93 protein-coding genes, 2 tRNA genes and 1 riboswitch are annotated in these 112256 nt (G+C 72.2%); of the genes, 40 read left to right on the top strand and 55 right to left on the bottom strand.

Features of this window, described 5'->3' with window-relative positions; all coding sequences use genetic code 11:
• Positions 1-462 precede the first annotated feature (462 nt).
• On the top strand, positions 463-987 hold the full coding sequence (locus GGD88_RS10020) for a universal stress protein (RefSeq protein WP_184434980.1): 525 nt from the start codon (positions 463-465) through the stop codon (positions 985-987).
• A 989-nt stretch (positions 988-1976) separates the two neighbouring features.
• Here GGD88_RS10020 and GGD88_RS10015 read toward each other — a convergent pair.
• Together GGD88_RS10015 and GGD88_RS10010 are read right to left on the bottom strand one after the other, a co-directional pair.
• Positions 1977-4805, bottom strand: a complete 2829-nt coding sequence (locus GGD88_RS10015) for a hybrid sensor histidine kinase/response regulator (protein ID WP_184434977.1) — start codon at positions 4803-4805, stop codon at positions 1977-1979.
• 146 nt (positions 4806-4951) lie between these two features.
• Positions 4952-5596, bottom strand: coding sequence for a histidine phosphotransferase family protein (locus GGD88_RS10010; protein ID WP_184434974.1), 645 nt, complete (start codon positions 5594-5596; stop codon positions 4952-4954).
• A gap of 234 nt (positions 5597-5830) precedes the next feature.
• Between GGD88_RS10010 and GGD88_RS10005 the strand changes: the two genes are divergently transcribed.
• Positions 5831-6043, top strand: coding sequence for a DUF3553 domain-containing protein (locus GGD88_RS10005; protein WP_343056332.1), 213 nt, complete (start codon positions 5831-5833; stop codon positions 6041-6043).
• On the opposite strand, the gene GGD88_RS10000 is transcribed toward GGD88_RS10005, so the two are convergent.
• From GGD88_RS10000 to GGD88_RS09970, 7 genes are all read right to left on the bottom strand, one after another.
• Complete coding sequence (locus GGD88_RS10000; RefSeq protein WP_184434971.1) at positions 6040-7155, bottom strand: AbrB family transcriptional regulator; 1116 nt, start codon at positions 7153-7155, stop codon at positions 6040-6042. The genes GGD88_RS10005 and GGD88_RS10000 overlap by 4 nt on opposite strands.
• A complete protein-coding gene (locus GGD88_RS09995; protein ID WP_184434968.1) occupies positions 7152-8495 on the bottom strand; it encodes an MmgE/PrpD family protein in 1344 nt (447 codons plus the stop codon). The genes GGD88_RS10000 and GGD88_RS09995 overlap by 4 nt, the downstream gene beginning before the upstream one ends.
• A complete protein-coding gene (locus GGD88_RS09990; RefSeq protein ID WP_184434965.1) occupies positions 8492-9880 on the bottom strand; it encodes an FAD-dependent oxidoreductase in 1389 nt (462 codons plus the stop codon). Before GGD88_RS09990 ends, GGD88_RS09995 begins: the two co-directional genes overlap by 4 nt.
• Before the next feature lie 140 nt (positions 9881-10020).
• Positions 10021-11100, bottom strand: a complete 1080-nt coding sequence (locus GGD88_RS09985) for an ABC transporter substrate-binding protein (protein WP_184434962.1) — start codon at positions 11098-11100, stop codon at positions 10021-10023.
• 76 nt (positions 11101-11176) lie between these two features.
• The gene (locus tag GGD88_RS09980) at positions 11177-12085 is read right to left on the bottom strand and encodes an ABC transporter permease (protein ID WP_184434959.1); all 909 of its coding nucleotides are present in this window, start codon (positions 12083-12085) and stop codon (positions 11177-11179) included.
• Positions 12085-12927: an ABC transporter ATP-binding protein gene (locus GGD88_RS09975; protein ID WP_184434956.1), complete on the bottom strand. Its 843-nt coding sequence runs from the start codon at positions 12925-12927 to the stop codon at positions 12085-12087. The genes GGD88_RS09980 and GGD88_RS09975 overlap by 1 nt, the downstream gene beginning before the upstream one ends.
• 47 nt (positions 12928-12974) lie before the next feature.
• The gene (locus GGD88_RS09970) at positions 12975-13904 is read right to left on the bottom strand and encodes an isocitrate lyase/PEP mutase family protein (protein WP_221237093.1); all 930 of its coding nucleotides are present in this window, start codon (positions 13902-13904) and stop codon (positions 12975-12977) included.
• Between the two features lie 367 nt (positions 13905-14271).
• On the opposite strand from GGD88_RS09970, the gene GGD88_RS09965 reads away from it, so the two are divergent.
• The 3 genes from GGD88_RS09965 (at position 14272) to GGD88_RS09955 (ending at position 19846) form a co-directional block, all read left to right on the top strand.
• Positions 14272-15003, top strand: a complete 732-nt coding sequence (locus GGD88_RS09965; protein ID WP_184434953.1) for a hypothetical protein — start codon at positions 14272-14274, stop codon at positions 15001-15003.
• A 105-nt stretch (positions 15004-15108) separates the two neighbouring features.
• Entirely contained in the window at positions 15109-18867 is a 3759-nt protein-coding gene (locus GGD88_RS09960) for a serine/threonine-protein kinase (RefSeq protein ID WP_184434950.1), read from the top strand.
• A 100-nt stretch (positions 18868-18967) separates the two neighbouring features.
• Positions 18968-19846 (top strand): NmrA family NAD(P)-binding protein, encoded by an 879-nt coding sequence (locus tag GGD88_RS09955; RefSeq protein ID WP_184434947.1) that lies wholly within the window; start codon positions 18968-18970, stop codon positions 19844-19846.
• Between the two features lie 13 nt (positions 19847-19859).
• Here the strand turns inward: GGD88_RS09955 and GGD88_RS09950 are convergent, their stop codons facing one another.
• Genes GGD88_RS09950 through GGD88_RS09940 form a run of 3 tightly spaced genes read right to left on the bottom strand, consistent with a single transcriptional unit; the run spans position 19860 to position 22832 of the window.
• Positions 19860-21278 (bottom strand): TfuA-like protein, encoded by a 1419-nt coding sequence (locus GGD88_RS09950; protein WP_184434945.1) that lies wholly within the window; start codon positions 21276-21278, stop codon positions 19860-19862.
• Positions 21275-22603: a YcaO-like family protein gene (locus tag GGD88_RS09945; RefSeq protein ID WP_184434942.1), complete on the bottom strand. Its 1329-nt coding sequence runs from the start codon at positions 22601-22603 to the stop codon at positions 21275-21277. Before GGD88_RS09945 ends, GGD88_RS09950 begins: the two co-directional genes overlap by 4 nt.
• Positions 22604-22607: 4 nt before the next feature.
• Entirely contained in the window at positions 22608-22832 is a 225-nt protein-coding gene (locus tag GGD88_RS09940; protein WP_184434939.1) for a hypothetical protein, read from the bottom strand.
• A gap of 165 nt (positions 22833-22997) precedes the next feature.
• Between GGD88_RS09940 and GGD88_RS09935 the strand changes: the two genes are divergently transcribed.
• Together GGD88_RS09935 and meaB are read left to right on the top strand one after the other, a co-directional pair.
• Positions 22998-23954, top strand: coding sequence for a GGDEF domain-containing protein (locus GGD88_RS09935; protein WP_184434936.1), 957 nt, complete (start codon positions 22998-23000; stop codon positions 23952-23954).
• 193 nt (positions 23955-24147) lie between these two features.
• Complete coding sequence (gene meaB / locus GGD88_RS09930) at positions 24148-25143, top strand: methylmalonyl Co-A mutase-associated GTPase MeaB (protein WP_184434933.1); 996 nt, start codon at positions 24148-24150, stop codon at positions 25141-25143.
• Positions 25144-25192: 49 nt separating this feature from the next.
• Here the strand turns inward: meaB and GGD88_RS09925 are convergent, their stop codons facing one another.
• From GGD88_RS09925 to GGD88_RS09910, 4 genes are all read right to left on the bottom strand, one after another.
• Positions 25193-25759, bottom strand: coding sequence for a DUF3035 domain-containing protein (locus GGD88_RS09925; protein ID WP_184434930.1), 567 nt, complete (start codon positions 25757-25759; stop codon positions 25193-25195).
• 21 nt (positions 25760-25780) lie between these two features.
• Positions 25781-26314 carry a signal peptidase II gene (lspA, locus tag GGD88_RS09920; RefSeq protein WP_184434927.1) on the bottom strand — a complete coding sequence of 178 codons (534 nt, stop codon included), beginning with the start codon at positions 26312-26314 and terminating at the stop codon, positions 25781-25783.
• Positions 26315-26320: 6 nt separating this feature from the next.
• Entirely contained in the window at positions 26321-29146 is a 2826-nt protein-coding gene (ileS, locus tag GGD88_RS09915) for an isoleucine--tRNA ligase (protein WP_184434924.1), read from the bottom strand.
• A gap of 112 nt (positions 29147-29258) precedes the next feature.
• Positions 29259-30227: a bifunctional riboflavin kinase/FAD synthetase gene (locus GGD88_RS09910; protein ID WP_184434921.1), complete on the bottom strand. Its 969-nt coding sequence runs from the start codon at positions 30225-30227 to the stop codon at positions 29259-29261.
• Positions 30228-30621: 394 nt separating this feature from the next.
• Here GGD88_RS09910 and GGD88_RS09905 point away from each other — a divergent pair, with 394 nt between their 5' ends.
• Both GGD88_RS09905 and GGD88_RS09900 read left to right on the top strand, forming a co-directional pair.
• Positions 30622-31479: a DUF58 domain-containing protein gene (locus tag GGD88_RS09905; protein WP_343056331.1), complete on the top strand. Its 858-nt coding sequence runs from the start codon at positions 30622-30624 to the stop codon at positions 31477-31479.
• A 61-nt stretch (positions 31480-31540) separates the two neighbouring features.
• Positions 31541-34309: a DUF4159 domain-containing protein gene (locus tag GGD88_RS09900; protein WP_184434915.1), complete on the top strand. Its 2769-nt coding sequence runs from the start codon at positions 31541-31543 to the stop codon at positions 34307-34309.
• A gap of 71 nt (positions 34310-34380) precedes the next feature.
• Here the strand turns inward: GGD88_RS09900 and GGD88_RS09895 are convergent, their stop codons facing one another.
• The 5 genes from GGD88_RS09895 to GGD88_RS09875 form a co-directional block, all read right to left on the bottom strand.
• Entirely contained in the window at positions 34381-36828 is a 2448-nt protein-coding gene (locus GGD88_RS09895) for a GcvT family protein (protein ID WP_184434910.1), read from the bottom strand.
• Between the two features lie 147 nt (positions 36829-36975).
• Positions 36976-37671, bottom strand: coding sequence for a sarcosine oxidase subunit gamma (locus GGD88_RS09890; protein ID WP_184434907.1), 696 nt, complete (start codon positions 37669-37671; stop codon positions 36976-36978).
• Complete coding sequence (locus tag GGD88_RS09885) at positions 37637-40720, bottom strand: sarcosine oxidase subunit alpha family protein (protein ID WP_184434904.1); 3084 nt, start codon at positions 40718-40720, stop codon at positions 37637-37639. Before GGD88_RS09885 ends, GGD88_RS09890 begins: the two co-directional genes overlap by 35 nt.
• On the bottom strand, positions 40717-41019 hold the full coding sequence (locus GGD88_RS09880; RefSeq protein WP_184434901.1) for a sarcosine oxidase subunit delta: 303 nt from the start codon (positions 41017-41019) through the stop codon (positions 40717-40719). Before GGD88_RS09880 ends, GGD88_RS09885 begins: the two co-directional genes overlap by 4 nt.
• A gap of 43 nt (positions 41020-41062) precedes the next feature.
• The gene (locus tag GGD88_RS09875) at positions 41063-42316 is read right to left on the bottom strand and encodes a sarcosine oxidase subunit beta family protein (RefSeq protein WP_184434898.1); all 1254 of its coding nucleotides are present in this window, start codon (positions 42314-42316) and stop codon (positions 41063-41065) included.
• A 270-nt stretch (positions 42317-42586) separates the two neighbouring features.
• Between GGD88_RS09875 and GGD88_RS09870 the strand changes: the two genes are divergently transcribed.
• From GGD88_RS09870 to GGD88_RS09860, 3 genes are all read left to right on the top strand, one after another.
• Positions 42587-43609 carry a GlxA family transcriptional regulator gene (locus GGD88_RS09870; protein ID WP_184434896.1) on the top strand — a complete coding sequence of 341 codons (1023 nt, stop codon included), beginning with the start codon at positions 42587-42589 and terminating at the stop codon, positions 43607-43609.
• 127 nt (positions 43610-43736) lie between these two features.
• Entirely contained in the window at positions 43737-44915 is a 1179-nt protein-coding gene (locus tag GGD88_RS09865) for a GlxA family transcriptional regulator (protein ID WP_221237091.1), read from the top strand.
• Positions 44916-45008: 93 nt separating this feature from the next.
• Positions 45009-45287 (top strand): TMEM165/GDT1 family protein, encoded by a 279-nt coding sequence (locus GGD88_RS09860; protein ID WP_184434893.1) that lies wholly within the window; start codon positions 45009-45011, stop codon positions 45285-45287.
• Here GGD88_RS09860 and GGD88_RS19155 read toward each other — a convergent pair whose 3' ends face one another.
• The 15 genes from GGD88_RS19155 to GGD88_RS09785 all read right to left on the bottom strand — a co-directional run bounded on the left by GGD88_RS19155 (position 45288) and on the right by GGD88_RS09785 (position 66882).
• The gene (locus tag GGD88_RS19155; protein WP_184434890.1) at positions 45288-46850 is read right to left on the bottom strand and encodes a class I SAM-dependent methyltransferase; all 1563 of its coding nucleotides are present in this window, start codon (positions 46848-46850) and stop codon (positions 45288-45290) included.
• A gap of 72 nt (positions 46851-46922) precedes the next feature.
• On the bottom strand, positions 46923-47660 hold the full coding sequence (gene tagF / locus GGD88_RS09850; protein ID WP_184434887.1) for a type VI secretion system-associated protein TagF: 738 nt from the start codon (positions 47658-47660) through the stop codon (positions 46923-46925).
• An 8-nt stretch (positions 47661-47668) separates the two neighbouring features.
• Complete coding sequence (tssM, locus tag GGD88_RS09845; protein ID WP_184434884.1) at positions 47669-51382, bottom strand: type VI secretion system membrane subunit TssM; 3714 nt, start codon at positions 51380-51382, stop codon at positions 47669-47671.
• Between the two features lie 35 nt (positions 51383-51417).
• Positions 51418-52962, bottom strand: a complete 1545-nt coding sequence (gene icmH / locus GGD88_RS09840) for a type IVB secretion system protein IcmH/DotU (protein ID WP_184434881.1) — start codon at positions 52960-52962, stop codon at positions 51418-51420.
• Between the two features lie 59 nt (positions 52963-53021).
• On the bottom strand, positions 53022-54356 hold the full coding sequence (gene tssK / locus GGD88_RS09835; RefSeq protein ID WP_184434879.1) for a type VI secretion system baseplate subunit TssK: 1335 nt from the start codon (positions 54354-54356) through the stop codon (positions 53022-53024).
• A gap of 72 nt (positions 54357-54428) precedes the next feature.
• Positions 54429-54989, bottom strand: coding sequence for a type VI secretion system lipoprotein TssJ (gene tssJ, locus GGD88_RS09830; protein ID WP_184434875.1), 561 nt, complete (start codon positions 54987-54989; stop codon positions 54429-54431).
• Positions 54990-55252: 263 nt separating this feature from the next.
• Positions 55253-57025, bottom strand: a complete 1773-nt coding sequence (gene tagH / locus GGD88_RS09825) for a type VI secretion system-associated FHA domain protein TagH (RefSeq protein ID WP_184434872.1) — start codon at positions 57023-57025, stop codon at positions 55253-55255.
• A gap of 40 nt (positions 57026-57065) precedes the next feature.
• Positions 57066-57710 carry a DUF6931 family protein gene (locus tag GGD88_RS09820; protein ID WP_184434869.1) on the bottom strand — a complete coding sequence of 215 codons (645 nt, stop codon included), beginning with the start codon at positions 57708-57710 and terminating at the stop codon, positions 57066-57068.
• A 65-nt stretch (positions 57711-57775) separates the two neighbouring features.
• Positions 57776-59656 (bottom strand): type VI secretion system Vgr family protein, encoded by a 1881-nt coding sequence (locus tag GGD88_RS09815; RefSeq protein ID WP_184434866.1) that lies wholly within the window; start codon positions 59654-59656, stop codon positions 57776-57778.
• A 125-nt stretch (positions 59657-59781) separates the two neighbouring features.
• The gene (locus tag GGD88_RS09810) at positions 59782-60255 is read right to left on the bottom strand and encodes an Hcp family type VI secretion system effector (protein ID WP_184434863.1); all 474 of its coding nucleotides are present in this window, start codon (positions 60253-60255) and stop codon (positions 59782-59784) included.
• A gap of 179 nt (positions 60256-60434) precedes the next feature.
• The gene (tssH, locus tag GGD88_RS09805) at positions 60435-63197 is read right to left on the bottom strand and encodes a type VI secretion system ATPase TssH (protein WP_184434860.1); all 2763 of its coding nucleotides are present in this window, start codon (positions 63195-63197) and stop codon (positions 60435-60437) included.
• Between the two features lie 399 nt (positions 63198-63596).
• Complete coding sequence (locus tag GGD88_RS09800) at positions 63597-64025, bottom strand: hypothetical protein (protein ID WP_184434857.1); 429 nt, start codon at positions 64023-64025, stop codon at positions 63597-63599.
• Positions 64026-64150: 125 nt separating this feature from the next.
• Positions 64151-65416 carry an FAD-dependent oxidoreductase gene (locus tag GGD88_RS09795; RefSeq protein WP_221237090.1) on the bottom strand — a complete coding sequence of 422 codons (1266 nt, stop codon included), beginning with the start codon at positions 65414-65416 and terminating at the stop codon, positions 64151-64153.
• Between the two features lie 19 nt (positions 65417-65435).
• Positions 65436-65969, bottom strand: coding sequence for an invasion associated locus B family protein (locus GGD88_RS09790; protein ID WP_184434854.1), 534 nt, complete (start codon positions 65967-65969; stop codon positions 65436-65438).
• A gap of 301 nt (positions 65970-66270) precedes the next feature.
• On the bottom strand, positions 66271-66882 hold the full coding sequence (locus tag GGD88_RS09785) for an RNA methyltransferase (protein WP_184434851.1): 612 nt from the start codon (positions 66880-66882) through the stop codon (positions 66271-66273).
• Positions 66883-67037: 155 nt separating this feature from the next.
• Here GGD88_RS09785 and GGD88_RS09780 point away from each other — a divergent pair, with 155 nt between their 5' ends.
• Together GGD88_RS09780 and GGD88_RS09775 are read left to right on the top strand one after the other, a co-directional pair.
• Positions 67038-68021 (top strand): NADPH:quinone oxidoreductase family protein, encoded by a 984-nt coding sequence (locus GGD88_RS09780; protein WP_184434848.1) that lies wholly within the window; start codon positions 67038-67040, stop codon positions 68019-68021.
• Positions 68022-68176: 155 nt separating this feature from the next.
• Positions 68177-68392: a hypothetical protein gene (locus GGD88_RS09775; protein WP_184434845.1), complete on the top strand. Its 216-nt coding sequence runs from the start codon at positions 68177-68179 to the stop codon at positions 68390-68392.
• Between the two features lie 194 nt (positions 68393-68586).
• Here the strand turns inward: GGD88_RS09775 and GGD88_RS09770 are convergent.
• The 4 genes from GGD88_RS09770 to GGD88_RS09755 form a co-directional block, all read right to left on the bottom strand.
• A tRNA-Ile gene (locus GGD88_RS09770) sits at positions 68587-68663 on the bottom strand.
• Between the two features lie 204 nt (positions 68664-68867).
• Positions 68868-70934, bottom strand: coding sequence for an RNA polymerase sigma factor RpoD (rpoD, locus tag GGD88_RS09765; RefSeq protein WP_184434842.1), 2067 nt, complete (start codon positions 70932-70934; stop codon positions 68868-68870).
• Between the two features lie 233 nt (positions 70935-71167).
• Positions 71168-73075 carry a DNA primase gene (gene dnaG / locus GGD88_RS19150; RefSeq protein ID WP_184434839.1) on the bottom strand — a complete coding sequence of 636 codons (1908 nt, stop codon included), beginning with the start codon at positions 73073-73075 and terminating at the stop codon, positions 71168-71170.
• Between the two features lie 45 nt (positions 73076-73120).
• Positions 73121-73570: a GatB/YqeY domain-containing protein gene (locus GGD88_RS09755; RefSeq protein WP_184434836.1), complete on the bottom strand. Its 450-nt coding sequence runs from the start codon at positions 73568-73570 to the stop codon at positions 73121-73123.
• A 245-nt stretch (positions 73571-73815) separates the two neighbouring features.
• Here GGD88_RS09755 and carA point away from each other — a divergent pair, with 245 nt between their 5' ends.
• Genes carA through GGD88_RS09740 form a run of 3 tightly spaced genes read left to right on the top strand, consistent with a single transcriptional unit; the run spans position 73816 to position 76007 of the window.
• A complete protein-coding gene (carA, locus tag GGD88_RS09750) occupies positions 73816-75000 on the top strand; it encodes a glutamine-hydrolyzing carbamoyl-phosphate synthase small subunit (protein WP_184434833.1) in 1185 nt (394 codons plus the stop codon).
• Positions 75001-75016: 16 nt separating this feature from the next.
• A complete protein-coding gene (locus tag GGD88_RS09745; protein ID WP_184434830.1) occupies positions 75017-75484 on the top strand; it encodes a CreA family protein in 468 nt (155 codons plus the stop codon).
• Positions 75485-75491: 7 nt separating this feature from the next.
• A complete protein-coding gene (locus tag GGD88_RS09740; protein ID WP_343056330.1) occupies positions 75492-76007 on the top strand; it encodes a prolyl-tRNA synthetase associated domain-containing protein in 516 nt (171 codons plus the stop codon).
• Position 76008: 1 nt separating this feature from the next.
• Here GGD88_RS09740 and GGD88_RS09735 read toward each other — a convergent pair whose 3' ends face one another.
• On the bottom strand, positions 76009-76536 hold the full coding sequence (locus GGD88_RS09735) for a GNAT family N-acetyltransferase (protein WP_221237089.1): 528 nt from the start codon (positions 76534-76536) through the stop codon (positions 76009-76011).
• A gap of 152 nt (positions 76537-76688) precedes the next feature.
• Here GGD88_RS09735 and GGD88_RS09730 point away from each other — a divergent pair, with 152 nt between their 5' ends.
• From GGD88_RS09730 to GGD88_RS09710, 5 genes are all read left to right on the top strand, one after another.
• Positions 76689-77645, top strand: a complete 957-nt coding sequence (locus GGD88_RS09730; protein ID WP_184434827.1) for a hypothetical protein — start codon at positions 76689-76691, stop codon at positions 77643-77645.
• Between the two features lie 188 nt (positions 77646-77833).
• Positions 77834-78628, top strand: a complete 795-nt coding sequence (locus GGD88_RS09725) for a TerB family tellurite resistance protein (RefSeq protein ID WP_184434824.1) — start codon at positions 77834-77836, stop codon at positions 78626-78628.
• A gap of 188 nt (positions 78629-78816) precedes the next feature.
• A complete protein-coding gene (locus GGD88_RS09720) occupies positions 78817-79752 on the top strand; it encodes a DMT family transporter (protein WP_184434821.1) in 936 nt (311 codons plus the stop codon).
• 1 nt (position 79753) lies between these two features.
• A complete protein-coding gene (locus GGD88_RS09715) occupies positions 79754-80443 on the top strand; it encodes an N-acetylmuramoyl-L-alanine amidase (RefSeq protein WP_184434818.1) in 690 nt (229 codons plus the stop codon).
• A 92-nt stretch (positions 80444-80535) separates the two neighbouring features.
• Positions 80536-80901: a hypothetical protein gene (locus GGD88_RS09710; protein ID WP_184434815.1), complete on the top strand. Its 366-nt coding sequence runs from the start codon at positions 80536-80538 to the stop codon at positions 80899-80901.
• Between the two features lie 112 nt (positions 80902-81013).
• Here GGD88_RS09710 and serA read toward each other — a convergent pair whose 3' ends face one another.
• On the bottom strand, positions 81014-82594 hold the full coding sequence (serA, locus tag GGD88_RS09705; RefSeq protein ID WP_184434812.1) for a phosphoglycerate dehydrogenase: 1581 nt from the start codon (positions 82592-82594) through the stop codon (positions 81014-81016).
• A gap of 238 nt (positions 82595-82832) precedes the next feature.
• On the bottom strand, positions 82833-84005 hold the full coding sequence (locus tag GGD88_RS09700; protein WP_184434810.1) for a phosphoserine transaminase: 1173 nt from the start codon (positions 84003-84005) through the stop codon (positions 82833-82835).
• A 275-nt stretch (positions 84006-84280) separates the two neighbouring features.
• Here GGD88_RS09700 and nikR point away from each other — a divergent pair, with 275 nt between their 5' ends.
• Positions 84281-84778, top strand: a complete 498-nt coding sequence (gene nikR / locus GGD88_RS09695; protein ID WP_221237088.1) for a nickel-responsive transcriptional regulator NikR — start codon at positions 84281-84283, stop codon at positions 84776-84778.
• A 74-nt stretch (positions 84779-84852) separates the two neighbouring features.
• Here the strand turns inward: nikR and GGD88_RS09690 are convergent, their stop codons facing one another.
• The 5 genes from GGD88_RS09690 to GGD88_RS09670 form a co-directional block, all read right to left on the bottom strand.
• Positions 84853-85272, bottom strand: coding sequence for a CBS domain-containing protein (locus tag GGD88_RS09690; protein WP_184434806.1), 420 nt, complete (start codon positions 85270-85272; stop codon positions 84853-84855).
• Positions 85273-85343: 71 nt separating this feature from the next.
• Entirely contained in the window at positions 85344-85757 is a 414-nt protein-coding gene (locus GGD88_RS09685; RefSeq protein ID WP_184434804.1) for a universal stress protein, read from the bottom strand.
• Positions 85758-85942: 185 nt separating this feature from the next.
• Positions 85943-87184, bottom strand: coding sequence for an O-succinylhomoserine sulfhydrylase (gene metZ / locus GGD88_RS09680; protein ID WP_184434802.1), 1242 nt, complete (start codon positions 87182-87184; stop codon positions 85943-85945).
• 70 nt (positions 87185-87254) lie between these two features.
• A riboswitch (SAM riboswitch) is annotated at positions 87255-87331 on the bottom strand.
• A 55-nt stretch (positions 87332-87386) separates the two neighbouring features.
• Entirely contained in the window at positions 87387-88013 is a 627-nt protein-coding gene (locus GGD88_RS09675) for an ATP-binding cassette domain-containing protein (protein WP_184434800.1), read from the bottom strand.
• Positions 88010-89716: an ABC transporter permease gene (locus GGD88_RS09670; protein WP_184434798.1), complete on the bottom strand. Its 1707-nt coding sequence runs from the start codon at positions 89714-89716 to the stop codon at positions 88010-88012. Before GGD88_RS09670 ends, GGD88_RS09675 begins: the two co-directional genes overlap by 4 nt.
• Positions 89717-89872: 156 nt before the next feature.
• Here GGD88_RS09670 and GGD88_RS09665 point away from each other — a divergent pair, with 156 nt between their 5' ends.
• The 5 genes from GGD88_RS09665 (at position 89873) to GGD88_RS09645 (ending at position 94921) form a co-directional block, all read left to right on the top strand.
• Positions 89873-90451 carry a nitroreductase family protein gene (locus GGD88_RS09665; protein WP_221237087.1) on the top strand — a complete coding sequence of 193 codons (579 nt, stop codon included), beginning with the start codon at positions 89873-89875 and terminating at the stop codon, positions 90449-90451.
• Positions 90452-91242: 791 nt separating this feature from the next.
• Entirely contained in the window at positions 91243-92619 is a 1377-nt protein-coding gene (locus GGD88_RS09660) for a YcjX family protein (protein ID WP_184434795.1), read from the top strand.
• Positions 92616-93692, top strand: a complete 1077-nt coding sequence (locus tag GGD88_RS09655) for a TIGR01620 family protein (RefSeq protein ID WP_184434792.1) — start codon at positions 92616-92618, stop codon at positions 93690-93692. Before GGD88_RS09660 ends, GGD88_RS09655 begins: the two co-directional genes overlap by 4 nt.
• Before the next feature lie 162 nt (positions 93693-93854).
• Entirely contained in the window at positions 93855-94214 is a 360-nt protein-coding gene (locus tag GGD88_RS09650; RefSeq protein ID WP_184434790.1) for a CidA/LrgA family protein, read from the top strand.
• Positions 94215-94216: 2 nt separating this feature from the next.
• Positions 94217-94921 carry an LrgB family protein gene (locus GGD88_RS09645; RefSeq protein WP_184434787.1) on the top strand — a complete coding sequence of 235 codons (705 nt, stop codon included), beginning with the start codon at positions 94217-94219 and terminating at the stop codon, positions 94919-94921.
• A gap of 19 nt (positions 94922-94940) precedes the next feature.
• Here GGD88_RS09645 and elbB read toward each other — a convergent pair whose 3' ends face one another.
• Positions 94941-95627 (bottom strand): isoprenoid biosynthesis glyoxalase ElbB, encoded by a 687-nt coding sequence (gene elbB / locus GGD88_RS09640; RefSeq protein WP_184434784.1) that lies wholly within the window; start codon positions 95625-95627, stop codon positions 94941-94943.
• Between the two features lie 157 nt (positions 95628-95784).
• A complete protein-coding gene (locus GGD88_RS09635; RefSeq protein ID WP_184434781.1) occupies positions 95785-96804 on the bottom strand; it encodes an MraY family glycosyltransferase in 1020 nt (339 codons plus the stop codon).
• Positions 96805-96980: 176 nt separating this feature from the next.
• Between GGD88_RS09635 and GGD88_RS09630 the strand changes: the two genes are divergently transcribed.
• The 4 genes from GGD88_RS09630 (at position 96981) to irrA (ending at position 100534) form a co-directional block, all read left to right on the top strand.
• The gene (locus GGD88_RS09630; protein WP_246423684.1) at positions 96981-97574 is read left to right on the top strand and encodes a 2-hydroxychromene-2-carboxylate isomerase; all 594 of its coding nucleotides are present in this window, start codon (positions 96981-96983) and stop codon (positions 97572-97574) included.
• A gap of 48 nt (positions 97575-97622) precedes the next feature.
• Positions 97623-98387, top strand: coding sequence for a glycerophosphodiester phosphodiesterase (gene ugpQ / locus GGD88_RS09625; RefSeq protein ID WP_184434776.1), 765 nt, complete (start codon positions 97623-97625; stop codon positions 98385-98387).
• A gap of 268 nt (positions 98388-98655) precedes the next feature.
• A complete protein-coding gene (locus tag GGD88_RS09620) occupies positions 98656-100053 on the top strand; it encodes a nitronate monooxygenase (RefSeq protein WP_184434773.1) in 1398 nt (465 codons plus the stop codon).
• Between the two features lie 76 nt (positions 100054-100129).
• Positions 100130-100534 carry an iron response transcriptional regulator IrrA gene (gene irrA / locus GGD88_RS09615; RefSeq protein WP_184434770.1) on the top strand — a complete coding sequence of 135 codons (405 nt, stop codon included), beginning with the start codon at positions 100130-100132 and terminating at the stop codon, positions 100532-100534.
• Positions 100535-100878: 344 nt separating this feature from the next.
• Here the strand turns inward: irrA and rpoH are convergent, their stop codons facing one another.
• Positions 100879-101817, bottom strand: a complete 939-nt coding sequence (gene rpoH / locus GGD88_RS09610) for an RNA polymerase sigma factor RpoH (RefSeq protein ID WP_246423682.1) — start codon at positions 101815-101817, stop codon at positions 100879-100881.
• A gap of 691 nt (positions 101818-102508) precedes the next feature.
• Between rpoH and GGD88_RS09605 the strand changes: the two genes are divergently transcribed.
• The 4 genes from GGD88_RS09605 to GGD88_RS09590 all read left to right on the top strand — a co-directional run bounded on the left by GGD88_RS09605 (position 102509) and on the right by GGD88_RS09590 (position 105129).
• On the top strand, positions 102509-103408 hold the full coding sequence (locus GGD88_RS09605) for a DMT family transporter (protein ID WP_184434768.1): 900 nt from the start codon (positions 102509-102511) through the stop codon (positions 103406-103408).
• 171 nt (positions 103409-103579) lie between these two features.
• On the top strand, positions 103580-104158 hold the full coding sequence (locus tag GGD88_RS09600) for a YqaA family protein (protein ID WP_184434765.1): 579 nt from the start codon (positions 103580-103582) through the stop codon (positions 104156-104158).
• Positions 104159-104371: 213 nt separating this feature from the next.
• A complete protein-coding gene (locus tag GGD88_RS09595; protein WP_184434763.1) occupies positions 104372-104713 on the top strand; it encodes a hypothetical protein in 342 nt (113 codons plus the stop codon).
• 340 nt (positions 104714-105053) lie between these two features.
• Positions 105054-105129 (top strand) — tRNA-Phe (locus GGD88_RS09590).
• A gap of 39 nt (positions 105130-105168) precedes the next feature.
• Here the strand turns inward: GGD88_RS09590 and GGD88_RS09585 are convergent.
• Genes GGD88_RS09585 through GGD88_RS09570 form a run of 4 tightly spaced genes read right to left on the bottom strand, consistent with a single transcriptional unit; the run spans position 105169 to position 107924 of the window.
• Positions 105169-106131: a tyrosine-type recombinase/integrase gene (locus tag GGD88_RS09585; protein ID WP_184434759.1), complete on the bottom strand. Its 963-nt coding sequence runs from the start codon at positions 106129-106131 to the stop codon at positions 105169-105171.
• Positions 106132-106138: 7 nt separating this feature from the next.
• Positions 106139-106378 carry a hypothetical protein gene (locus GGD88_RS09580; RefSeq protein WP_184434757.1) on the bottom strand — a complete coding sequence of 80 codons (240 nt, stop codon included), beginning with the start codon at positions 106376-106378 and terminating at the stop codon, positions 106139-106141.
• Positions 106375-107412 carry a DNA cytosine methyltransferase gene (locus GGD88_RS09575; protein WP_184434754.1) on the bottom strand — a complete coding sequence of 346 codons (1038 nt, stop codon included), beginning with the start codon at positions 107410-107412 and terminating at the stop codon, positions 106375-106377. The genes GGD88_RS09580 and GGD88_RS09575 overlap by 4 nt, the downstream gene beginning before the upstream one ends.
• Positions 107409-107924, bottom strand: coding sequence for an ASCH domain-containing protein (locus tag GGD88_RS09570; protein ID WP_184434751.1), 516 nt, complete (start codon positions 107922-107924; stop codon positions 107409-107411). Before GGD88_RS09570 ends, GGD88_RS09575 begins: the two co-directional genes overlap by 4 nt.
• 78 nt (positions 107925-108002) lie before the next feature.
• Here GGD88_RS09570 and GGD88_RS09565 point away from each other — a divergent pair, with 78 nt between their 5' ends.
• The 4 genes from GGD88_RS09565 (at position 108003) to GGD88_RS09550 (ending at position 112209) form a co-directional block, all read left to right on the top strand.
• Complete coding sequence (locus tag GGD88_RS09565) at positions 108003-108518, top strand: hypothetical protein (RefSeq protein WP_184434748.1); 516 nt, start codon at positions 108003-108005, stop codon at positions 108516-108518.
• The gene (locus GGD88_RS09560) at positions 108518-109378 is read left to right on the top strand and encodes a hypothetical protein (RefSeq protein ID WP_184434745.1); all 861 of its coding nucleotides are present in this window, start codon (positions 108518-108520) and stop codon (positions 109376-109378) included. Before GGD88_RS09565 ends, GGD88_RS09560 begins: the two co-directional genes overlap by 1 nt.
• A 1-nt stretch (position 109379) precedes the next feature.
• Positions 109380-111767: a hypothetical protein gene (locus tag GGD88_RS09555; protein ID WP_184434742.1), complete on the top strand. Its 2388-nt coding sequence runs from the start codon at positions 109380-109382 to the stop codon at positions 111765-111767.
• Between the two features lie 121 nt (positions 111768-111888).
• On the top strand, positions 111889-112209 hold the full coding sequence (locus GGD88_RS09550) for a hypothetical protein (protein WP_184434739.1): 321 nt from the start codon (positions 111889-111891) through the stop codon (positions 112207-112209).
• Positions 112210-112256: the final 47 nt, after the last annotated feature.

The following is a 112256-nucleotide window of genomic DNA, read 5'->3' as shown; positions in this document are numbered from 1 at the left end:
TACCACCAGGAACAATACCTCAGGCAGTGGGTGGTCGACACGCCACGCCTCTCGATCATCTTCGATCTCGGAAAAATGCTTCAGGAGAACCGCAAACCGCGACTTACCCCCCAGAAACGCTTCAATTTCGTCCATGCGCCATCCTCCGCCGCCGCAATCGGATGGCACAGCGAATCATGAAAGCTCCGTGATGTGGACCACCTCACCATGAACTTTCTGTAATCCGAGTTCGGAGCCCTGGCCACGGTCCGGATCCGTTTGCCCCGGCCGGTCACAGGGGGGATGATCCCCGGTCGGCCGGTCGACGCGCTCAGCCCCCTCACCGACCCCGTCACGCCGTCGATGGCAGGAACGGGGCAAGAACGGGGGGCGGCGCTCCGCCCCGCATCCGACGGCCACCGCCGGGAGGTCCATGGCCCATCCCGGCGGATGTCGCGGGGCGGACGGGAGGGAGGACCATCCATGCTGTTCAGCAGCACCCTGCGGCGGACGGAGGAAACCCACGCCTCGTCCCGTGTCAGCCCCGATCACCGGACGTTCCTGGTGGTCGTTGACGACTCCAAGGAGTTGAAGGCCGCGTTACGGTACGCGTGCCGGCGCGCGGTCGCCACCGGTGGCCACGTGGCGTTGCTCCACGTCACCCATCCCGCGGAGTTCGAGCACTGGATGTTCGTCGGCAAGCGCATGCGCGACGAAGCCCGCGAGAGCGCCGAGGAGGTCTTGCAGCGCAAGGCCTCGCTGGTCGGCCGCCTGACCGGCCGCATGCCGGCCCTGTTCGTGCGCGAGGGCGATCCGACGGATGAACTGCTCGACCTGCTCGACGAGGAGCCGAACATTTCGGTCATCGTGCTGGCGACGGGCGCCGGGCCCGAGGGTCCGGGGCCGCTGGTGACGGCGCTGACGGGCAAGCACGCCCAGCGGCTGCGGGTCCCGCTCACGCTTGTGCCGGGTCACCTGTCCGACGCCGCCATCGACCTGCTGGCGTAGGGGGCACCTACGCCGGCGCGGGGGCGAAAGAGCCGTCTTGCCTTGTCGCCTCGGTCCCACGCTCCCGCGTGGGACCCATGGGCCGTCCGCGCCCACGCAGGAGCATGGGCGCGAGAGCTGAGCCGTCTTCCCCTGTCGTCTCGGTCCCACGCTCCCGCGTGGGACCCACGGGCCGTCCGCCGCGCCCACGCAGAAGCATGGGCGCGAGAGTTGAGCCGTCTTCCCTTGTCGTCTCGGTCCCACGCTCCCGCGTGGGACCCACGGGCCGTCCGCCGCGCCCACGCAGGAGCATGGGCGCAAGAGTTGAGCCGTCTTGCCTTGTCGTCTCGGTCCCACGCTCCCGCGTGGGACCCATGGGCCGTCCCGCCGCGCCCACGCAGGAGCATGGGCGCGAGAGTTGACCCGTCTTCCCTTGTCGTCTCGGTCCCACGCTCCCGCGCGGGACCCACGGGCCGTCCGCCGCGCCCACGCAGGAGCGTGGGCGCAAGAGCTGAGCCGTCTTGCCTTGTCGTCTCGGTCCCACGCTCCCGCGTGGGACCCACGGGCCGTCCGCCGCGCCCACGCAGGAGCATGGGCGCGAGAGCTGAGCCGTCTTCCCTTGCCGTCTCGGTCCCACGCTCCCGCGCGGGACCCATGGGCCGTCCGCCGCGCCCACGCAGGAGCATGGGCGCGAGAGCTGAGCCGTCTTGCCTTGTCGTCTCGGTCCCACGCCTCCGCGTGGGACCCACGGGCCGTCCGCCGCGCCCCCGCCGGCGCTTGGGCGCAAGAGCTGAGCCGTCTTGCCTTGTCGCCTCGGTCCCACGCTCCCGCGTGGGACCCATGAGCCGTCCCGCCGCGCCCACGCAGGAGCGTGGGCGCAAGAGCTGAGCCGTCTTCCCTTGTCGTCTCGGTCCCACGCTCCCGCGTGGGACCCACGGGCCGTCCGCGCCCAAGCAGGAGCGTGGGCGCAAGAGCTGAGCCGTGGGGACCGCGATCCCGGGCGCGCGGGGCTACACTCCCGCCGAGTCGTGGATCTGGGAGGTCTCGGTGATGAGTTGGCGCAGCGATACCAGCAGCGCGTCCCGATCGAACTTCGCCACATAGTCGTCGAACCCGGCCTCGCGGCCGCGCTCCACGTCACGCTCCGTCGCGTGCGACGACAGCGCGATCAGCGGCGTCTCGCCCCAGACGGCGGTCTCGCGCACCGCCTCGGCGAACTGGAAGCCATCCATCTCCGGCATCTCGATGTCGCTGATGATGGCGTCGTACCGCAGCCCCCGCTCGCGCATGTCGAGCGCATCGGGCGCGGAGGCCACCGCCGTGACACTGAACCCGGCCGCCGACAGCAGCGGTTGCAGCAGGTTCCGGAAGAACGGGCTGTCGTCGACCAGCAGCACGCGCTTGCCGCTGGCCCCGGTCTCGGTCCCGGCCTCGACATTGCCGAACCAGTCGCCGAACGCCTGGGTCAGGTAGTGGCCGGTATCGATGATGTCGGTGGCCTTGCCGTTCACGACCGCCGTACCGATCACGCCCATCTGTTCGGCCTTCAACTCGACTTTCAGGTTGTCCTCGACGATATCCACGATCTCGTCGACCATCAGGCCCATGGAGCGGTCGCGGTCGGAGAACACCAGCACCGGCTGGCGCCCCTCGGTGCGCATGCCGGTCATGCCGTCGACCCCGATCAATGGCATGAGCTGGCCACGGTACTGCACCACCGGCTGGCCGTAGCTGTGCTCGACCTTCTCCACCTCGATCTCTTCCAGGCGCGCCACCAGCGCCAGCGGCACCGCCTTGAGTTCCTTGGAGCCGGCGCGGAAGATGAGCAGCGACGTGGTGTCGTCGCGGCGCCCCTCGCGCGCGGCCATGGTCTCGGCCGCTCCGCCACTGCCCATGGCGGCCTCGCCGGTGGCGCCTGCGATGCCGTTCGGATCCAGGATCATGATGACGCTGCCGTCGCCCAGGATGGTATTGCCGGAGAACATGCTGATGTGACGCAGGATCGGCGCCACCGGCTTGACCACGATCTCCTCGGTGTCGAAGACGCGATCGACGATGATGCCGAAGCTGTAGGTCCCGACCTGGGTCACGACGATGAAGGTCTCTTCCTGGCCGCTCACCTCGTCCTCGATGTTGTCGCGGTCCTCGTCCAGGCGCAGCAGCACCGCCAGCGAGATCAGCGGCAGCAGGCGGTCGCGCAGGCGCAGCACCGGGGCGCGGTTGATGCGCTCGATGCGGGTGTCCGACTTGCCGGTCACCCGGACCAGCTCCAGGACCGAGATCTGCGGGATGGCGAACCGCTCACCGGCGCTCTCGACGATCAGCCCGGAGACGATCGCCAAGGTCAGGGGGATCTTGATGATGAAGGTGGAGCCCTTGCCGGGCCACGTCTTCAACTCGACCGTGCCGCCGATCTGCTCGATGTTGGTGCGCACCACGTCCATGCCGACGCCGCGGCCGGAGACGCTGGTCACCTTCTCGGCGGTGGACAGGCCGGCGCGGAAGATGAACTGCGCCACCTGTTGATCGGTCATACCCTCGATCTCGGCTTCGCTGGCCAGACCGTTGGCGATCGCCTTCTCCTTGATCCGCTTCAGGTTCAGGCCGCGGCCGTCATCCGAGATCTCGATGATGATGTGACCGCCCTCATGGTAGGCGTTCAGCTTGACGACGCCGACCTCGGGCTTGCCGGCCGCCAGGCGCTCCTCGGGGTACTCCAGGCCGTGATCGCCGGAGTTGCGCACCATGTGGGTCAGCGGGTCCTTGATGAGTTCGAGAACCTGACGGTCGAGTTCCGTATCGGCCCCGTACATCTGGAGGTCGATCTTCTTGCCCATTTCCGTGGCCAGGTCGCGCACGATGCGCGGCAGCTTGGCCCAGGCGTTGCCGATGGGCTGCATGCGGGTCTTCATCACCCCCTCCTGGAGGTCGGAGGTGATGTGGGACAGCCGCTGCAGGGGCGCGGCGAATTCCGAGTCGTCGCTGCCGCGCACCATCTGGAGCAACTGGTTGCGGGTCAGGACCAGTTCCGAGACCAGGGTCATCAGCTTCTCGAGCAGGTCGACGCTGACGCGGATGCTCTGGGCCGCGACCGAGTCCTTGCGCGCCCCGTCACCGGCACCGGCACCGGCGCCGGCGTCCGCGTTGCCGCTGCGGGCCGGCACGCCCGCCGCCGGCTTCGGCGGCTCGGTGCCCGCGCCGGGATGGTCGGCCGCCGGGCCGGGGGCCGCTGCGGCGGTCTCGGCGGCAGCGGCCGCCGCGGCCTTGCGCGCCGCCTCTGCGGCCGCCTCGGCCGCGATCTCCTCATCGGTGGCGGCGCGCTTGCCCTCACTGAGGGCCTCCTGGACCTCCGCCAGCAACTCGGCGGCCACGGGGAAGCCGCCATCGCCCACCATGGGCCGGCCCTCCGCGTCCGCCGCCGGCGCGGCGGCGGCCGGTGCCGGTGGCTCGACGGCCGGTGCCTCGCCGGACGCCAGGCTGGTCAACGCCGACTTCAGATCGGCGTCGTCCCCGGCCGGTTCGGCCTCTGTCTGCTCCAGGTGGGTCAGGATGTCCTTGATGCGGTCGATGGTGTGCAGGATGACCGTGACCGCCTGGGGGGTCACCTCCAGTTCGCCGTCGCGGAACTTCCCGAGCACGTTTTCGCCGGCGTGGGCCAGGCTTTCCAGGCGGGGCAGCCCGAGGAACCCGCAGGTCCCCTTGATCGTGTGCACGAGTCGGAAGATGTTCGAAAGGATGTCGCGATCGTTCGGATTCTGCTCCAGATGGACCAGCTCCACGTCCAGAGTCGCGAGGCTTTCGGATGTCTCGGTCAGGAACTCGCTGAGCAGGTCATCCATAACGGTTTCTCCTGGGTTTCCCGGTCGGGCGCCGATCCTCGGCGTCGGCCCCGCTCCGCATCCTACGGCTCGTTTCCTTCCTATTTCGTATACGGACAGGCGGTCCGTGACGGGTTCGCGGCCGCCACCACACGCGCGCGTCGCGCTCACGCCGCGGGCGCGACCCCCATACGCAGCTCCCCCTCCTCGGCCTCGATCGTGACGGTCAGGCCGGCGACACGCGCCAGCAGGCCCGCATACCCACCTTGCACGGCCCGCGGATCCAGCGGCGCGCCGTGCCCGGACAGCCCGGCCGTCAGCGCCGCCACCGGTTCGTCACGCGGCGTGCCGCGCCCGGACAGCACGACCGAGGCGCGACGGTCGGCGCTGGCGGTCACCGCGATGCGCTCGTGCCGCGGCAGCGCCTCCAGGCCCAGCAGGCACAGGTTCAGCAGAAGCTGGACCAGGGCCCGCGCCTGGCCCGGATCGGCCGGCGGCGTCACGTCCCAGGTCAGGGCCGGCACGGCCCGGGAACTGGAGGCCGCCAGATGGTCGGCCAGCATGGCGCGGGCCGCCTCCGCGTCGAGCCCGCGTCCACTCGGAACCCCCATCAGCGCGCGCAGGAAGCGCAGCCGCGACGCCGCCGACGCCGCGCTATCGGTCAGCAGCCCGATGATTTGTGGATCGGCCTCGGCACCTTCGTCCTGCAACAGCTCGGCCCCGGACCCGACGGCCCCCAGCGGTCCCGCCAGGTCGTGACACAGCCGGGTGCACAGGCTTTGCGCCAGGGTCAGGGCGTCGCGATCGGCCATATGGGCGTCCTCCTTCCGGCCCGCCGGCCCGGGCCGCCGGCGGCGGGACCCGACTGGTAAAGGCCTCCCGTCACCCCCATGTGACAAGCGGAAGACACGGGGACCCCGTGCGCCCTTATACCAGACTCCCCCGGTCCGACGCCAACGGCGCACCCCGCCGTGAGCGCCCCGGCCCGCGGAGGCGCGCCAGGGTCTCGGGAATCGCTCTACCGCCACGCCCATGGAGGCCGCGCCATGTCAGCAGGGTTGATGTTCACCGGGTCGGGATTCGTTGCGCCCGGGGCTTGGGTCCAGTTGCCGACACATCCCGAGTGGGGTCGCGGCCAGGTGCAGTCGGTGGTGGGCACGCGCGTCACCGTCAACTTCGAGAACCGGGGCAAGCAGGTCATCAACACCGGCGCGGTCAATCTCGACGTGCTGGAAGAGGCCCGCCCGCCGCGCGGTTAGGGCCGGTCATCGCGCCGGGGCCGGAGGCGGGCGAGCAGCGCGAACAGCGGCGCCGCCCCGGTCATCACCAACAGCAGGCGGAGCACGTGGTGGACGGTCACGAACGCCGTCTCTACCTGCAAGGCCAGCGCGATCAGGCCCATCTCGGCCACGCCACCGGGCGCATAGGCCAGCACGACCGGCGCCGGCCGCAGCGCCGTGACGGTGCTCAGCAGCACGCCGAAGGCCACCGTGAACACGGCGAAGATCGCCGTGGATCCGAGCGCATAGCCCAGGACCTGGAGGATGCGGCGGGCCGGCGTGCCGAGGAAGCGGCAGCCGATGGTGGTGCCCACCACCACCTGGGCCAGCGCCACCAGGACATCGGGCGGCACGAAGTCGGTCCAGCCGGCGGCATGCACGACCGCGCTCAGCAGCATCGGTCCCATCAGGTAGCGCGCCGGCAGCCGCAGGCGCCCGCCCAGCCACAGCCCGGCCCCGGCGCAGCCCACCAGCCACAGCACCGTGACCGCGTCAAAGGGCTGCGCGGCGGCGGGCGCGGGCGTCGGGGGCGCCAGCCCGCCCTCCAGCAGCCCGACCACGAACGGGATGGTGAACACCGTCAGGAAGATGCGCGCGGCATGGATCAGGGCGATGCTGCGGGTATCGCCGCCGCGCTCCTCCCCCGCCAGCGTCATCTCGACCAGCCCGCCCGGCATGCCCGCGAAATACGCCGTGACCCAGTCCATGCGGGCGACGACGCGGAAGTACACCGTCGCCGCCGCCCCCGCGGTCGCCACGAAGGCGACCAGACCGAGGATGGTCGGCCACCACTGCGGCATCTGCGCCACCAGGTCGGGGGTGAACGCGGCCCCCAGCAGCACGCCGAGGACGGCGCTCATCGGCGGCCGCACCAGGGCCGGCGAGCGGATCGGCGCCGCCAGCAGCGCCGCCAGGGTCGCCGCCGTCATGGATCCGAGCATCCACGGCAGCGGCGTCCCCAACCAGCGGAACAGCAGGCCACCCAGCGCGCCCAGCGCCAGCGCCAGCAGGCCCCGGCCCACCGCCGCGGTGCGGGTCCGCCGGCGCACCGCCCCGGCGTCGGCGGCGCCGCACCCCGGCCGCGCGGTCACGCGTCCCCGGCGACCGAATCCAGGACCGGCGGCACCCGGTCCAGCCGGTCGAGATCCTGAAGCGTGGCATGCAGACGCTCCGCCGCCGCAGCGCCCAGCACCGGCGCGACCAGACCGTTGAACTTCTCGGTCCGCTCGGCCGCGGTCAGGGGGTCGCCCGGGTCGCCGTGGCTGCCGATGCGGGTGATCCGGACCGCGACCCCGTCGTCCCGCTCCAGCACCACCGTGGCGCCGCGTTCCGGCAGCCGGGCGGTCAGGGCCTCGTCGGCCACCACCCGCACGCGCGCGGCCAGCGGCAGCCGCGCCAAGCGCTCCAGGTGCGGCGGCTCGAAGCTTTCACGCACCAAGCCCCCGTCTTCGGTCACCGCCGCCAGCATGAAGGGCAGCGAGAACTTGGCCTGCAACGGCGTCTCGGGGCGGACGATGCGCCCCACGGCGTCGGCCGCGCGCTGGTAGGTGTGCACCGTGACGGTCCGCAGCCGGTCGGCCGGCACCGCCGCCTCCGCCAGCGCGGCGCGATAGGCGTCGATGGCGACATGGGCATGGCGGCAGCAGGGATACTGCTTGAAATAGTTCTCCAGCAGGAACCAGCGCGTCCCCAGATCGGCGGTCGCACGGGCCGGATCGTAGGCCGTGCCCAGGCTGTCGCCCAGGGTCCCGGCCGGGCTGTCCAGGGCGCCGGTGAAGCCGGCCGCCGCCGCCTCCACCGCCAGCACGCCGGCCATGTTGCCCAGGCCGCTCCACAGGTTGCGGGCGGTCGCGCCGGCGTAGACGGTGCGGTAATGCGTGGCCATCGCCAGCGCCCCGGCGATCCCCAGCGCGTTGGCGAGGCGGTCCCCGCGCAGGCCGGACAGCAGCCCGACGGCGGCGGCCGCGCCGCACACCCCCCAGGTGCCATGCGGATGCACCAGCGGGCGGAAGGTGGTGGCATGGCCCAGCCGCGCCGCCACTTCGTAGCCAGCGATCACCGCGCGCAGCACGGCCTCGCCGGACGAGCCGCGCCGCGCCGCCGCACGCAGCGCGGCCGGCACCACATGCACGCCCGGGTGGCCCCGGCTGGGCGCGCAGCCCTCGTCCAGCTCCAGCGCGACACCCGCCGTGCCGTCGACCAGCACCGGTGCCAGCGCGCCATCCGCGCCCAGCCGGTCGCGCAGCGCCGCCACCTCCGGCAGGGTGCGCCCGGCCAGCACGGCCGCCACGGTGTCGGTGATGACCGCCCGGGCCTGGTCGCGCACCGCGTCCGGCACCGCCGTCTCGCCGTCGAACAACGCGCTGGCGAAGGCCGCCAGGGCCGTCAGGTCGGACCCCTCGGGCGGGGCCAGTCTCTCGGGATGGGTCATGACAGTCTCCGTGCGGCATCGCGTCCGGCCAGGCGCCCCAGGCCGAGCGCGGCCAGCAGGCCGTTGGCGGAGCAGTAGCCGGCCCCGCCGTGGGCGCCGGACACCCCCACGGCGACCCCACCGACGGCATACAGATTGGGGATCACGGCGCCGTTCGCGCATCGCACCCGGCCGGCGGCGTCGACGTCCACCCCACCCTGGGTGTGGAACAGGCCGGCCGTGACCCGCACCAGGCACAGCGGCGGCCGGAGCGGGGCCTGGCCGAACGCGCTGCGGCCGAACGGGTCCGGCCGGGCGCCGCTGGCGGCCTCGGCGTAGTCCGCCAGGGTCTCCTCCAGGGCCGCCGGATCGAGGCCGGCGCGCACCGCCAGGGTCGCGGCATCGTCGGCCCGCATCACCCCACCGAAGTGCATCAGATCGCGGTAGTCCTCGGCCTTCTCGGCCAGGTAGTCGTGGGTTTCGCCATCGTACACGACGAAGCCCTGTCCGCCGGGCTGGGCCAGCACCGCGCTGGCGCAACCGCTGTAGCCCAGGGTCTCGTCCACGAACCGGCGGCCCTCGCGGTTGACCAGCAGGCCGCCGCGCTCCACCGCCGCCCAGCTCAGCAGGGCGCCATGGGGCTGCGCGATCGAGGCGTGGCCCTGGTACGCACCCATGTTGACCAGATGCGCCCCCAGGTCCGCCGCCCAGCCGATGGCCTCGCCCGCGTTGCCAAGGTGCCCGAAGTACGGCGCCTCGGCGATTTCTGGGATATAGCGGCGCAGCAGGGCACGATTGGCGCCAAAGCCGTTGGCCGCCAGGATCACGCACCGGGCGCCCACGGTGTAGCCCTCGGCGTCGTCGCCGGCGCCTACGGACACGCCGACGACACGCGGTCCGTCGTCCCCCGGCACCGTGAGCAGCCCGCTGACGGGGTTGCCGGGCGAGATCAGCACGCCCGCGGCCTGCGCCGCGCGCTCCAGCCCGGTGACCAGGGTCTGGCCCTGGCGTCCCACGGGCGCATGCAGGCGCGGGACCGAATGCCCGACCTTCTTCAGGTCGGCCATCAGATCGAGCGGCAGCCCCACCGCGTCGACCAGCCATTCGACCAGCGGCGCGCTCTCGCGGGCCAGGACCTCGACCAGATCGCGGGGCGCGGTGCCGCGGGTGCGCCGGTGAATGTCCTCGGCCAGCCGCTCCCAGCCATCGGCGATCCCGGCCGCGACCTGGAACCGCGTGCCCGCCCCCGGGATCGACCCGGAAGACAGCGCGGTGTTGCCGCCGAGCCGCTCGGACTTCTCCAGAATCGCGACCTCGGCCCCGGCCTCGCGCGCGGTCAGGGCCGCCACCAGGCCGCCGCCACCACCCCCGACGACCACCACGTCGGTCTCAACATCGAATTGCACCGATCTTCTCCCTCCTGGGGCGCGTCCCCTGCGCGCACGCCGCACCGGCGCGACGGCCGGCGGCGACCGCACGGACGGAACCCGGGGACCCGAAAAAAGACCGGGGGCGGCCGCCGGGACCGCCCCCGGGACAGGGAGGACTATTTGGAGCGCGCCAGCGCCCGGATGGCCTCGGCATCGAAGGCGTTGCAGTCCTCGATGAAGGCGTTGGTGTAGTGCGTCTCCAGCGGCTCCGGGTCGGTGAGCCGCCCGTTGTCCTGATAGTACTGATAGGAGAAGGACCACTTCTCCGGATAGTTCCAGCCGACCGGCACGGAGTCATCGCTGCCGGTGGCATTGCGCAGGTAGGTGGTCATGATGTTGACGTCGGCCTGCACCGCCGCCTCCGTCATCGGGTCGGGCGCGGTCTCGGGCAGCAGCTCATAGAGCATGCGCACCGCGGCCTCCGGGTTCTCCCGGGTGAACACCAGGCCCTTGGCGACGGCGCGGCACATGCCGCGAACGGCGTCGGGGTTCTCGTCCATGAAGGCGTCGGAGGTGGCCAGGGAGAAGCCCGCCAGCTTGGGGATGATCGGGATCTCCATCGTGCGCAGCGGCACGCCGCGGTTCTCGATCGCGGCGTACATGATGTCCCACAGCGCCAGCACGTCCACCTGGTCGGCCGCCAGGGCGGAGGCCGCCTGGCCGCCGGTGCCGGTGGCCACGATGCTGTAATCGGTCTCCGCAAAGCCGAGATCGGCCATCATGCCCTTGACGATCGGCACCGCGCCCGACGCCAGGCTGGCGGCGCCGAAGGTCGCACCGCCCAGGTCCTCGATGCCGCCGATGTCGGACCCGTCCTTGACCGCGAGCTGATAGCCGCCCTGGCGGCGCACGGCCATGATGCCCGTGATCGAGCCCCCCTTCTCGCGCACCGACATGATGACCTCGGGCGCGGTGGTGGCGAACGCGGCGTCGCCGCTCTGGAGGATCTGCGCCGCCAGGGTGCTGCCGCGCACGCCCTCGATATTGACCTTGAGGCCCTCCTCCGCGAACCAGCCCATCACCTGGGGCACGACGTAGAGGAAGATGTCCTCGCCCACGCCGACCTTGGCGTGGCCCTGGACCAGGGTGACCTCGGTGGGCTCCTGGGCCAGCGCGGGGGGGACCGCGGCCAGGGACCCGATCGCCGCCAGACCGACCAGCGTGGCCCCGGCGACATGCCTGACTGTCTTGAACATTATGAGTCTCCCAGTGTCTCCCGTTTGTTATCGCCCCGGCGGCCCGTGCGGCCGCCGGGGATGTCCGCCGCCGGCCTCACACGGAGTCCAGGTCGGCCTTGCGCCCCCGGTGGGACCAGAAGCAGAAGTGCCGCTCCAGCGCCCGCATGGTCAGGTGCAGGCTCAGGCCCATCGCCGCGAGCACGACGAACAGGGCGTAGACCGAGGCGATGTCGAGCAGTTCGTTGCGTTGCAGAATGAGCATGCCGATCCCGGCCTGGGCGCCGACGAACTCGCCCACGATGGCGCCCAGGATCGACAGCACCGCCGCCATGTTCAGGCCCGCGAAAATGAACGGCAGGGCGCTGGGCAGGGTGATCTTGAAGAAGATCTGCATCGGCGTGGCGTTGCACGACCGCGCCAGGTCGATGCGCGCCGGATCGACAGAGTTGGCACCGGCGATCGAGTTCACCAGCAGCGGGAAGAAGGTGATGATGGTGGTGATGAGGATCTTGGGCTCGATCCCGAAGCCGAACCAGATCACGAACAGCGGCGCCACCGCGATCTTCGGCAGCGACTGAATGGCGATGATGTAGGGGTAGAGCACGCGCTCCACGAGGCGCGAATGCGCCACCGCCATCCCGATGGTGATGCCGGCCCCGGAGCCGATCAGGAACCCGGACAGCGCCTCGAAGGCGGTGACGCCGGCATGGTACCAGAAGCCGCTGGGGTCGAACGGCGATGCGCTCAGGCCCGAGACCAGCGCGGACCAGACCATGCCCGGCGGCGGCAGGATGAACTCCGGCGGCTCGAAGATGACGGCCGCGGCGTGCCAGATCGCGATCAGCACGACGAACAGCAGCGGCGAGAGCACGTACTCGGGCCGCTCCCGCAGGAGACCCAGCAGAGGAATTTCGAGGCGTCCGCCCTGCGGCCCGGCGGCCTTGCCCGGACGCCCGGGCGGCCTGGTCGCGGTGGCGGGGTGCGTGGTGGCCGTATCAACCATCAGGACAGGTCCTCCGAAGCGTTGAGGAGGCGGCGGATTTGCGAGGCGAAGGCCCCGAAGGCCTCGCTGTTGATCATCTCCAGCCGGCGCGGTCGCGGCAGGTCGATGTCCAGAACCCGGGCGATGGCACCAGGCCGCGCCGTCATCACCACGACCCGGTCGGCCAGGAACACGGCCTCGGAGATGGAGTGGGTGACGAAGATCACGGTCTTCCGGTTCTGCTGCCAGATGCGCAGCACCTCCAGGTTCATCTGCTCGCGCGTCATGGCGTCGAGGGCGCCGAAGGGCTCGTCCATCAACAGCAGGCGCGGGTCCTGGATCAGCGCCCGCACGATCGCGGCGCGCTGCTGCATGCCGCCCGACAGTTCCTCGGGATAGCGGGTCTCGAAGCCCTCCAGGCCCACCAGCTTGAGCAGGTCGTGGGCGCGGTCGGTGTAGTCCTTGCGCTTGCGGTTGCGGCCGAACTCGATCGGCAGCAGCACGTTGCTCAGGATGGTGCGCCAGGGCAGCAACACCGGCTGCTGGAACACCAGCCCGACCTCCTGGCTCGGCCCCTTCAACGGCGCACCGTTGATCGTCACCCGGCCGCTGGTGAAGGCGAGCAGGCCCGCCAGGATCTTCAGCAGGGTGGACTTGCCGCAGCCCGAGGGACCGACGATGGCGACGAACTCGCCGTCGCGGACATTCAGATTGATTTCATGCAGCGCATGCACGTCTCCGTGCCGGACCGTGCGGTAGACCTTATTGAGGGCGTCGATCTCGACGATCGGTTCGGCCTCGGCGGCCGCCTGATGCGGTCCGGTGGCCTCGACGGGCGCCAGCGGCTGTACGGCCTGACGCATACTCACCTCCCTGATGTCGTGGGCGCCACCGGCGGGCCCGGGACGCGTCACGCGGACGCCGCCGGCGCGCCGTACTTGGCGTCGTAGGAGTCGGTGGTGAGAAGCCGCCGCTCCAGCGCGCGGGCCTCCTGCAATCCCATCAACTCCCAGATGTCCTCGATCCCGACCAGCAGGTCGGTGCGATTCACCGTCTCGCCGCTGGCCACGACCTCCTGCATGACCGACAGGGCCTGCGACATGCCCTTGATCGCCGCCGCCGGCAACATGCGCGGCAGGCTGATGCGGCGCACGCCCAGCGCCCGCAGCCGTGGCAGCGGAATCAGGGGCGTCGTGGGCCGCTCGCGGATGCCGAAGCCCATGTTGATGCTGACCGGCACGCCGGCGGCGTCGACGATGCGGGCGATGTCGTCCTCGGTCCGCACCGCGTCGGGGAAGATCATGTCCGCCCCGGCGGCGGCGTAGGCGCGGACCCGCGCCAGCGCGGCCTCCAGCCCTTCGGTCGCCAGCGCGTCGGTGCGGGCCACGATGACGAAGGCATCGTCGCGCCGGGCCAGGCAGGCGGCCTCGATCTTTTTCGCCATCTCGGCCAGCGGGACCACTTCCTTGCCCGGCATGTGGCCGCAGCGCTTCGGCGACACCTGGTCCTCGATGTTCACCCCGGCGACGCCGGCTTCCTCGAACTGGCGCACGGTGTGGAAGACGTTGACCGGGTTGCCGTACCCGGTGTCGGCGTCACAGGTCAGCGGAATGTCGACAGATCGGGCCAAGTTGCGGCAATGGGTGACGTTCTCGCTCAACCCCATGACACCGATGTCCTCCAGGCCGAGCAGCGCGTTGGCGATCGCCGCCCCGCTGGTCGCGGCCGTCCTGAAGCCGGCCGCCGCCACCAGGCGGGCGCTGTAACCATCGTAAACACCAGGGGAAACGATGAACTCGCCGGAGTTCAGCAGCTCCCGATATCGTTGGGCTTTCGTCAAGACAGGGCCTCCCGGAAGAACGTCGCGCAGCAACCCGATACCGGAACAACACTCACCCGGCCCCACCAAACTGTCAACACTTTTTCTGACCGCCCCGGGCGGGATTGGGGCGCCCCATCGTCCCGCGCGGCCGGCCCCCAAGGTCCCGGGACCATCTCGGTCGGGCGCGTCGGACCCGTCGGCGCCCCGCGCCACACCCATGGCGCGATCGGGTTCCCGCATTGATTATGGTCCCGAAAGCGGCTACAACCGGATCGTGGGGCTCGGGGACCGGAGGCCGCCCAGGGCGGGTGCGGTCGCGCGGCCCGTCATCGCACACCGGGAAGGGACGCGCCGACGCTCTTCCCATCCGGGAGGCACCGCGACCATGACCCAGGCGCCCGTCCGCTATCTCCAGGTCACACTCGATCTGCCGAGCGGGGCACAGCTCAACCAGATGTTCGCGCAGTACATGCGCGAGCTGCTGCCGACCTTTCAGGAAACGCCGTGGCCGGGCTGGCGGCTGGTCCTGTCGGCAACCCGAAAGCCGGGCGAGGAGCCGTCGAGCGCAGGGACGACACCCGACGTGCAGCAGTACCTGCATGTGTGGCGGGTGCGGGACTACAATTCCCTACCCTACATCATGGAGTACTTCGACGACGACGAGGTGTACCGGCAGCTCGACGGGATGGTGTTGCGCGAAGTCCAGGATTTCTTCGGTGCGCTCCAGTACAATCCGCTGTCGACCGACCCTGGCTTTCAGTTCCCGTCCAACACCCGCTATTACCTGCATATCACCTTCGATGTCGTGGCCGATCCCGAGCCGCTCTCGCAGTTCGAGACCTTCATGATCGACACCATCGCCGACCCCCAAAGCCCCATGGTGCGCGACTACGGCTTCACGTTCGTGCTGGGAAGCTACGCCCAGACCGGCCGGCTGCGGCGGTACGTCCATGTGTGGGCGACGCCGGCCGGACTGCCGCCGGCCGAGGAGGCGGTGGCGTGGCTGGCGGGCCAGCCGGCGGTGAAAAAGGCCATGACGGCCGCCCCGGCAGGTGATAATCCGCAATGGGCGCTCTGGCAGCCGATCGACTACGAAGCCGGCGCCGACACGCCCTGACGCCCGGGCGCGACCGAGACGCGTCGGTCGCGACGGTGGGCGACGGTGGGCGACGGTGGGCGACGGTGGCGCCACAGCCGTGCGACAGCCTTGCGGTGGCAAGTCATGCAGCAGACGTCCAGGACCACGACCCACGCGCCGGAGACGATCGGCCCCTACCGGGTGGTCGGCGTGCTCGGCCAGGGTGCGATGGGGATCGTCTACGCCGGGATCGACGCCCGCACGGGTACCGCGGCGGCCATCAAGACCGTCAACCGCAAGGAGGTCTCGCGGCTGCGCCAGATTCGCCGCGAGATTCGGGCGCTGGCCCGCCTGCACCACCCCGGCGTGGTCCGCATCCTCGACCATGGCGTGGCCGACGGCCTGCCCTGGTACGCGATGGAGCACCTGGACGGCACCAGCCTCAAGGATCTGCTGCGCCGCCACTGGCGCGACCCCGCCGCGCCGCCGAGGCCGGCCCCGGTCGGCGACACCACCGAGGACCTGACCCAGGACGTCACCGACGCCGCAGGCGTGGCGACCGGGGCCACCCAGGTCACCGACGCCACCGACGCCGCAGACGCCACCCAGGGCGCCGACGCCACCCTGGTCGCCGACGCCACCGACGCCACCGACGCCACGCAGGTGATCTTCCCGGACGGCGGCCCCGCCAGCGATGACGGCGCCATCACGGTCCAGGACCCGGGCGCCCCGCCGCACGCGTTCGGAGGCGGAGACGCCGACGCGCCGGCCGCCGACACACCGGTCCGGCCCCGGACCCGCCGCGCCGGTGGCCCGGCCGCCGCCGGGCACCTGGGCGAGGGCCTCTCGCTGCTCCAGCGGGTGTGCGAGACCCTGGCGTTCCTGCACGGCGAGGGCATCGTGCACCGGGACCTGAAACCCGGGAACATCTTCATCCGCCACTCGGGGGAACCGATCCTGGCCGACTTCGGCCTGGCCGAGGAGGCCGGCGGGGCCACCGGGCGGGAACAGATCGGCGAGACGCATCAGATTAGCGGCTCGCCCGCCTACATGTCGCCGGAGCAGCTCCGCGGCGATGCGCTGGACGCCCGCAGCGATCTGTACGCCCTCGGCTGCATCCTCTACCAGGTCCTCACCGGCGAGGCGCCGTTCGTCGGCAGCCAGACCCAGATCCTCTCGGGGCACCTTGAGCGCCACGCCGGGCCGCCCTCGGCCCGGGTGACCGGCGTTCCGCCGACGCTCGACCGGCTCGTCGACGCGCTGCTGGCCAAGGACCGGGCCGACCGCCTGGGCTTCGCGGAAACCGTGGCCTGTGCGCTGGCCGATCTGGGGACGCATCCGCCCGTCTGGTCGGTACCCGCGCCCGCCGCCAAGCCGTATCTGTACCGGTCGTCCTTCGTCGGCCGCCAGGATGTGCTCGCGGCCCTGGACGAGCATCTCGCGCGGGCCCGCGCCGGAACGGGCGCCCTCGCCCTGGTGGCCGGGGAGAGCGGGGCCGGCAAGACCCGGCTCGCCCTGGAGACCGGTATCCTGGCGCGCCGGCGGAGCCTGGAGGTGATCACCGGGGACTGCCCGGCGGCGGGCGACGGCGACGGCGCGGCCCGCTACGGCCGCGGCGCGCCGTTGCAGCCGCTGCGCCCCTTCGTGGAGGCGCTGGCGGACCGGTGTATCGCCGGCGGGCCGGCCGAGCAGGCCCGTCTTCTGGGCGATCGCGCGGCCGTGCTGGCCCCCTACTTCCCGGTGCTGAAGACGGTGCCCGGCGTCGCCGCCCTGCCCGCCGCGCCCCCGCTGCCGAGCGCCGCCGCGCGCGACCGCCTGTTCCGCGCCCTGGCCGACAGCCTGGCGGCCTACCTGGTGGACCGCGCCCTGCTGCTGGTGCTGGATGATCTGCAATGGGCCGACGAACTGACCCTCGGGGTCCTGCGCCACCTGCTGGACGAGGTCCTGCCCGGCCTCCCGTTGCTGGTCGTGGGCGCGTTCCGGGCCGAAGAGCGCACCCCGGCCCTGGATGCCCTGGCCCGCGACCCCGCCGTCGACGCCCACACCCTGCACCGCCTGACGGCCGCGGACATCGGTGCCATGGCGGGCGGCATGCTGGCCATGCGCAGCCCGCCCGCCGGCTTCGTGCGCTTCCTGGCCGAGCGCAGCAACGGCAATCCGTTCTTCATCGCCGAGTACCTGCGCAGCGCGGTGTCCGAGCGGGTGTTGGCGCGCGACCGCAGCGGACGCTGGACACTCTCGGGACAGGACGTCGGGGGCGCCCCGGACTACGAGTCGCTGCCGCTGCCCGGGTCCCTGCGCCAGTTGATCGACCTGCGTCTCGGCAAGCTGACGGCGGCGGACCGGCGGGTGGTGGACCTCGCCGCGCTGATGGGCCGCCACCTCGACAGCACCGTGCTGGGCCGGGCCGCCGGACTGTCGGACGCCGCCATGACGGAGGTCGCGGACGAGCTGGTCTCGCGCCAGATCGTCGAGCCGGCGGAGGGCGAGGGCTACCGCTTCGTCCACGACAAGATCCGGGAGATCGCCGACGCCGGCATCCCGGCCGACACCCGCCGCGCCCTGCACCGGCAGTTGGCCCAGGCGATCGAGGCCGTCTACCCGGCGGGCGAGGCGCGCGACGACCACCGCGCCGACCTTGGACGTCACTGGGCGCTGGCCGGCGAGCCGGCCCTGGCGGTGCCGCACCTGCGCGCCGCCGCCGAGCGGGCCGAGCGGTTCCAGTCGGTGGCCGACGCCATCGGGCTGTACCAGGCGGCCCTTGACGCGGTGGCCGGGCTGCGGGCGCGCGGCGATGACGACGGCCGCTGGCGTCGCGAAGCCGTGACCCTGAACGAGCGGCTCGGCGATGCCCTGGCCCTCCAGAACCGCCATGCCGACGCCCGGGCGGCGTTCGCGCGCACCGCGACCGACGCCACCGATGACCGGGTGACCCTGGCGCGGCTGCACCGGAAGGCCGGCAAGACCTACGAGATCGAACACGACCACGACGCCGCCCTGCGCACCTACCGCGACGGCGAGATCGCGCTGGGTGACCAGGACGCGCTCGACGCCGCGGGGCGTCAGGAGTGGATCCAGATCGTCCTCAACCGTGTCTGGGTCTACTACTGGCTGGACCGCCCCGGGGACATCGACACCGCGCTGGAGTCCGTCCGGCCGTTCGTCGAAGGCGACCCCGTCCCGACCCAGCGCTATCACTACTTCATGGCGCTGGTGAACCGGAACCACCGCCGATACCGCTACCGCGTGCCCGGGGAGACGCTGGTCTTCGCCCGCCGCATGCTGGAGGCGGCGCAGGAGTCGGCGGGCGCGGCGGAGATCGCCTTCGCCCACTTCATCCTGGGCTTCGCCCTGTTGTTCGCGGGCGAGCTGGAGGAGGCCGAGGCGGTGCTGTTCGAGGCCGCCCAGGGCTGCCGCCGCATCGGCGACGCCGCCGGCGAGACCCGTGCCGTGGCCTATCTGGCGGTCCTGCACCGGCGCCGGGGCCGGGTGGAGCAGACCGCCGCGGTCGCCGAAACCCTGCTGGCGATCGCCAAGGCCCGACGCATGCGGGACTACCAGGGCGTTGCCCTGGCCGCGCTGGGCTGGGCGGCTTGGCGGCGCGGCGAGGCGGCGGCCGCCGACCGCCTGTGCGCATCGGCGCTGGAGACCTGGGCCGGCCTGTCGTTCGCTTATCCGTTCCAGTGGACCGCCGGCCTGGTGGCCCTGGCCCTGGCGCGCGACCGGGCCCCGGACGCGGAGATCCTGGCGCTGGCGCGCCGGCTGCACGAGCCGCCGCAATGCCACCTGCCCGACCCGATCCACGACGCGCTCGGCCGCGCCCTGGCGGCGGACGACGCGGCATCGGCGCGCGAGGCCCTGGCGGCGGCCGTGGACGCGGCGCGGGAGTTGGGGTTCCTGTGATCGGGCCGGGTGTGGGAGACTGGGGTCCGCGCGGCGCGCGTGCCGGAGGCGCCGACCCCTGACGCGGGTCGGGATGACACGAAACGGGGAGGCGTGATCCATGGATCTGGTCGTCGGAGCGACGGGCATTCTGGGACGGGACATCTGCCAGCGGCTGGCGGCGGCGGACCGGCCGGTGCGGGCGCTGGTGCGGGCCGGCAGCGCCCCGGACACGGTGGCCGCCCTGGGCGCCGCCGGCGTCCAGACGGTGGTCGGGGACATCAAGGATCCGGCCTCGCTGACGGCGGCCTGCGCCGGGGCCGACACCGTCATCTCCACCGCCTCCGCCACCCTGTCCCGGGCCGAGGGCGACACCATCGAGGCCGTAGACCACCAGGGACAGCTCGCGCTGGTGGCGGCGGCGCGGGCGGCGGGCGTGCGCCAGATCGTGTTCGTCTCGTTCCCGCCCGATCGGTCGTCGTTCCCGTTGCAGGACGCCAAGCGGGCCGTCGAGGCGGCGATCCGGGACAGCGGCGTGCCCTACACCATCCTGCAGCCCACGCACTTCCGCGAGGTGTGGCTGAGCCCGGCGCTGGGCCTGGACCCCGCCAACGCCAAGGCGCGGGTGTTTGGCGAGGGCGCCGGCCCGATCAGCTGGATCGCCATGGCCGACGTCGCCAAGGCGGCGGCCGCCGCCCTGGACACCCCGCAGGCGCTCAACCGCACCCTGCGGCTCGGTGGACCGGAGGCGCTGCCGCAGACCGAGGTCATCGCCCGCTTCGAGCGCGCCGCGGGACGGTCGTTCGAGCGCGAGGTGGTGCCGGAGGCGGACCTGGACGCGATGATGGCCGGCGACGACCCCCTGGCGCGGTCGTTCGGGGCGCTGATGATGATCTGTGCCCGCCATGGCTGCGCCATCGACAACACCGAGGCCCGGGAGGTGCTGGGCCACGACCCGAGCCCGCTCGACGCCTACATCGCCGCATGCCTGGCGGGCTGAGGCCGCGCGCGGATCACGCCGGCGCCGCCGGATCGTCCGCCGTGTCCGCCCCGTCCGGGGCGGCGGACGCGGGGGCCGGGTCGCCCTCGACATGGCGGACGTACAGGAACTCACGCACCAGCATTTGAAGGAGCGCGTGGCGATTGGCGAGGCCGAGGGCGCGGGCGTGCGCCTCCAGGTCGGCGGGCACCGGCTCGCCGCGCCGCTCCGTGAAGTGCCAGCGCAGCAGGCCGTCCGCGTCCTGGCCGCGGTCGGCCGCCCCGACGGCCTCCAGCCCGGCCTCGGCCAGCCAGCGCCGCTTGGCCTCGGCGCGCGTGGCCAGCGGCCCGTAGAGCCCGGCGCCGCGCAACGCATCGGGCACCTGGGCGCGGATGGCGTCGCGGGCCAGGGTCTCGACGCGGGCGATCCGGGCCTCGCGCGCGATGAAGGCGGTGAGGTCGTCGGCGTCCAGGCGCTGCACCGCCAGCCAGTCCGCGATCTCCGCCGGTGTGCGCAGACCGCGCTCCTGGAAGAAGCCGTGCAGCACCTCGCGGAACACGGCGCGGTCGAGCGGCGCCGGATGCCGCTCGGCCTCCTGCAGGGCCAGGGCGCGGGCGAAGCAGACCGACAGGGTACGGTGATAGTCGGTGCCGCGCAGGCGCAGCTCGTCCAGCAGCGCCTCCAGCGGCACGGCGTCCGGCACGGCGGCGGCGACCTGGTGGCCGTCCCGGCGGGCGACCTGCTCCCAGGCGTCGGTGCGCTCGAAATGGAAGGCGGGCGGCGGGGGCGGCGGCGCGGCCCCGTCCCTCAGGTCGGCCAGGGCGTCCAGCAGGGCGCGGGCGTCGGCGGCCTTGCGCTCGACCCGGCCGCCCGACAGCCACGCCGCCAGGGCGGCGGTCTCGTCGGCCGGCAGACCTGCGGCGGCGGCGTCCGCGAGCAGGGCCTCGTAGGATCGGTTGGGGTAGTAGGTCCGCTTGGCCAGGGCGATCAGGGCCTCATGGGTGGCGGGCGACACCACCCCGGCGGCCCGGGCCGCCTCCAGGGTGGCGCGCATATCCACCAGCGCCACGGAGGTCAGGGGATAGCCGATCTCGGCCGGCCCGTGCGCGACCGTCACCTCGTCGTCGTCCTCCAGCACCCCGTCCCGAAAGGCCGCGAACACCGCGCCAACCCCGACCATGCCGAAGGGATGCAGTTCTGCCGCCCTGAGCGCGCCCATGCTGGCGGCCCCGTACACCACCACGCCCCGGCTCAGCGCCCACAGGATCTCCTTGTGCCAGACCGCCGGCACGCGCTCGAAATAGCCGTCCACGATGCCGATGGCGCGCGCCCCCGCCTGCACGGCCCGCAGGACGTCGCCCTGCGACACCGGCGGGCGCAGGTCGGCCTCGGGCAGCCGGGCGGCGACCTCGCGCGCCGGCAGCGTGGGACCGAGAAAGACCACGAGGCTCATGCCGCCGGTGCTCCGCCGTCGGCCCGGTCCCGGGCGAGGGCCATCGCCCGCTCCCCGCGCACATACCCGGGCGCGTCGTGCAGGCCCTCCAGCCCCGGCACGATCACCCGCACCACCGCGATCCCGGGGATGCGGGCGGGGACCGTCACCACGGCCGCCTGGGTGATGCCGACCGCCGCCAGCCGCGCCAGGATCCAGGTCACATCGTCGTCGAAGCGGAGGGTCTCATGGCTGGGCACCGCCGCGAAGGCCCGCCCCGCCCCCTGCGGCGGCGTCTCCAGGCGCGCCCGCACCGCCGCCACCCGGTCGGGGTTGCGCGCGGTCTCGAACAGGGTGCGGTGGGCATCGTCGCGCGTGCCGGCAATGTAGGTCAGGCGGGTCTGGGCGGCCTCGGTCAGCGCCCGGCACAGCGCGATCGCGCGCGCCGGATGGCAGCCGGAGCCGTGGCTGGAATACACCTGCCCCAGGTGGTTGGTGGTGCGATCGGCCAGGGCACAGACGAACACCGGCACGCCGACGTCGGTGGTGATGTCCCAGACGCCGACCGCCAAGTCCGCCGCCGCCAGCCGCGCCAGAAGATCACGGGCCGTGGGGTCGTCGACGGTGTCCAGATCCAGCCGTCCGCGGTCGCTGTCGGTGCCGCCGCGCAGCGCCCACAGCGCCAGGGCGTCGCGCTCGATCACCTCGCACAGGCCGTGGCCGATCGCCTCCAGGGGATGGTTGCCGGAGGCGAGCCCGTTCGAACTCATCTGGAAATGCCCGCTCCCGGCCGGCAGCGGGCGGGTGTAGTTGGTATGCACCATCTCGAACGGCACCCACAGCGGCACCGCGGTGCGCCCGGGGGCCGCCATCAGATCCCGGGCCGCGCACCACAGGATCGGCGTGCGGGCGTCGAAGCGGCTCACCGACAGGCGCGGCAGCCGCTGCGTCGCCACGACGGCGTGGCCGGCGGCCCGCAGGTCGTGCTCCGACGTCAGCCGCAGCGCCAGATCCGGGTGTTCGGCATGGTGGCTCTCGATCGCCTCCATGACGCCGGACGCCTTGGCGGCCGCGAGGTCGATGCCCTTGCCCTGGGAGACCGCGACCGAGCGGGCATTGGGCCGATAGACCGCCACCACCGGCAGCCCGACCCGGTCCAGGCCGGTGATGGTGGCGATCCGGGTGATGCCCATCGCCGCCAGGTGGGGTGTCACGCAGGCCAGCGTCTCGGCCGGCGCCCGCAGGCGATGGGTGCCGGTGCGGTAGCCCTTGCCGGCATCCGCCGGAGTCGGGCCGGACGGCGCGCCTTCCGCACGGTCCGGCCCGTGGCGGGACGATCCGTCCACGCCCTTATTCGTCGGAGCGGATGGCACTCAGGTCGATCAGGTAGCAGGCCGACCCAATGCCTTCCCCGGTCTGGGAAATCGAGGCGAGAATCGCGCCGCGGTCGATCAACTGCGTGACTTCGGCGCGCAGGTCATCCGGAACCGTTTGTTTTTGCCACGTTTCCATGGGGACATAGTACAACTCCGCGCCCCATTTGATGGTGATCCCATGCTCGTACTTCTTACTCATGAATCAATCCCCGGTCCGCAGTAAATGGAGCCAACAGCTTATCAGACGCCCGACTGAACCGTGAAGAATTTTCCCTTAAAACCATGGGACGATTTTCTTCAAAATGCAGGCATGGCATGATAGCCTCGTTCGTTCGTCAGCCAGAGACGATTTCATGACCGTACAATGGGTTGGGCCTCTCGCGTGGTCTCCTCGGACGACGATACAACCAGCGACCTGACGGTTCACCTTGAATACGACAAGTCAGGTCCGGTCACCAAGGGCGGCGTGCTGCCGTCCCTCGTGGCGTTGACCGGGCACGATGCCGGGCGCATCTACGTGCTCGACAGCTACGAAACGCTGCTCGGGCGCGCTGATGAGTGCGATATCCAGGTCCTGGAGGCCACGGTCAGCCGCCGGCACGCGCGCCTCATCTCCACCGCGGACGGCGTCGAGGCCTTTGACCTGCGCTCCAGCAACGGCCTGACCGTCAACGGCGACCGTGTCGACCGGCGCGTCCTCCACGACCAGGACGTGATCGGCCTTGGCGGCAGCGTCTCGTTCAAGTTCGCCTACGTCACCGAATCGGAGCAGCACTACCAGAACCGCCTGTTCGACAACGCCGCACACGATCCGCTCACCCGCCTCTACAACAAAAGATACTTTCTTGGCGTACTGGAGCAACGCCTGGCCGCGGCCCGCAAGCGACTCGACCGTCTGGCGCTGCTGATGGTCGATCTCGATCACTTCAAGGTCATCAACGACACCCACGGCCACCCCTTCGGCGACGAGGCCCTGTGCCACGTCTCCACCCTGTTGCGCCACGAGATCCGGGACAAGGACATCGCCGGCCGCTATGGCGGCGAGGAGTTCGTCATGGTGGTGACCGACGTGGATGCGGAGGGCGCGGTGCGGATCGCGGAACGGGTACGACAGGCGATCGAGAGCAACCCGCTGACATCCAAGGGCGAGCCCGTGCCGCTGACGGTGTCGATCGGTCTGGCGCTGGCGTCCGAGGTGAACGGGGTGGCCGAACGTTTCATCGCCCTCGCCGACGAGCGTCTGTACACGGCCAAGAGGAACGGCCGCAACCAGGTCTGCTCCGGCGCCGACACCGATCCCCGCCTGACCATGCAGTCGTAGGGCGGCCCATCACCGGAACCGGACTCTGTGTGTGCGCGGGGACCCGGTTTCGGGCGCGACGCAGCCCCCGGTGTCTGCGCCCTGTGGGACTTGCACCCCGGCGGCGAAGTGTATTGAGTAGGGCGCTCCGCGTCGGCCCCGGCCCCGGCCGTTTCCCGACCGCCATCCTCCATTCCCGCAGGGTTCCCGCCTCATGCCCCGCTCCGACCTGACCGTCGAGGACTACGTCACCGGCGTGCGCTCCGGCGACCGCGCCGCCCTGGGCCGCGCCATCACGCTGGTGGAGAGTCGCAACCGCCGCCATCAGGACATGGCCCAGGCGATGCTGCTGGAGCTGATCCCGCACGCCGGCAAGGCGCACCGGGTCGGCATCACCGGCGTGCCCGGCGTCGGCAAGTCCACGTTCATCGAATCCCTGGGCCGCATGCTGACCGCCAAGGGCCACCGGGTGGCGGTGCTGGCGGTGGATCCGTCCTCGACCCGCTCCGGCGGCTCCATCCTGGGCGACAAGACCCGCATGGAGACGCTGGCGACCGATCCCAACGCCTTCATCCGGCCGTCACCCTCGGGCGGGCGGCTGGGCGGCGTCAACCGGGCCACGCGCGAGACCATGGTGGTGTGCGAGGCCGCCGGCTTCGACGTCATCCTGGTGGAAACCGTGGGCGCCGGCCAGAACGAGACCGTGGTCGCCGACATGGTGGACTTCTTCCTGGTGCTGATGCTGGCCGGCGCCGGCGACGAGTTGCAGGGCATCAAGAAGGGCGTGCTGGAACTGGCCGACCTCATCGCCGTCAACAAGGTGGACAACCTGGGCGTCCAGGCCGCCCACCAGGCCGTGCACCAGTACAAGAACGCGGTCCACATCCTCCAGCCGCCCAGCCCGCACTGGGCGGTGCCGGTCATCACCTGCTCGGGCCTGTCCGGCAAGGGGCTGGACACGCTGTGGGAGAAGGTGGAGGCGCACTGGGAAACCCTGTCCGCCCACGGCGAGATCGAGGAGAAGCGCCGCCGCCAGCGCGTGAACTGGATGTGGTCGATGGTCGAGGACCGGCTGCTGGACGCGGTGCGCGCCCATCCCGAGGTGCGCGAGCGGCTGCCCGACCTGCTCAAGGGCGTCGACGACGGTTCACTGACCGTCACCCTGGCGGCGACGGAGATCCTGGAGAGCTTCGGGGTGAAGGCGGAGTAGGGCCGACCGCGCAGCCGGACGGCGGGTGCACCGCCGTCCGTTGCGAGGCTCAGAAAAGCCCCTCCAGAATCCCGCGCTCGCGGCGCTCGATCGACGGCGAGGCGCCGGTGGTGGGCGGGCGGCCCAGCGCCCGGTTCTCGCGCAGGCGGCGGCTCTCGGCGGCGGCGTCGACCTCGGTGCCGAAGCTCTCCGGCTCGCGCCAGAACAGCAGAACGTCGGCGAAGCCCTCGCTCTCCGCCGCCAGCGCGCTGGTCTCCTCGTCCACCACCGTGCGGATATCCGGGATCGCCTCGTCGGTGCGCGCCTTCTCCAGCAGCGCACGCTCGCCCGCGCTCACCCCCTCGGGCAGCGGCCGGCGGCGCGCGGTGGACTCGGCCGGCGCGCCGGTGATGACCCGCCGGGCCTGGTCGCGCACCGTCCCCTCCTGCGGGCGCGGCGCGCCGGGGCGCGGCGGGCGCAGGTTGTATTCCGGGGGCAGGCTGAGGGGGGCGCGCGTCACCACCGCGAACTCGTCGGGGGGCTCCTTCTCCAGCCCCAGCGCGCGCTTCGGGTTCTCGCAGCCGGTCAAGCCGGCCAGCAGGCCCGCCGCAACCACACCGGCGATCCAGGCTCGCATGTCGGCGCTCCAGCGATTTCGTCAGCTCTTGAAAGTCTTAGGCGATTTCCGACCGCCGAACAAGGCGTCCCACACCAGCAACGCGGCGCCCACGGAGATGGCCGCGTCCGCGACGTTGAAGGCGGGCCAGTGGTAGCCGGCCCAGTGCACATCCAGGAAGTCCATCACCGCACCATACAGCGCGCGGTCGATGGCGTTGCCCAGCGCGCCGCCGATCACCAGCCCGAGGGCCACCACCAGGAGCCGGCTGTCGGCGCGGCGCAGCCACCAGGCCAGCAGCGCCGACACCGCCAGCGCAAGGCCGGTCAGCAGCACCGGCGTCCAGGGCGAGCCGGAGGCGAACAGGCCGAAGCTCACCCCCCGGTTCCACACCGTGACGATGTTGAAGAACCCCGTCACCGGCAGACCGCCGAACGGCGGTTGCAGCCCGACGAACACCGCGTACTTGGTGATCTGGTCGAGCACCAGCACCACCACGGCCAGCCCCAGCCCGTTGCGCAAGGGGTGTCGGGGCGCGCCGGTGTCGGTGTCGGTGTCGGTGTCGGATCGGGCCATCGCGGCTCAGTCCGCGGCCACGGGCAGCGCCGCCACCACGGCGTCGCAGCGGTCACACAGGCCGGGGTGAGCGTGGCTGCCCACGTCGGGCCGGACCTTCCAGCAGCGTTGGCACTTCTCGCCGTCGGCCCGATCGACCACCACCGCGACCTCCGCCTCGCCCTCCAGCCGGAAGGCGTCGGCCGGCGCCGGCTCGGTCGCGGTCAGCGTGATGTCCGAGGTGATGCACAAGGCGGCGAGGTCCAGCCCTTCGCACGCGGCCACCACGTCGGCCGGCGCATAGACCACCGGATGCGCCTGCAGGCTGGCGCCGATGCGCTTGGCGGCGCGGGCCTGCTCCAGCGCGCCGGTCACGGCCCGGCGCAGGCGCCGCACCTTGGCCCACTTCTCCGCCAGGACGTCGTCGCGCCAGGCGGCCGGGACGTCCGGGAACAGCCGGTCATGGACGGTCGCGTCGTCCCCGGGATGACGGGCCAGCCACGCCTCGTCGGCGGTGAAGCAGATGAACGGCGCCAGCCACCGCACCAGGTGATCGAACAGCAGGTCCAGCACGGTCCGCGCGGCGCGGCGGCGCGCATCGTCGGGGGCATCGCAGTACAGGCTGTCCTTGCGGATGTCGAAGTAGAAGGCCGACAGGTCGTTGGCGCAGAAGTGGTGCAGCTCCTGGAACAGGGTGTGGAAGTCGAAATCGTGGATACAGCGCCGCGCCAGCGCGTCCAGCTCGGTCAAGCGGTGCAGCACCCAGCGCTCCAGCTCCGGCATCTCCGCGACCGGCAGCCGCTCGGCCGCGTCGAACCCGTGCAGGTTGCCGAGCATGTAGCGCAGCGTGTTGCGCAGCCGGCGGTAGCTGTCGCCCACCTGCTTGAGGATCGAGCGGCCGAAGCGCAGGTCGTTGGAATAGTCGGCCGAAACCACCCACAGGCGCAGGATATCGGCACCCATGTCCTCCCAGACGTCCTTGGGCGAGATCACGTTGCCCTTGGACTTGGACATTTTGTCCTCGCCCTTCTCGTCCAGGATGAAGCCATGGGTCAACACGGCCTCGTACGGCGGGCGGCCGCGCGTGCCGCAGCTCACCAGCAGCGAGGAATGGAACCAGCCACGATGCTGGTCCGACCCTTCCAGGTACAGCGACGCCGGCCATTTGAGATCGTCGCGCTTTTCCAGCACGAAGGTATGGGTGGCGCCGCTGTCGAACCAGACTTCGACGATGTCGGTGATCTGGTCGTACTCCTCCGGATTGTGGTCGTTGCCCAGGAAGCGCGCCTTGGCGTCGTCGCGGAACCAGCAGTCGGAGCCCTCGACCTCGAAGGCGTCGGCGATCCGGTCCAGAACCGTCTGGTCGCGCAGCGGCTCGCCCGACTGCCTGTGCACGAAGATGGGCATCGGCACGCCCCACGCGCGCTGGCGCGAGACGCACCAGTCCGGCCGGCTCTCGATCATCGAGCGGATGCGGTTGCGGCCCGAGGCGGGCACCCAGCGGGTGGCGTCGATGCCCGCCAGCGCCTTCTTGCGCAGGTCGTTCGTCTCCATGGAGATGAACCACTGCGGCGTGTTGCGGAAGATCAGCGGCGCCTTGGAGCGCCAGGAGTGCGGATAGCTGTGCACCAGCGTGCCGTGGGCCAGCAGGGCGCCGACGTCCCTCATGGCGTCCAGTACCGCCGGGGCCACCTTGAACACGTGCTGCCCGGCGAACAGCGGCACGTGTTCGAAATAGGTGCCGTCGCCATCGACGGTGGCCGGCACCGCGATGCCGTGGGCCATGCCGAGCCAGTAATCGTCCTCGCCGTGACCCGGCGCGATATGGACGAAGCCGGTGCCCTGGTCGGTGGTGACGAAATCACCCGGCAGCAGCGGCACCGGGAAGTCGTAGCCGCGGTCATGCCAGGGGTGATGACACACCGTGCCGGCCAGATCGGCGCCCGAGACCGTGGCGGCGACCTCGTGCCCGGTGATGCCGGCGTCGGCGCACACCTGCTCCACCAGATCGCGCGCCACCGCGAACCGCTCGCCCGGCACCGCAAGGCTGCCCTCCGCGACCTCGGTCACCCGCACCACGGCATAGGTGACGTCGTCGCCATAGGCGATGGCGCGGTTGCCCGGCATGGTCCAGGGCGTGGTGGTCCAGATGACGACGGCGGCATTCTCCAGCGCCGGCACCGTCGTGCGGTGCACCGGAAAGCGCACCCAGATCGTGGTGGAGGTGTGGTCGGCGTATTCCACCTCGGCGTCGGCCAGCGCGGTTTTCTCCACCACCGACCACATCACCGGCTTGGCGCCGCGATACAGGCTGCCGTTCATCAGGAACGTGCCCAATTCGCGGGCGATCTGGGCCTCGGCGGCGAAGGCCATGGTGGTGTAGGGGTGGTCCCAGTCGCCGATGACGCCGAGACGCTTGAACTCCTCGCGCTGGACGTCGATCCACTTTTCCGCGAATTCACGACATTCCTTGCGGAACGCGATGGGATCGACGCTGTCCTTGTCCTGGCCGCGCTTGCGGTAGCCCTCCTCGATCTTCCATTCGATCGGCAGGCCGTGGCAGTCCCAGCCGGGCACGTAGTTGGCGTCCTTGCCCAGCATCTGGTGGGCGCGCACGATGACGTCCTTGAGGATCTTGTTGAGCGCGTGCCCCATGTGCAGGTGACCATTGGCATAGGGCGGACCGTCATGCAGCACGAACTTCTCGCGCCCCTTGGACTGCTCCCGCAGACGGCGGTACAGGTCCATGCGCTGCCAGCGCGCCAGAATCTCCGGCTCCTTCTTCGCCAGGCCGGCCTTCATCGGAAAGTCGGTGCGGGGCAGGAAGACGGTCGATTTGTAGTCCACGCTCATGGCTCAGGCCTTGGCTGCTTATGCACTGATCCAGACAAGAGATTCATTCGCTATTCTTTTGTCTGGATCGAAAGTGCACCAAAAACAATATTCTGTGCAGCGACGCTTACATTCAAGGGGGAGCCCCTTGAATGCGTCGCTGCACGAGCAGGCGGCGCGCCGCGTCGGCGTCGGCCGCGATCTGGGCCTTGAGGGCATCAAGGCCGTCGAATTTGCGTTCCGGTCGCAGGTGGGCGACCATGCGCACCCGCAGATGCTGGTGGTACAGGTCCCCGTCGAACTCGAACAGGTGAACCTCCAGCAGCGGCGCGCTGTTGTCGAAGGTGGGGCGGCGCCCGTAGTTCGCCACCCCGTCGTGCCACACGGTGTCGGGACCGCAGTCGACGCCGGCCTGCACGGCATAGACACCGACCGCCGGCGCGACGTAATCGTGCAGGCGCAGGTTCGCGGTCGGGAAGCCGATGGTGCGCCCGCGCGCGTCGCCGTGCTCCACCCGGCCTTCCACCTCCCACAGATGGCCGAGCACGGCCGCCGCCTCGTCCATGCGCCCGGCCCTGATGGCCTCGCGCGCCCGGGTGGAGGACAAGAGCCGGCCGTCACCGTCCAGCACCGGCGGCACCGTGGTCACCGCGAACCCCAGGTCGGCGGCCATGGCCCGCATCAGGGCGGCGTTGCCGCGCCGTTTGTGCCCGAAGGCGTAGTCCTCGCCGATCACCACGTGGCGCACGCCCAGGCCGGCGATCAGCACGGTCTCGACGAACCATTCCGGCGCATGCGACGAGAAATCCCGGTCGAAGTGCTGCACGTACAGGAAATCGGCCCCCAGGGCCTCGATTCGATGGGCCTTGGTGCGCAGACTGGACAGTGCGAACGGCGGCGCCTCGGCCTGGAACAGGCGGCGGGGGTGGGGATCGAAGGTCATCACGCCGAACGGGGCCTCCGGCCCCAGGGCCGTGGCGGCCCGGGCGGCGGTCTCGATCACCGCCTGATGGCCGCGGTGCACGCCGTCGAAGTTGCCCAGCGCCACCGCGCCGCCGCGACACGCGGGCGGAAGTTCCTCGTAGTGGCGCACGATGCGCATGATGCGTCGGGGCTCCCTCGGGGGCCGGCTGTGGGGGGCGGACGGAATGGAGCCCATGCGTAGGCGATCCCGCGCGGGCGCGCAAGGGCACAGTCGCGCCGGCACCGGGCCGCTCCCGGACCGGCGCGACGCCCGGGTGGGGCTCGTCACGGCCCCGGTACGGCCCTACATCGTCAAGAACAATGGGGCGTCGGCCATTCAGGGGCCTGGGCCAGCATGGACGCGCCGTCCGGACGGGAGGTCGCACGATGGGTCACACGATGGGTCTGACGATAGGTCACACGATAGGTCACACGATGGGTCAGGTGGCATGGGGCTGTTGAGGCGGGGCCGGTCGCGCCGGGCCGGACCCCCCGACGACGCCGCGGGGGTGTTGGCGCACCGGAGCGAACGCGTGGCCGGCGCGCTGCCGCCGCTGCTGGTGGAGGCCGAGCGGGTGGCGGCCACGGTGGCCCAGGGCCTGCACGGCCGCCGCCGCGCCGGCACCGGCGAGACCTTCTGGCAGTACCGCCGCTACGAACCCGGCGACCGGCCGCAGGCCATCGACTGGCGCCGCAGCGCCCGCGCCGATCCGGTGTTCGTGCGCGAACTGGAGTGGGAGGCGGCGCAGACGGTGTGGATCTGGTCGGATGCCTCCGGCTCCATGGACTACGCCAGCGACCGCGCCCTGCCCCGCAAGGCCGACCGCGCCGCCCTGCTGGCGATGGCGCTGGCGGTGATCCTGGACCGCGGCGGCGAACGCGTGGCCCTGCTGGACGCCGACCCGCACCGGGCGCAGCCGCCCGGCGGTGGCCGGCTGGCGCTGCGCCGGCTGGCCGACGCCTTGGAGCGCCCGCCGGCCGCCACCGGCTATCCGCCGGGTGCCTCGATGCCGCGCTATGGTCATGTGGTGCTGATCGGCGACTTCCTGGCGCCGCTCGACGAGACCGCGGCGGTGGTGCGCGGCCTGGTGGGACGGGCCGCGACGGGGGCCCTGGTGCAGGTCATGGATCCGGTCGAGGAGGCGTTCCCGTTCCAGGGCCGTGTCCGCTTCGAGGGCCTGGAGGCCGAGGGCACCCTGCTGCTCGACCGGGCCGAGGACCTGCGCGACGCCTACCGGCAGCGCCTGCACGATCACCGCGCCGGGCTGGAGGCCCTGGCCCGCTCCGCCGACTGGCGGCTGCTGACGCATCACACCGACCAGCCGCCGACCCCGACCCTGATGGCCCTCTATCAGGTGCTGTCGGGCGGGCGCGTGCCCCGGGCGTGGTAGGCGCCGTGGGGCCGTCGAGACCGAAGGACGCCGTGACGGGACCGAACGGGAGAGCCGCCGCATGCTGAGTCTGGGTCCGCTGGCGCTGACCGCGCCCTGGGTGCTGCTGGCCGCCGCCGCGCTGCCGGTGCTGTGGTGGCTGATGCGGGCGACGCCGCCGGCCCCGCGCCGGCTCGGCTTCCCCGCGATCCAGCTCCTGTTCGGGCTGCGTGCCGAACAGCACGCCTCGGTGCACACCCCCTGGTGGCTGATCCTGCTGCGGCTGGTGATCGCCGCGCTCGTGATCCTGGGGCTGGCCGGCCCGCTGCTCTACCCCGACGCCACCGGCCGGGGCGAGGGACCGCTGGTGCTGGTGGTGGACGACACCTGGGCGGCGGCGCCCACCTGGGACGATCGCCGCGCCGTCCTGCTCGACCTCGCCGACCGCCTGGAGCGCGAGGGTCGGCCGGTGCTGCTGCTGCCGACGGCGGCGCCGGCGCCCGATGCGGTCGCGCGCGCACCCGAGCCGATGGTGGCGACGGAGGCCGCCACCGCGTTGCGGGCGCTCGGGCCCAAGCCCTGGGGCAAGGACCTGACGGCCGCGCTGGCCCGCCTGGAGCCCGCGCTGCCGGAGCGCGGCGGCGCCCTGTGGATGCACGACGGCCTCGATGCCCCCGGCACCCGGGCGCTGACGGAGCGGTTGCAGGCCCTGGGCCGGCTGGAGGTGCGGCGCGCCGGGCCGGGCCGGAGCCCCCTGATCCTGCGCCCGCCCGCCCCCGGCGCGGCGACGCCAACGGTGACGGTGGAGCGGCCGGCCGGCGACCCGCTGCCCGAACGGGCACTGACCGTGCGGGCGCTGGACGCCGAGGGCCGCGTCGCCCTGGCGGTCGCCGCCGCGCTGCCGGCCGGCGCGGCCGCCACCGAGGTGCCCCTGGAGGTGCCGGCGGAACTGGCGGCCGACCTGCGCCGGCTCGATATCGCCGACCACGCCGGCGCGGGCGCGGTGGCCCTGCTGGGGGATGGCTGGCGCCGGCGCCCGGTCGGGCTGGTCAGCGAGGCGCCGGCCGGGCGCGCGCCGGTGCCGCTGCTCGATGAGGCCCACTACATCCGCCAGGCCCTGGCCCCGGTCGCGGACCTGCGCGAGGGCCCCCCGGGCGCCCTGCTGCAACGCGAGCTGTCGGTGCTGCTGATGACCGACGGCGCCCGCCCGGACGCCGACGCCGTGGCCGCGCTGGTGGACTGGGTGCGGCGCGGCGGCACCCTGGTGCGGTTCGCGGGACCGCGCCTGGAGCCGCTGGACCCCGCCCTTCTGCCGGTCCGCCTGCGCCCGGGCGAGCGCGCCATGGGCGGGGCGCTGTCCTGGACCGCCCCGGGGACCCTGGCGCCGTTCCCGGCCGACGGCCCGTTCGCCGGTCTCGCTCCGCCGGCCGACGTGGCGGTGGCGCGCCAGGTGCTCGCGGAACCGTCACCCGACCTGGCGGCGCGCACCTGGGCGCGGCTGGCGGACGGCACGCCGCTGGTGACGGGGGCGCCGCTGGAGCGCGGGCGGGTGGTGCTGGTCCATGTCACCGCCGACCCGCGCTGGTCGTCGCTGGCGATGTCGGGCCTGTTCGTCGACATGCTGCGGCGCCTGATCGAGACCAGCCGCGGCGTCGATGGCGCCGCAGCCGCGACCGCCGAGGGCGGCGCGCTGGCGCCCCACCGGGTGCTGGACGGTGTCGGGCGGCTCGCCGACCCGCCGCCGGGCACGCGCCCGCTGCCGGCGGCGCTGGTGGCGGACCCGCGCGTCGACCCGGCGCATCCCCCGGGCCTCTACGGACCGGCCGGGCAGCGCCACGCCCATAATCTCGGTGCCGCCCTGGAGACGCCGCGCCTGCTCGGCCGGCTGCCGTCGGGGGTGGTGGACGCCCGCCTGGACACCGCGGTGGCCGAACGCGACCTCAAGCCCGTGCTGCTGACGGCGGCACTGGTGCTGGCGCTGGTCGATCTGGTGGTGGCCCTGGTCCTGCGCGGCCTGCTGGGCCGGCCGCCGGGGACCGGCACGCCCCGGGCGGCGCGGACGGCGGCCGCGTCGGGGGCGGTGCTGCTCGCGCTGGCGCTGGCGGCCCCCATCCCGGGCCTGGCCCAGACCCAGACCGGAACGGGGACGGGCGCGGGCGGCGAGACGAGCATGGACCCGCTCGCCCTGGCCGGCGCGCTGGAGACCCGGCTGGCCTGGGTGGAGACCGGCAACGGCGAGACCGACCGCGTCTCCGCGGCCGGCCTGCGCACGCTGACCACGGTGCTGGCGCGGCGCACCTCCGCCGAACTGGCGGAGCCGGTCGCGGTGGACGTGGCGCGCGATCCGCTGGCGGTGTTCCCGCTGCTGTACTGGCCGGTCACCCCGGGTCAGGCGCCGGTGGACAGGCGCGCCCGGGGGCGGGTCAACGACTATCTGCGCACGGGCGGCATGATCCTGCTCGACGTGCACCCGGGCGGCGACCCGGCGACCACGCTGGCCGGGGTCGATATCCCGCCGCTGGCGGCGCTGCCCGAGGACCACGTTCTGACCCGCAGCTTCTACCTGCTGGACCGTTTCCCGGGCCGGACCGACGGCCAGACGGTGTGGGTGGAGGCCGACCCCAGCACCCACGACGGGGTGGCGTCGGTGATCGTCGGGGGCCACGACTGGGCCGGCGCCTGGGCCACCGACGCCACCGGGCAGGCGCTGTTCGCCACCGTGCCCGGGGGCAACCGCCAGCGCGAGATGGCCTATCGGTTCGGCATCAACGTGGTGCTGTACGCCCTGACCGGGAACTACAAGGGCGACCAGGTGCACCTGCCGGCCATCATGGAGCGGCTGACCAACTGATGAGCCGGCGCCACGCGGCGGCGCCCGGCCCTTGTCCTGACTGGTCAGGACAAGGGCCGGCCAAGACACGATCAGTTCGGCGCCACCCCGCGCAGGCGCAGGTTGCCCGGGTCGTACGGGCTCTCCGGGATCACGGTGACGCGGTGCCGGGTGCCGAGGATGTCCATGGACAGCTCGGTGCCCTCCGCCGCCAGATCCGGGTGGACCATGCCCAGGGCCAGCGACTGCTCGACGCGGAAGCCGTAGTTGCCGCCGGTGGCCCGCCCGACCAGCGCCGCGCCGTCGTAGATCGGGTTGTTGCCCAGCGCATCGGCGTCGGTGACGTCGTGCACGGCCAGGGTCACGAAGCGGTTCCGGAACCCGGCGTCGCGCCAGCGCAGCAGGCCGTCGCGGCCGATGAAGTCGCCCTTGTCCGGCCTCAGGAAGCGATCCAGCCCGGAATCGTAGGCGGCGTACTCGATCGACATTTCGGTGCCCACCATGCGGTAGGACTTCTCCAGCCGCAGCGTGTCCATGGCGCGGATGCCGAACGGCTTCAGGCCCAGGTCGGCGCCGGCCGCCATCAGGGTGTCGAAGATGTGGTTCTGATATTCGATGGGATGGTGCAACTCCCAGCCCAGCTCGCCGACGAAGTTGACGCGCAGGGCCTTCACCGGCGCCATGCCGAGGACGATCTCCTGGCCCGACAGCCACGGGAAGGCCGCATTGGAGAAGTCCGCGTCGCTGACCCGCTCCAGCACCGTGCGCGCCTTCGGCCCGGCCAGGACCAGCACGCCCATGGCCCCGGTCAGGTTCTGCATCTGCACCGAGCCGTCGTCCGGCATGTGCCGGCGCAGCCAGTCATGGTCGAGCCGCTGCCAGGCGCCGGCGGACACCAGATAGAACAGGTCCGGCCCCTCGCGCTGGATGGTGAACTCGGAATGCACACCCCCGCGCGGCGTCAGGGCATGGCACAGCCCGACCCGGCCGGTCTTCTGCGGCAGCCGGTTGGCCACCAGCCGGTCCAGGAACGCCTCCGCCCCTGGGCCCGAAATCCGCGCCTTGGCGAACGCCGTCATGTCCAGCAGGCCCGCATTCTCCGCGACGTTGCGGGCCTCGGCGCCGACGTGGTCGAACCAGCGCGAACGGCGGAACGACCAGTGGTCCTCGCGCGGCACGCCCTCGGGCGCGAACCAGTTCGGGCGCTCCCAGCCGAACTTCTGGCCGAACACCGCACCCAGGTCCCGCATGCGCTCGTAACACGGCGCGGTGCGCAGGGGCCGGCCGGCCGGGCGTTCCTCGTCCGGGAAGTGCACCGTGAAGACGTTGGCGTAGGCCTCCTCGTTCTTGCGCCGCAGGTATCCCTTGGTGGCGTAGTCGCCGAAGCGGCGCGGATCGACGCCCAGCATGTCGATGCTCGGTTCGCCCTCGACGATCCATTCCGCGATCTGCCAGCCCGCCCCACCGGCCGCGGTGATGCCGAAGCTGTGACCCTCGTTGAGCCAGAAGTTCCTGAGGCCCCAGGCCGGGCCGATGATCGGGCTGCCGTCCGGGGTGTAGGCGATGGCGCCGTTGTAGACCTGCTTGACGCCGACCTCGCCGAACGCCGGCACGCGGAAGATGGCGCCCTCGATATGCGGTTCCAGGCGCTCCAGGTCGCCCTGGAACAGCTCCCATTCGGTGTCGGGACGCGGGTCGTCGACATAGCAGCAGGGCGCGCCCGTCTCGTACGGCCCCAGCAGCAGGCCGCCGTTCTCCTCGCGCATGTACCAGGCGTTATCGGAATCGCGCAAAACGCCCATCTCAGGCAGGCCCTGGTTGCGTCGGGCGACGATCTCCGGGTGCGGCTCGGTGACGATGAACTGGTGTTCGACCGGGATCACCGGCACGTCCAGCCCCACCATGCGGCCGGTCTGGCGGGCGAAGTTGCCGGTGCAGGCGACCACGTGTTCGCAGGTGATGGTCCCCTTGTCGGTCTCCACCACCCATTCGCCGTTCGGCTTCTGGGACAGCCCGGTGACGGTCGTGTTGCGGTGGATGGTCGCCCCGCGGGCGCGCGCGCCCTTGGCCAGCGCCTGGGTCAGGTCGGCCGGCTGGATGTAGCCGTCGGCCGGGTGCTGGATGGCGCCGATGAGCCCCTCGATGGTGCACAGGGGCCAGATGTCCTGGACCTGCTCAGGGGTCAGGAACCTGACCTCGACGCCGATGGTCTCGGCCACGCCGGCGTACTGGCGGTACTCGTCCATGCGGTCGCGGGTCTGGGCCAGGCGGATGTTGGAGACGTTGCGGAAGCCGACGTCCTGCCCGGTCTCCGCCTCAAGCGCCTGATAGAACTTGACCGAGTACTTGTGGATCTGACCCACCGAATAGCTCATGTTGAACAGGGGTAGCAGCCCGGCGGCGTGCCAAGTGGAGCCCGATGTCAGCTCCCGGCGCTCCAGCAGCACGACGTCCGACCAGCCCTTGGCGGCCAGGTGATACAGCGTGGACACGCCGACGACGCCGCCGCCGATGACCACAACGCGCGCTTGATCCTTCATCCGACCCTCCCTGGTGCGGCGCCCCCTATCGGTGGCGTGTCGGTGTGTCGTCCGGTTCTGGTTTTTGGTCTTGGGTCATCATCGGGGGTGCGCGGTCCGGGATGCGGGGCGCGGGCCCGTCGCCGCGCGCGCCCGCAGGCTCCCGGCTCAGAAATCCCCCGGCTCGGCGGCGATGCCGGTCATGGCGTCGAGCAGCCACGCCACCGTGTAGCGAGCGAACGAGTTGCGCACCCAGACCTCGATGGCGTCGGCCCGGTCCGGTCCGTCGTCGGTGAAGCGCAACAGCACCCGGGTGCGCGCAAGCAGGGTCTGGACGCAGGCGCCGGCGCCGATCGCGCGCGGATGCAGGTCCAGCGTGCAGCCCTTGGACAGCACCAGCCGCGCCCGCGGCCCCGTCAGCACCAGCGTCGTGTAGGTGTGCGAGGTGTCGGTGACCCCGAGCCAGCCATCGTTGGCGCGGGTCTCGCGGATCGCCGCTTCGAGCGCCGGGGCGGTGCCGTCGGGGGCCACCAGCAGCCACTCGTCCGGCCCCAGCCACAGCGCCAGCCGGCGACCGTCGGCGCTGGCGGTCCAGGTGTTGGGCGTGGTCGGCGGGGTGACCCCGTACAGGCGCCCGATCTCCGGCAGCAGGCCCTCGGTCGCGCGCAGGGTCAGGGCCGTGCGCGGCAGCGTCGAGGACAGCGTGACCAAGGGGCCGCTGGCCGCCGCCATCGCCCGTTCCAACGGGTAGAGCGGGCTTTCCCAGCGCCCGCCCGGTCCACCGGGGGCGCCGAATCCGGCGGTCGGACCGGCCGCCGGATCCGACGGTTCAAGCAGCGCGGCGGGCAGCGTCGGGGTGTCCATCACGGCGCGCTCCTTCCTTGTCGTACATCACGGGATCGCAAATCACGGCCGGGCGCTCGCCGTCGGGCAGCGCCACCGACACGGTGTCGCCGATCCGCGCCCGCCCGCCGGCCACCAGCGCCAGCGCAAAGCCGCTGTCCAGCGCCGGACTCCAGTAGCTGGAGGTGATGAACCCCAGCATGGGGACCGGCGGCGGCCGCCGCGCCGCCCCCGGCTCCACGATCTGACTGCCCTCCGGGAACACCTGACGACTGTCCTTGGGGCGCCGGTCCTTGGGCCGCAGGCCGACCAATTGCCTGCGGTCGGGCCGCAGCATGTCCGGCCGGCTCAGCGAGCGTTTGCCGATGAAGTCCGGCTTGGTCTTCGAGACCAGCCAGTCCAGCCCCAGGTCGCCCGGGGTCTGGGTGCCGTCGGTCTCCTGGCCGACGATGATGAAGCCCTTCTCGGCGCGCAGCACGTGCATGGTCTCGGTGCCGTAGGGTGTGACCCCCAGGTCAACCCCGACCCGCAGGATGGCGTCCCACAACGCCCCGCCCTGGTGCCAGGGGACGTTGATCTCGTACTGCAACTCGCCGGTGAAGCTGATCCGGAAGACGCGGGCGTGCAGCCCCGCGACCACCGCCAGGCGCCAGCTCAGGAAGGGGAAGGCGGCCGGCGACAGGTCCTGACCCGACGCGAGGCGCGCCATCAGGACCCCCGCCCGCGGCCCGGCGAGGCCCACGGTGGCCCACTGCTCGGTGACCGAGGTCAGGCGCACCCGCAGGTCCGGCCATTCGGTCTGGAGATACGCCTCCAGGTGATCCATCACGGCCGCCGCGTTGCCGGTCGTGGTGGTCATCAGGTAGCGGTCCTGGTCGATCCGCGCGGTGGTGCCGTCGTCGAACACCATGCCGTCCTCGCGGCACATGACGCCGTAGCGCACCCGGCCGATCGCCAGCTTTTTCCAGGCGTTGGTGTAGACCCGGTTCAGGAATTCGGCGGCGTCCGGTCCCTGGATGTCGATCTTGCCCAGGGTGGACGCGTCCAGCACGCCGACCGCCTCGCGCACCGCCCGGCACTCGCGGGCCACGGCGGCGGCCATGTCCTCGCCGGCGTGGGGGTAGTACCACGGCCGCTTCCACTGGCCGACGTCCTCGAACTCCGCGCCCAGCGCCACGTGGCGGTCATGGATCGCGGTCAGCCGCGCCGGGTCCAGGTGGTCGCCGCGGTCGCGTCCGGCCATGGCGGCAAACGTCACCGGGGTGTAGGGCGGACGGAAGGTGGTGGTGCCGACCTGCGGGATCGGCCGGTTCAGGGTTTCCGACAGGATGCCCAAGGCATTGATGTTGGCGGTCTTGCCCTGGTCGGTGCCGAAGCCGGTCAGGGTGTAGCGCTTGACGTGCTCGACGCTCTCGAAGCCCTCGCGCGCGGCCTGGCGGATGTCGTGGGCGGTGGTGTCGGTCTGGAAGTCGACGAACGGCTTGCCCCAGGCGTGCTCCTGGCCCGCGGCCGGCCGTGCCCACCACAGCGGTGCGATGGTGCCGGGCTCGGGTGCCACCACCGCCGGCGCCGGCCGGGCCGGTCCGGGATCGAAGCCGGCCCGGCGGACGGCCTCGGCCCCGGCGGCCGCGCCCTCGGCCAGACACTCGGCGAGGGCGACGGTGCCGGCGCAGGCCCCCACGCACGCCTGATCCTGCACGGCCCGGTCGGGCACGAAGGCCACCCGGTCGTCGTCGTAGCGCAGCCGGCCGCCGGACTGACTGAACAGATGCACCACCGGCGACCACCCGCCGGAGACCAGCAGCAGGTCGCAGGCCACGGTGTCGAGGGCATGCGGCAGCGCACGGCCGGCGCCGTCCCGCTTGGTCACGCTCGCCCCGGTGACGCGCGCGGTACCGGTGGTGCCCCCGATGACGTAGCCGGTCATGATGCGCAGGCCCGCCGCCCGCGCCCGCGCCGGCAGCCCCGGCCCGGGCTCCAGTCGGGAATCCACGATCGCCCGCACCGAAGCCCCGGCGGCGTGCAGGTCCAGCGCCGCCTCGTAGGCGGCATCGTTGTTGGTGAACAGCACCACGTCGCGCCCCGGCAGCACCGCCCAGCGGTGCAGGTAGGCCTGCGCGGCGCCCGCCAGCATGATGCCGGGGCGGTCGTTGTCGCCGAACACCAGCGGCCGCTCGTGCGCGCCGGTCGCCAGCACCACCCGGGCGGCACGGATGTGCCACAGGCGCTGGCGCGGCCGCCCGGCCGGGGCCTGGTCCAGCGGCAGGTGATCGGTGACCCGCTCCAGCGCCACCAGGTAGTTGCGGTCGTAGTAGCCGGTCACGGTGGTGCGCGGCAGCAGGCGCACCGCCGGGCAGGCGCGCAGACGGGCCTCGACGGCGGCGACCCAGTCCGGGCCGGACCAGCCGTCGATGCGGCGGTCGCGGGCCAGCAGGCTGCCGCCCAGGCGCTCGTCCTGCTCGGCCAGGATGACGCGCGCGCCGGAGCATATCGCTGATTGGGCCGCCGCCAGCCCGGCCGGGCCGGCGCCGACGATCAGCACGTCGCAGTGCACATGGCGGTGGTCGTAGCGGTCCGGGTCCGGCTGCGTCGGCGCCTTGCCGAAGCCGGCGGCGCGGCGGATCAGCGGTTCGAAGCCGTGCTGCCACATCCATTGGGAGCCGTGCATCACCTTGTAGTAGAACCCGGCCCCCATGATGCGCTCGGCCGCCCCCAGGCCGGCGCCCAGGTCGCGCTCGACCGACGGCCAGACGTTGACGCTGTCCGCCTCCAGGCCGTCCACCAGCGGAACCTGGGTGGCCCGGCAGTTGGGGTCGGTGCGCGCCGGGTCCTGGCCGTGAAGCTGGACCAGGCCGCCCGGGTCCTCAGGCCCGGCGGCCAGGAGGCCACGCGGCCGGTGATACTTCATGGAGCGGCCCACCAGATGGACCCCGTTGGCGAGCAACGCGCTGGCCAGGGTGTCGCCCGGGTGGCCGTCCATCCAGTGGCCGTTGAAGCGGAAGCGCAGCCGCTTGCTGCGGTCGATCAGGCCGCCGTCGGGCCGGCGGCCGTCCTGGGTATGCTCGGTCATCGCGCGCCCTCCACCAGCGCCGGGTCGACCGCCGGAGCCGTCTCGCCCATGCGGTAGACCGCCAGCACCCGGTGGCTGACGGTATCGCGCAGCACGTTGAACCAACGCCGACAGCCGGCGGTGTGGCACCATCGTTCGGCGAACACTCCCTTGGGGTTATCGCGCAGGAATACGTAGGCGGCCCAGTCCGCATCCGACAGCGCCGCCGGATCGGCGGGCCGGACCACGTGGGCCTGGCCGCCGTAGTGGAACTCGGGTTCCTCGCGCGGCCCGCACCAGGGGCACTCGATCAGCAGCATGGATGGACCCTTTCGGTGGGCGGTCGACGGGTGGCGGTCCTGCCTAATGCGCCACGGCGGCGGCGCCGTGCTCGTCGATCAGCGCGCCGGTGGTGAACCGCTCCAGGGCGAACGGCGCCGCCACCGGATGGGGCTCGTCGCGGGCGATGGTGTGGGCGAACACGTAGCCGGAGCCCGGCGTTGCCTTGAACCCGCCGGTGCCCCAGCCGCCGTTGATGAACAGCCCCGGCACCGGCGTCTTGCCCAGGATCGGCGAGGCGTCGGGGCAGACGTCGACGATGCCGGCCCACGTGCGCATCATCCGCAGCCGCGCAAACACCGGGAACAGCTCGCACAAGGCCGCGGTCTGATGCTCCAGCACGTGGACACTGCCGCGCTGGGCGTAGGAGTTGTAGCCGTCGATGCCGGCGCCGATGACCAGTTCGCCCTTGTCGGACTGGCTGACGTAGACGTGGATCGCGCCCGACATGACGACGCAATCCAGCACCGGCTTGATCGGCTCCGAGACCAGCGCCTGCAACGGGTGCGACTGGATCGGCAGCCGGATGTCCGCCATCGCCGCCAGCACCGAGGTGTGCCCGGCGGCGACGATCCCCACCTTGCCGGCGCCGATGAAGCCCTGTGTGGTCTCCACGCCCGCGACACGGCCGTCGGGATCGCGGCGGATGCCGGTGACCTCGCAGGTCTGGATGATGTCGACCCCGCGCGCGTCGGCAGCGCGGGCATAGCCCCAGGCCACGGCGTCGTGCCGCGCGGTCCCGCCGCGCGGCTGCCAGGTCGAGCCCAGCACCGGGTAGCGCAGCGACGCCGACGTGTTGAGGGGTGGGCAGACCTTCTTGACCCCCTCCGGCTCCAGCCACACCGAGTCGATGCCGTTCAGACGGTTGGCCTCGGCGCGGCGGCGCCCGGCGCGCACGTCGCCCAGGCTGTGCGCCAGGTTCAGGACCCCGCGCTGGCTGAGCATGACGTTGTAGTTCAGGTCCTTGGACAGCCCTTCCCAGAGCTTCAACGACAGCTCGTAGAGCGCCGCACTCTCGTCCCACAAGTAGTTGGAGCGCACGATGGTGGTGTTGCGCCCGGTGTTGCCGCCGCCCAGCCACCCCTTCTCCAGCACCGCCACGTTGGCGATGCCGTGTTCCTTGGCGAGGTAGTAGGCGGTGGCGAGGCCATGGCCACCGCCGCCGACGATGACCACATCGTAGGCCGGACGCGGCGCCGGGCTGCGCCACTGGCGCGGCCAATCGGCGTGATGGGACAGCGCGTTGCGCGCCAGCGACCAGATCGAATACCGCGTCACGACGCCCTCCCCTCCGGTGGGTCGGCGGTCCGGCCCGAGGCCGCACATCCGAACGCCAGCAGAGCGTGAACCAACGCGACATGACTAGAACAGGTGGGACAGCCCTCTTGCATATTTGCGACATGGCGGACGGGGCCGTGTTGACTCCCGGCCCGCGCCCGGTGACCCTTTGAAATCACTTCATTGTGCCGCGGGCGTGCGGGCGCGGCCGGGGCACCGCTTGCCCCATCGCCATGACGCATGCGCACAAGCTGGGAGCCGTGTCGCCCCATGTCCCCACCGGCCGCGACCGAGGCCCGCCTCAAGGTGGGATTCCTGCTGCTGCGGGACTTCACCCTGCTGCCGTTCGCCGGGTTCGTCGACGTGCTGCGCCTGGCCGCGGACGAGGGCGACCGCAGCCGCCCGATCGCCGCGCGCTGGACCATCATGACCGCCGACGGCCGCCCGGTGCGCGCCAGTTGCGGCACCCGGGTGACGCCCGACGATGGCCTGCGTGCGCCGCGCGGCTTCGACTATATCGTGGTGGTCGGCGGCCTGATCCATCAGGGGCCGGTCCAGGCCCCGGGGGTGCTGAGCTATCTGCGCGAGGCCGCCGCCGCCGGGGTGCCCCTGGTGGGCCTGTGCACCGCCGTGTTCACCCTCATCGACGCCGGCCTGATGCGCGAGCGGCAGTGCTGCGTGTCCTGGTATCACTACTGGGATCTGGTCAAGGCGTTCCCCGAGGTCACCCCGGTGGCCGACCGCCTGTTCGTGGTCGACGGGCCGCGCATCACCTGCGCCGGCGGCACCGGGGCCGTCGACCTGGCGGCGTGGCTGGTGGACCGCCACCTCGGCACCGCCGCCGCGCGCAAGGCGCTGCACATCCTGGTCAGCGACGGGGCCCGGCCGCCGGACACCCCGCAGCCGATGGACATCGCCACCGGCGGGGTTCCGGTGCGCGACCCCCGCCTGCGCCGGGCGTTGCGCATTCTCGAACACACGCTGGCGACGCCACCGCGGGCCGGCGATCTGGCGCGGCGCATCGGGCTGTCGCGGCGCCAGCTCGAACGCCTGTTCCGCGACGAGTTGAACACCACGCCCTCGGCCTACGCGCGCGGGCTGCGGCTCCAGCACGGCCACTGGCTGGTCACCCGCTCGCAGCGCAGCTTCACCGAGATCGCCCAGGAGTGCGGGTTCGCCGACGCGTCCCACTTCTCGCGCCACCTCAAGGCCGCCTACGGCGCCACGCCGCAGGTGCTGCGCGCCGCCGCCCGGCGGGAGAGCCCCCTCGCCGTGCCACCCGCTGCCGATTGATACGCGGCCGAACACTTTCCGTGTTTACGCCCCCGCCCTTTTTGCGCTGTGATAGAGGAACTCCGCCCGGCGCCCGCGTTCGGGGCCGGTGCCGACAGGCGAAAGGATCGCGGCCTGAGAGGCGGACATGTTCAAGGCCAGACGGGACGGCGACGCCCGCCATTTCCAGTTCCTTCTGCTCCAGGGCTTTTCCATGCTGGCGTTCACGTCCAGCGTCGAGCCGCTGCGCACCGCCAACCGGCTGGCCGGCCGGACCCTGTACACCTGGGAGATGCTGACGGTCGACGGCGGCCCGGCGGTGGCCAGCACCGGCATCCACATCCTCCCCGACGGGCGCATGGGCGCCTCGCCGCACCAGCCGGACGCCATCGCCGTGTGCGCCGGCCTGGGCATGGAGGGCTTCCGCAACGGCGCCGTGACCGGATGGCTGCGCCAGGCGGCGCGCAAGGGGATCTCGCTCGGCGGGCTGTGCACCGGCGCGCTGGCGCTGGCGCGGGCCGGGTTGCTCGACGGCGTGCGCTGCACCATCCATTGGGAGAACATGGAGGGCTTCGCCGAGGAGTTTCCCCGCCTGGAGATCACCGCCACGCTGTTCGAGGTCGACGGCGAGCGCTTCACCTGCGCCGGCGGCGCGGCGGCGCTCGACATGATGATCGCGCTGATCCGGTCGGAGCACGGCGAGTCGCTGGGCATGAAGGTGGCCGAGGCGCTGATCCACACCGGGGTGCGCCGGCCCGACGATCCGCAACGCCTGGCCCTGCGCGAGCGCACCGGCATCAGCCACCCCAAGGTGCTGGCGGCCATCGCCCGCATGGAGGCGCACCTGGAGACGCCGATCCCGGTCGACGACCTGGCCCGGGACGTGGGGGTGTCGGAACGCCAGCTCGAACGGCTGTTCCAGAAGCATCTATCGGTGTCGCCGTCGCGCTACTACCTCAACCTTAGGCTGTGGCGGGCGCGCGCCTTGCTGGCCCAGACCTCGCTGACCGTCCTTCAGGTGGCGGTGGCGAGCGGATTCACGTCGGCCTCCCATTTCACCAAGTGCTATCGCGCCTTCTTCGGCCAGGCCCCGAAACGCTGGCGGCTCGCGCCCGATCTGGTCAGGCCGGCCCCCGGGGTCCCGCCACTCCCCACCGCCCCGGTGCCGGCGCCGGGCGTGATCGAGGAACCGCTGGCGGTCGAACTCGACGTGTTGCAGGAGACCGACCCGAGCGGCGAGGCAAGCGGGACGGCGAACCTTGCCGCCGACGCGCCGCTGTCGCGCGCCCCCACCGCGACCGAGGACCCCTCGGCCGCCGCCCCGTGAGCCGCGCCCGGGACGCCGCAAGCTCTCGTCTTTCCACGCCGCCGATGCTATGGACCGGGCATCCCGCCACCTTCACCAAGGGAGCCCGCCCCCGTGGTCCAGTCCCTGCTCGCCATCTTCGTGACCGTGTTCCTGGCCGAACTGGGCGACAAGACCCAGATTGCCACCCTGCTGTTCGCCACCGACGGCAAGCTCAACCCGCTGCTCGTGTTCCTGGCCGCCGCCGGCGCGCTGGTCGCCTCCACCGCGGCGGCGGTGGCGCTGGGCACGATGGCCGAACGCACGCTCACCATGGTGCCGCTCAAGCTGATCGCGGGGATCGGGTTCATCATCATCGGCACCCTGACCATCATCGCCCACTTCAGGGCCTGATCAGGCGCGCACGACCGTCTCCGGCAGCATGCCCAGGCCGCGCCAGATCGGCAGCCGGTCGGGCCGCATGCGGCCGACCATGTCGGCCAGCAGCGCCCGGCAGCGGGTGGGGTCGTCGATGCGCTCGCCCTTGTTCAACAGGGTCTCGCCGACGGCCTCGAACGGCCCCCAGACGTGCTCCACCAAGGCGTCGGTCTGATCCGGGACGCCCTGCCACAGGCCGTCCAGCACCAGGCACTCCAGCCCCGACAGCTCGAACGCGCTGCCGAGCCGCGGCGCCAGGGCGGTCACCCGGGTCCCCAGCCCGCCGGCCCGCACCGCCGCCGCCCCCCGCGCCAACGCCCGCCGGCTGGTGGCCACGGCCGACTCGGGCGGCGGCGCCAGGCACGGCCAGGCGAAGCCGGCGGACACCAGCAGCGCGGCCGACTCCAGGGTGGTGTCCGTGGCCCCGGCCAGCGGGCCGTCCACCAGGGCACCCAGCGTCTGCGGTCCGCCCTCCCACAGCGCCTCGGCGGCGGCGCGGAACTTCGGCGACAGCGTGATCTCCCCGGCCGGAACCGACAGGGTGTCCGCCGCCTCGGCCGGATTGACGGCCGCGCACATCAGGGTCTCGCGCAACCTGTGGTGCCGCTCCCCCTCCGTCATTCGACGCACGCCACGCATGAACAGGTCCTTGCGCAGGATCCGGCTGATGAAGAGGTCGCGCAGGGTCTCGCGCACGTGCGGCACCGACACCTCGCCCAGGGCCTCGGCCTGGGCCGGCGTCAGCATCAGTTCGGGGAAGTTCTCATAGGGGACGGCGCTACCGGCGTACTCCAGCCGGGCCTCCGCCATGTCGCGCGCCACGTCGCTGTGATACAGCGCCGACCAGGAGGCGTTCATGTACTCGTGCACCAGATAGGCCGGATCGGCCTGGTCCAGCTTCTCGAACAGCCCTTCCATCAGGCCGCCGCCGCTCAGGTGCAGGGCGCCGGCGGCCCGCAGCGCCTTGATGCGCTCGATCCCGTGGCGCAGGCGGTGGTCGCTGCGTCCGGTCACCAGCGACGCGGCCTCCCGCAATGCCCGCTGCACGATGCCCATGGCGGCCGAGCCGGGCATCGCGTTGTAGCTCAGGTAGACCAGCCCCCCGGCCCGCACGCCGTGGCGCAGCAGCGCCCGCACCGCCGCCCGCTCGGGCGCGCCGATCCAGCCGTAGACGCCGTGGATGACGGCCAGGTCGCAGCCCGGCAGGGCACCCGGTTCGCGCGCCAGGTCGACGAAGTCGGCGTCCAGCAGGGTGACGTTGGTCACCCCCAGGTCGGCGGCGCGCCGGCGCGCCCCGGCGATATGGGCCGGGTTGAAGTCGACGCCGAAGAAGTGGCAGGCGGGATGCGCCACGGCCGCCGCGATCAGACCACCCGCGTGACCGCAGCCCAGCTCCCAGACCACCGCGCCCGGCTCCAGCACCGGCGGGTGCACCCCGGCCAGGGTGGCGGCCATCAGCAGATTGACGGGGGCCAGCGCCGGATAGGCCTGCGACGTGTACGGAATATCGGTGACGTAGCCGTCCGTCTGGGTCTGCATGCCCTGTCCCTTCTTGGTCTTCTTGGCCTTCTTGGTCTTGTTGGTCTTGTTGGTCTTGGGCTGGCCCGGGTGCTATCCCCGGTCCGGGTCCGGCCCGAGCCAGCCGCGCGCCCCCCAGGCCCCATCGAACAGCGCCACCGCGGCGGTGGGGCGCGGCCAGCCGTGCACCCGCAGCACGCCGGGTTCGACCCGCTCCGAGCCGTCCGTCCACCACAGGCCGTCGGCCCCACCTGGGGACAGCCGCCCGGCCCCATCGAGCAGGTGGCACACCGCGCCGACCGCGTCGCCCGGCTGCGCGCCGCCGAGCGGCACCCACACCCCGGCGGCGTCGGCCCCCCGGCCCGACGTCGGCCAGTCCCACGCCAGATCGTCCAGTGCCGCCTGGAGCGCGTCGGCCTCCAACTCGTCGTCCTCGTCCAGCGCGCGCAGGGCCAGCGCCTCCAGGGCGTCGAGCAAGGCGGTGCCGTCGCGCGCCGCGGCGGCCAGGGATTCGCACCCCTCGGCGGCGGCGGCGATCACCAGCGGGAAGTAGCGCCCGACCCGGTCCACGCTCGGCACCAGCACGCCGGTGCGCGCCACCCCGTCGAGGCCCGCCAGCCCACCGCCGGTGGCGAAGCGCCACACCGGCCCGGTCAGGTAGGCGTCCAGCCAGTCGTCCTCGCCCAGGTCCTCGCGCAGGGCCATCATGAGCGCGCCCAGCCAGCCGTCCCACGCCGCCGCCACGGCGTGGTCGAGGCCACGGCGCACGAAGTCGCCATGCGCCGGCAGCTTGCCGAAGAAGCCAATCCCACCCCCCGTCTCGGCCATCATCGCCCCCCTCACAGCGACCCGGGGCAGCGGAACGCCTTCAGCGCCGGCAGGTTAAACGGGTTCATCACGCTGCCGGCCCGGATCTCGAACACCGCCGCATGACCGCCGGCGCTGAACTGGACCCGGAAGCGATCGCCGGTGCCGCCGCCCATGCGCCGGCCCTGGTCCAGCAGGCGGAAGAACGCCCATGGTCCCGCGAACGCCGCCATGGATGGCTGTCCCGTCGCCGCGCTTTGGAACGTCAGGCGGGTGCGTCCGCCCGATCCGGGCCAGCTCAGCCGCGCCGCCTGCACCGGCCCGTGGGCATAACGGACGGTCTGGCCGTCGATCTCCATCACCACGCTGTCGGCGCCGGCGTCGAGCGACACCGGCGTGACCTCGAACGGGACGCTGAGCTGGAGCCCGCCGGTGGGGAAGAAGGCGTCGCGGATGGCGGCGGCGCGTTCGAACTGGGCCAGGGTGGCGCGCGACAGGCCGATGTCGATGCCGTTGTGGCGCCGGCTGCGCCACGGCTTGCGGCCCATGTCGACGTAGCGCATCAGGTTCTGCCGGAAAAAGCCGTCGATCAGGCCGTTGGGCGCGAACAGCCGCTGGAAGTCGGCCAGGGCCACGTCGCTGCCGCTGCCGGACGCGAACGGATAGCGGTTGTGGAGGGCCTGACGGCACAGCGGCAGCACATCGGCGGTCCAGGCGTCGTTGAGGGTCTCCTGGGTGCTGCTGACCGCGACCGACTGACCGCCCGAGGCGATGTGCTCCAGCCAGCCGGCCAGCGGCGCCGGCACCTGCGCGGCCTCGTCTTCCAGGCGCCGGACGGCGTCCACGCCGCCACCGCCGCCACCGCCGCCGGCCACGCCGGTCATGGCGGCCAGGCTACCGCCACCGTCGGCGACCCGGCGCAGCTCGTTGTAGGCCTGCTCGAGCTGGCGGATGGTTCCGTCCAGAGGTGGCGCGCCGCCATCCATCGCCAGCACATACTCGTGCAGCGCACGGAAGCGGTCGTTGACGAACTGGCCCGGCAGCGCCCGTTCGCTGGCGGCGCCGGAGCCCAGGCCGCCGCCGATGCCGCCCCCGCCACCGGTGAAGCTGGTGTCGGAGAAGATGCCGGCCAACCGCTCGATGGTCGAGAGCGCCCCGGTGCCCAGGCCCAGGGTCTGGGTCACCTGGCGGGCCTCGCTGGCGGCCTGTTCCACCGTCTCGGCCTGTTGGGTGGCGCTGCCGCCGGCGGTCAGGCCGGCAATGGCGCCGCTGATGCCGCCGTCCGCCTCCGGCCGGGCGAGCCGGGTCTGCTGCGCCGCCTCATACAGGACGTTGCGCAGGGGCGAGTTGGCGCCCGACAGGATCGCCAGCACCTCGGTGGCCTCGTTCGCGGTCTCGAACGGCTTGATAGCGATGTCGCCCAGCAGGCCGTCCCACTCGGCCACGTAGTCGTCCATATACAGCGCGGCGAGGTCGCGCTCCAGCAGGCGGATCTGGGCGTCGTCCAGGGTGGCGGCCGCGCCCAGAACCCAGCTCTCGGACGCCACCTCGCGCGCCACGTCGACCAGGGACGGCAGGAAGACCGTGTGGAAGCCGTCGTAGGTGTAGAAGCCGTCGATGCCCTCGTCGAGGCCGGCCCCGGAGCGGCGCACGAACACGCGCCGGCCCGCCGGACCGGCGGCGTCGATCACCCGCCACTCGGGCAGCGCCTTGGCGGCGCGGCTGTTGCGGATCAGGGCATAGGCCCGTTCGGCCAGCGGCTGACGTTGCAGGATCTCGCGGGTGCGCTGCACCAGGGGGCCGTCCACCGGCATGGTGCGCAGCGTGGCCTCGGTCAGCGCGGCGACATGGCCGTCGATGGCGGTCCGCGCCGGCTCGTTGCGCGCGCCCGGGTAGCGCCGGGTCGCATCGAAATGCGCCCACTGGCGCAGCAGCGCGGGGTTCACCGGTCCCTGTCCGCCGACCATCAGATACATCTTGAGCAGGCCGTACAGCGCCTCGGTCTCCTGGGCCTGCACCAGCATCTCGCGCAGGCGGTAGGTCAGGCGCGGCAGCAGCAGGCTGTTGAGGGCCTCGCGGTAGGCGGTGCGGGTCTGCTGGGCCAGCTTGTCGCCCTGGTAGAGCCCGAAGCCGGAGCCGGTCGGGCGCGGCGCGTCCTTCTCCGCATAGCCGGTCGGCAGGGTGCGCAGCGTCTCCAGCGGCGGCAGCACCGGCAGCAGGTCGGAGGACTCCACGACCATGGTCTCGCCGTCGCCTGGAATAATCTGCGCCACCTGGGTGCGGTACTGGGCCAGCCCGTCCGTCACCCGCGCCATCAGGTCCAGGTTGACGATGGTGCTCCAGGTCCACAGCCCGACAGCCGTCAGCAGCACCACGGCGGCGGCGGCGATGGCGCCGCCGCGGATCAGGCGCTGGCGGCGTTCCACGGCGCGGTTGCGGCCGACCATGCCGGCCTCCTGGAACAGCACCTCGCGCAGCAGCCGGGTGATGAAGTAGCTGCGGCCCTGGCCCCGGAAGGCGCCGAAGCGCGCCGGCGGCACGCCGAAGCGACCGGCCAGCCCGGCCATGACGCGGTCGATGGGGGTGCCTTCCTGGGTGCCGCTGGTGAAGTACACACCGCGCAGCAGCACCGGCTCCTCGTAGCGGCCGGCGCGGAACGCCTCCTCCAGCACCTGCATGACCGGCTCGCGCAGCGAGGCCACCTGGAGCGGGAAGCCGGCGATCAGGCCGGCGCGGGCGTAGTCGTCCTCCTGGTGCAAGCGGTCGACGCGCCGCTGTTCCAGCCGCTCCAGCAGCAGGTCGAACTCGCCCGGGAACAGGTCCAGCGGGTCCGCCCCCTCATCGCGCTTGGGGTCGCGGAACGGGAAGGTCATGCCCCACACCTGGGCGCGGTCGTCGCGCCGCATGTCGGCGAAGAACTCGACGAAGCCGGCCACCAGGTCGACCTTGGTCAGCAGCACGTAGACCGGCAGCCTGAGGCCGAGCTGGTCGTACAGCTCGGCGATGCGCTTGCGGATCGACAGGGCGTGGGCGCGGCGCTCCTGTTCCGAGGCGGTCAGGATGTCGGACACGCTGATCGCCACGATCAGGCCGTTGACCGGCTGGCGCGGGCGCGCCTTGCGCAGGATGCCCAGAAAGCCGCCCCAAGCCGCCGCGTCCACGGCGGCGTCGGAGTCCTGGGTGGTGTAGCGCCCGGCGGTATCCAGCAGCACGGCCTCGTCGGTGAACCACCAGTCGCAGTTGCGGGTGCCGCCGGCGCCCGAGACCTTGGCCTGTTGCGGGTCGGTGCCGAGCGGAAAGCCGAGGCCGGAGTTCAAGAGCGCCGTCGTCTTGCCCGACCCCGGCGGGCCGATGATCATGTACCAGGGCAGCTCGTACAGGTACTGACGGCCGCTCTTGCCGTCCTTGCGGCGCATGCGCTGCAACTCGCCCAGGGCGCGCTCCAGCCCCTTGCGCAGCGCCTCCACCTCCGGGCCGGCGTCGCCCCCCGCGGCAGCGTTCGCGGCCACCCCCTCGACCAGCGCCGCCTGGCGCTTGCGTCGGCGCAGCACGCCCCAGACCACGAACCCGGCCCAGATCACCAGCAGGATCAGGGACACCAGCAGGCGCGCGGCGATGCCTTCCAGCGGCCGGGCGCTGCCGAAGCCGATCAGGGGGCCGAGCAGCCACACCAGCAGGATGAGGAACAGGGTTCCGATCAGGCCGATGAACCAGCCGCTCTTGAGGATGGAGGCGATCTTGCTCACGGTCGGCATCCGTCGCTGTCGGGGTGCAGGGCCGGTCAGGTGCCCTGCTTGATGAGGATGATGTCGGTGCGGCGGTTGGCCTCACGGCCCTCCGGCGTGCCGTTGTCGGCGATGGGCTCGGTCGCCGCCTTGCCCTCCACCGTCAGGCGCGACGGATCGGTCAGCAGCGGCTTGAGCTGGTCGCGCACCGCCTCGGCGCGGGCCAGCGACAGGTCGAAGTTGGACGGGAAGCGCACGGTGCGGATGGGCAGCGAGTCGGTGTGGCCCTCGACCACCACCGTGCCCGGCTCGTCGTTGAGCGCCAGCCCGACGCGCCGGATGACCTCGCTGAACCGCTCGCTGACGGTGGCCGAGGCGGACTCGAACATGCCGCGCGCGCGCAGGCGGATGGTGATCGCCTGGGCGTTCTCCAGCACGTTGACCAAGCCCTCCGCGATTTCCGGCTCCAGGAAGCCGCGCACCCGCTCGACCTGGGTTTCCACCTCGGGCGGCGGCTCCGGCGGTGGCGGCGGCGGCGGGGTGACCTGTTCGATGACGATGGCCCCGGTCGGCGGCAGCCCGGCGAAGGCGGCGTAGAGATCATCGCTGTCGGAGTTCAGCCACCAGGCGAACCCCAGGTAGAGCAACACCAGGGCAACAGCGGTGGCGCTGACGATCACCCACACCGGGATCAGCGAGGAGACCGGCCGGTGACCCGCCGTCACGCCGCGCCAGTGCGGCGACAGGTCCTCCGGCAGTTCGCCGCGGATGTCGGCCAGCAACCGGTACAGGCCGTCGCGGGTGCGGCGGTGCTCGCTGCGGCCGCGGTCCAGCACCCGCATCTCGCCCTCGAAGCCCAGCGACAGGCACAGATAGATCAGTTCCAGCACCCGGCCGTTGCGGCCCGGGTTGTCGCTCATGCGCTTGAGCAGGTTGAAGAACCGCTTGCCGCCGTAGGCCTCGCCGTGGAAGCAGACGGTCATGCCCTCGCGCGCCCAGATCGAGCCCGACCCCCAGGGGGTGTTGAGCACCACGTCGTCCATGGTGGCGGACAGCACGTAATGGGCGGTGCGATGCTGATCCTCGGGCACGTCGGTGGTCTTCAGGCGCCGGTTGAAGCTCTCGAACTCGTCCATGACGCGGTCGCGCAGCGCGTCCGGATCGCGGTGGGTGCCGCCCAGACGCAGGCGGGCGATCAGGCTCAGCAGCGGCGCGGCGGCGGCCACGATCGGGTTGTGGCGCGAGCGTTCGGCGAGGGATTCGGCGATGTCGCCGACCGGCGCCGCGGTCGCCCCGCCGCCGGCGGTGGCGCGTCCGCCCTCGCCGCGCCCCGGTTCGGCCCGGGCGCCGCCCGGGGACGGCCGCGCCGGGGCGTCGGCGGGCTCCGGTTCCTCGAACGGCGACGGCCCCCGCGCCGCGGCGGGCGGTGGGGGTGGCGGGGCGGGCTGGCGCGGCGGCGGCGCGGCGCGCCCCTGCCCGCCGCCAGGTCCGCCGCCAGGTCCGCCACCCCCGGGGGGGCGCCGGCCCGGCGTCGGCCGGATCACGGTGCGATCAATGTCGCCCGGCTCGCTGAACGGATCGTTGTTGTCGTCGTCGGCCATCGCCGTCCGCCCTCCCCCTGCCTGCACCGCCGCGCGGCGGCCGGCCCGTCATGACCCCGTCACTGCCGGATCGCCCACAGCTCCATCTCGACCCCCGGATAGTCGCCCCCGATGTGGATGCCGATGCCGCCCGAGGTGGCCAGCCGGCGCCAGAACTCGCCGGACTTGTCCAGCTCGAAGTAGACGAAATCGGCGTGGTACGGGATCTGGCGCGGCGCCACGGCCAGCGGGCGGGCGTCGATCCCGGGCAGCGCCGAGTTCACGAGCTGGCGGATGTCCTCCACCGGGCCGATCTTGACCTGATGCGGGAAATGCCGGCGCAGCACCTCGGTGGAGACCTCGGCGCGCACCGCCAGCACGAACACCGCCTGGTTGAGCAGGCTGCGGTCGGAGATCGGCGACACCAGCACGCCCGACTTGGTGGCGCGCAGGTCGAGCTGGATCGCGGTCTGTTCCAGCACCGCGCTCAGGGACTGGCGCAGATCGGCGATGACGGGATCGAAGGAGCCTTGCAGGTCCTCGTGCCGATAGGGCGGGAAGCGCGCCGGCCGCCGCGACTGGGCGGCAAAGGTGGCCAGTTCGCCGGCCATCTCCAGGCACAGGACGTAGAAGCGTTCCGGATGCACCTCGCCGCTGGTCGCCCAGTGCGCCAGCAGCGGCTCGTAGCGGTTGGTGGCCTGCAACAGCAGGAAGTCGGCGATCTCCGCCACCCCCTTGGTGCCGGAATGGGCCAGCCGCGCCGCCAGCGCCTCGCCGCGGTGATGCAACAGGCCCTGGATTTCGGTCAGCACCGCGAACAGCGGCCGCGCGGCCCGGCACACCAGGGCGGGCGGGATGTAGGCCGGATCCAGCTTGACGCGGCCGTTGGCGTCCACCTCCACGATGCGCGCCAGCCCCAGACAGGCGTAGCCGGCGCGATCCTCCCCCTCCAGCCGGTAGCGCAGGCGCTGGCGGGCCACCTGCACGTCGGCGGTGACGTCGGACCCGGCGATGGTATCCAGGGCCTCGAAGTCCGCCGCCATGAAGCGGGCCGTGGCCTCGCCCCGGCTGTCCATGGCCATCTCGGACAGGCCCGGCCGGCGCAGCGGCAGGGTCAGGAACACCTCGGCGCCGCGCGCCTTGTCGGTCACCTCCAGCGGCGGCGGCGGATCGGCCTCGTCGGGGATCGCGAAGGGGGTCCCGTCGGGCAGCACGCCGCGGCATTCGGTCACCGCGAAGCGGCCGGTCTCCAGGAGTTCGGCGTCCACGCCAAGCGCGCTGATGCCCCAGGGATAGGGCGTCATGTCGGCGGTGCGGTCCTGGATCAGCCCTTCCAGCGCCCGGTCGGCCTGCTGGAAGTGCTGCGCCCGCAGGAACATGCCCTCCGACCAGACGACCCTATTGCGCCAACCCATGTTCGCCCCCGCCCCTGCTCTCGATCCCCACCGGTGCCGCCGTGCCGGCGCCGCCCCCCCGATGCCGCGCCGTCATCGCGCCCCCTGTCCGTCCGCCGCGTCCGGCCGTCGCGCCGTGACGGCGCGCTGCGCGATGGTGACCCCGAACCGTCCGAGCTGCACCACCAGGTCATTGCGCTGGCCCGGGGCCAGGCTGGCCAGCGCCCGCCAGGACACGCCGTCGAGGTCGCGGTAGGCCGCCACCACGCCGACATAGGCCACCCCCGGCCGGGTACCGCCGGACAGGCTCTGCTGGCTCTGCGGCCGCACGAACAGCGTCTCGCTGCCGGCCAGGTCGTCGCCGAGCACGGCCGCCGGATCGTCGGCCAGCGCGAAGAAGTCGGCGTTCTGGAAGGCGGCCGCCTGGCGCAACCAGAACACCGTCACCCGCACCGGCGACGCGCGCCCGGCCGGGTTCGGGTTGACCTGATCGTCGGCCACCAGCGCCAAGTTTACGGAGATCGGCGCCGGTCCGCGCGGGGCCGGGGTGCTGACGCAGGCCCCCAGGCCGGCGACCAGCAGGCCGACGCCACCGGCGACGACGGCCCGGCGCGTGATGCCGGAGCGCGGGATGTGTGACGGTGCGTGGGTCATGGCACGTCCCCTGAGGTTGACCCGGGAGGGTGGTCCTGATCCGGTGTGCCCCGGTCGAGGGGCCACCCATTATTCAAGGCTGACCCGGGCGTCCCGATCCGGCGTTGGGGGTCCGGCGTTGGGGGTTCGGCGTTGGGGGTCCGGCATCCGGGACCCCGGTTCGTCCGCCGAGCGCCGCCTCGGTCCCCCTGCTGGCCCAATCCGTCGCGGCACGGGTCGTTCCGCCCATGGTTCCAAACTGTACACGGCGGATCCGGAGCGAGCTACAGGTCTTTGACGAGCGTCTCATAGGCTTTCCTGAACTCGCGATTGAACCGGCTGTCGAAGTCGTCCGCGGCCTCGTCGGCCAGATCCCGGTAGTGCGTCTCGTACAGCTCCCAGAGTCGGGCCTTGCGCCCGCCCGCCAGCAGCCGCCCGAGCCCGTGGCGGTCCTCCAGCTTGGCCTCCAGGGCGGTCGGATCGAAGGCGGACAGCACGGCGCGGATCGCCGCGCTGGAGCCGGCCATGGTCGCCATCTCGTGGCCGCGCAGGTCGCGGAACGCCTCCTCGGCGGCGGCCTTTCCGTCCAGGTAGGCCGGTCCCGGCGGCGCCAGCAGGCGCTCCAGCGCCTCGCGGCCGTCGACCGAGAACTTGAGCGCGTTGTTGCCCTTGGCCCGGATCATGGTCTGTTCGGCGCGCATCTCGCTCTTCAGGGTGGCGCGGGCCGCCAGCAGGTCGCGCACGCCGTCGGTCATGACGGCCAGCAGCGCCCCGGCGGTCTCGAACACCGCGTCCGGAGACGTCCCCTCGGGCAGCCGCGACAATCCGGCGCCCTTCAGGAACGCCGCCACCAGCGCCCCCGCATGGCCGGCCACATGGCCGGCCACATCGCCGGCCGTCTCCCCAGCCGGGGTGGGCGCGGATCGGGGCGGGCTCGACATGGGCGCGGCCGGGGCGGGCGCAGCCGGGGCGGGGGCCGGCTCTTCAGGCGCCGCGAACGGATCGGGCCGGTCCGCCGGTCCGGGCGGCGTGGCCGGCGGCGCCGCGTCGGGCGGCGGTGCGGCGCCCCCCCCCGGCGCCTGCCCGCGCGGCTCCAGCGGGGCGGCCCCCAGGAAGGCGTCCAGGTCGTCGTCGATCTCGCCCACCTCTCCGGTGCCTTCGCGCGGTGCCCCCGCGCCCTCCGGCGGCGCGTCCGCCGCAGCGTCCGGCGCGCCCGTTTCCAAGGGGTCGCTGCCCAACAGCGCATCGAGGTCGTCGGGGGCCGCCGGCGGCACCGTCGCGGCATCGGAGGCGACACGCGACTGGGGACCCGATGGCGCGGGCGCGGCCCGCCCCGGCTGCAAGGGCGCGTCGCCCAGCAGGGCGTCCAGGTCGTCGTCCCAGCTCTCGTCCAGCACCTTGGGCGCCGGCTGGTGCATCACCCGCTGCATGGGCATGCTGTCGTGTTCGGCCGGGATGTGATCCGAGGGCGTCGCGGGGGGCTGCGCCCGCTTCGCCGGGCGGATCGGCTCGGCGTTCCAGTCGGCGGGGCCGTCGTCGAACGGCGACAGGCTGCCGGGCGCCCCGCCGCCCAGACCGCCACCGGCGCCGCCGCCCGGACCGGCCGCCGGATCGCCGGGCGCGCCGCCGGCCTGCGGCCCCGACCCGGCGCCGTAGTAGGTGCGGTCCTCGAACTCCGGCCACGGCGAGGCGTCGCGGGCATAGTCCACCACGTCGACCCGCTCGACGTCGTCCTGGATGGCGGCCCGGAGTTCGTACTCGCCGAGGCGCATCACGTCGCCTTGCGCCAGCACCACGCTGCTGCCGCGCCCGACCGGGGCGACCGCACCGTTGATGAACACACCGTTGGTGCTGGTGTCGGTGAGCACGAAATCCGACCCGGTAAAGGCGATCTCGCAATGCTGCTTGGACAGGTGGCGTTGCGGGTCGGCCAGGATCCAGTCGTTGTCGGGGCCGCGGCCGATGGTCAGGCTGCCGCTTTCCAGCCCGCGGGTCTGGCCCGGCGGGGTGCCGCCGGGCGGGCTGCTGACCAGTTCCAGGGAGAGCATCGCGGACATGGGAGCCTCTTTGTGCGGCGCGGGGGGCACGGCGACCGGGTCAGGGCGGGGCGGCGGCGGCGTCGATGGCACCGGTCCCGCCCTCGGCGATGTCGCGGCCCTGCGCCAGGAAGCGCCGGAACCGCGCCGGTGCCTGGGCCGGGTCGTGCATCACGGCGGCCATGATGATCGCGTTGGCGACGGTGCGGGCGGTCAGGGATTCGTCCGGCGGCACCGCCGGCACCTCGTCGGGCGCGTCCGGCGGCACCAGGCTGCCGCCGCTCCAGGCCGCCGCCAGCGCGGTCAGCGCCGCCGGATTATCGGGCCGCTTGCTCTCGACGATGCGGTAGCAGGCCTGCCGGCGCTCCTCGACCGGCTTGTAGACCCACGCCTCGGCGGCCTCGACGCAGGCCACCGCCGCCGCGCTGGCACCCACCGTCTGCTGACTGTGACGGGCCGCCAGGCAGGCCCACCACACCGCCTCGCGCTTGGGCAGGGCATAGGCCAGCACCTTGACGGCATCCGGGAAGCGCCCGCCGCCCGCCAGCCGCAGCACGACGGCCTCCGGCGGGTCGTCGCCCGCGGCCTCCGGCAACGGCGTGTCGTCGTCGTCGCCCGGCACCGCCAGGTCGGCCGCCCGCGCCGCCTTGATCTTCTTCCAGCGAGCCGGGGCCGGAGCCCCCTCTCCCCGCGCCGAAGCCGCCATCGCGCGCGCCCCTGCCTGCCTGTCCGCCCGATCGTGCCCCGCCGCAGATGCCGCGACGGACGGCGTCAGTTGATCTTCACCAGCCCGCCCTGGAGGGTCAGGATGGCGGTGCCCTTCACGGTGGTCATCGGCGCCTGCAGGTTCAGCGACATGCCGGCGTCGATGTTGATGGTCATGGACTTCAGCGTGATGCTCATCTGATCGAGCTTGATGTAGGTCTGCCCCACCCGCAGCTCGATCGACTGCATCGCCTCGTGCTCGGACTTGCCGAGCTTGACGTGGGTGCGGTGGTTGCCCTGGCTGATCTCGACGTACTCGTTGCCGGTCTCCACCGTCTCGGTGCGGTGGCGGTGGATGGTCAGGGTCTGGTCGCGCCCCACATTGAGGGTGTCGTCGTTCTCCACCACCCGGTCCATGTTCTTCTCGGCGTGGACGTAGACCTGCTCCTCGCCCTTCTTGTCCTCGAAGCGCAGTTCGTTGAAGTTGGCCTCGCCGCCGCCCTTGGAGCTGCGGGTCTTGACGCCGCTCTGCGTCTTGTTCGCGGGCAGTTCGTAGGGCACCGGGTTCTCGCCGTTGTAGACGTAGCCGGTGATGATGGGCCGGTCGGCGTCGCCCTCGAAGAAGTCGACGATCACCTCCATGCCGATACGCGGGATGAAGATCCCGCCCCAGCGGCGCCCGGCCCAGAGCTGCGAGACCCGCACCCAGCAGGAGCTGCGCTCGTTCCGCTGGCCCTCGCGGTCCCAGTGGAACTGCACCTTCACCCGGCCGTGCTCGTCGGTGTAGATCTCCTCGCCCGCCGGCCCGACCACCTCGGCGGTCTGGGGGCCGATCACCACCGGCTTGTGGCGCGGCCGGTCGGGCCGGAACACCACGTCGGCCGGGATGCAGGTGAAGACGTTCTCGTACTCCGGCGGGTCGGCCTGGCCGGAGATGTGGGTGTAATCCCGCCCGCGGTGGATCACCCGGGTGATGGCGTGCGGGCTGTTCTGCTCGCCGTCCACCTCGTGGGTGGTCAGCGTGAACTTGGCGCCGGCGTAGAAGCCCGGGCAGAAGCTGTCGCCCTCGACCACGTCGAAGTCGCGTTCGGTCAACTCCATGCGCTTGCGCGTCAGCGGATCGCCGCGGCCCTTGTCGTAGTAGCGGCCCGGGTAATCGTAGATCTCCCACTTGTCGAGCCCGCTGATGGTCTTGACCGTGCGCGTGGTGGTCGTCAGGTCGGCGGACGGGCGCAGGAAATCGTAGTCCCGCTGGGTCCATTGGCCGGTGATGACGCTCTCGATCGGCTCCCAGCGCGTGATGATGTCGACCATGGTGCGTTGGGCGCGGAACGGCACCCGGTCGTCGAAGGTGTCGCCATAGCCGGAGGGGCTGTCGGCGACGACCATCATGTTGCCCTGCTCTTCGTGCTTGAAATAGAAGTAGAACCCCTCCTCGGCCAGGAGGCGGGTGACAAAATCATAGTCGGTCTCACGGTACTGGACACAGTACTTGCGCGCGGGTGGCTGGGTCTTGACTCCACCGAAGTCATAATCGGTGAAGCCGTAATCCTGAAAGATCGACTCGACAATTTCGATCGCCGTCTTATCCTGAAAGATGCGGCAGTCGCTCGTCAGCGTCAGGAACCACAGCCACGGCCGGATCTCGCAGTTGTAGTAGCGGTAATTGCGGGAGTACATCGGCCCGGCGCCGAAGCGCGTGACCAGCCCCGAGAAGTAGCGCGGCGTCTCCGAGGTCGGACGCTGCACGATGCCGGTGATGCGCTTGCCCAGCAGGTCCTTGCCGGTGAGATCGCGCAACGGCGAGATCATCTCGAACTGGACGCTGAAGAGGTCGGAGACGGCCTCCTCTCCGTCCAGCCGGGTCAGGATCATGGCATCCTTGCCCAGCGGCGTGCGCAGGCGCAGATAGCGCTTGCCTTCCTCGATCCGGAAACTCTCGCTCATCGCCTCATCCGACCGGCACCCCTGCTCCTGCGCCCGGCGCGTGTGCCCGGCGCCCCGACCCGGCGATCACGGGACGCACAGGGCGGGCGACGGCCGATCCCGCCGCCCCCCGATGGCCCCGCGGATCAGCCGCCCTTGGTGGTGGCCAGATCGTAGTGGGCGCTGGACGGCGTACCCTTGCCCTTCTCGTCGTAGGCGATGTGCTTGAACTCGATCTTCGTGAAGTTGAAAGAGATCGATTCCTGCGGCCGATCACCGCCGGACGACATGCTGTAGCCGCTCACCAGCGTATTATACAGCTTGTACTCGGCATAGGTGCGCCCCGGCTTGCCGGTCGAGACCAGATGGATCAGACAATCCTTGCCGTCGTGCCCGGTGCAGGCCTCCTGGAACAGCGAGACCGAGCCCTCGTCCATGGTCTGGGTGATGGTGACCTCGGAGACCTGCGGCTCGGAGGCCTCGCGGTTGCGGGCCGAGCCGACCGGCGTGCTGATGGCGCGCCCGACGCCCCACTGGACGCTCTCGACGTCCAGCCAGTCCTTGTGTTCCTCGTGCGTCCCGTTGCCCTTGATATTGCCGTACTTGACGAAAATGGCCATGACCCAGCTCCCTGCCAGTTCCCAGTTGTTGTCACGAAAGCACCCTCAACACCCCCTCAGCGGACCGAGCCCCGCGCTGTCCCGCCGGTGGCCCCCATAACAGCCCGACACAACAGCCCGACATAACAGCCCGACATAACAGCCCGACCGCCCGTCCCGCCTCGACCGCTGCGCCGGGCTCAGGCCTCGACGGCGCACAGGATGCGCTCCCCGTCGCCGACCCGCAGGCTGGCCCGCGTCACCGGCTCGCCGGCCGCCATGCGCGTCAGGATCTGCGCCGACAGGTCGGGCAGCACGGTGCGGGTCAGGATGCGGTCGATGACGCGGGCGCCGGACTCGACCTCCGTCGCCCGGGTGGCGATGAGGTCGACCACGGCGTCGTCCACGTCCAGCGACGCCTTGTAGGCGTCCGCCAGGCGGGTCTTCACGCGGCCCAGTTGCAGGTGCACGATCCCCTTGATGATGTCGGTGGGCAGGGGGAAGTACGGCACCACCGTCAGGCGGCCCAGGAACGCCGGCTTGAACACCTGCAACAGGTCGGGCCGCAACGCATCGTAGAGGCCGTCGGCGTCGGGCATGGTGTCCGGGTCCGCGCACAGGGCGTGGATGGTGTCGGTGCCGGCGTTCGACGTCATCATGATGACGGTGTTCTTGAAGTCGATGTCGCGGCCCTCGCCGTCGCGCAGCATGCCCTTGTCGAACACCTGATAGAAGATGTCCTGCACCCCGGGATGGGCCTTTTCCATCTCGTCCAGCAGCACCACGGAGTACGGCTTGCGCCGCACCGCCTCGGTCAGCACGCCGCCCTCGCCGTAGCCCACGTAGCCGGGCGGCGAGCCCATGAGGAGCGAGACCTTATGCTCCTCCTTGAACTCCGACATGTTGATGACGGTCATGTTCTGTTCGCCGCCGTACAGGATCTCGGCGAGGGTCAGCGCGGTCTCGGTCTTGCCGACGCCGCTGGTCCCGACCAGCAGGAACACGGCCAGGGGCTTGCGCGGATCGGACAGGTGGGCGCGCCCGGACATGACCGATTCGGCCACCACCTGAAGGGCGTGATCCTGGCCCAGGATGCGCTTGCCCATCTCGTCGCGCAGCGAGAGGATGGTCTTGATCTCGTTGGACACCATGCGGCCGACCGGGATCCCGGTCCAGGCGCCGACGACGGCGGCGATGGCCTGGCCATCGACCACCGCCTGCATCAGCGGGTCCTCCCCCTGAAGCGCCTTGAGCGCGGCCGACTTGGCCTCCAGGTCGGCGCGCAGCGCGGCGAGATCCTCGTCCGCCGGCGCCTCGCCCCCCCGGTCCGCCGGCGCCTCAACCGTCGCCCCTGCCCCCGCCTCGGCCGGGACCAGGGGGGCGGCGGCCGCGTCGCCGGGCGCGGCGCCGGCCCCGGCGGTCTCGCGGTCGGTGGTGTGCGCCGCCTCCAGCCGCCCGCGCAACTCGCGGATGGCGCCGATCAGGGTCAGTTCCTCCTGCCAGCGCCCCTCCAGCGCCTCCAGCCGGGCGGCGCCGTCCGCCCGCTCGGCCCGCATCGCCTCGGCATCCTCCAGCCGGGCGGGCGCGATCTGGCCCTCGCGGTCGGCGATGGCGATGGCGGTGTCGAGGGCGTCGATCTGGCGGCGCAGGTCCTCCACCTGGGGTGGCGTGGCGTGCTGGCTCAGCGACACCCGCGCGCAGGCGGTGTCCAGCAGGCTGACGGACTTGTCCGGCAACTGGCGCCCGCTGATGTAGCGATGCGACAACCGAACAGATTCCACCACCGCCTCGTCGAGGATGCGCACGCCATGGTGCTGCTCCAGCGTGTCGACGAGGCCGCGCATCATGCGCACGGCCGCCGCCTCGTCCGGCTCCTCCACCTTGATGACCTGGAAGCGCCGCGCCAGGGCGGCGTCGCGTTCAAAGTACTTCTTGTACTCGGCCCAGGTGGTGGCGGCGATGGTGCGCAACTCGCCGCGCGCCAGCGCCGGCTTGAGCAGGTTGGCGGCATCGCCCTGCCCGGCCTGACCGCCGGCGCCAATCAGGGTATGGGCTTCGTCGATGAACAGGATGATGGGCTGCGGCGACGCCCGCACCTCCTCGATCACGTCCTTCAGGCGGTTCTCGAACTCGCCGCGCACCCCGGCGCCGGCCTGCAACAGCCCCAGATCCAGGGTGCGCACGGCACAGGCCTTCAGCGACGGCGGCACGTCGCCGGCCGCCAGCCGCAGCGCGAAGCCCTCCACAACCGCCGTCTTGCCGACCCCGGCCTCGCCGGTGAGGATCGGGTTGTTCTGGCGCCGCCGGGTCAGGATGTCGATGATCTGGCGGATTTCCTGGTCGCGGCCCAGGACCGGGTCGATGGCGCCGTCGCGGGCGCGCTGCGTCAGGTCGATGGTGAACTGATCCAGCGCCCCGCCCTTGGCCGGCCCGCTGGCAGCACCCCCCGCCACCGCCGCACCGCCGCCGGCCGCCGTGCCCTGCGCCTCGGTCGAGTCCGCGGTGATGTCCGGCAGGGTGTTACCCAGAGCCTCGACCGAAATGGCCGCCAGCGGGGGCGCAGACTGCAACACCGTCGCGGCCAGGGTCTCGCGCTCCAGCACCGCCAGCAGCACGTGACCGGTGCGCACCCGGGTCTCGCCGTAGCGCAGCGAGGCCAGGGTCCAGGCCTCGCGCGCCGCCTCGATCACCTGCGGCGACAGCCCCGGGGTGCGGGCGTTGCCGGTCTTGAACCCGTCTATGGCGCGGGTGAGCGCGGCCGCGACCGCGCCGGCGTCGATCTCCTGGGCGCGCAGAATGGCGGCCACGTCGCCAGACGGGTCCTCCACCAGGCGCTGCACCCAATGTTCTATCTCAACGTTGAAGTGGGAGCGGGAGACGGCGGTCGCGACTCCCTCTTCCAGCGCGCGACGCGCATGCGGACCGAGTTTGCCAAGAAGGGAGTTGAGGTCGACGCCGGCCATGGGCTGGTCCCTTTTTTCCGGTTATTTCTCCGGCTCTTCTTCCATTTCTTTTACCGGTCTTTGTCCAGTTCTTCTTCCGGTCCTTCCAAGGTCCTCGCGGCGCGCCGGTACCGTGCCGCCTGGCGTCCTGCGGCCCCTTGCAGACGCCGACCGCGGGGCCACGCCGCCTCCCGTCCGGCCGCACCGGCACCACCGACGTTTCGCATCCGAGCCCACAAGTCGGATACTCGCACACATCGAACAGGACTTCGAGACGAACTATTGCCGAACACTGCTCTACTGCAAGGTGACTTGGCCGGATCGTTGGCGTTCCGGCGCGACCTCCCCCGACACGACCCTCCCACGACACGACCCTCCCCCGACAAGACCCTCCCACGACCCTCCAGGGCCGGCCCCGCGCTAGCCGCCGCTCCACCGTCGGGCGTCCGCCCGGCAGCCGTAGCGCACCGTCCCCAGCCCGGGCACGCCGCCCTCGATGATCACATCGCCCCCCAGCGGCAGCAGGGTCCACACCGGCTCCAGCACGAACGGACAGTGCAGCGCGAACCAGCCGTCGCGCAGCGCCGGGTCCATGCCCGCCAGGTCGCGGGCCCATCGGGGGTCGATGTCCAGCCGCACCCGCACCGACGGCGGGGCCGGGGTCACCGCGGCGACCACGGCGGTGGAGCAGAACGGCCCGCCAGCATAGAACCGCTCGGCCCAGGCCAGGGCGGCCCCCACATCGCCGCCGGCCGCGGCGGGGGTCACCGTCCCCGTCGCCCCCATCGCCACGGCCAGCGCCAGGGCGACCGTGGCCGATCCCGACCGTGCAGGCAGGCTCCCGGGCACACCCGCCTCCCGTCCGCGCTCCTCGTTTCGCCTCAGGATTGGATTTCACGCCGCGCGGGGGCCGCCGTCAAGCCACCCTGGGCACCGATCCCGCAGGCGAGACCGTGCACAGGCCTCTGTCCGCATCAGCGGTCGGGGCGGTACGGCGCCAGGTCCAGGTTGGGGCGGTGGCCGGTGAGCAGGGCCGCCACCAGGCGGCCGGTCGTGGCGCCGGCGGTGAGGCCCACGTGCTGGTGGCCGTAGGCGGCGACGACCCGCCCCGAGGCCGGCAGCGGGCCGAGCACCGGGAGGCTGTCGGGGGTCGACGGGCGAGCACCGGCCCAGGGGGTGGCCCCAGCGTGGCGCAGGTCAGGGAACAACTCGGCCGCGCCCCGCGCCAACAGACGCGGCGGCCGGGCGGCCGGCGGAGCCCCCGGCCGTCCGCCCAGCTCCACCAGGCCGGCCAGACGCACCCGCCCGTCCATCGGCGTCACCACCATCTTGCGCGCGGCGTCCATCATCGGGTGCAGCGGGCCGGGCGCGGCATTGGCCAGCTCCAGATGATAGCCGCGTTCGGCCGCCAGCGGCACGGTCGCACCCAGCGGCCGGGCCAGCCGATCGGCCTCCACCCCCGCTGCCACCACGACATGGCCGGCGCGCAGGTCGCCGGCTTCGGTGCGCAGCGTCACGCCGTCCGCGTCGGGCACCAGCGCCCGCACCGCGGCGGTCTCGATGCGCCCGTCCGCGGCGACGAAGGCCGCCGCCAGCGCCGCCACATAGGCGCCCGGATCGGTGACGATGCCGTGGTCCGGCAGGGCGACGGCGAAGCCGCGCGCCCGCGACAGCGCCGGCTCACGCGCCGCCAGCGCGGCCCGGTCGAGTTCCGTCCAGGTCAGGCCGGCGGCCGCGCGCAGGCGCCAGGCGAAGGCGTCGGCCTCGAACGCGCGACGGTCCCGGTAGAGATAGAGATAGTCGGTGGGGCGGAGGTAGCGGGCGGCCGGCGTGCCGGCGGCCAGCGCCTGGTGTGCGTCCAGGCTGTCCAGCAGCAGCGGCGCCAGCGCCCGCGCCGTGGCCGCGGTGCGCGCCGGCGTGGCCTGCGCCAGATAGCGCGCCAGCCAGGGCAGCAGCCCCACCAGACCGCCCCAGCGCACGAACAGGGGGCCGTCGCGGCGCAGCATCAAACCGGGCGCGGTCCGCCACAGCCCGGGCGTGGTCACCGGCACCACGGCGCACCGGGCCAGGATCCCGCCATTGCCGGACGAGGCCCCGGCCCCCGGCCCGACACGGTCCACCAGCACCACGTCACACCCCAGGCGGCGCAGGCTGAGGGCGGTCGCGACCCCGACGATGCCGGCCCCCACCACCACGACCGGTGGATCCCCGGCCGCGATCGGCGGAACGGCGGGGCTCACGGTCGCGGGCCGCGGGCGGCTACTGGCATTCGCGCGTGATGGCGCCGTGGGCGTTGGTGAAGCCCATGAGGGAATAGGTGTCGGTGGTCAGGGTGCCGCGCGACGAGGTGCCCTTGACCACCATGGTGCCGCCGGCCTTCATGGCGTCCACCAGCTTGGCGTCGTCCTCGTCGTAGGCCCAGGCGGTCTCGTCGTGGGTGAACAGCGTGAACTCGCGCCGGCCGTCGATCGAGACGCTGACCTCGCTCTTCTCTTTGTACGGGTAGCCGGCGACGAAGCTGACCACGTTGCGCGCACCCTCGGCCGGGCGGTGGCTGACGATGGCGAAGATATCGCCGCGCCGCGCGTAGTCCCCCTCGTCCTTCTGCGGGCGGCTGGCGATGTAGCAGACCTTGTTGCCGCTCTCATCGTAGGTGTAGGCGGTCCAGTCGCGGAACTTGCCGATCGTCTTGACGTCCTGGGCCGCGGCCGGCGACGCGGACAGAAGGGGCGCGGTGGCGGCGGCGGTGACCAGAAGCGCAAGGACGCGCAGGCCGCGCAGGGATGCCATCATCGTTGTCGATCCTCCTGGATAGACGTCCCCGCGCCGGCGGGCCGGCCTGACCGCGGGGAGAGGGGACGGAACGCGGGGGAGTCGGGGCGGCGCGGCACGGGGCGCCGAAGCCCGTGTCACGATCCGCCCCCGCGAGCGGTCAGACTGTGCCCCGTGGTCCCGCCGGGATCAAGCCTTGAACGCGGCGCTGGCGCCGCGCCGGCCCACCCCCAACCATGGCCCCGATCCACGCTACACAACCTCATGACTCTGGTGAAGATGTGGCAGGCAGGGCCGCCCGGGGCGCCGACGCCGGGCCCGGTCATCGCCGGCCGGCGCTGGTGCCGTCGCGCTCCAGGCGCTCGGTCTCGGCCAACTCGGCCAGCGGCGGCGGCGCCCGGTGCGGCTCCATGGCGCGGACCGTGGGGCCGCCGTGGACATGCGCGGGACGCGGCGCGCGCGGTCCCCCTTCGGCCACCGGCCGGGGCGCGAAGCGACCGCGGCTGATGAGCCGATCGTACATCACCAGCACGCCGGCCATCCCCAGGTTCAGCGAGAACCGGGTCGGGATCTTGACGACATAGTCACAGCGCGCCGCCATCTCCGGCGACAGCCCGAACCGCTCCGCGCCCAGGACGTAGGCCGCGCACAACGGATGCTGGAAGCTGGGCAGCGCGATGGAGTCGTCGAACAGCTCGACCCCGACCAGCTTGCAGCCCTGCGGCAGCACCAGCGTCTCGGCGTCGGGAAAGGCGTAGAACGGCACGCTGGCGACACTGTCCGAGGTGTCGGTGTTGTGCCCGGCCTTGCGGGTGTAGGCGGCGGCGACCGTGAACACGAAACTGGCGCCGAAGGCATGCGCCGAGCGGAACACGCTGCCCACGTTGTAGGGCTTGCTGACACGCTCGACCCCGATGCCGAAATAGCCGCGCATGGCGGGTCCCTTTGTGTATGGTGCAGTTGTGTATGGTGCAGTTGTGTATGGTGCAGTGTGGAGGCGACGGGAACGGCGGCATCATGCCGATCCCGCCGCCGCGATCAAGCCCCGCGCGGCATCCACCCTTGACCCCACCCCCTGGAGACCCGCCGATGCGTGCCGCCGTCTGTCACGAGGTGTCGTCCTACGAAGCCCTGAAGGTCGAGGACATCCCGGCGCCGCCCATGATCCCGGGTGGGGTGCGCATCCGGGTCGCGGCCGCCGGCCTGAACTTCGCCGACAGCCTGATCACCGCCGGGCAGTACCAGGAGAAGCCGCAGCCACCGTTCGTGCCCGGCTTCGAGCTGGCCGGCACGGTGACCGAGGTCGCCGACGGTGTCACCGCCGTGCCGGTGGGCGCGCGCGTCATGGCCATGCCCGGCACCGGCGCCTTCGCCGAGGAGGCGGTGGTGCCCGAGGGCGCCGTCTGGCCGCTGCCCCCCGGGATGGACATGGCGACCGGCGCGGCGTTCCCGATCGCCTACGGCACCTCCCATTTCGGGCTGTTCGACCGCGCCCGCCTGCAACCGGGCGAGGTGGTGCTGGTGCACGGCGCCGCCGGCGGCGTCGGCCTGACGGCCGTGGAGTGCGCCAAGGCCGGCGGCGCGACGGTGATCGCCACCGCGGGCGGGGCCGAAAAACTGGCGGTGGCGGCCGCCCACGGCGCCGACCACGGCATCGACTACCGCGAAGAGGACATCCGCGCGCGCGTCCTCGCCCTCACCGGCGGTCGCGGGGCCGACGTGGTCTACGATCCGGTCGGCGGCGACGTCTTCGATGCCTCGCTGCGCTGCACCGCGCCGGATGGCCGCCTCCTGGCGGTGGGCTTCGCCAGCGGCCGGGTGCCGCGCGTCCCGGCCAACCGACTGCTGGTCAAGAACCTGACCGTGACCGGGTTCTACTGGGGCGCCTACATGCACCTCGCCCCGGCGCGGGTGCGCGCCTGCATGACCGAACTGGCCGACTGGCACGCGGCCGGCCGACTGCGCCCGCGGGTGTCGGCCGAGTACCCGCTGGAGCGCGTCGTGGAGGCCATCGGCGCCCTGCTGGGCCGCGGTGTGACGGGCAAACTGGTGCTGCGCCTGGCTCCGGACTGAGCGCCCCCGAGCCGCGGCCTCCGGCCCTGATCCGGACGGGACCCAGCCATGCAACCTGTGCGCACCGTCACAGCGGACGGCGGCGGGGCGGCCTAGGGTGAATGCCAGAGTGGCACACCCAGGCCGACGGCGGCCGCGGACGGGAGGGCGCATCCATGATCAGCATCGTTGACGTGACTCTGGGCCAGAAGTGGCGCGTGCATCAGGCGTTCCGCGTCCATCGCAACGGGGTGCGCTACGAGGTCCCCGCCGGCGGCACGCTGATCGTCAAGACCGTGCCCAAGGGATGCGACGAGGTCTGGGTCACCTACGGCTACAACCGCTTCCGCATCTCGCAGGAGAACATGAAGGCACATGCGCATCCGGCCTGACCGGGCGCGCCGCACGCCAACACCTTTGCGGCGCCGGCGTCGTGTCGCGTGCTGCACCAAACGGGGGGTGCCGCCCGGACACCCGCGTTCGTGCCCAGGGGGAGGGCGCGGACGCGGGTGCGTCGGCATGTCCGGAGGTCGGGAGGTCGGGAGCAGGGGCAGGGGGCCGCCGGCCCCGCGCGGACGGCCGGGTTTGGTGGGCCCGGCAGGACTCGAACCTGCAACCAGACCGTTATGAGCGGCCGGCTCTAACCAATTGAGCTACGGGCCCGGGGTCCGTGCGCCGGAAGACGGGGCCGGAAAACGGGAAGGACCAAACTCTATCGGGGCCGGCGGTGCGGTCAAGCCCCTCGCGGCAGCCCGCGCCATGACCCCGCCCACACCACAGGCCCGCCGAACCGAACGGTCCCACGCCGGCGCGTGGGACCCAGAAAGGCGTTCTCGCACCCACGCTCCCGCGTGGGCGCGCCGGTCTCTAACTGTCCAGGAAGCTGCGCAGCTTGCGCGACCGGCTGGGGTGCTTGAGCTTGCGCAGCGCCTTGGCCTCGATCTGGCGGATGCGCTCGCGGGTGACGCTGAACTGCTGCCCCACCTCTTCGAGGGTGTGGTCGGTGTTCATGCCGATGCCGAAACGCATCCGCAGCACCCGCTCCTCGCGCGGCGTCAGGCTGGCCAGCACGCGGGTGCAGGTCTCGCGCAGGTTGGCGTTGATGGCGGCATCGAGGGGCTGCACCGCGTTCTTGTCCTCGATGAAGTCGCCCAGGTGGCTGTCCTCCTCGTCACCGATGGGCGTTTCCAGGCTGATCGGCTCCTTGGCGATCTTGAGGACCTTGCGCACCTTCTCCAGCGGCATCTGGAGCTTCTCGGCCAGCTCCTCCGGGGTCGGCTCGCGGCCGATCTCGTGCAGCATCTGGCGGCTGGTGCGCACCAGCTTGTTGATCGTCTCGATCATGTGGACCGGGATGCGGATGGTCCGCGCCTGGTCCGCGATCGAGCGCGTGATGGCCTGTCGGATCCACCAGGTGGCGTAGGTCGAGAACTTGTAGCCGCGGCGATACTCGAACTTGTCGACCGCCTTCATGAGGCCGATGTTGCCCTCCTGGATCAGGTCCAGGAACTGGAGGCCGCGGTTGGTGTACTTCTTGGCGATGGAGATGACGAGGCGCAGGTTGGCCTCGATCATCTCCTTCTTGGCCATGGTGGCCTCGCGCTCGCCCTTCTGCACCGTCTGCACGACGCGCCGGAACTCCGGGATCGGCAACCCCGAGGTCTCCGCCACCTGGGCGATGCTGCCGCGCAGGTCGGTGATGTCGCCCTCGAAGCGGGCGGCGAAATCGCGCCACGGCTTGCCCGGACGGGCGCGCAGATCGTCCAGCCACGTGGGGTCCAGTTCGCGCCCGTAGTAGGCGTCCAGAAAATCGGGCCGCTTGACCTTGGCCCGCTCCGCCAGGCGCAACAGCTTACCCTCCAGCGTCATGAGGCGCCGGTTGAGGTCGTTGAGCTGCTCGACGAGCTGGTCGATGCGATTGCTGTTGAGGTGCACGTCCTCCATCATCTCGATCAGCTCGTGCTTGAGCTTATCGTAGCGCTTCTCGGTGGCGGCCGGGACGGCATCCCCCTTCTGCATCGCCGCCAGACGCTGGTCCTGCACCTTCTTCAGCTTGGTGTAGGTGGCGGCGATCTTCTCGAAGGTCTCGATGACCTGGGGCTTGAGCTGCTCCTCCATGGCGGACAGGGAGATGCTGTTCTCCTCGCCGCCGTTGCCCTCTTCACCTTCGCCTTCGGTTTCGCCGTCACCCTCGCCGGCCTGCTCCCCGGTCTCGCCCTCGGCCTTGTCGCGGCGGGCCTCCGGGGTCTCGGCGGCCTCGGGCGCGCCACTGGTCTCGCCACTGGTCTCGGCGGCCTCGGGCGCGCCGATGGCCTCGGCCCCCTCGACCCCCGGATCCTCGCCCGGCGCGGCACCGCCGCCAGCCCCGGTGCCGTTACCGTCGTAGGTGGTCTCCAGGTCGATGATCTCGCGCAGCAGCATCTTGCCGGCGACCAGGTCGTCGTGCCACTTCAGCAGCGCGCGGATGGTCAGCGGGCTTTCGCAGATGCCGCCGATCATCATCTCTCGGCCGGCCTCGATGCGCTTGGCAATCGCGATCTCGCCCTCGCGCGACAGCAGCTCCACCGAGCCCATCTCGCGCAGGTACATGCGGACGGGATCGTCCGTGCGGCCCATCTCGTCTTCGTTGATGTTGCCGCTGGCGACCGTCTCGGCCGGCTCGGCCGCTTCCGCCGTCTCGGTCTCGGTCTCTTCCGATTCGACGACGTTGACGCCCATCTCGGAGAGCATCGCCATGGTGTCCTCGATCTGCTCCGAGGACACGTCATCGGGCGGCAGGGCCTGGTTCAGCTCATCATAGGTGACGTACCCGCGCTCCTTGCCGCGCTGGACCATCTTCTTGACGGCGGCGTTCATGGTGTCCAGGAGGGGGCCTTCGCCGCCGTCTTCCGTCGAGTCCCGTGCCTCCGCCGTCGTCGCCGCCTTGGTTGCCATTCGTCCTCCGCTCCGCTTCGTTCAAAGCCCGCCGGGTCAGCCCATCGCCCCGACGTCCCCACTGCCGCGCACCGCCCCACTGCTGCGCACTGCCCCACTGCCGCGCCCTGACGACATGTCCGCCAGCGTCCTCGCCCGTCCGGCCCGAGACCGATCGCGATCCCCCGCCCACGCGCCCCACGCCTCGACGGCCCGACCAGCGGATCCCGGATCCCGACGGAACGCGGGGGATCTCAGGACCCGGTGTCGGGGGGTCCGATGCCGCCGATGTGCACGGGATACGGCTTGGTCTCCGGCTCGTCGAACAGACAGCCCCGTCCCGCCCTCAAGGCGTCCAGCCGGGCCAGGCACTCCTCCGTCATGTCGCTGGCGAGTCGCGCCTCCGCTGCCCGCAGATCCAGATCGAGGTCCGGCCGACCCAGCAGGCGGAAGACATGCTCCCACCCCGCCAGCGCCGCCTCGGCTGTCGCCCCCGGTCGCGCAAAGGCCGCATGCATGCAGACCGCCGGACCCAACACGCGGTCCACGGCCGCCGTCAGTCCAGCCGTCCTCAGATGGTTCACGATCTCGTCCCTGTCAAGCGCGTCCCTGTCAAGCGCCTGGCCCCGCTGGAGTCGGCCCTGCCATGCGCTCAGCAGCGCGCTGCGCAGGGCCGCAAGCTCCGGGTCGTCCAGGGCCAGGGTGCCCAGACGCTCGCCCACATGCTCCAGCAGATCCGGATGGTTGAGGACGGTGGCCAGGAGGACGCATTCCTGCAATCGGCGCGCCGGCAACGGCCCGGCCGGAGTCGCCGCCGGCGCCGGCACGCCCGCCATGCCCGACCCGCCGCGTCCCGCCGGCGCCGCGCGCATCGCCCCGCCCCGCCCCGGACGCTGGCCACGCGCGGCCCGCACCGCCGCCCAGAACCGGTCGCGCAACGCCCCCCGGTACTGCTGCGCGACAGCGCGGTCGTCGATCGCCTGCACCGTGCGGTCGATCTCGCGTTCCAGCGCCGCGCGCCGCTCCGGCGTGTCCAGACGATGGCGCGCCCGCAGCGTGCGCCAGCACAGCTCGACCAGCGGCAGCGCGGCGTCCAGCACGGCGCGCATGGCCTCCGGACCGCGCTCGCGGATCAGGTCGTCCGGGTCCTGGCCCGGCGGCAACAGCGCGAACCGCAGGCTGCGTCCCGGCCCCAACAGCGGCAACGCCCGCTCCAGCGCCCGCGCCGCCGCGCGCTGGCCGGCCGGATCGCCGTCGAAGCACAGCACCGGCTCGGGCGCCAGGGTCCACAGCGCCTCGATCTGGGCCTCGGTCAGGGCGGTGCCCAGCGGCGCCAGCGCCTGCGCGAAGCCGGCCGCGGACAGCGCGATGACGTCCATGTAGCCCTCGGCCACCACCACCTCGCCGCGCTCGCGGATGGCGGCGCGCGCCTCCGCCAGGCCATAGAGCATGCGGCTCTTGTGGAACAGTTCGGTCTCGGGGCCGTTCAGGTACTTCGGTTTGGCATCGCCCAGCACCCGCCCGCCGAAGGAGACCACCTGACCGCGCCGGTCGCGGATCGGGAAAACGACGCGGCCGCGGAAATAGTCGTAGGGGTCACGGCCGTCGTCGGGCCGGCGCAGCAGCCCGGCCTCGACCAGCGTATCGTCCGCGATCCCCTCGCGCCGCAGGTGGGCGCGCAGGGCGCCGCCCGGCGGCGCGTAGCCGAGACGGAAGCGGGCGATGGTGGCGTCGTCCAGGCCGCGCCGGTGCAGATAGTCCAGCGCCGCCCGGCCCTCGGGCAGTCGCAACCGGCGTTCGAAGAAGGCGCAGGCGGCCTCCACCACCTCGCCCAGGCCGGCCGCCCGGACCTCGCGGGCACGCTGCTGCGGATCCGGCTTCGGCACCTCCAGGCCGGCCTCACTGGCCAACGCCTCCACCGCCTCGGCGAACGACAGACCGGCCGCGGCCATCTCGAAGGAGATCACGTCGCCATGGGCGCCGCAGCCGTAGCAGTGATAGTGGTCCTCGTAGACGTGGAAGCTGGGCGTCTTCTCGCTGTGAAACGGACAGCACGCCTTGTAGTGGCGCCCGTTGCGCACCAGCCGCACGCGCCGGCCCACGACCGCGGCCAGCGGCACGCGGCTTTTCAGCTCATCGAGGAAACGGTTCGGCAAAGCCATCGCCGGCCCCCCGTCCGCGACCCGCGCCGGACGTGGCGCGCGCCGTCACGCCAGGCGCGCCTTGGCGACCGCGCTGGCGCGGCCGAAATCCATGCGCCCCGCATAGCGGGCCCGCAGAGTGGACATGACCCGGCCCATGTCCTTGAGTCCCTGGGCCGCGATCTCGCCGATCACCGACTCGACGGCCGAATCGATCTCGCCCGCATCCATCTGGTGCGGCAGGAAGGACTGGATGATCTCCATCTCCTCGCGTTCCTGCTCGGCCAGGTCCATGCGGCAGCCCTGCTCATACATGGCGATGCTGTCGCGGCGTTGCTTGATCATGCCCTGGAGCATCTGCAGGAGGTCGTCCTCGCCGACCGTCTCGCCCCGGCCCCGGGCACAGATGTCTCGATCCTTGAGCGCCGCGAGGATCAGGCGGATGGTGCAGATGGCGCGCTGATCCTTGGTGCGGATCGCCACCTTCAGCTCCTCGTTCAGACGATCACGCAGCATGCGGCCTCGTCCTCTGGTTGATGGCGGGTCCGGGAACGCCTCGTCCCGGTCCCTCTGGTCCCGGCGGAGGTAAGGTCAAAGCCCCGCCGTGTCAAACAGCATCCTGTCCGCATCCTGTCCGCATCCTGACCCCATCCTGTCCGGATCCTGTCCGGATCGACGCGCGATCCGACCCGCCGGTTGACTTGCCGGGGCCGAAGCCCGTATCTAGCCGCGCCAGTTTCCTCCAGTCGGACAGCCGCCCCATGACCTCCTCGCCCGCGCAAGACGGCGGCCCCGTTCAGGGTCCCGCCGGTGCCACCGCCGCCCTCGTGCTCGCCGACGGCACGGTCCTGTGGGGGCGCGGCGTCGGCGCTGTCGGCGAGGCCGGCGGCGAGGTCGTGTTCAACACCGGCATGAGCGGCTACCAGGAGGTGATGACCGATCCCTCCTACGCCGGCCAGATCATCACCTTCACCTTCCCGCATATCGGCAATGTCGGCACCAACACCGAGGACGTCGAGGCGACGACGCCGGCGGCCCGCGGTTGCATCCTGCGCGCCGACATCACCGAGCCGTCGAACTGGCGCGCGGCCCAGACCCTGACCGCCTGGCTGGCCTCGCACGGGCTCGTGGGCATGACCGGGGTCGACACCCGCCGCCTGACCCGGCGCATCCGCGACGCCGGCGCCCCCAACGGGATCATCGCCCATGCGCCCGACGGCCTGTTCGACCTGGACGCGCTCAAGGCCCGGGCCGCCGCCTGGCCGAGCCTGAAGGGCCAGGATCTGGCCAAGGACGTGACCTGCGCCCAGACCTATCCGTGGACCGAGACGCGCTGGAGCCTGGCCCACGGCTACGGCGTGCTGGAACAGCCCCGGTTCCACGTCGTCGCCATCGACTACGGCGCCAAGCGCAACATCCTGCGCTCGCTGGCCTCGCACGGCTGCCGGGTGACGGTGGTGCCGGCGGGCACCGACGCCGAGACCATCATGGCGCACCGCCCGGACGGCATCTTCCTGTCCAACGGCCCGGGCGACCCCGCCGCCACCGGCACCTATGCGGTCCCCGTGGTACGCCGGCTGGTGGAGACCGGCACGCCGATCTTCGGCATCTGCCTGGGTCACCAGATCCTGGCGCTGGCCCTGGGGGCCACGACCTACAAGATGGACACCGGCCACCGCGGCGCCAACCATCCCGTCAAGGACCACACCACCGGCAAGGTGGAGATCACCAGTCAGAACCACGGCTTCGGCGTCGACCGTGCCAGCCTGCCGGCGGGCGTGGTGGAGACCCACACCTCGCTGTTCGACGGCACTGTCGAGGGGCTGGCGGTGGAGGGTAAGCCGGTGTTCTCGGTGCAGTACCACCCGGAAGCCTCGCCCGGCCCGCAGGACAGCCAGTACCTGTTCGCGCGCTTCGTCGACCACATCAAGGCCCGCCAGCCCTGACCGGAGACCCCGACCGATGATCCGCGCCGCCACTGCCGTCCTCGCCACCGCGCTGGCCCTAGCCGCGCCCGCCGGAGCGGAGGAGATCGGGTGCGTGGACACGGTCTTCAAGCTGGTCGGTCCGAACCACAAGATCTGCGTCGACGCCCTGGCGGACCCCAAGGTCGACGGCGTCGTCTGCCACCTGTCGCGGCCGGTCACCGGCGGTCTCACCGGCGCCGTGGGCCTGGCCGAGGCCCCCTCGAACAGCGCCATCGCCTGCCGTCAGGTCGGTCCGATCACCATCAAGGAGGGGCTGGAGGACGGCGAGGTCGTGTTCGCCGAACGCCGCTCCGTGCTGTTCAAGCGGCTGCGCGTGCGTCGCTTTCACGACACCGAGAACAACGTGCTGATCTACCTTGTGGTCAGCGACAAGCTGATCGAGGGCAGCCCCAAGCACTCGCTGTCCACCGTGCCGATCATGCCGTGGCGCTCGGACGGCTAGCGGCGCCATGGCCCTGCCCGACTCGACGGCCCCGCTGTTCGCGCACCTGGAGCGCCTGGGCATCCAGACCCGCACGATCGAGCACGCCCCCGTGTTCACCGTCGAGGAGGCACAGGCCACCTACGACGCCATCCCCGGCGTGCATTGCAAGAACCTGTTCCTGAAGGACGCCAAGGGGACCCTGTTCCTGGTCGTGTGCCCGCACGACCGCGCCATCGCCGTCAACCAGCTCCACAAGCGTCTGGGCTGCAAGCGCCTGTCGTTCGGCAAGGCGGACCTGCTGATGGAGGTCCTCGGCGTCGAGCCCGGCTCGGTCACCCCGTTCGCGCTCATCAACGACCCCGACCGGCGGGTGACCGTGATCCTGGACGCCGCCATGATGGCCGCCACGGTCGCGAACTACCACCCGCTGGTGAACACCGCGACCACGTCGATCGGCACCGCCGACCTGCGCCGGTTCCTGGACGACCTGGGCCACACGGTGCACGTCGTCGATCTCGCGGCCGCCCCGGACGCCGCCTGACTCACCCCCCGCGCGGGCGCTCGAAGCGCTGTTCCTGCACCCCGCCGCTCCACTGGTCGACCGCGGACGTGGCGACCAGACGGAAGCCCGTGCGCTCGTACAGGTGCCGGGCGGCGTCCAGGCCGGCGAAGGTGGTCAGGTAGCACATCGGGTAGCCGCACGCGTCGCAGAACGCCACCGCCCGGGCCAGCAGGCGGCGGCCCACCCCGGACCCGCGCGCGGCGTCGCCGACGATGAACCAGCGCAGGTGCGCCGCGCTCTCGCGCCCCGCCGGCGTGTCGTGCGGGCCGTGGATGGTCACCGACCCCAGCAGGCCCCCGTCCCGGTTGCGGGCACACAGCAGCAGGTCGCGCGTCGCGTCGGCCTGACGCAGGAACGCCGCCATCTCGGTTGCCACCTTGGTCTCGAACGCCAGCCCGAACCCCCAGTGCGGCCCGTAGTAGGCCATGTGGAGCCCCACCACCTCGGCCAGCACCCCCGGGGCGTAACCGGTCACCAGATCCGGCGCCGCCGTCTCCGCCTGCGTCATGTCCCGCCCTCGCTCCCGCTCTCGTCCCGTGCCCTCGCGTGACCCGAACCGCCGCCGCCTGGACAGCGGCCGGCCGTGGCGGCTATCAAACCCCACCCGGGGGCGTGCCGTCGACCCCGCCGCCCCGCCGCCCTTCCGTCGCCGGCCCCCGCATGCGCGTCGTCCTCGCCGTCCTGGATCACCTGGGCCGCCACGCCACCCTGGTGCTGGCCGGCGGCGCCCTGTTCGGGCTGGCCCTGCCCCAGCTCTCCGCGCTGGCGCGCCCGCTGCTGGCGCCGCTGGTCATCGCCCTGCTGGCGATGGCGCTGCTGCGGGTGCGCGCCGACGAGCTGGTGGCCCACCTGCGCCGACCGGCGGTAACGGCGCTGGGCGCCGCGTGGCTGCTGCTGGGCACCGCGCCGCTGACGGCCCTGGTGCTGGACTGGGTGGGGCCGCTCGATACGCCCGGGGTGACGGCCGGCATGGTGCTGATGGCGGCCACCGCCCCCATCACGGCGGCGCCGGCAATCGGGCTGATGATGGGACTGCCGCTGCCGCTGACCCTGGCGGTCACCCTGCTGGCGACCGTGCTGGCGCCGCTCACCCTGCCCGGCCTGACGCTGGCGCTGCTGGACATGCCGCTGGACCTGGAGGCCGGGGCGCTGGCCGGCCGGCTGGCCGTGGTGGTCGGCGGCGGCGTCGCCCTGGCGATGATCGCCCGCCGGCTCGCCCCGCCGGACTGGCGGGCGCGCCACGCCCGCCGCCTCGACGGTGTCGCGGTCATCCTGCTGTTCGGCTTCGCGCTCGCCATCATGGGCGCGGTGGCCGAACCGCTGACCGCCGACCCGCTGCGGGTGCTGCGCCTGATCGGCCTGAGTTTCGTCGTGTGCGGCGGCCTTATGGTGGTGACCGCGCTGGTGTTCGCGCCCTGCGGACGGGCCACGGCGCTGGGGCTGGGCTACCTCGCCAGCAGTCGCAACATGGGCCTGCTGCTGGCGGCGCTGCCGGCGGGCGCGGACCCCGGCCTGGCGCTTTGGTTCGCGCTGGCCCAGTTCCCTCTCTATATGTTGCCGGCGCTGCTTCGCCCGATCCTGGGCCGCCTGCTGGGGCCGGCCGGCGGGACCGGCTGACCCCCTTTGCCGGCGGGCCGGAGCGTCCTATGGTGACCCGGACGGTGGCGGAGGGCACGACGATGCGGGGTTGGCACGGACACGGCGGACCCTGGGGCCGGGGCGGCGGGTTCTGGAAACCTGACCGGCGTCAGGGTCGCGTCTGGGGCCGGCGCGGCGGCGCCGGGCAGAGTGGGCAAGGAGAACGGATGAGCATCTGGGGCAAGGTCATCGGCGGTGTCGGCGGATTCCTGCTGCTGGGGCCGCTGGGCGCGCTGGTCGGCACCGCGGCGGGGCACGCGGTCGACAAGGAGGGTTGGCCGTCGTGGCTCGGCGGGGGCGGCGGCAAGGGCGAGCCGCGCGCGGGGTCGGGGCGACCGCGGCCGGGATCGGTGGGCGCCGACGCCCGCCAGCAGGCGTTCGCGGTCGGCGTCATCGCCCTGGGCGCCAAAATGGCCAAGGCCGACGGCCGGGTGACCAAGGACGAGGTCGCCGCCTTCAAGCAGGTGTTCCAGATCCCGCCCGAGGACATGAAGGCGGTCGGCGCGGTGTTCGACCACGCCAAGCAGTCCGCCGACGGCTACCAGGTCTACGCCCGCCAGATCGCCGACCTGTTCACAGACAGCCCCCAGGTTCTGGAGGAACTGCTGGGGGCGCTCTACAAGATCGCGCGCGCCGACGGCGTGCTGCACCCGGCCGAGACCGCGTTCCTGCACGACGTCGCCCGGCTGTTCGGGCTGCCGGCCGAGGCCGTCACCCGCCTGCACGCCCAGTACGAACGCAGCGCCGAAGGGGAGCCGGACCCCTACGCCGTGCTCGGCGTCTCGCCCCAGGCCAGCGACGATGAGGTGCGCGCCGCCTGGCGCCGGCTGTCGCGCGAACACCATCCGGACGTGCTGATGGCCAAGGGCATGCCCGAGGAGTTCGTCGCCCAGGCCAACGAGACCATGGCGGCGATCAACCACGCCTACGACCGCATCCGGGAGCGGCGCGGGCTGCGGTAGCACCACGCCCGGGGGCCGCCGCGCCCACGGGGACGGCCCACGGGGACCGTCCATGGATGCTGCCCTTGGGGGCTGCCCGTGGGTACCGTCTGTGGGGGCCGCGCTTGCGCCCGCGGCGGCGGCCGGCCATGCTGGGGGCCCCTGCGACCGCGCGGCGTGTTCGTGACGCCGCCAACGAGGCCACCCCGATGCCTGTCCCCGATATCCTGCTGGCGCTGCTGGTGCAGAGCCTGTGGGGCCTGAACTTCGTTGCCGCCAAGGTGGGGGTCGACCACCTGCCGCCGCTGATGTTCACCGCCATCCGTTTCGCCATCGCCGCGGCCCTCATCGTTCCCTTCGTTCCCCGACCCAAGGGACGCGCCCTGCGCGGCGTGCTGGCGCTGTCGGTCACCTTCGGCACGCTGCACTTCGGCGTCCTGTTCGCCGCCCTGCCGCACCTGGACGCGGCCACGGCCGCCGTGGTGATCCAGACCGGGCCGCCGTTCAGCACCCTGCTGGGCGTGCTGATCTTCAAGGAGACCATCGGCTGGCGCCGCGTCCTGGGGCTGGTGCTGGCCTTCTCGGGGGTGGTCGTGGTGGCCGGCGAGCCCCAGGTGACGGCGGTGCTGCCGGTGCTGATGCTGCTGCTGGCGGCGTTCGCCTGGGCGGTCAGCAACGTCATCGTCAAGACCACCCGCGACCTGCCCGCCCTGGCCGTGACCGGCTGGCTGTGCCTGCTGGCGATCCCGCAGGTGGCGGCGCTGTCATGGCTGCTGGAGGACGGCCATCTGGCCGCCGCGCGCGCGGCCCCGTGGTACGCCTGGGCCGGGCTGGTCTATACCGCCGTGGCGGCCTCGCTGATCGCGCATTCGCTCTGGTACGCCCTGCTGCGGCGGCATCCGCTGGGCGTCATCTCGCCGTGGGGTCTGCTGGCGCCGGTCATCGGCATCGCCGCCGGCATCGTGCTGTTGGGCGAGGCGGCGACCTGGCAGAAGTTCGTCGGCGGCGCCCTGACCATCACCGGGGTGGCGATCATCCAGATCCGCTCCGCCCGCCGCGGCCGCCCGGTGGTCGCGGCCCCGGAGCCGCCGGACGCCGCCCGGCCCGGCCCGCGTCGCGACCGCCCCGGAACGGGGGAGGCGTGACATGCGCGACGCCCCCTCGCCCAACCACGATGCCCGGCCGCCGGACGCCACGGTCTCGATGCTGGTGCTGCACTACACCGGCATGCCGACGGGGGCGGCGGCGCTGGCGCGGATGCGGGATCCGGCGGCCAAGGTCAGCGCGCACTACATGGTGGAGGAGGACGGCACGGTCGTCCGGCTGGTCCCGGAGCAGCGCCGGGCGTGGCACGCCGGCGTCGCGTGCTGGCGTGGCCGGGGCGACGTCAACGGCCGCTCGATCGGCGTCGAGATCGTCAATCCGGGGCACGAATTCGGCTACCGCGCGTTTCCGGACCAGCAGATGGCCGCCGTCGTGGCCCTGTGCCGGGACATCGTGACCCGTCACGGCATCGCACCGGGTGGGGTGGCCGGGCACAGCGACGTGGCGCCGACCCGCAAGGAGGACCCGGGCGAGCTGTTCGACTGGGCGCGGCTGGCCCGCGCCGGTGTCGGGGTCTGGCCGGTCGTGGACGACGCCGCGCCGGTCCCCGCCGAGACCGCGGTGCTGGCGGCACTGGCCGGCATCGGCTACGACCTGACGGACCGGCCCGCGGCGGTGACCGCGTTCCAGCGCCGCTTTCGGCCGGCCCGGCTGGACGGCGCCCTGGACGCCGACACGGCCCGGCGCGTCCACGCCGTCTGGACCGCGCTGGGGCGGCCGGCCCCGCCTTGAGCCGGTCGGGACCGCGCGCCATCATACGGCCCACTTCAGCCGGTCCCATGGGGGACCGTCTTGTGAACGACCACCACCAGGGAGCCTGACCGATGATCCGAGCCTTCCCGACCGCCGCCGCCGTCGCCGCCGCGGCCGTTCTCGCCGTCGCGACGCCCGCCGCCGCGCAGTCGCCGGAGCCGATCAAGGAGATCGGCGTGGACGGCAACCCGCCGCGCGTGGTGTTCGAGTGCACCACGCCGAACGGACCGCCGATCCGCATGGACATGGTGCTGCGCCGCATGGCCGGACAGGTGTGGGCCTACAGCAGCCTGGAGCGCGCCGTGGACTGCTCCAGCCTGTCGACCGGGGGCATCACCTGCATGGCCGAGGCCGGGCGCGGGCGCGGCTGGACGCTCCAGGCCACGCTCAACGACCTGCTGGCCGACGAGGGCGTGCGCTGCACCCGCGTGTTCTGAGGCTGCGGAGGCGCCCCCTCGCCAGCCCGCCGGCGCGGGCGGGGCGCGCCTGCGGGATCCGTAACACCGGCCGACGCGTGACGCCTGTTCATGCGTCGGCCGGTCTCTGTGATCAGCTGAACCGCAGCGCCTTGGCCCGCACCACGTGCGGCAGCGCGCTGACCGCGTCCACCGTTTCCGCCGGCAACGGCCCGTCCACCTGCACCAGGCAGAGCGCCTGGCCGCCGGCGTCCGACCGGCCGAGATGGAACGAGGCGATGTTGACGCCGGAATCGCCCAGCGTGGTGCCCAGCGACCCGATGAAGCCCGGCTTGTCCTCGTTGATGCTGTACAACATGTTGGGGGCCAGCTCGGCCTCCACCGGGATATCGTTGATGCGCACGATGCGCGGCAACGTGCCGCCGAACAACGAGCCCTCGACGCTGCGGGTCTGACGCTCGGTGGTCACCTCCAGCCGGATCAGGCTGTGGTAGTTCGGGCAGTGCTCACTGCGCGTCTCCTTGATCTCGATACCGCGTTCGCGCGCGACCACCGGCGCGCTGACCATGTTGACCGACTCCAGCAGCGGCGACAGCAGGCCCTGCAACACGGTCGCGGTCAGCGGGCGGGTGTTCAGCCCGGCCACGTCGCCCTGATACTCGATGCGCACCGACTTCAGGCCGCTTTCGGTGATCTGGCCGGCGAAGCTGCCGAGCTGCTCGCACAGTTTCATGTAGGGGCGCAGGCGCGGCGCCTCCTCGGCGGTCACGGCGGGCATGTTGAGCGCGTTGGCCACCGCGCCGGTCAGCAGGAAGTCGCTGATCTGCTCGGCCACCTGGAGGGCGACGTTCTCCTGCGCCTCGGTGGTGGACGCCCCCAGGTGCGGCGTGCACACCACGGTGTCGAGCCCGAACAGCGGGTTGTCGCGCGCCGGCTCCTCGGCGAACACGTCCAGCGCCGCCCCGGCGACGTGGCCGCTCTCCAGCGCGTCCTTCAGCGCCGCCTCGTCGATCAGGCCGCCGCGCGCGCAGTTGATCAGCCGCACGCCTGGTTTCATGCGGGCGATGGCCTCGGCGTTGAGAATGCCGCGGGTCTTCTCGGTGAGCGGGGTGTGCAGGGTGATGAAGTCGGAGCGGGCGATCAGGTCGTCCAGATCCACCTTCTCCACCCCCAGGTCGACGGCGCGTTCGGGCGACAGGTAGGGATCGAAGGCGATCACCCGCATGCGCAGCCCGAGCGCACGCTCGGCCACGATGGAGCCGATGTTGCCACAGCCGATGACGCCCAGGGTCTTGCCGGTCAGTTCGACCCCCATGAAGCGGTTCTTCTCCCACTTGCCGGCATGGGTCGAGGCGTTGGCCTGCGGAATCTGACGGGCCAGCGCGAACATCATCGCGATGGCGTGCTCGGCCGTGGTGATGGCGTTGCCGAAGGGGGTGTTCATGACCACCACGCCGCGCTGGGTGGCGGCGGCGATGTCCACGTTGTCCACGCCGATGCCGGCGCGGCCGACGACCTTGAGGTTGCTCGCCGCCGCCAGCACGTCGGCCGTAACCTTGGTGGCCGAGCGGATGGCGAGGCCGTCGTAGTCGCCGATGATGGCGGTCAGCTCGTCCGGGGACAGGCCGGTCTTGACGTCGACCGCGATGCCGCGGCCCTTGAACACGTCGACGGCGCGCGGGCTGAGTTTGTCGCTCACCAGCACCTTGGGCATGGTGAAGTCCTTTCGTGTCAGGCGAGCGCCGATCGCTCGAAATCGGAACCACCGGGGTGGGGCCGATTTCGAGCGTGAATCGGCGCGATCTGTTGGTTTCAGAGCGGAACGCCCGCGGGGCGGCAGCCCGAAGGACAGCCGCCCCCGGCCGCGTCGGCGCGCGGCGGCGGGGGGCCGGACCGCCCCCCGCCCCGCGGACGGCCGCCGGGATCGGGAAGAGAAGAGAGGGGGTGCGGGATCAGGCCGCGGCGAGTTCGCCCTGGACGGTGGCGGCGGCCCAGTCCAGCCACGGCAGCAGCGCGGCCATGTCCTCGGCCTCCACCGTGGCCCCGCCCCACAGCCGCAGGCCGGGCGGCGCATCGCGGTAGGCGCCGACGTCATAGGCCACGCCCTCGTCGTCCAAGAGCGCCACCATGCGCTTGGCGGCCTTGGCCTGGGCGTCGGCCGGCAGAGCGGTGAACCAGTCCGCCACGATCTTCAGACAGATGGAGGTGGACGAGCGCGTCGCCGGGTCGTGGGCCAGGAAGTCGACCCAGTCGGTGCGCGCCACCCAGTCCGCCACCGCCGCGAGGTTGGCCTGACTGCGCGCGATCAGCGCCGGCAGGCCGCCGATGCGCTCGGCCCAGGTCAGCGCGTCCAGCGCGTCCTCGACCGCCAGCATGGACGGGGTGTTGATGGTCTCGCCCTTGAAGATCCCCTCGATCAGCGCGCCGCCCTTGGTCATGCGGAACAGCTTGGGCAGCGGCCACGGCGGGGTGTAGGATTCCAGGCGGGCGACAGCGCGCGGCGACAGGATCAACACGCCGTGCTGGGCCTCGCCGCCGAGCACCTTCTGCCAGGAGTAGGTGACGACGTCGAGCTTGTCCCAAGGCAGGTCCATGGCGAACGCGGCCGAGGTGGCGTCGCAGATGGTCAGGCCGCTGCGCTCGCGCGGGATCCAGTCGCCGTCGGGGACGCACACGCCGGACGTGGTGCCGTTCCAGGTGAAGACGACGTCGCAGTCGAAATCGACCTGCGACAGGTCGGGCAGATCGCCGTAGCCGGCCGTGAGCGTGCGGGCATCGCCGAGCTTGAGCTGCTTGACGACGTCGGTCACCCAGCCGCTGCCGAAGCTTTCCCAGGCCAGCAGCTCGACGCCGCGCTGGCCCAGCAGCGACCACAGCGCCATCTCCACGGCGCCGGTGTCGGAAGCCGGCACGATGCCGATGCGGTAGTCGTCGGGCAGGCCGAGCAGGGCGCGGCTCTTGTCCAGCACCGCCGCCAGGCGCGCCTTACCGGGCTTGGAGCGGTGCGAGCGGCCCACCAGGGCGTCGCCGAGGACGGCGGGGGTCCAGCCGGGGCGCTTGGCGCAGGGGCCGGAGGAGAAATCGGGATTGTCCGGCCGGGTGGCCGGTTTCTGCGGTGCGGTCATGTTGCCTCCCTTCCTTGCAGAAGGGTCGCGACCCGTTGGGGGGTCGTGGCCCGCACCGGTCTTAGGGCCGGGAGCCGCGCCGGGTCAACTGCCAAAACCGATACCGCGGCATCCGGGGGGCCGCCAACCCGCGTTGACAGGCCGCAGCCGGCGACGCGAAATGGCACCGTCAGCCGGGTGCGACTCATACATTGAGCGCGGCGCGCGTCGGGATGCCGGCCGCAGCGCGGCGACGGAGCGGACGGAGCGGACGGAGCAGACGGAAGGGATACGGCGTGGAGCGGGTGACGATCTCGCTGGAACCGGACTTGCTGGCCGCCTACGACGCGCTGGTGGCGCGGCGCGGCTACACCAACCGATCGGAAGCCATGCGCGACCTGCTGCGCGGCGTGCTGCGGGACCAGCGCCTGGAGGATCGGGCCGACAGCCCCTGCGTCGGCTGCCTGGTCTACATCTACGACCACACCCGGCGCGATCTGGCGCGCCGGCTGGTGACGGCCCACCACGACCGCCACGACCTGGGCATCGCTACGACGCACGTGCACATCGACCACGACCACTGCATGGAGTCGGTCATGCTGCGCGGCCCCGCCCACGAGGTGCGCGCCTTCGCGGACGCGGTGCTGGCGCAGCCGGGCGTGTGGTCGGGACACCTGCACCTGGTGCCGGTCGACGCCCGCGCCGGCGACCATGCCCACGGGACGGACGACGCCGCGGCCGGGACCGAGGCCGAGGCACCCGCCGGTCACCTGCACCCGCGCCCCCTGCCCTGAGGCCGACGCCATGACAGGACGACGCCGCCGACCCGTGGGCCGGCGGCTCCCCCGTTCGCGGTGCAGCGATCGGCTCAGTGCGCGGACACGCCGCGCACGGCCTCGGCCACCGGCACCGGATCGGTGACGTGCATCGCCAGATCGCGCAACGAGACCGTGCCGACCACCTCTTTCTGGCTGTTGGTGACCAGCAGGCGCCGCACCTGACTCTCGGCCATCATGGCGGCGGCGTCGGCCACCGAATCGTCCTCGTCGGCCACGGTCACGCCGGCCGTCATCGCCTGGCGGACCCGGGTATTGTTGACGTCGACGCCCTCCGCCACCGCATGCACGACAATGTCGCGATCGGTGAGGGTGCCGATCAGGGTGCCGCTCTCGTCCACCGGCAGCATGCCAACGGACAAACGATCCATGCGGCGCGCCGCGTCGCGCAGCGATGTGGTGGGCGCGACGGTCTCGATGCCCTTGGACATGACCTCCTTCAGGCGTTTCATCGCTCTCACCTCTCCAGGTACTGACAGGGAAAAACAGGGGCGCGTCACGGAACCGACGGCGCCGCGACAGCCTAGCGCACCACGAACACCGACACGTCGCCGTGACGCACGAAGGCATCGGCGTGCGAGCCGAAGATGACATCACGGAAGCGCGGGATGTGCGAAGCCATGACCACCAGATCGGCCCCCAGGTCGTGGCAGTGCTCGCGCAGCATGTCGTCCAGATCCACCGCCGGATCGTGGCTGATGACGGTGTGCGGCTCCATCGTCACGCCGGTGCGGGCGCTGTGCGCGGCGGCGAACTGCGCCAGCTTCTCTTTGTACTCGGCCGGATTGTGCGCCACGTCGGTGGGCTGCGACAGGGTGACGCCGACGATGGTCACTGGAATCTCGTACAGCTTGCCCAGGTCGGCGGCCTGCGTCATCGCCTTGTCGAGCGTGTCGGCGTGCGCCAGGTCGACCGGCACCATGATGTGCGTGTACATGCGGGCCTCCTCTTCCTGCACGGGCCGTGCCCGCCACCGGCGCCGGTTCCCCGCCGTCGCGGCGGACACCCGCTCAGTGTATCACGGCCGAACCCGGCCGGGCCCCTGGCATCGGGTCCACCCAGAAAACGCGCGGGGGCATGGCCGGGTTCCAGGCCGACCCCGGGCAGACACACGAGGCCGGGTCACACGCGCGCCAGCGCCTGGGTCACGTCGGCGATGAGGTCGCGGTGGTCTTCCAGCCCCACCGACAGCCGCACCAGGCCGGGGGTGATGCCCTGGGCGGCCTGTTCGTCGGGGCTCAGGCGCTGGTGGGTGGTGGTGGCGGGATGGCAGGCCAGCGACTTGGCGTCGCCCAGGTTGTTGGAGATGTCGATCAGGCGCAGGCCGTCCAGGAACCGGAACGCCGCCGGCTGCCCGCCCGCCAGGTCCAGGGCCAGCATGGCGCCGCCGCAGCCGTCCATCTGCGCCATCGCAAGGGCATGCTGGGGATGGCCGGGCAGGCCCGGATAGCGCACCGCGGCCACGCCCGGCCGGCCGTCCAGCGCCTCGGCCAGGGCCAGGGCGGAGGCGCACTGCGCCCGCACCCGCAGGTCCAGGGTCTCCAGACCCTTGGTCATCACCCAGCCGTTGAACGGGCTCAGGCACGGGCCGGTGTTGCGCAGGAACGGCAGCAACAGCTCCTCGTCGAAAACGGCATCATTGGACAGGATGGCCCCGCCCAGGCAGCGGCCCTGACCGTCGATGTACTTGGTCGCCGAATGCACGACGATGTCGGCGCCCAGCGCCAGCGGCCGTTGCAGCACCGGCGTGGCGAAGGCGTTGTCGACGATGAGGCGGGCGCCGGCCCGATGCGCCAGATCGGCGACGGCGGGGATGTCGACGATCTCCAGGCCCGGGTTGGACGGGCTTTCGAGGAAGACGCAGGTCGCCGGCCGCGCCAGGGCGGCACGCCAGACGTCCAGGTCGGCGGCCGGCACCAGCTCCACCGTCACCCCGTAGCGCGGCAACAGCTCGGTCAGCACCCAGTGGCAGGAGACGAACAGGCTGCGCGCCGCCACCACGCGGTCACCGGCGCCCACCTGACACAGCAGGGCGGCGGTCACGGCGGCCATGCCGCTGGCCGTGGCGCGGCAGACGGGCGCGCCCTCCAGCAGCGCCAGGCGCTGCTCGAAGGTGGCGTTGGTGGGGTTGCGGAAGCGGGAATAGACGAAGCGCGCGTCGGTGCCGTCGAAGGCGCGGCGGGCGGCCTCCGCGTCCGGGTAGACGAAGCCGGAGGACAGGTAGAGCGCCTCGGCGGTCTCCATATGGGCACTGCGGTCCAGGCCGCCGCGCACCATGGCGGTGCGGGGATGCCAGGCAGCCCGGGTGGTCTGGCGGTGGGTCTGGCGGTGGGTCTGGGGATCGGTGTTGGGGTCGGATGTCATCGCGCGCCTCTCCGTCTCGGGCGGCCGGTCCGCAACGCGAAAAGGCCCCGGCCGTGGGGGCCGGGGCCTTTTTCGAAGGGCACCAACCGCTTAGCCGCTTGTTTTGCGTGGCCGCAAGCTGGTCGCCAAATCACCACGTGCGGATCGTTTAGCCGCCGGGCCGGCCCGGGTCAAGCCTCTCCGAACCGGTGGCCGCACGCCCTCACCCCCCGCCGATCCGTACCACCCGGCCGCGCGCGTCCTCGGGATCGTGGGTCACCAGCAGGGTGGGCAGGCCGCGCACCTCCACGTGCTCGAACACGAAGGCCCGCACCCGCGCCCGCAGGGCCGCGTCCAGGCGCGAGAACGGCTCGTCCAGCAGCAGCGCGCGGGGCTCCGCCAGCAACACCCGCATCAGCGCCACCCGGGCCGCCTGCCCGCCCGACAGGGTGGCCGGGTCGCGGTCGGCCAGGCCCTCCAGCCCGGCCTCGGCCAGCACCGCCGCGATGCGCGCCCGCCGCGCCCGCCCCCGCACCCGGCGCGGCATGCCGAACGCCAGGTTGCCGCCCACCGACAGATGGGGGAACAGCATCGGATCCTGGAACAGGATCCCGATCCCGCGCTGCTCCGGCGCCAGCCCGGCCAGGTCCCGCCCGTCCAGCAGCACGCGGCCCTCGGCCCGGAACGCCGGTGCCAGCGTGCCGGTCACCACATCCAGCAGCGTGGACTTGCCCGACCCGCTCGGCCCCATGACGGTCACCGTCTCGCCGTCGGCCACGGTCAGCGCCAGCGGCCCCACCAGCGTCCGCCCCGCCAGGCGGACGCGCACGGCCTCCAGAACCAGGCTCATGGGGGCGCCTCCCCGCCTTGCAGGCCGCGCCGGTGCCGCGACAGCCAGCGCGGCACCGCCAGCGCGACGGCGAACACCAGCAGCGGCAAGGCCGCCTGCAGGAATACATGCACACCGATCACCCGACGGTCGCCGCCGGCGGACAGGGCCACGGCCTCGGTGGTCAGGGTGGGGTAGCGGCCGGCGCCCAGGAACAGCGTCGGCAGGTACTGCGCCACACTGACCGCAAAGCCGATGGCGGCGGCGAACAGCAGCGGCCGCAGCAGCAGCGGCACGGTGACCCGTCCGAACACCCGCCAAGGCCCCGCCCCCAGGCCCTGCGCCGCCCGCCGCCAGCGCGGGTCCAGCCGCCGGTGAGGGTCGGCCAGGGCCAGGAAGACGTAGGGCAGCACGAACAGCAGATGGCTCCAGACCACGCCGATCCAGGTGCCGTCCAGGCGGGCCAGCGCGGCCACGGTCTGCACCCCGAACAGGAACCCCACCTGCGGCACCAGCAGCGGCACATAGAGCAGGATTTCGCTCGCCCGCCCTGGGGTGAGGCCGCGGGTCCGCTCGTGCTCCAGGGTGCCCAGCGCCAGCACCAGCGCCGCCGCCGTCGCCGCGAGCCCCACCGTGACGGTGGTCCAGAGCGGCCAGGTCGCCTCGCCCAGGTGCCGGCGCCAGGTCTCCAGGGTCAGGGCGGCGGGCCACGGGGCCGGCCAGAACCAGGAGTCGGCCAGGGACCACAGCGCCATGCCGGCGAGCGCCAGGGCGGTGAGTCCCGCGATCGGCAGCGCCGCCGCCAGCGCGGCCGTGCCACCAACTCGGCGGGCGCGGTCCCGTCCGGCACGGCTCCCCGGCCCCGCCCCCAGCCACGGCTGCGCCAGCCGGGCGACGACGCCTTCGCCGCCGCGCCACAGCGCGATCACCAGAACCACCAGCCCGGTCTGCACCACCGCACCGGCGGCCCCCTGCATGCGCACCGCGAGGTCCGGGTCGCCCAGCCAGCGCACCACCGCAACCGCCAGCGGCCCCGGCGTGGCCGGCGCCAGCACCAGGGCGACGTCCACCACCGACAGCCCGTAGGCCAGCACCGCGTAGACCGGCAGCCGGACCAGCGGGTAGACCTGCGGCAGCACCACCCGCACCCAGGCCGCCCCCGGGCCGTGCCCCAGGGTGCGCGCCACCCGCACCGCCCGGTCGGCCCGCACCTGCCCCAGCGCCGCCAGCAGCATGAGCAGCAGGTACGGGGTCTCCTTCAGCACCAGCGCCAGCACCGCCGCCAGCCCCCAGGGGTCGGGCGCGGTGGCGATGTCCGGCGGCAGCGTCCAGCCGGTGGCCCAGGGCGACAGCAGGCGCGCGATCCAGCCCGACGGCGCCAGCAGGAACGCCAGCCCGAGGGCGACCGCCACATGCGGCAGCGCCAGCAGTGGCGCCAGCGCACGCCGCACCCAGGCCATCAGCCGCGTCCCCTGCGCACCGGCGGCGATGGTCAGGGCCAGGGCCAGCGAGAGGACCGTCGACAGCAGGCCGATGGCCAGGGACAGCGCCAGGGACTCGGCCAGCCCCGGCGCCGCCGCCAGGGCGCGCCAGGCCGCCAGGGTCGGCGCGGGACCGCCCGCCCCTGGCATCCAGCCCAGCGACGGCAGCGCGGTGCCCAGCAGGCCGGCCGCCACCGGCAGCAGGAACAGGGCCAGGGTCAGCGGCGGGAACAGGCGGAGCATGCGCGGTGCACCGGACCGGAAGCGGGACGGACGGGACGGACCGAACGGGCGCGCGACGATCCCCTGGACAGGGCACGGGCAACGCGGGATGGTCGGGGCGCGCCGGGTGTTCGGAGCCGGGCGCATCCTCCGCAGTCCCTACAGGAGCGCACCACCGTGACGACCCTAGTGGAACGCCTGCAGGCGCGCCAGTCCACGTCCGCGAAGCACCTGACCGCCCCGGGACCCACCGACGACGAACTGGCCGAGGTGTTCCGGGCCGCCGTCGCCGTCCCGGAGCACGGCGCCATCCGCCCGTGGCGCTTCCTGGTGGTCCGGGAGCGCGGCCAGCAGCGCCTCAGCGAGGTGTTCGTGGACGACCTGCTGGCCGAGGAGCCGGACGCCGGCGAGGCCGAGATCGCCAAGCGCCGCGACGGCCCGCGCCGGGCGCCGCTGCTGATCGTGGTGGCGGCCTCGCCGCGCGCCCACCCCAAGGTGCCCGAGGTCGAACAGGTGGTCACCGCCGGTCTGGCCGCCTTCGTCATCCAGTCCTGCTTCCACGACATGGGCTACGGCGCCGTCTGGGTGACCGGCCATCCGGCCTACAGCGACCGCGTCAAAGCCGCGCTGGGCCTCGCTCCCACCGACCATATCGTCGGCTTCATCCACGTCGGCACCCGGGGCCCCGAGGCGCCCAACCGGCGCAAGACCCGCCCCGAGCCGGACGCGTTCGTCTCCGAGTGGACGGGGGCGTAAGGCCGGGTGCCCGTCCCATGGCGTCCACGCGGGAGCGTGGGCGCGAGATACCCTTCTCGGTCCCACGCTCCGGCGTGGGACCGTTCGCGACCCGGGCGCCCACGCGGGAGCGTGGGCGCGAGATACCCATCTCGGTCCCACGCTCCGGCGTGGGACCGCTCGCGACCTGGGCGTCCACGCGGGAGCGTGGGCGCGAGATACCCGTCTCGGTCCCACGCTCCGGCGTGGGACAGTTCGCGACCCGGGCGCCCACGCGGGAGCATGGGCGCGAGATACCCGTCTCGGTCCCACGCTCCGGCGTGGGACCGTTCGCGACCCGGGCGTCCACGCGGGAGCGTGGACGCGAGACCATCTCTCTCGGTCCCACGCTCCGGCGTGGGACCGTTCGCGGCCCGGGCGCCCACGCGGGAGCATGGGCGCGAGACCATCTCTCTCGGTCCGACGCTCCGGCGTGGGACCGTTCGCGACCCGGGCGTCCACGCGGGCGCGTGGACGCGAGATACCCGTCTCGGTCCCACGCTCCGGCGTGGGACCGTTCGCGGCCCGGGCGCCCACGCGGGAGCGTGGGCGCGAGATACCCGTCTCGGTCCCACGCTCCGGCGTGGGACCGGCGCCGCGATACCCCTGATTTTCTTGGACCCGGATCGCCCCGAGACCTAGACTCCCGGCGAGTCCGTGCGGTCCGCGCCCCAGGGAAGCACCATGGGGGAAACGCCATCGCAGCGCGCAACGCTCGGCGCGCACCGGGGGCCGGGTCCGCCGGACAGGAGGGGCAACCAGAGGCCGGACCGATGAAAACCCTGGACGACCTGCTGGCGCGACGGCTGTATCTCGGCGTGACCGGGCTGTCGCGGGCCGGCAAGACCGTGTTCGTCACGTCGCTGATCCACAACCTGCTGCGCGCCGACCCGGCGGCGGAGGAAAGCCCGCTGCGCGGCTTCGATCCGTTCGACGACGGCCGCCTGGTGGGCGCCGTGCTGCGCCACGACACCAACGCGACCGTGCCGGAGTTCCCGTACCGCAAGGCGCTGGACGCGCTCACCGGCGAGTCGCCGCACTGGCCGGAGCCGACGCGCGGCATCTCGCGCATCCGCATCGACCTGCGCTTCCGCCGCGCCCAGGGCTTGACCACCAGCGCGGCCGCCCGTCTGGGCCTGACCGAGGGCACCCTGCAACTGGAGATCGTGGACTATCCCGGCGAATGGCTGGTCGACCTGCCATTGCTGGGCACCACCTTCGAGGACTGGTCGCGGGCCATGCTGGCCCAGGCCGAGCGCGGCCGCCGTCCGGAGCTGGCCCGCGAGTGGCGCGCCTTCGTGGCCGAGCGCACACCCGACTCGGAACACGACGAGGAGTGGGCCGAGCGCGCCGCCGCCCTTTACACCGACTACCTGCACGCCTGCGCGGAGGCCAGGCTGCGGTTCCTCCAGCCGGGCCGCTTCCTGCATCCGGCCGACCTGCGCGGCGCCTCGGTGCTGCGCTTCTGTCCGCTGCCCGACCTGCCGGCGTCGCCGCAGCCGGGCACCCTCCACGCGGCGTTCCGAGACAAGTTCCGGGACTACCAGGAGAAGGTGGTGCGCACCTTCTACCGGCGCCATTTCGCCGGCCTGGACCGCCAGATCGTGCTGGTCGACACGCTGACCGCGCTCAACGACGGGCCGGAGGCGTTCGACGACATGAGCGAGGCCCTGGCCTCCATCCTGCACAGCTTCCGCCATGGCAGGAACAGCCTGCTCGGCTGGCTCATGGGCCGGCGCATCTCGCGCGTGATGTTCGCCGCCACCAAGGCCGACCATGTGATTCGGGGCGACCGCCTGCACCTGGAGAACCTGACCCGGCGCATGCTGCACGTGCTGGACGAGAGCAACCTGATCAAGACCGCCGCCGACGTCGACGTGCAGGCTATCGCCGCGATCCGCGCCACCCGCGACACCCGGCGCACCGACAACGGCCGCGAGATCCTGCTCGGCCGCCGGCCGGACGACAGCGACGAAACGCCGATGGAGCCGGGCGCCATCCCGCTCGACTTCCCGCCGGACTGGGCGGCGCTGAACTACCGCTACTGGGACTTCCAGCCGCGGCCCGACCCGGCCTGGCGCCACGGCGGGTTTCCCAACATCCGCCTGCCGGAGGTGCTCAACTTCCTGATCGGGGAGGACCTGCGATGACCGAGCGCCGCCCGCCCGAGCGACCGTCGACAGGCGACACGCCCCGCCAGCCGGGCGTGGTCGACCCCACCCTGGTGGCGCCGTCCGAGCCGTCACGGCCGCGCGTCCGGTCGCGTCCCACGCCGGAGCCGGCCCCGGCCCGTTCGGCCGGTCCGGCGCCCGGCCCGGCGGCCGAGACGCTGCGCGCCCCGGACGACCGCGCCCCGCCGCCGGCGACCGTGGAGGCCGAGGCCGCCGCCCCGCCGGCCGAGAAGCCGGCCCGCTGGGGCCGGGTCGTGGGCCTGTTCGTAGCCCTGGCGGCGGCATTCCTGGTCTACGACACCGGCCGCGCGCTGGTCGACATCTGGAGCGGCGACTGGATCGGCGGCGCCCTGCTGACCGCGCTGGCCGCCGCCTTTCTCGCCGCGCTCGGCACCGCCACCATGGCCGAGGTGCGCGCGTTGCGCCGGCTGGGCGAGGTCGATCGCTTCCGCGAAACGCTGGGCACGGCGCTGGCCCAGGACCAGCCGACCCGCCTGCGCCAGACCCTGGGGCCGATCCTGGCCCTGGTGCGGGCGCGCCGGCCGGAGCTGGTCAAGGCGTTCACCCAGCGCAGCCAGGGCCTGACCGACACCGATGCGGTGCTCAAGCAGTTCCGGGGCGCCGTGCTGGCCCCGCTGGACCAGGAGGCACGGCGCACCGTGCGCGTCAACGCCCTGGCGGTGATGGGGGCGACCGCCGTCTCGCCGCACCCGGCGCTCGACGTCGCCATCGTCATCTGGCGCAGCACCGTCATGGTGCGCCGGGTGGCCGAGGTCTACGGTCTGCGCCCGAGCGGGCTGGCGACCCTCAAGCTGACCAAACAGGTGGTGGTCAGCGCCGCCATCGCGGTCGCCGCCGACCCCACCGGCGACGTGGTGGCCACCACCCTGGGCGGCGGCCTGGCGGAAAAGGTCTCGGCCCGCTTCGCCGAGGGCTCGATTTCCGGCCTGCGGGCGTTCCGGCTCGGCATGCGGGCGATCGAGATCTGCCGCCCCCTGCCCTTCGAGCCCGACGAACGCAAAGGGACCTGGCAAACGCTGGTACAGGGATAGCGCGGATCGCGATCCATCGGACCCAAGACGTGGTTCGGATTGATCGCGTGGCTCTGCGCGAAATGTATGAGTCGCAGCCGAATCTTGCGACACACCGACATCGCGCCGCGAGTCCGGTGTGTCGCGATCGGCTGTATCCCCTTGTCCCGCGGAGATCGCCCCATGCTGCCCATGCTCGCCCTTCTGCTCGTGTTCCAGTTGGCGGGGGAGGCGCTGCGCCATGCCCTCGCCCTGCCGGTGCCGGGACCGGTCATCGGCATGGTCGCCCTGCTGCTGACACTGGTGGTGCGCGGCTGGTGGACCGGCCCGGCCGCCGCCGTGCCCGAGCCGCTGGCCCGTGCCACCAACGCGCTGCTGGGACATCTGTCGCTGCTGTTCGTGCCGGCCGGCGTCGGCGTGATGACCCATCTGGCGCTGCTGGCCGATGAGGCCGTGCCGATCGCCGCCGCACTGATCGGCAGCTCCCTGGCCGCCATCGCCGTCGGCGGCGTGCTGATGGCCCGGCTGGGGCGGAGACCCTGACGATGGAGGACCTGGCGGACATCTGGGTCTATCTGGCCCGCGACCCCCTCTTCGGTCTCACCCTGACCCTGATCGCCTATCTGGCGGCGGACCGCCTCTACCGCGCGCTCGGCCTGCACCCGCTGGCCAATCCGGTGCTGTGGGCGGTGGTGGCGCTGGCCGGCGTGCTGTGGGCCACCGGCATCCCCTACGACCGCTATTTCGAGGGCGCACAGTTCATCCACGTGCTGCTGGGGCCGGCGACGGTGGCCCTGGCGGTGCCGCTGTACCGTGCCCTGGAGACGCTGCGGCGCAGCGCCCGCGCCGTCGCGGTGGCGCTGCCGGCGACGGTGCTGGTGGCCTCGCTGGGGGCGATCGCGCTCGGCCTGCTGTTCGGGGCCAGCGACAGCACCGTGGCCTCGCTGGCGCCGAAGGCGGTCACCACCCCCATCGCCATGGGCATCAGCGAGCGCATCGGCGGCCTGCCGTCGCTGACGGCCGTGCTGGTGATCCTGACCGGCATCCTGGGCGGGGTGCTGGGGCCGCCGCTGCTGTCGGCGCTGCGGGTGCGCGACCCGCGCGCGCGCGGGCTGGCGCTGGGGGCGGCGGCCCACGGCATCGGCACCGCGCGGGCCTTCCACGAGGGCGCCGAGACCGGCGCGCACGCCAGCCTGGCGATGGGCCTGGCCGGCGTGCTGACGGCGGTGCTGCTGCCGCTGCTGTGGTAGCGGGCCCGGGGGCGGCGGCCTATTCCGCCGCGCGCCCGCCCTGGGCCTTGTGGATCAGGTCGTACAGGGCCTCGACCGCGTTGGCGGCCCCCTCGGCGATCTGCGACACGGTGGCGTCCAGCATGTAGCACGGGCTGGTGACCACCTTGTGCCGCTGGTCGATCACGACCTGGCCATGGGTGGTGACCTCGTGGGTGGCGCCCATGGCGCCCAGCTTCTCGGCCACGCCGGCGTCGGAGCCGATGGTCAGCGTGACCGCGCCCAGCACGCGGGCGACCACGACCGGGCTGATGCACAGCGCGCCGATAGGCAGGCCGGCCGCGTGGGCGGCGCGGATCGCGCGCTCGACAGACGGCAGCACGGTGCAGTCCGGGCCGTCCACCGCGAAGGTGCACAGCGTCTTGGCCGCGCCGAAGCCGCCGGGGAGGATCACGGCATCGAAGTCCTTCGGATCGAAGTCGGCGATGTCCTTGATGGCGCCGCGGGCGATGCGGGCGGCCTCGGTCATCGCGTTGCGGGTCTCGTCGGTGGGCTGACCGGTGCGGTGGTCGATGACGTGCATCTGCGCGACGTCGGGGGCGAAACACTGATAGGTCCCGCCGTGGCGGTCGATCGCCAACAGGGTGAGAACGCTCTCGTGGATCTCGGCGCCGTCGTAGACGCCGCAACCGGACAGCAGGACGGCGAACCGGGGAGTCAGAGTCATCGGAAGGTCCTCCTTGTCTGAATCTCAGCGGGGTCCAAGTCTGAGCGGGCGGTGCAGGCGGGGGACCGCAGCGACTCCGGCCCCGTCGCCCCTGACACCAGCGTGGGTGGACCATCCACAGGGCGCAAGGGGAAATCGCCCGGGGCGGCGCGGCCCGTCACCCCAGCCACCGCGGCCGCCGATGCAGGACCCACAGGGCGCCGAGCACCAGTCCCGCCGCCGCCCCGAGCGGCGGCCAGGGCGACCCGATCGCCGACGCCAGCGCCAGCCCGACCAGCGCGGCGTTGACGGCGGCGATCACCAGGCTGACGCGGGCGTGGCTCAGGCCGGCCTGGACGGCGCGCTGGTAGGCGTGCTCGCGGTGCGCCTCCATCAGCGGCCGGCGCCGCACCAGCCGGGCCAGCAGGGTCAGCGTGGCGTCCGCCCAGTAATACGCCGGCGCGATCAACGCCGGCGCCCAGGCCCCCTGCCCGGCCAGCATGACCAGCAGGCCGCCCAGCAGGTAGCCCAACGGCACGCTGCCGACGTCGCCCAGGAAGATGCGTGCCGGGTGCCAGTTCCACACCAGGAAACCGGCCATGGCGCCGGCGAGGATCAGGGCCGCCCCCATGGGCACCGCCAGTCCCGCCACGGCCGCCAGCAAGGCCAGCGCCACGCCGAGCGACACCACCTCGACGCCGGAGAGGCCGTCGATGCCGTCCATGAAGTTGAACAGGTTGACGAACCAGGCCCAGGCGACGGCCGCCGCCAGCAGGTCCAGGCCCGGCGGCAGCCAACCCTGAAACACCGGCCCGGGCAGCGGCAGCACCAGCAGCGCCCCGGTGCAGGCGGCCAGATGCGCCACCAGCCGCACCCGCGCGGGCAGATGGCGCAGGTCGTCCCACCAGGACACCGCCGCCAGCCCCAACGTTCCGGCGACCAGCACCCACGGGATCCCGCCGCCGGCCGCGTCGGGCGGCCGCGTCGCGGCGTCCCAGGCCAGCAGCGGCAGCGCCACCCCCAGCACCGCCAGGCCGCCGCCGCGCGGGGTCGGCACGCTGTGGCTGGAGCGGGCGTTGGGGTGATCCAGCAGAGCGCGGGCGCGCAGCCACCGCTCGACCAGCCGGACCGCCACGGCGGACAGCACGGCGGCGGCGAGGGCCAGGAGCAGCGGATGCGGGGCCGGTGGCAGTGTCATGCCGCGGGGTATAGCCGAGGCCGCGCGCGCGGACAATCACGCGGCCCGCGGCGTCACCGGACGGTCAGCGGGGGACGGTCACGGGGGACGACCACGAGCGTGTGCTTTGCCAAAGTGGACCACCTGGTCTAAAATAGCGTGGTCGCGTCACCCCATCCGGGAGGTCGGCCGTGTCCATGACCGTGACCTACTACGTCGCCCTCAACTCGCCCTGGAGCTTCCTGGGCGGACCGCGCCTGGCCACCCTCGCCGCCCGCGCCGACGCCGCCGTGGACGTGCGCCCGCTCGACATCGGGCGGCTGTTCCAGGCCACCGGCGGCCTGCCGCTGCCGCAGCGGCCCAAGTCGCGCCAGGACTACCGCCTTTGGGAGCTGACACGCTGGAGCCGGCGCCTGGGCCTGACCCTGGTGCTGCACCCCGATGCGTTCCCCTGCGACGAGCGGCTGGCGGCGGCCTGCGTGCTGGCGCTCAAGGCGCAGGGCGGCGACGCGCTCGATCTCGCCACCCGCCTGGGGGGTGCGCTCTGGGTGGACAACCGCGACGTCGGCCAGCGCGCCGTGGTCGAGTCCATCATCGCCGCGGCCGGCCTGGATGCGCCGGCGCTGCTCGCCGAGGCCGAGGCCCAGGCGGACCGCTGGGAGGGCGAACGCCAGGCCCACACCGACGCCGCCATCGCCGCTGGCGTGTTCGGCGTGCCGACCTATATCGTGGGCGAGGAGCCGTTCTGGGGCCAGGACCGGCTCGACTTCGTTGCCGAGGCGCTGGCGTGACCCCCGCTCTCCCGGCGCCGTGATCTTCCCCGCGACCGGGATCCCTCCATGACCGTGACCCCTCTGCCGCCGGCCCACCCGGCCGTGCCCCGCGTCATCGCCCACCGCGGCGCGTCGGCCTCCGCGCCCGAGAACACCCTGGCGGCGTTCCGCCGGGCCCACGCGCTGGGGGCGCCCTGGGTGGAGTTCGACGTCAAGCTGACGGCCGATGGCCGTCCCGTGGTGTTCCATGACGCTACCCTGGACCGCACCACCGACGGCCACGGGCCGGTGGCCGACACGCCGCTGGCCGCCTTCGGCGACCTGGACGCCGGCCAGTGGTTCGACCCGGCCTTCGCCGGCGAACTGGTGCCGACCCTGGAAGAGGTGCTCGACCTTCTTGTCGAGATGGGCATGGGCGCCAATATCGAACTCAAGCCCGACCCGGGCCGCGAGGCGGAGACGGCGAGCGTCTGCCTCGATGTGGCGCGCGAGCTGTGGCCGGCCGATGCCCCGCCGCTGCTGGTCTCCAGCTTCAGCCCGGTGGCGCTGGCCGTGGCCCGCGAGATGACGCCGCAATGGCCGCGCGGCCTGGTGCTGGAGGCCCTCACCGACGACTGGCAGGCCGGCGCCGCCGCGGTCGAGGCGTGGTCGGTGCACTGTGCCGCAGAGCTGCTGAGCGCACGCGGGGTGGCCGAGGTGCTGGACGCGGGCTATCGGGTCATGGTTTATACGGTCAATGATCCGGGTCGGGCCGCGAACCTCTGGGACTGGGGCGTCGACTCGATCATCACCGATCGGCCGGAGGCGTTGCTGCCGCTGGCCGGAGCCTGAGGGCGGCCGGCCGCGCGGCCCCCGCCCCGGGGGTGGACCGACGGCACCTCCCGCCGGCCGCGGCCGCGGGAGGCCACCAGCGCGCCGGACGCGAGAGCACCAAACGGGAACCGCCGTCGTAACGGTTCCGTGGCCTCGCCTCTGTGGCACCGCTGCCGAAGGGTCGGACGACGATCGCGGCCGCGCGCCGCCGGCGGTCGCGACGGCCCGGACGGGGCGGCATGCCGCCGCGTACCATCCATGTCTGGAGACGGCGAAAGGATAGATTGTGAAGCCTCTCAATCCGCTCTTTATTTCGGGACGGGAGGTCCTGCCTCTTGTGGAGGGCGGCAAGGGTGTCGCCGTGACCAACGGGATGAGCGCCGGGGCGTGGGCCGCCGCCGGCGGCGTCGGGACCTTCTCGGGCGTCAACGCCGACAGTTACGACGAAAACGGCCGCCTCATCCCGCAGATCTACAAGGGCAAGACGCGGCGCGAGCGCCACGAGGAACTGGTGGCCTACGGCATCCGCGGCGGCATTGCCCAGGCCCGCATCGCCCATGACATGGCGGGCGGTCGCGGCCGGCTGCACATGAACGTGCTGTGGGAAATGGGCGGCGCCGAACGGGTGCTCCAGGGCGTGCTGGAGGGCGCGCGCGGGCTCATCCACGGCATCACCTGCGGCGCCGGCATGCCCTACCGTCTGGCGGAGATCGCCGACAAGTTCCGGGTGCACTACTATCCCATCGTCTCCTCCGCGCGTGCCTTCAGCGCCCTGTGGAAGCGCTCCTACCGCAAGTACGCGGACTGGCTCGGCGGCGTGGTCTACGAGGACCCGTGGCTCGCCGGCGGCCACAACGGCCTGTCCAACAACGAGAACCCGCGCGAGCCGCAGTCGCCCTACCCGCGCGTCGCCGCGCTGCGCAAGAGCATGCGCGAGGCCGGCACCCCGGAAGTTCCGATTTTCATGGCCGGTGGCGTCTGGTACCTGCGAGAGTGGAACGACTGGATCGACAATCCGGAGCTGGGGCCGATCGCGTTCCAGTTCGGGACCCGCCCGCTGCTGACCAAGGAAAGCCCGATCCCCGAGTCCTGGAAGAGCCGCCTGCTGCGCCTCGCCAAGGGCGACGTGCTGCTGCACCGCTTCAGCCCGACCGGGTTCTATTCGTCCGCGGTCCGCAACGACTTCCTGCGCGAGCTGGAAGAACGCAGCGAGCGCCAGGTGCCCTACGCCGGCGAACCCGACGAGACCCACGACGCCGCGCTGGCCGTCGGGGCGCGGGGACGCCAGGTGTTCGTGCCCCAGGGCGCGCTGGAGAAGGTGAAGGGCTGGATGGCCGAGGGCTATACCGAGGCCCTGCGCACCCCGGACAACACGCTGATCTACGTGACGCCGCAGAAGGCGCAGGAGATCCTGCGGGACCAGATCAACTGCATGGGCTGCCTGTCGGCCTGCTCGTTTTCCAACTGGGCAGAAAAGGAAAGCGGGACAACTGGGCGCCGCGCCGACCCCAGGTCGTTCTGCATTCAGAAAACCTTGCAGTCGATCGCCCATGGTGGTGATATCGAGAATGAATTGATGTTCGCCGGGCATAATGCGTATCGTTTTGCCAGCGATCCGTTTTTTGCCAACGGCCGGGTGCCGACCGTGCGGGAACTGGTGGACCGCATCATGACCGGCGACTGATCCCGGACCCTGCCGCGCCGCCCCCGGTCGCGGCGCGGCAGGGTCGGGCCACGCCGAAGACAGTGAGGCACAGGCCATGAGACATCACCCCGCCGCCATGGACCGGCTGCGCACCGTGGGGCTGCGTCCGACGCGGCAGCGGCTGGCGCTCGCCCGGTTGCTGTTCGACCAGGGGGACCGGCACATCACCGCCGAGATGCTGCATTCGGAGGTCATGGCGACCGGGGTGCGGGTCTCGCTGGCAACGGTGTATAACACCCTGCACCAGTTCACCGAGGTCGGCCTGCTGCGCGAGATCGTGGTGGAAGCCGGGCGCTCCTACTTCGACACCAACACCAGCGCCCATCACCATTTCTTCCACGAATCGAAGGGCACCCTGACCGACATCCCGGCCGATCAGATCACCGTGGCCGCCGTGCCGCAGGCCCCCGAGGGCACCCGCGTCAAGAGCGTCGACGTCATCGTGCGCCTGGAGGACTAGGCAGCCGGGGGGCGTCGGCGAGGCCGCGAAGACGAAACCGGGAAGACGGACGAAACCGGGAAGACGAGAGAGACTCCGTCCGGCGGGCCCGTCACGCCGGGCCGACGCGCGGCAAGACAGCCGATTGCGACACACCGGACTCGCGACGAACCGGGCCCGCGACGCGATGTCGGTGTGTCGCCATAATCCGCCGCGACTCATACATTTGGCGTGGAGTCACGCCATCACTCCGAACCCCGTCGCGAGTCCGGTTGGGCGCGTCTCTGCTCTAAAATCAATACTGTAAAGCCGATTCATGTTCGAAATCGGACCGCATCTGCGGGTCCGATTTCGAACACTCGGCTCTAGGCGGCCGCCACGGCCGCGAGCCCCTCCTCGCGGGTTTCCATGGCGCGGCGGTTGTTGTCCGCGGCATGCCGCAGGACGGCCTTGCGCACCTTCTCGAAAGCCCGGTTCTCGATCTGGCGCACGCGCTCGCGCGAGACACCGTACTCCTTGCCCAGGTCCTCCAGGGTCTCGGGGTCGGACGACAGGCGGCGGCGCGTGAACACGTCGCGCTCGCGGGGGTTCAGGCCGTCCATGGCGCCGTCGAGCAGCCCCATCCGGTAGCCCGACTCGGACTGCTCCAGCAGGAGGTCTTCCTGGTTGGGCCGCTCATCCTCCAGCAGGTCCATCATCTCGATGTCCCCGTCCTCGCCGACGACACGGTTCAGCGAGCCGTCGCGGCCGGCCATGCGCCGGCTCATGTTGGTCACGTCGGTCTCGGACACCCCCAGCTCGCCGGCGATCAGGGTCACCTCATCCGGCGACAGGTCGCGGTTGTCGAGCAGGCCCAGGCGCGCCTTGATCTTGCGCAGGTTGTAGAACACCTTCTTATGGGCCGAAAGGGTACCGATCTTGACGAGCGACCAGCTGTTGAGAATGTATTCGTGGATCGAGGCCTTGATCCACCACATGGCATAGGTGGCCAGGCGGAAGCCCTTCTCGGGGTCGAACTTCTTGACCGCCTGCATCAGCCCCAGGCTGCCCTCGGACACCAGGTCGGCCACGGGCAGCCCGTAGTGGCGATAGCCGAGCGCGATCTTGGCCACCAGCCGCAGGTGGCTGGTCACGAGGGTGTGGGCCGCGTCCACGTCGTCATGGTCGTGGAAGCGGCGCGCCAGCATGTACTCCTCCTCCGGCGAGAGGATGGGGAACTGCCGGATGGTCCGCAGGTAGCGGTCGAGGCCGCCGTCCTCCGAAAGGACCGGCAGCGTCGGCATGGTCTTGGTCGCGGTGGTCATGGTGCGGTCTCCTGGCGTGGGGTCGAGGCGGCATCCGCGATGATCGCGTAACGCCGCGAACAGGCCACGCGTTCCGGCGGCACGGTCAGCGGACGAGGGTGTGACACTCGTCTTCCCGGACGAGGGCGTGAGACTCGTCCTTGCGTGCCACCGCACGTGTCGCGGCGCGGCCGTGGGGTCACGTCCCGGGAGCGGTCAGACCGGACCCGGCGCCGCGCCTGGCGCAGCACACCACCGGTGTCGATGACGATGTCGATGAGTCCCTGTTCGGGACAGCCAGGATGGGGGATTCGCGCCGTCCCTGTGGCCGGGCCGGCATCCCCTGTCGACGAGCAGATCGTGGACTTGAACGTCCATCATCGTTTCATCCTCCATTGAAGCGATGACGGTGCCCCGGCTCCGGTACGGCCGCCAGCACACCTCTCGGTCCGAACCCGCTTTGCGGCATTCGGCTCCAAGGTGGAGTATATGCGCGGAGGGGTCGGATTTCAAGCCTGCGCTCCGCTGTCATGGTTGATCGTCGTCACGGCTGATCGTCGTCCGGGTTGATCGTCGCGCCCGGCGCCGGACGGGGCGCGCGCCGGCCTGCCCGCATCCACCCTGCGTTGACGCCGGCGGCGCGGCCGGTAACAGTGGCCGCAGTCCAGCCCGAACCAGCCCTTCCCCTCGTCCAACCGGAGTCGTCCGCCCCATGGACATCCGCACGATCGGCGCCGTGTCCCTCACCGTCCTCCTGTGGTCGTCGGCCTTCCCCGGCATTCGCGCCGGTCTGGCGGGCTACGACCCCGGTCACATGGTGTTGCTGCGCTTCCTGCTGGCCTCGATCGCCCTGGCGGGTCTGGCCGCGGTCACCCGCATGCCGCTGCCGCGCGGGCGCGACCTGCCGGCGATTCTGGGCCTTGGGCTGCTCGGCATCGGCGTCTACCAGAGCGGGCTGACGTTCGGAGAACAGTCCGTCACCGCCGGGGCCGCGGCCCTGATCGTGGCGTTGATGCCGCTGTTCATGGCGCTGCTGGCGGTGGCCGCCCTGGGCGAGCACCTCACCGCCCTGGGTTGGGCCGGCTCGCTGGTCAGTTTCGGCGGCGTCATCCTGGTAGCGCTCGGCCAAGGCGCCGCCCCCGACGGCGGCTCGTCACTCACCGGCGTGGCCCTGGTCCTGGGGGCCACGCTCGCCACCAGCATCTTCTTCGTGTTCCAGAAGCCGTATCTGCGTCGCTACTCTGCGCTTCAGATCACCGCCTGCGGAATCTGGGCCGCGACGGCGGTGATGGCCGTCCTGTGGGGGCCGGGTCTGGCCACGGCGGTGCGGGCCGCCCCGCTCGACGCCACGCTGGCGGTGGTCTACCTCGGCGTCTGCCCGGGGATGATCGCCTACGTGAGTTGGGCCTACGCGCTGTCGCGGGCGCCCGCCTCCATCCTCGGCAGCGTGATCTATCTTCAGCCGCCGCTGGCCATGGTCATCGCCCTGGTGTGGCTGGGCGAGGTGCCGGCGGTCGAATCCCTGGCCGGCGGCCTGATCGTGCTGGCCGGCGTGCTGATCGTCAGCCGCTGGGGGCGCCGCCCCGCCGGGGTCGTCGCCCGGCCCGTGTGACCTGCCCCCCTGCTGCGATGCCGCATGGTGACGCCGCATGGTGGCGCCGCATTGTGACGCCGCATTGTGACGGCCGCGGCCGCCTGCTAGAACCCGGGCGGCGCGACGCCACGCCCCGGGGGAGCAGGGGGCGTGGGCCGGCCGCACGACGGATCAGAGCGGAGACAGGCGGTGCTGCGGACAACCTACGACTGGGCCATGCGGATGGCGCAGACCCGGCACGCGCTGTGGATCCTGGCGCTCATCTCGTTCATCGAAAGCTCGGTCTTTCCCATTCCGCCCGACGTGCTGCTGATCCCGATGGTCCTGGCCCGGCCCCACCGCGCCTGGCTGATCGCCGGCGTCTGTACCGTGGCGAGCGTGGCCGGGGGGTTCGCCGGCTACGCCATCGGCCTGTTCCTGTACGAGGCGGTAGGACAGCCGGTGCTGGCGTTCTATGGCTACCTGGACCGCTTCACCGAGTTCCAGGCCCTGTACAATGAATGGGGCGCCTGGATCGTCGCCGGCGCCGGCGCGACGCCGTTCCCCTACAAGGTGATCACCATCGCCAGCGGGGTGACCCAGCTCGACCCGGCCGTGTTCGCCGTCGCCTCGGTGCTGTCGCGCGGGGCCCGCTTCTTCCTGGTGGCGGCGCTGCTGTGGAAGTGGGGGCCGCCCATGCGCGCCTTCATCGAGCGCCGGCTGGGCCTGCTGGTCACCCTCGGGTTCGTGCTGCTGCTGGGCGGCTTCCTGGCGCTGCGGCTGCTTTAACGCGGATCGCGACCAATGGATGAGTCACCGTCGATGATCACCACAAACCGAAATCGCGCCGCGAGTTCGGGGGGGCGCAATCGGCTGTAGGGTCCGCCGCGGCTTGCGGTTCACTCGGGCGGCGCCATATCCTGCGGTATGACGACCGCAACGCCCCCCGCCCCTGTGCCGGCCCCCCGCGCCGCCCGCCGCCCGCACCGGCGGCGCGGACCGGTGCGCCGCCTGGCCGGGGTGGGCGCCGGGGTGGTGTGCCTGATCCTGGGTGCCATCACCGGTCCGACTCCCCTGCCCTTCGGCATCGTGTTCCTGGCCCTCGGCGCCTTCCTGCTGGCGCGAGAGTCCGTCGTGGCCCGGCGTGGCATCCGCTGGCTGCGGTACCGCCTGCCGGCCCTGGACCACGGGCTCGGCCACATCGCCCAGCGGCTGCCGCGCGCCGTCCGCGTGGTGATCCATCGCACAGCGCCGATCGCCAGCCGCCGGCGCTGGCGCCTCGGTGCCGGGACGCGTGGTCGGGTTGCTGCGGCCCCTGTGGGCACGCCCGGCCCGTCCGGGTGAGCCCTCCCGCATGACGGCAGCGTCCCGGTCGGACGCAGGGTCCGTGGCCGGACGCCCGTGGGGGCCGTCGCGCGTCGGAGCGTCACCAGCGCGGATCGCGATCAATCGGAAACACGGCGTGGTTCGGATTGATCGCGTGACTCCGCGCTAACCAGCTAACTATATGAGTCTCAGCCGATTTTTGCGGCAAACCGAAATCGCGCCGCGAGTCCGCTTTGTCGCAATCGGCTGTAGCGTCAACAGGGTGTTTGACAGCCCGGTGAAAGTCCTCTAAGAAAGCGTCCCCACGGCGGCACTGGCCGCCCCCCGGTCGGGCTTGGCGCGACGCGGGTCAGAGAGCGCCCAGGTAGCTCAGCTGGTAGAGCAGGGGACTGAAAATCCCCGTGTCGGCAGTTCGATTCTGTCCCTGGGCACCATATTTCTCAATGAGTTACCTGCTGGGGCGAGGGTGTGTTTTACACTCTCGCCCCTGCTGTTTTACAGCGCGGTCCGCGTCTGTTCTCGCGCGTGTCGCGGCTGTCGCATCCCGCGTCGGCCAGCATGGTCCCCGCTGTGTGGCGCAAGCCGTGGAACGTCAGGCCGGCCTGGACCTGACCGGCCCCTTCCAGTCGCTTCATGATCTTGCGCAGTTCGGCGCGGAAGCCCGAGCCGGTGTAGGGTGCCCCGCCCTGCCCCGTCACCACGATGGGCGAGCGGCGGGGCGTCGCGGTCAGCACCTCGGCCAGCATCGAGTGCATCGGCACGCGAATGGACATGCCGGTCTTGTGTGATCGCACCGACACGCGCCCGTCCGCACACGCGGACCAGGGCAGCGACAGGCAGTCGGCCTGGCGCAGGCCGGTGAACGCAGCCAGGGCCACGGCCGCACGGATGCCGGGGTGCGAGGCGGTGGCTTCCAGCACGGCGGCCAGTTCCTCCCACTGCCAGGGCCGGTTGGCTTTCTTCTCGCCGCGCGGTTTCTTGATTTTCGCCACGCCCTCGGCGGGGTTCGTGGCGACAAATCCTCTCGGCTTTCCCCAGTTGAATAGCAGGCTCAACACCTGCACCAAGTAGTTTGCGAATCGGCGCTTGTGCTGCTCGAACGCCTTGTCACGCAAGGCAAAAACCAAGCGCGGCGTGACCGCCGGCAAGGGGGTGTCGCGCCCCTTGCCCAGCCAGTCCAGCACGCGGGCGTAGTCCCGCCGGGTCTCGACGGCCAGGGCGGCATATTCGGGGCTCGCGCGGTAGGCCTCGATCAGACTGCCCAGGGTGCCGGGCGTTGGGGGCGGGGCCATCTGCCCCTCGGCCGCCGCGTAGGCGGCCATGAATTCAGCGCTACCCGGCTCGCCGGGCAGGCGCGTGCGTGTCGGCCGGTGATAGTAATACGTCCGCCCGCGCGAGCGGATGCGTTGGACGTGCCGCAGTCGCAGGACCGTCATTGCCCCGTCATCCCCACTGCTCCAGCCATTGGGCTGGATGCGGCTCGCTGGTGCGGCCGGTCTGTCGGTCGATCCAGGAATCGACCTCGTCGCGCAGCCAGTAGCGCATGGACCGAATCTTGTGCGACGGCAGATCCAGAGTGTCGACCATTGCGGGCGACACGTCCAGATATGCCGCGACAGTCTGTCGGCGCATCAGACGTGGCCAGCCGCGCGTGTCGGGCGAGGTGCGGTGGGCAGCGCTCATGACGCGGCGGCCTCCCGTCTCTCGGCGCCGGCGGCCAGCTCGGGCACGTTGGCCCGCGCCAAGGCCGCCGCCAGCGGCGGGCACACGCTGTTGCCGGCGCAGCGCACCTGCTGCGCCTTGCTGACCGCCCGGCCGCCGATCTCCAGGTCGATGACGTAGGAGTCCGGGAAACCCTGGGCGCGGAACAGTTCACGTGGGCTCAGCATGCGGATCCCGATGTCGGCGATGACGTACGGCACACCATCGAGATGCACGGTCACCAGCGCCATGCGGTCGCGCGTCGTCACGGTGCACAGCGGTTCATCCACGGCCGCCCATTGCCCGCCCTCGCCGTAGTACCGCGCCAGGAACGGCGCGATCAGGCCGGCGTGGGTGCCCTGGCCGGTGACGGTGGCGAGGGGATCGCGCGGGTCGCCCGCGCTGCCCCGGTTCGACCCCCGGAACTGCGTCAGGTGAGCCGCGATCACGGAGTGGTGGTCGACGGCCGTGACGGTGCTGATCGGCTCGTCCAGCGGCGTGCCCGGACGCTGCCCCTGGTCCGTGTAGTGCCGTGCCAGAAAGGCGGCGACCAGGGCGTGTTTGGTGCCGCCGGCCACCGCGGTCCCGAGCGGCTTGCCGAGCCCGGGCACGCGCGGGGCTTGGCCGGAACGCTCGCCGTAGCCGGTCTGCACCAGCGACGGCACCGCCACCATCATCTCCCCGCGGCGGGCGGTCGTGATCGTTCGCAGGGGCTCCGCCGAATCCCAGCAGCGGGCATCGCCCCCGTGCGTCACCGGAATGACAAACGGCCGCGGATGGTCGAGCACATAGCGCACCACGCCGCGGGCAACGCGGCGCAGCGTGGCCTCGGCCAGCGGGCGCTTGACGCCGACCGCACGGGCCGCGTCCGGCGTCAGGAAGATCGAATGGCAGGGCCGTGACCAGTCGATGATCTCCGCCGCCGTGCGCCAGGGGTCGCGCGCGCCGCCGCCACCGGCGAAGCTGTCGACAATGATCTCGGCCTGAGCGGCCTGTGGCGCGAAGAGGTGGGTCATCCCGGCGCCTCGCGAAACAGGTCCGGCGTGGGGGCGGTCGGGGGGCTTACCGCACGCGCACCGGGGTGCGGGCCGTTCGGCCAATGACGCATCAAGGGCGCGGCCAGAAGAGGCTCGCCGCCACCGAACCAGCGAAAGAACCCGAGAGCGCCGCGCGCCGGGATCGGATCACAATCCTTGGGGTCCGCGAGCACGAGTCCGCGCGGCCCGAAGAACCACGGGCTGTCGCTAGCGTTGACGACGGCGGTCACCGTGACGCTGCCGATCACGGCGCCACGGATCAAGTCGCTCGGGTGCGGGCAAGCCACTCCGATCCGGACCATGACATCGCGGGCATCCTCGTATTCCGCGCGGGTCAGCCCTTTGGCGGCGTGAATCGCAATGCGGCCCGGCCTCATGCCGTGGCGCACGGCGGCGGCTGACCGGTTCTCGACGTCCTTGCCGCCGTGGATGATGGCCCAGGCCCACGGCTGGCGGACGGACGGCGCGATTTCGGGGAGGTCATCTGTCATGATGGCCCTCCCTCACGCCGGCACCGGCGCATCGGCCGGGATGAGGGCCCGCAGCGTCGAGAGCGCGCACCCGAGGAGATGCGCCTGTACGACCAGACGCTCGATGCCATGCGCCAGATTTTGTACTCCGAGGGCGTGTTCCAAGCGGTGAAGGCGGGCGTCGAGGCCGCGCCCGACCCGGCCCTGGGCCTGATCGAGCCCATTGCCCAGGCCGCTGTCCGTGTGCTGGTGAGCGCGCGCGAGGCCGGCCGGCCGGTGACCCAGGACATGATGTTCGCCGCCCTGGTCGACACCACCCGCGAAGCGGTCGAAGCCGTCGAGGAAATCCGGGGCCGTGAGATGACCGAGGAGCAGGCGACCAACGCCTTCCTGGAGATCGTCACGCGCTACGCCGACCTGGCCGGCCGGGCCGGCCTGATTGACCCTCGGGAGGCTGAAGCCCGCATGGCCGAGATGGAGGGCGGGGCCGCGCCGGCACCGGGCCGGGGCGCGGGCCAGGAGCCCCCGCCGCCGAGCCGGGCCGCGCGTCGCGCCGGGCGGGCGCGCAAGCGGCGTCGCAAGGGGCCGCCGCGGCAGCAGCAGGAGGCGATCTGATGGCGAACGGACTGCTGGCCGCTTTCGGTGGCGCCCTGACCGGCCTGGGCACGGGCCTGGTCGCACGCGGCGAGGACCTGCGCCAACAGCGCATCGCCGAGGCCAAGATGGCCTACGAGGAGCAAAAGGCTTTGCGCGATCGGGCCTGGAGCGTCCAGGACCGGGAGGCCCGGCAACAGCACGACAGGGGCATGCTGGACCGGCGGTTCGGTCATGACCGGGATATGGCGGCGGTGGGCCACAGCAACGCGCTCGCCCGCACGGCGGCCGGACGCGGGCAGTATCGTCCGCTGACCCCGGAGGAGGTCGAACAGCACGGGCTCGACCCGCGCCAGTCCTATCAGGTCGACACGACGACGAATCGGCTGCACACGCTGGGATCGCGCCAGGAGGGAGCGGCCAGTGAAGACAGGCCCCCTCTGGCTCTTAACCAGATGCTAGCCGAGGCGCGGCGGCGCGCGAAGGCGAACGGGGCGGGCTACGGAGAGCCGTCGAACGAGGACGTGGAGGCGGCCTTGCGCGCCATGCCAGGGGGCGGCGTGGCGGCGGACAAACTGTTCGGGCCGCCGGAGCCCCCGCCTGTAGTGCACGCCCCCGCGCCGGTCAGTGCCCCCAGAGCGGGCAACGGCGTGTCGATGGATATCCCAACCGGCGTGACGCCGCGCGAGGGGGCGCATGGTGGGGACGGAGTGTCCCTCTCGGCGGGGCAGGCGCCGACGGAGCAAACCGGGCTGCCGGCTGGCGTGACCGCCGAGCAGGCGCTTCAGCAGGCGCAACGGGCCATCGCCGCCGGCGCCGACCCGGCCGCCGTGCGGGCGCGCCTGCGCCAGTATGGCCTGACGTTGCCGGGGGCGCCGTAGCATGGCTGTTGAAGTCAGGGCGGGGGCGGGTCTCTTCGACGACCTGATCCCGCAGTCCTCGCCCGCACCAAGCCCGCCCATGAACGGCGGGCTTTTTGATGACTTGATCCCGGCCGCGCGTCCGCAAGCGGGCGAACAGGCCGGCACCGACATCGGCACGGCCGACCATTTCGTGCGCCAGCTCGGCGCCGGTGCTGCGGCAGCGGGAGCGTCGGCCCTTCAGGCCCCCGCGATCCTGGCTGGGCAGGTGGACTCGGCCGCGCAGCGCGCCCGGCGCCGCACTCTGGAGGCCATGGACCGTCTGGATGCGGTCGCGGCCGAGGGCGGGCGTCCGGGTGAGGTCTGGGGCACCCTCGACAGCCGGGACACCACGGTCCTGCGCGATGCGGCGCGCTACTGGCGGGCGCTCAAGGCGGGCGACACCGACGAAGCGACGGCTCTTCGGCGCAGGATCGAGGGTGAGATCGCAGACGTCGCCCCGACCCTGACGGACCCGCGTGAGACCGCGCTCTACGGGGCCGGCGAGGCCGTGCGCGACCTGTACGACGAGCCTGGCGCACCGCTGCACGGCAACCCGGACTACAAGGGCGACTTCTGGCGCGACACCGTGCCAAACGCCCTGGGCTCGACGGGCGCGTTCCTCGCGACGGGGGCGGCTGGTGCGGCGGCGCGGGTGCCGGCTGCCCTGGCCGCCGGCGCAACCGGCGCAGCCGTCAACAGCACCGACACCTTCCGGGAGGCCCTGGAGAGCGGCGCCGACCTGGAGACGGCCTATCGGGCCGCAACGGGGGGTGCCGCCGTGGGCGCGGGGGAGGGCCTGCCTATCGGCCAGGTGCTCAAGCGTCTGGACGCGGTGGGCGGTCGCCGGATGCGGCGCATCATCGCCGAGGGGCTCAAGGGCATGGGCGAAGAGGCAGCCCAGGAGGCTCTGAACGCGGTCGGCAACAACCTGATCGCGGCCGGGCTGTACGACCCGGAGCGCGACGTACTCGAAGGCGCGGGGGAATCGGCGGCGGCCGGTGGCGCCGTTGGCGCGATTTTCTCCGTTGTAGCTTCGACATTCGCCCGCCAGCGTGGCGGCGCCACCGACCCGACCGCCCCGCGTGCGGACCTGCGCGACGGCGACGACGGGTTCGCGGAGGCCCCGGGCGCCTCCCCACCCCTGCCCCCTGGCCCGAAGCCCGAGCCCGGCGCCCGTGTTACCGTCGCCACGCCCGACGGTCCGGTTGCCGGCACGGTCGAGAGCGTCGACCGGCGCGGCGCCATGGTGCGGCTCGACGACACCGGCGATCTGGAGCCGGTGGCGCTGCGCGACCTTCAGGCCCAGCCCCCCCAACCGGCCGGGCTGCCGCCCGTCGAAACCGTCGACCTCAACGAAGGCGATCTCCGTTCGCCGATCCCGAACGAAATCATCGGCGAAGGCAAGGCGGCGATGGAGGACGCCATCAACGCGGCGTCCGCGCCAGCGCCGGCCCCGCCCCCGCCGGCCTCCGCCGGCGCCCCCACAGGGGCGCCCCCGTCCCTGTTCGACGACCTGATCCCCGAGCGACCGGGCGGAGCGAACGCCGGGCCGCCGCCCCTCGACCTGACAGAAGACATGGTGGTGGACGACCCGCCGCCGCTGGATCTGACCGAAGACATGATCGTGGACACCGCCCCGGATCGGTGGCGGGCGCGCCAGGACCAGCGCGACGCCCTGGTCGCGCGGGCGCAGCTCGAACCGGGGGCCTATGTCGATCGGGACGGCGTGCCCTACCATGTCGACCCCGAGGGGCGCATCGTTCGCGGGGGGAGCGGTGAGGCCGAAGCGTTCGGATCCCTCGAGCGGGGATATGTGGACGATCAGGGCGAGGCGTTCGCCCGCCGCGCCCTCGCTGGCGAGATGCGCCGGGTTCCTGGTGACCAAGCCCTCGCGGTCGGGGCGCGCGTCGCGGTCGCTGACGGGGCCGGCACCGTGGTCTCCGCCGGCGGGGGTGAGATCGCGGTACGCCTGGACGGCACCGGTGACATCGAACCGTTCCCGCCCGGGGCGGTGCGGCCACTGCCCCGGGAGCCCCGCAAAGACAACACCGGTCCGGCCGGGAGCGCCCCTGAGGTCGCAGACGGGGCGGCGCTCCCGGCGCCGGCGGAAACGCAACGCCCGGCCGTTACCGGGGCGTCCCTGGACCGGACGGCGAGCTGGGTGATCCGGGACCGGCGAACCGGCGACGCGATCCTGGAGACCTTCGACCGCCGCGCCGTCGAGGCCCTGAACACGGACCGCTATGAAGCGGTGCCGATCCAGGACCACCTGGGGGGGGCTGAACCGGCGCGGTGCGGCGCCCCAGGCCGGCACGCCCCCCGTGGCGGCACCGCGTGTCCCCAACGCCCCGGGCGATCCGTCAAATGAGGGGCGAGCCTCTCCACCCGAGGACTTCGTTCGGGCGCCGAACGGTACGCTTGACTTTGGAGAAATCGACGCCGCTGTTGAATCCGCTGCCGGCGGTCGCTACCCTCCGGGTCCGATCCGGATGCGTCGTGGCGCGTCCGAAACATACGGGCGCGATCACATTGACGCTGGCAAGGCGGAGCGCATTCAACGGGCCAGGTATGCCTCGGTCGAGGACTTCGTTTTCGACGTTGCCCAGAACTACGACACCGTATGGGAACAGAAGAACGGACGCCTTCTTCTGTCAAAGACAGGCGGCGGATACGACTCCACGGCCAGCATTGAACTGGAACGCGGTCGCGACGGCGCCTACTATGCCGTTATCACCGCCATGCCTGTTCGACAGGCAAAAAAATGGTTCATGACGGAAAATCGGGGAGGGGCGGACAACGGGACGGTCTGACACACTGGTAGTTGCGACACGACACAGACTGCCAGGGAGGCCCCGTT

Origin of the sequence: Roseospira goensis (genome assembly GCF_014197795.1) — a bacterium.
GTDB lineage: Bacteria > Pseudomonadota > Alphaproteobacteria > Rhodospirillales > Rhodospirillaceae > Rhodospira > Rhodospira goensis.
The sequence above is the reverse complement of the archived record's forward strand: the minus strand, read 5'-3'. Positions and strand labels throughout refer to the sequence as shown.

Excerpts from the sequence above, each read along its gene's own strand:
- GGD88_RS10020 (WP_184434980.1), top strand. The coding sequence starts at position 463 with ATGCTGTTCAGCAGCACCCTGCGGCGGACGGAGGAAACCCACGCCTCG.
- GGD88_RS10015 (WP_184434977.1), bottom strand. The coding sequence starts at position 4,805 with ATGGATGACCTGCTCAGCGAGTTCCTGACCGAGACATCCGAAAGCCTC.
- GGD88_RS10010 (WP_184434974.1), bottom strand. The coding sequence starts at position 5,596 with ATGGCCGATCGCGACGCCCTGACCCTGGCGCAAAGCCTGTGCACCCGG.
- GGD88_RS10005 (WP_343056332.1), top strand. The coding sequence starts at position 5,831 with ATGTCAGCAGGGTTGATGTTCACCGGGTCGGGATTCGTTGCGCCCGGG.
- GGD88_RS09995 (WP_184434968.1), bottom strand. The coding sequence starts at position 8,495 with ATGACCCATCCCGAGAGACTGGCCCCGCCCGAGGGGTCCGACCTGACG.
- GGD88_RS09985 (WP_184434962.1), bottom strand. The coding sequence starts at position 11,100 with ATGTTCAAGACAGTCAGGCATGTCGCCGGGGCCACGCTGGTCGGTCTG.
- GGD88_RS09980 (WP_184434959.1), bottom strand. The coding sequence starts at position 12,085 with ATGGTTGATACGGCCACCACGCACCCCGCCACCGCGACCAGGCCGCCC.
- GGD88_RS09975 (WP_184434956.1), bottom strand. The coding sequence starts at position 12,927 with ATGCGTCAGGCCGTACAGCCGCTGGCGCCCGTCGAGGCCACCGGACCG.
- GGD88_RS09965 (WP_184434953.1), top strand. The coding sequence starts at position 14,272 with ATGACCCAGGCGCCCGTCCGCTATCTCCAGGTCACACTCGATCTGCCG.
- GGD88_RS09960 (WP_184434950.1), top strand. The coding sequence starts at position 15,109 with ATGCAGCAGACGTCCAGGACCACGACCCACGCGCCGGAGACGATCGGC.
- GGD88_RS09955 (WP_184434947.1), top strand. The coding sequence starts at position 18,968 with ATGGATCTGGTCGTCGGAGCGACGGGCATTCTGGGACGGGACATCTGC.
- GGD88_RS09950 (WP_184434945.1), bottom strand. The coding sequence starts at position 21,278 with ATGAGCCTCGTGGTCTTTCTCGGTCCCACGCTGCCGGCGCGCGAGGTC.
- GGD88_RS09940 (WP_184434939.1), bottom strand. The coding sequence starts at position 22,832 with ATGAGTAAGAAGTACGAGCATGGGATCACCATCAAATGGGGCGCGGAG.
- GGD88_RS09935 (WP_184434936.1), top strand. The coding sequence starts at position 22,998 with ATGGGTTGGGCCTCTCGCGTGGTCTCCTCGGACGACGATACAACCAGC.
- meaB (WP_184434933.1), top strand. The coding sequence starts at position 24,148 with ATGCCCCGCTCCGACCTGACCGTCGAGGACTACGTCACCGGCGTGCGC.
- GGD88_RS09925 (WP_184434930.1), bottom strand. The coding sequence starts at position 25,759 with ATGCGAGCCTGGATCGCCGGTGTGGTTGCGGCGGGCCTGCTGGCCGGC.
- lspA (WP_184434927.1), bottom strand. The coding sequence starts at position 26,314 with ATGGCCCGATCCGACACCGACACCGACACCGACACCGGCGCGCCCCGA.
- ileS (WP_184434924.1), bottom strand. The coding sequence starts at position 29,146 with ATGAGCGTGGACTACAAATCGACCGTCTTCCTGCCCCGCACCGACTTT.
- GGD88_RS09910 (WP_184434921.1), bottom strand. The coding sequence starts at position 30,227 with ATGCGCATCGTGCGCCACTACGAGGAACTTCCGCCCGCGTGTCGCGGC.
- GGD88_RS09900 (WP_184434915.1), top strand. The coding sequence starts at position 31,541 with ATGCTGAGTCTGGGTCCGCTGGCGCTGACCGCGCCCTGGGTGCTGCTG.
- GGD88_RS09895 (WP_184434910.1), bottom strand. The coding sequence starts at position 36,828 with ATGAAGGATCAAGCGCGCGTTGTGGTCATCGGCGGCGGCGTCGTCGGC.
- GGD88_RS09890 (WP_184434907.1), bottom strand. The coding sequence starts at position 37,671 with ATGGACACCCCGACGCTGCCCGCCGCGCTGCTTGAACCGTCGGATCCG.
- GGD88_RS09885 (WP_184434904.1), bottom strand. The coding sequence starts at position 40,720 with ATGACCGAGCATACCCAGGACGGCCGCCGGCCCGACGGCGGCCTGATC.
- GGD88_RS09880 (WP_184434901.1), bottom strand. The coding sequence starts at position 41,019 with ATGCTGCTGATCGAGTGCCCCTGGTGCGGGCCGCGCGAGGAACCCGAG.
- GGD88_RS09870 (WP_184434896.1), top strand. The coding sequence starts at position 42,587 with ATGTCCCCACCGGCCGCGACCGAGGCCCGCCTCAAGGTGGGATTCCTG.
- GGD88_RS09865 (WP_221237091.1), top strand. The coding sequence starts at position 43,737 with ATGTTCAAGGCCAGACGGGACGGCGACGCCCGCCATTTCCAGTTCCTT.
- GGD88_RS19155 (WP_184434890.1), bottom strand. The coding sequence starts at position 46,850 with ATGCAGACCCAGACGGACGGCTACGTCACCGATATTCCGTACACGTCG.
- tagF (WP_184434887.1), bottom strand. The coding sequence starts at position 47,660 with ATGATGGCCGAGACGGGGGGTGGGATTGGCTTCTTCGGCAAGCTGCCG.
- icmH (WP_184434881.1), bottom strand. The coding sequence starts at position 52,962 with ATGGCCGACGACGACAACAACGATCCGTTCAGCGAGCCGGGCGACATT.
- tssK (WP_184434879.1), bottom strand. The coding sequence starts at position 54,356 with ATGGGTTGGCGCAATAGGGTCGTCTGGTCGGAGGGCATGTTCCTGCGG.
- tssJ (WP_184434875.1), bottom strand. The coding sequence starts at position 54,989 with ATGACCCACGCACCGTCACACATCCCGCGCTCCGGCATCACGCGCCGG.
- tagH (WP_184434872.1), bottom strand. The coding sequence starts at position 57,025 with ATGTCCGCGATGCTCTCCCTGGAACTGGTCAGCAGCCCGCCCGGCGGC.
- GGD88_RS09820 (WP_184434869.1), bottom strand. The coding sequence starts at position 57,710 with ATGGCGGCTTCGGCGCGGGGAGAGGGGGCTCCGGCCCCGGCTCGCTGG.
- GGD88_RS09815 (WP_184434866.1), bottom strand. The coding sequence starts at position 59,656 with ATGAGCGAGAGTTTCCGGATCGAGGAAGGCAAGCGCTATCTGCGCCTG.
- GGD88_RS09810 (WP_184434863.1), bottom strand. The coding sequence starts at position 60,255 with ATGGCCATTTTCGTCAAGTACGGCAATATCAAGGGCAACGGGACGCAC.
- tssH (WP_184434860.1), bottom strand. The coding sequence starts at position 63,197 with ATGGCCGGCGTCGACCTCAACTCCCTTCTTGGCAAACTCGGTCCGCAT.
- GGD88_RS09790 (WP_184434854.1), bottom strand. The coding sequence starts at position 65,969 with ATGATGGCATCCCTGCGCGGCCTGCGCGTCCTTGCGCTTCTGGTCACC.
- GGD88_RS09785 (WP_184434851.1), bottom strand. The coding sequence starts at position 66,882 with ATGCGCGGCTATTTCGGCATCGGGGTCGAGCGTGTCAGCAAGCCCTAC.
- GGD88_RS09780 (WP_184434848.1), top strand. The coding sequence starts at position 67,038 with ATGCGTGCCGCCGTCTGTCACGAGGTGTCGTCCTACGAAGCCCTGAAG.
- GGD88_RS09775 (WP_184434845.1), top strand. The coding sequence starts at position 68,177 with ATGATCAGCATCGTTGACGTGACTCTGGGCCAGAAGTGGCGCGTGCAT.
- rpoD (WP_184434842.1), bottom strand. The coding sequence starts at position 70,934 with ATGGCAACCAAGGCGGCGACGACGGCGGAGGCACGGGACTCGACGGAA.
- dnaG (WP_184434839.1), bottom strand. The coding sequence starts at position 73,075 with ATGGCTTTGCCGAACCGTTTCCTCGATGAGCTGAAAAGCCGCGTGCCG.
- GGD88_RS09755 (WP_184434836.1), bottom strand. The coding sequence starts at position 73,570 with ATGCTGCGTGATCGTCTGAACGAGGAGCTGAAGGTGGCGATCCGCACC.
- carA (WP_184434833.1), top strand. The coding sequence starts at position 73,816 with ATGACCTCCTCGCCCGCGCAAGACGGCGGCCCCGTTCAGGGTCCCGCC.
- GGD88_RS09745 (WP_184434830.1), top strand. The coding sequence starts at position 75,017 with ATGATCCGCGCCGCCACTGCCGTCCTCGCCACCGCGCTGGCCCTAGCC.
- GGD88_RS09740 (WP_343056330.1), top strand. The coding sequence starts at position 75,492 with ATGGCCCTGCCCGACTCGACGGCCCCGCTGTTCGCGCACCTGGAGCGC.
- GGD88_RS09735 (WP_221237089.1), bottom strand. The coding sequence starts at position 76,536 with ATGACGCAGGCGGAGACGGCGGCGCCGGATCTGGTGACCGGTTACGCC.
- GGD88_RS09730 (WP_184434827.1), top strand. The coding sequence starts at position 76,689 with ATGCGCGTCGTCCTCGCCGTCCTGGATCACCTGGGCCGCCACGCCACC.
- GGD88_RS09725 (WP_184434824.1), top strand. The coding sequence starts at position 77,834 with ATGAGCATCTGGGGCAAGGTCATCGGCGGTGTCGGCGGATTCCTGCTG.
- GGD88_RS09720 (WP_184434821.1), top strand. The coding sequence starts at position 78,817 with ATGCCTGTCCCCGATATCCTGCTGGCGCTGCTGGTGCAGAGCCTGTGG.
- GGD88_RS09715 (WP_184434818.1), top strand. The coding sequence starts at position 79,754 with ATGCGCGACGCCCCCTCGCCCAACCACGATGCCCGGCCGCCGGACGCC.
- GGD88_RS09710 (WP_184434815.1), top strand. The coding sequence starts at position 80,536 with ATGATCCGAGCCTTCCCGACCGCCGCCGCCGTCGCCGCCGCGGCCGTT.
- serA (WP_184434812.1), bottom strand. The coding sequence starts at position 82,594 with ATGCCCAAGGTGCTGGTGAGCGACAAACTCAGCCCGCGCGCCGTCGAC.
- GGD88_RS09700 (WP_184434810.1), bottom strand. The coding sequence starts at position 84,005 with ATGACCGCACCGCAGAAACCGGCCACCCGGCCGGACAATCCCGATTTC.
- GGD88_RS09690 (WP_184434806.1), bottom strand. The coding sequence starts at position 85,272 with ATGAAACGCCTGAAGGAGGTCATGTCCAAGGGCATCGAGACCGTCGCG.
- GGD88_RS09685 (WP_184434804.1), bottom strand. The coding sequence starts at position 85,757 with ATGTACACGCACATCATGGTGCCGGTCGACCTGGCGCACGCCGACACG.
- metZ (WP_184434802.1), bottom strand. The coding sequence starts at position 87,184 with ATGACATCCGACCCCAACACCGATCCCCAGACCCACCGCCAGACCCAC.
- GGD88_RS09675 (WP_184434800.1), bottom strand. The coding sequence starts at position 88,013 with ATGAGCCTGGTTCTGGAGGCCGTGCGCGTCCGCCTGGCGGGGCGGACG.
- GGD88_RS09670 (WP_184434798.1), bottom strand. The coding sequence starts at position 89,716 with ATGCTCCGCCTGTTCCCGCCGCTGACCCTGGCCCTGTTCCTGCTGCCG.
- GGD88_RS09660 (WP_184434795.1), top strand. The coding sequence starts at position 91,243 with ATGAAAACCCTGGACGACCTGCTGGCGCGACGGCTGTATCTCGGCGTG.
- GGD88_RS09655 (WP_184434792.1), top strand. The coding sequence starts at position 92,616 with ATGACCGAGCGCCGCCCGCCCGAGCGACCGTCGACAGGCGACACGCCC.
- GGD88_RS09650 (WP_184434790.1), top strand. The coding sequence starts at position 93,855 with ATGCTGCCCATGCTCGCCCTTCTGCTCGTGTTCCAGTTGGCGGGGGAG.
- GGD88_RS09645 (WP_184434787.1), top strand. The coding sequence starts at position 94,217 with ATGGAGGACCTGGCGGACATCTGGGTCTATCTGGCCCGCGACCCCCTC.
- elbB (WP_184434784.1), bottom strand. The coding sequence starts at position 95,627 with ATGACTCTGACTCCCCGGTTCGCCGTCCTGCTGTCCGGTTGCGGCGTC.
- GGD88_RS09635 (WP_184434781.1), bottom strand. The coding sequence starts at position 96,804 with ATGACACTGCCACCGGCCCCGCATCCGCTGCTCCTGGCCCTCGCCGCC.
- GGD88_RS09630 (WP_246423684.1), top strand. The coding sequence starts at position 96,981 with ATGACCGTGACCTACTACGTCGCCCTCAACTCGCCCTGGAGCTTCCTG.
- ugpQ (WP_184434776.1), top strand. The coding sequence starts at position 97,623 with ATGACCGTGACCCCTCTGCCGCCGGCCCACCCGGCCGTGCCCCGCGTC.
- irrA (WP_184434770.1), top strand. The coding sequence starts at position 100,130 with ATGAGACATCACCCCGCCGCCATGGACCGGCTGCGCACCGTGGGGCTG.
- rpoH (WP_246423682.1), bottom strand. The coding sequence starts at position 101,817 with ATGACCACCGCGACCAAGACCATGCCGACGCTGCCGGTCCTTTCGGAG.
- GGD88_RS09605 (WP_184434768.1), top strand. The coding sequence starts at position 102,509 with ATGGACATCCGCACGATCGGCGCCGTGTCCCTCACCGTCCTCCTGTGG.
- GGD88_RS09585 (WP_184434759.1), bottom strand. The coding sequence starts at position 106,131 with ATGACGGTCCTGCGACTGCGGCACGTCCAACGCATCCGCTCGCGCGGG.
- GGD88_RS09580 (WP_184434757.1), bottom strand. The coding sequence starts at position 106,378 with ATGAGCGCTGCCCACCGCACCTCGCCCGACACGCGCGGCTGGCCACGT.
- GGD88_RS09575 (WP_184434754.1), bottom strand. The coding sequence starts at position 107,412 with ATGACCCACCTCTTCGCGCCACAGGCCGCTCAGGCCGAGATCATTGTC.
- GGD88_RS09570 (WP_184434751.1), bottom strand. The coding sequence starts at position 107,924 with ATGACAGATGACCTCCCCGAAATCGCGCCGTCCGTCCGCCAGCCGTGG.
- GGD88_RS09565 (WP_184434748.1), top strand. The coding sequence starts at position 108,003 with ATGCGCCTGTACGACCAGACGCTCGATGCCATGCGCCAGATTTTGTAC.
- GGD88_RS09560 (WP_184434745.1), top strand. The coding sequence starts at position 108,518 with ATGGCGAACGGACTGCTGGCCGCTTTCGGTGGCGCCCTGACCGGCCTG.
- GGD88_RS09555 (WP_184434742.1), top strand. The coding sequence starts at position 109,380 with ATGGCTGTTGAAGTCAGGGCGGGGGCGGGTCTCTTCGACGACCTGATC.
- GGD88_RS09550 (WP_184434739.1), top strand. The coding sequence starts at position 111,889 with ATGCGTCGTGGCGCGTCCGAAACATACGGGCGCGATCACATTGACGCT.